Origin of the sequence: Nocardia transvalensis NBRC 15921 (assembly GCF_000308875.1) — a bacterium.
GTDB lineage: Bacteria > Actinomycetota > Actinomycetes > Mycobacteriales > Mycobacteriaceae > Nocardia > Nocardia transvalensis.
On the sequence record NZ_BAGL01000127.1, the window covers coordinates 57,435 to 172,777 of the forward strand.

A 115,343-nucleotide genomic window follows, 5' to 3' on the forward strand; every position below is an offset into this window, starting at 1 on the left:
CAGACCCACCGCGGCGACGGCGGCCGCCCATTTCCCGAGCCGATGGGCGCCCGCCACGACCACCGCAGCGACGAGCAGGCATCCGATCAGCACGACCCAGCGCAGCGCCGGAAACCATTCGGGGGTGCGCCCGAGCAGGACGAAACCCCACACACCCGTCACCGCCGACATCGCGCCGAGCGCCACGCGAGCCGCGACATTCGTTCTCATCCGCCACAATTCGACGACTCCCAGCGCCACCAGCGCGGCCGAAGCGGGCGCCAGGGCCACGGTGTAATAGGGGTGGATGATGCCCTTCATGAAGCTGAAGACCAGACCGGTGACCAGCACCCATCCGCCCCACAGGAGCAGCGCGGCCCGGGTGCGGCCGGTGCGCGGCGCGGACCGGGTGAACCACAGCAGCGCGACGAGCCCGATCAGCGCCGCCGGGAGCAGCCAGGAGATCTCGGTACCCATGGTGTCGCGGAACAGCCGGTTCAGGCCGGTATCGCCACCGAACATCGCACCGGGACCGCCGCCGGTGGGACCACCGGGGCCACCGCCCGGACCGCCGCCGGGGCCGCCGTTTCCGTTACCGCCGAAGACTCGTCCGAGCCCGTTGTACCCGAGTGCCAGCTGCACCAGGCTGTTGTCGGTCGAGCCACCGATGTAGGGCCGCGAATCGGCCGGCCACACCGTCCCGAGCACGAGGTACCAGCCGCACGAAACCACCACCGCCACAGCCGCTCCCAGCAGCTTCCAGATCCGCGGCCAGAACCCGATGGGCGCGGCGACGAGGAAGGCCAGCGCGAACGCGGGCAGCACCAGGAACGCCTGCAGGAGTTTGGCGAGGAATCCGAACCCGATCGCCACCCCGGCCAGTGCCAGCCACCGTCCACTGCCGTTCTCGATCGCGCGCACCACGCAGTAGGCCGCGACGACCATCAGAAATACCAGCAGCGCATCCGGGTTGTTGTCGCGAAACATGGTGACCGCCACCGGCGTCAGCGCCAGCACGCCCCCGGCGAGCAGTCCGGCCGCGGGCCCGTGCCATCGCCGCACGGCGGCGTAGACGAGGGCGACCGACGCCACGGCCATCAACGCCTGCGGCAGCAGCATCGAGAAGGTGCTGAATCCGAGCAGCCGCCCCGACAGCGCCATCACCCACAGCGCGGCGGGCGGCTTGTCCACCGTGATCGCGTTTCCGGCGTCCAGCGACCCGAAGAACAGCGCCTTCCAATCCTGGGTGCCGGCCTGAACCGCGGCCGCGTAGTACTCGTTGGCCCACCCGAGGGCGCTCAGACCCCAGAGATAGAACACCAGCGTCGCCACCAGCAGCACCCACAGTGCCGGACGGGCCCACCGCTGCTCCCGCGATTCGGTGGTCTCCACCCGATCGGCGGGCACGTCGGTCGTCGTCATAGCCATCCTCTCGCGCGCATCGCACCAATGCTGGAGCAAACAGCTGGGGATCAGGTCGGCGCTCCCTGGGGATCAGCTGTGAGTCACCGCAGGTAAGACGCGCCGTTCACGTCGAGGACGGCGCCGGAACTCCATACCGCCTCCGGCGAGGCGAGGTAGCGCACGGCCGCCGCGATCTCGGCAGGCTCGGCCACCCTCCCGAACGGGCTCTGGGCCCGCACCTCATCGGTGACCCGACCGGCCACCCGTTCGGTCGCCACGAAGCCCGGCGCCACGGAGGCCACCCCAATCCCATAGGGCGCCAATGACATAGCGAGCGATTGCCCCATCGCCTGCACCGCGGCCTTGGTCGCACCGTAGGCCGGGTGATCGGGCTCGCCCCGAAACGCACCACGCGAACCCACATTCACGATCCGCCCCGGAACGCCCTTCTCGATCATGTGCCGCGCCACGCAGTACGACACATGAGCCGTCCCGAGCAGATTCACGTCCACCGTCCGCCGCCAGGCCTCCTCCCACTCGTCGTACCCGGTCGAGGGCAGCGGGTGCGGCAGATTGACCGCCGCATTGTTCACCAGAACCTCGACCGTCCCGAGCCCTGCCACCGCCGCCTCGACAATCTCCGCCGCACCCGCGGAACTGGCGATATCCCCGCCGACCAGCGTGTGCCCCTCGCCGGCCAGCCCACGCAACGTCACCTCGGCCTCGTCCCGTCGCGACGAGTAATGCACCGCGACCCGATCACCACTCTCGGCGAACGCAGCCGCCACCGCCCGCCCGATCCCCCGCGACGCACCCGTCACCAACACACCACGCCCCACGCGCTGTCCCTTTCATCCTTCGCCGACGAATCCGAACCGGAAACCGCCGATTTCCGACGGATATTACATCTTGCTCCGCGGCGCAGCCGGCCGGCGACCGACCCGAAAATATCGTGGAAGCACCTGCGCCCCAACATTACTCGGATTGCGTGTCTATACAGCGGTTGACAAGAGACTCTTTGAACCCCTAAAGATATTTCCGTGCAAAACGAACATTTCAGGTGGAAGCCGTACGTGTCGAAATTTGTGGCGGTCGCGGCCTTCGCAGCGGCCGGTCTCGGCGTCGCGACCGGCACCGCATCGGCAGTTGAGGGCGTCGACGGATGCATCTCGTACTCGTACGAGGACGGGATCGCGCACACCAAGGTCTATTACCACAATCGCTGCAATACGACGCAGGGCGTCACGATCTACCCGGAGGAGAACGGGTGCGGCAATTGGACGACCCGGCTCGCTCCCGACGAAAAGGGTAATCACGAGTCCGAATTCAACTGCGGAGTCTCGGGTGTGAGCAATATCGACGGCTGACCGGCAATAACCCAACACCTCGGCCGCCCGGGCCGGTGCGTGCCGTAATCGGATTCCGGTCGACTGGTGTCGGACTACCCGAGCCACTGGCACGCAACGGTTCCGGGTGGCCTCCCGGTCGGCTACGGCGCCGCGATGGGCAGCGACGGAAACTGCGGTATCCCGCTGCCGGTCGGCGGCAGGAGCGGGATCCCCGGCGAGCGATCGTCGTCGTCGTCGAAATCGTCGTACCGGTTGTATTCGTTGTACTCGTTGTATTCGTTGTAGCGGTTGAACTCGTTGTACTGGTTGCGCCGCGGCGGCCGCGGCCGCTCGGGTCGCGGATGCCCGTGCTTGGACGGACGTGAATCCGAATCCTTGTGCGGCTTATGCGAATCCGGCTTCTTCGGCTTCCCCTGCGCAGCGTCCACCCCGACCTCCGGCTCGAGAACCGGCGCACCCGCGAACGCCGGCGCCACCACCCCACCCACCGGCGCCAGAACCAGCACCGACGTAACAGCGGTACGAATCAGTGTTCGCCGGACACGACCGCGCCCCGCTCCGTATGAATCCATTCCATCCCTCGCTCGCACGTCACCGAGTGGCACAAGTCCCAGCAACGCAACGCGTCAATCCTCTTAATGTGCCATCATTTAACGGTACATCAAGTCATGGCTTATACGTGCGGAATGCTTCGAATCGCCTCGCCCCGGTCAGCGGGCCTGCGGTCCGAAGAGGTCCGGGAGCCCGTCCGATACCTGGTCGGGGAACTGGGGTGCGCGTTTGGACAGGAACGAATCCACGCCCTCACGCACGTCGTCGGACTTGCCTCGGAGGTAGATGGCGACGGATTCGGCCTGGTGGGCGGTTTCGGGACTGTCGGCGCCGAGCATCCGCCACATCAGTTGGCGGGTCAGCGCGACCGAGACCGGTGCCGTACCCGTGGCCAGGGTCCGCGCCGCCTCGATCGCACGGGCCAGGACCGTTTCGGCAGGGGCCACCTCGCGCACCAGGCCCTGCGCGAGAGCTTCGGCCGCGGGAATCGTGCGGCCGCCGAGCGTCCACTCCAACGCCGTCGACACCCCGACCACGCGCGGCAGGAACCAGGTCGAGCACGCCTCGGGCACGAGCCCACGCCGGACGAAGACGAAGCCGAATTTCGCTGTGCCCGAAGCAATCCGGATATCGCACGGCAGCGTCATCGTGACACCGACGCCTGCGGCGGGGCCGTTGATCGCGGCGATCACCGGCTTGTGCGACCGGTAGATCCGCAGCGCCACCCGGCCACCCTGGTCCGCGGGTGCGCCACCGGTGTCCGGGTCGTCGCCGAGGACGAAGGTGTCGCCGCCCGCGGCGAGATCGGCCCCGGCACAGAACGCGCGGCCGGTGCCGGTGAGCACGACCGCGCGGACCGTATCGTCCGCGTCGGTCTCGTCGAAGGCCGCGATGACGCGCTCGCACATCTCGTCGGTGAACGCGTTGAGCCGATCGGGCCGGTGCAGGCGCACGATCGCGATCTCACCGTCCCGTTCGAGCAGCACCGGACCGCCGTCGGTCTCCATGTTGATGTCCGGACGCATCGCACCTTCTCGAATCGGTCCGCGACATCACGGCATTCGTCGCGGATAGCGGTCCGGATCAACGTACCGCTGGAACCGTGACCGCTACCCACCGCATCGCTCGACGAGGCTTACGGGGTCGGCTTCAGGCCGCGGGCCGGGTCGATGAAGGCGTTCGTCACCAGGTTGGCGGCGGTGAGGCCGTCGGGGACCTGTTGGCCGCGGGCGCGCAGAACCGGTGTCACCGCGGCGATTACGCGGTCTATGCGGGCGGTGTCGAAATTGCCGAGGGTGGCGTCGGGGCCGTTGCCTACGATGTGTTCGGCCAGTTGTACGCGGACCGAGTCGGTGTTGCCGGCGGCGGTCATCGGGGGGCCGTCGGGGATGCTCTGCGCGATGCGGAGCAGGGCGTCGTTGGTGGGGCCGGGGTTGGTGATGTAGTCGATCTGGGCCTGTTGCAGCAGGGGGACGAGCTTGGTCAGGCAGGGGCCGAGCTTGTCCAGCTCGCCGCTGCGCACCGACCAGGCGTGCGGATACGTCTCGTACCCGGCTTCGTGGACGAGCAGGGATTTCACCGGCTTCAACCAGCCCTTGACGTCGTGCTCCCAGCGATACGGCTCGTTGGACACGTAGCCCTGCTGCATGACCCGGCCGTGTTCGGCGACGAAACGGCTGGGCGTGCCGTCGAACGACGCGTCGGCCTGCTCGGGGCGCACGAAGCCGTTGGCGATCAGGTAGTCCATGAAGGGCTTGCCCTCGCTGTAGACGACGGGCGCACCGGACGCGGCCACGTCCCGCCACGAGTTCACCTGGTAGGTCGCCGGATCCCACATGACGATCTGCGGATTGATATCCAGCGAGGCGAAGACGCCCTGCACCGGGAACTTGGCCTGGGACCGGATCGCCTCGTCGGTCGGCACGAAACCCAGTGTGATACTGGGGTCCTGGTACATCTGCGCGGGCACCGGCTGCCCGCCGAGGAACGGCCCGCCGAGGCGAACCTCGACATTGATCCCGGTATCCTTCAACGGCCCGACATACGCGCCCTTCTTCACATCGACGGTTCCGTCGGGACCCACGAGCTGATAGGCCGCCGCACGTTCCGGCGTTGCGTACCAATCCGTTTGGATGACGACGGTCGACGGGCAGACCCCGGCCAGCGGGCCCTGCCCGGTGGGCGCGGGCGTCGTGGTGGCGCTACTACAGGCCGACAGCACGGCGGCACAGGCGAGCGCCGTCACGGCGAAAAGGTGTTTCCTCATGAGCATTCCTGAAATGTCGAAGTGATCGGTGCGAAGCTATGCGCCGCGGTCGCGGCCGTGTGCCCGGTCGACACGACCGGCCAGAAAGTCGAAGAGCCAGAACAGGATCAGCCCGACCAGCGAGGACAACAGCAGCGCGGTCAGCAGTTGCTCGGTCGCCAGCCGCTGCCGGTAGACGTCGATCATCCGCCCGATGCCCGGCTGCCCCTGCCGGAAGAAGAAGTCCGCGACGATCGAGCCGATGACGGCCATCCCGCCGGAGATCTTGAATCCCGAGATCATCGCCGGAAGCGCCGCCGGCAGTTGCAGTTTCACGAGGCGCTGCCAGCGGTTCGCGCCGTGCAGCGTGAACAGGTCGTGTTCGGCCGCGGCCACAGATTTCAGCCCGAACAGCGTATTCGTGATGACCGGGAACAGCGACACCATCACGCAGACGATGACGCGGCTGCCGAATTCGTATCCGAACCAGAATCCGAACAGCGGCACCACCGCCAGGATCGGAATCGTCTGCAGGATCACCGCATACGGGTACAGCGAATACTCCGCCCACCGCGCCTGGCTCATGACCACCGCGAACGCGATACCCACCACGATCGCGATACCGAGCCCGACCAGCGCGATCTGCACCGTGGACCACAGCGCGCTCACGATCTCGGTGCGGGCCGCCGAATCCAGCAGTCCCTTCGAGAGCACCGTCTCCGGCGGCGGCAGCAGGAACCGCGACTGCTCCGGCAGCAGGTAGTGCCCCGCGATGAACCACGCGATCATCACGATCGCGAACACCACGACGGGCGCGACGATGCGGACCGGCCCGCCCCGCAGGCGCGGAAGTCGTTGCCGCGCAGACACTCGCGCCGTCTCCGGGGCGCCGGTGACCGCCGTCATGCCGCCGTCTCCCGCTCGGCGCCGTGCAACGCGGCGGACACCTCGGCGGCGATCTCACCGAACTCGGCGGTGAATCGGATCTCCGGCTTGCGCGGAAAGTCCAGCGGCACCGGAATTTCGGCGGCCACCCGGCCCGGCCGCCCGGTCAGCACGATCACACGCGTCGACATGAACACCGCCTCGGCGACGGAATGCGTCACGAACACCCCCGCGAAGGCGTCCCGCTGGAACAGGCGGCTCACCTCCTCGTTCAGTCGCTGCCGGGTGATCTCGTCGAGGGCGCCGAACGGCTCGTCGAACAGGAACAGCTCGGGCCGCAGCGTCAGCGCGCGTGCGATCGACGCGCGCATCCGCATACCGCCGGACAACTGGGCGGGTTTGTGTTTCTCGAATCCGGCCAGCCCCACGCGTTCCAGCGCGTCGAGGGCGGCCGCCCGGCGGCTGCGGCGGTCGGCCCCGGACAGTTCGGCCGGCAGTTCGACATTGGCCAGCACGCTGCGCCACGCCAGCAGCGTCGCCTCCTGGAAGATGTAGCCGAGCCGTCCGGTGGCGACGTCGACCGTGCCGGAACTCGGCCGCTCGAATCCCGCGGCCAGCCGCAGCAGGGTCGACTTGCCGCACCCGGAGGGCCCGACCAGCGAGACGAATTCGCCTGGCCGGACCGCGATGTCGACATCCTGTAAAGCGTGGGTGCCGTTCGCGAACGTCAGCCCGACGCGGTGGAAGGTGAGCGACGAGCCGGGAGCCGCGCCCTCAGGGGCGGATTTCGTATACCCTGCCCGCTCCGCGTCCGCGGAGGTGGTCACTGCGGTGCTACTCATACCTAAGAGTTCTATCTGCGGGTCGTTGCCGCGGTCGTTCCGGATGATTAAGCGCTTGTTTCGTATACAATCAATTCACCAACACTCCGTCCCGGGCGACGACGCGCCCGCCTTTCAGCACCAGCCGACGTTCGGGCACGGAAACGACCGCCGCGCCGGGGGTTTCGGCGTCCACGGCGAAGAGATCGGCCGGCGCGCCGACCTCGAGCCCATACCGTTCGAGGCCGAGAACCCGTGCCCCGCCATAGGTTCCGGCGGCCAGCGCGAGTTCGATCTCCGAATCGGCGACCAGCCGGTCCCGGTAGGCGACGGTGTTGATCCGCCGCAGCATGTCACCGTCGCCGTACGGGGTCCACAGATCGCGGATGCCGTCGTTGCCCAGCGCCAGTGCGGCATTCGCCGCGTGCATCATCCGGACCGGGACGACCGGCGCCTCCCCCACCGCGCAGGTCACCATGGCGACACCGGCCTCGGCCAGCGCGTCCGCGACGCGGCGCTGCTCGTCGGCCGGCAGCGTCCCCATGGCGTAGGCGTGACTGATCGCGACCCGTCCGGACAGGCCGGTGGCCCTGGTGCGTTCGATGATCAGATCGAACTCCCAGGCGCCCAGCGGACCGCCGTCGTGCAGGTGGATGTCGACCTTCGCGCCGAACTTCTCGGCCAGCCCGAAAACGATGTCGAGCTGCGCGGCCGGATCGCGGTCGTACCCCGCCGGATCCAGTCCGCCGACCACCTCGACGCCGTCGGCCAGGGCCGCCGCCATCAGGTCGGCGGTCCCCGGACGGGTGATCAGGCCGCCCTGCGGGAACGCGACGAGTTCGACATCGATCCGCCCGGCGTGCCGAGCGGCGGCCGCCCGCACCGCCGCCACGCCGTCCAGCCCGACCTCGGGATCGATATCGACATGACTGCGCACATACGCCGTTCCGCGCCGCGCCATCTCGCCGAGCAGGTTCGCCGCGTACTCGGCGCTGGGCAGACCCAGTTCGGCGCGGCGGCCCTCGCCGTTGGCGATGCGGCCCGCCAGCGTCCGGCCGCCGGTGTTGGGCGTCCACGGACCGCTCCACAGCGTCTTGTCCAGGTGGCAGTGGCTGTCGACGAGGCCCGGAAATACCAGGGCCCCAGCCAGATCGATGACGTCGGCGTCGACGGCCGACAGGCCGGCACCGATCGCCTCGATGCGCCCGTGACGGATCAGAATGTCGGCGATCCCGGTGGGCTGTCCGGGCGTCCAGGGTCGTCCGCCGGTCACCAGCAGGTCGTTCACCGTCATTGCCTCCTTCTGTATACGACCGAAAAATGCAGTAGATTCATGGAATTCGATCCGACCTCGTGGGGGCGATATGAGCGGCACCGTTCGGCGCATGACACCGCAGCAGGTGTGCCGCGCCCTCCGCGACGACATCATCACCGGCGTCTTCGCGCCCGGTCAGCGCCTCACGGAGGACACCCTGGCCGAGCGCTACGGGGTGTCCCGGGTTCCGGTGCGGGAGGCGCTGCGCACCCTGCAGGCCGAGGGATTTGCCTGGTCGCGGCCTTATGCCGGGGTGTTCGTCGCGGAGCTGACCGAGGCGGAGGCCGCCGATCTGCTGGAGATCCGGGCCCAGCTCGAGCCGCTGTGCGCCGCCCGGGCCGCGGTCCGCCACACTCCCGAGCAGCTCGGGCGGCTCAAGGAGCTCACCGCGCTCGGCCAGGACGCGGTCCGCGGGGGCCGTCTCGACGAGGTCACCCGGCTCAACAGCCGCTTCCACGAGGTACTCGCGGAGGCGTCCGGCAGCACCCTGCTCGCCCAGCTGATCACCCAGCTCAGCCAGAAGATCGCCTGGGTGTACGCGGTCGAGTTGCCGCGTCGCGCCGGAGATTCCTGGCACGAACACGAGGACATCTGCGCGGCGCTGGAAGCAGGCGACGCCGAGCGGGCGCGGGCGCTGGTGGCCGACCATATCGCCCACGCCGCCTCGGCGTACCGGCTGCGAGCCCGCCCGGAAGCCGCTGCGACACAGGATGCTTCGTAACACCGGCGAAGCATCCCGCACCCCGGAACGAAACACGCCGGTCGTATACAACTGGTGTCGTAATTCTCTCGGGAGGTATCCATGGCGGATCTGGTCTTGCGCGATGCCCGCATCGCCGACGATGCGGAGCCGGTCGACATCGTCATCACGGACGGCGTCATCACGGCGATCGGGCACGGGCTGCCGGTGTCCGCCGCCGACGAGATCGACTGCGCCGCACGGGTCGTCATCCCCGGCCTGATCGAATCGCATCTGCACCTGGACAAGGCGCTGCTGGATGCCGAGCGCCCGAACCCCACCGGCACCCTCGCGGGGGCGATCGCGGTCACCGCCGAACTCAAGAGCGGATTCACCGTCGACTCCATCCGCGAGCGCGCCCGCCGCGTGCTCGACGCGGCGATCGCCCACGGCACCACGGTGATCCGGGCGCACCCCGATGTCGATCCCATCGTGGGCCTGCACGGCGTGCGGGCGCTGCTGGAACTGCGCGAAGAGTATCGCGAGCGCATCGACCTGCAGATCGTCGCGTTTCCCCAGGAGGGCATCCTCCGCGCGCCCGGCACCCTGAAGTTGCTGCGCGAGAGCCTGCTGTCGGGTGCGGACGTGATCGGCGGCTGCGCCTACAACGAGGCGACGGTCGCCGACTGCCGCCGTCACGTCGACATCGTGTTCGACCTGGCCGCGGAATTCGCTGTGCCCGTGGACATCCACGCGGATTTCGCCGACGACGGCACCGATCCCCGATTCGCCATGGCCGACTACATCGCCGAGGCCACCGAGCGCGCGGGCATGGGCGGGCGAGTGACGCTGGGGCATATGACGTCGCTGGCGGGGCGGACGCCCGAACAGCGCAGCCGCACCCTGGCCCGCCTCGCCGACGCCGGGGTCGCGGTCGTCCCGCTGCCGGCCACCGACATGCACCTGGGCGGGCGCTCCGACACCACCAATGTCCGGCGCGGCATCGCGCCCATCCGCGAGCTGTGGCAGGCCGGTGTGACCACCGCCTACTCCTCCAACAACATTCGCAATGCCTTCACCCCGTACGGTAATGCCGACCTGCTCGACATCGGCCTGTTCCTGGCGCAGACCTGCCACCTCTCCGGCCCGGCGGACATGCTGCGCGTGCTGGATATGGCGACCGGTCAGGCCGCCCGGGTGACCGGCATCGCCGATCGCCACGGCATCCGCGTCGGCGCGACGGCCGATCTGGTGGTGCTGTCCTCTCACCGTGTCGCGGACGTCCTGCTGGACCGTCCCGACCGCTGCTATGTACTCAAGGCGGGCCGAGTCGTGGCCCGCACCACGCGCATTCGCGAACTCGCGTGGGACGAGACGGTCGTCGCTCATGCGGCCCGCTCGTTTCCCTGATGGACCAAGGCGTCGACACGGCGCTTGTAGTCGTTGAATTCCGGTGCGGTCGTGTCGCGTTCGGCGGGCAGGTCGATATCGAGGATCTGCCGAACGTGCCCCGCGTTGCCGTGCGCCGAGCCGCCCGCCATCACCACGACCCGATCCGCGAGGTACACCGCCTCATCGATGCTGTGCGTGATGAACACGACCGTGACACCGGTCTCGCGATGAATCCGTTTCAGCTCGGCCTGCATGGCGGAACGTGTCAGGGCGTCCAATGCCCCGAACGGCTCGTCCATCAGCAGGACCGCGGGCCGGTTCGCCAGGACGCGGGCGATCGCCACCCGCTGCTGCATGCCCCCGGACAGCTGATGCGGGAACGCGTCGCGCATGCGGGCGAGCCCGACCGTCGCCAGGCAGCGTTCGGTGGTCTCGCGGACGTCGGCACGGGTCAGGCGCGCCTGTTTCGGCCCGTACGCGATGTTCTCGGCCACGGTGAGCCACGGGAACAGGCCGTAGTCCTGGAACACGACGCCGCGATCCGGGCCGGGTCCGGTGATCGGCTCGTCACCGACGGTCACCGAACCCGTTGTGGGGGACTCGAATCCGGCGAGTATGCGCAGCAGCGTGGATTTGCCGCCGCCGCTCGCGCCGACGACGCAGACGAATTCGCCGGCGGTGATGTCCAGCCCGATGGCCTCGACGGCGAACCCGTCCGCGCCGGGGTAGCGCTTGCCGAGGCGTTCGATGTGGATGTGGGCCGGGCGGCGCGGACGGCGGCCGGTGGTGTAGATCTTCACGGTGACCTCGTCTTACGTGGCGGCGGGGAGGAGTGGGCGGCGGCGCACGAGCATGCGGACCGCGAGCAGCAGCACGCGGTCGGCGAGGAATCCGGCCAGGCCGATGACGATCATGACCGCGACGATGAGATCGGTGCGGGACTGCTCCCGGGCCTGGGTGATCAGCGCGCCCAATCCGACTCGGATGCCGACGGTTTCGCCGACGACGAGAATCACCCAGGACAGTCCGAGCGCGATCCGCAGGCCGGAGACGATGCCCGGCACCGCGGCCGGGAGCACGACCTTGTACAGCGTCTGCGCCGGTCGGGTGCCGAGCATCGCCGCCGCCTCGAACAGTCGCGGCGGCACGGCCTGCACCCCGGCGATGGTGTTGAGCAGGATCGCGAACACGGCGGCGAGGAACACCAGGAAGATGGTCGACCGGTCGCCGAACCCGATGATCAGCAGCGACAGCGGCGCCCACGCGGTGACCGGAATCGGCCGGATCAGATTGATCGTCGGCTCCACCATCCGGTACACGAGGCGGGAGCGGCCCATGACGATGCCGAGGGGGACGGCGATGAGGGCGGCGAGCGCGAAACCCTGCACCACCCGCACGGTGCTGGCGTACAGATGCAGCCACAGGGTGCCGCTGTAGGTGTCGTCGATGAGGCCGCCGAACCCCAGATCGGCCAGCCGCCGCGCCACCTCGAGCGGCGTGGGCAGGTATCGCATCTGGATGCCCAGCGGCAGTGTCCAGCCGCCGTGTACTCCCCTGTCCCACAACAGGATCAGCAGCGCGGGCACCGGCAGCGCCCACAGCAGGGACAGCGCCCGGGACCGGTAGCGCGCGACCACGCGAGGGGCCTGCTCGGTGGGCGCGGCGGTAGCCGTGCCGGTGCCGGGCTGAGCGGGTGCGTCGGCGCGCGTCATCACGCGCCCGCTGTCTCTACGACGCCGGTGTCGAACACCTTCGTCATATCGGGGGCCTGGGGCAGCTGGTCGAAGGCGACCATCTGCTCGGCCAGCGCCGCCACGCGTTGCCGGTACTCGTCGTCGAGTTCCCAGCGCAGCGTGACATTTCCGACGGAGGTGTCCGCCACGGCGCGGTCGAGGCCGAAGGTGTCGACCAGGCCCTGCGCCCAGGCGTCGTGGTCGGACTTCATGAAGTTCAGCGCCTGGATCAGGCTGTGCACGGTCTGCCGCGCCCGCTCACGATCGCCGGTGAGCAGTTCGCCGCGTGTGCCGAGGACGATGTTGACGCCGCCGATCGCGGTGTCGTACGGCGAGAGTATCTGCCGCGCACCGGCTCTCAGCGCGAGGGAGACGCCGGTCTCGGCGCTGAGGAAGCCGTCGATCTGCCCGGATCGGTAGGCGTTCACCATATCCGAGTAGGCCAGGTTGACCAGCTGCACATCGGTCGCCGGATCGAGTCCGTGCGCGCGCAGCGTCAGCTTCAGCAGGATCTCCTGGGACGAGCCCGCCGGGTATCCGATCTTCTTGCCGCGCAAGTCGTTCGGGGTCGTGATCTCGGGACGGCCGACGAATCCGGAGCCGCCGTTCGCGGCCGAGGCGATGATCCGCACGTCCTGTCCGGCGGCGATGCCCGCCAGCATCGACGGCGCGCCCAGCAGGCCGAAGTCGACGGCGCCGGAGGCGAGGGCGTTCTTGATATCCGGCGAGTTCTCGAACAGGACGATCTCGTAGGTGGTGCCCGCGGGCGCGAATCGCTGCATGAAATACGGTGCGTACAAATGCGGTTGACCGCGCAGGGTGCCGATGCGGATGGCGTGCGGATCCGAGCCGCCGACACTGTCGGGAGTGGAGATACAGGCGGTGAGCCCGGCGAGCGTCACCACGGCGAACACGGCCGCGAGCAGGGCACGGAGGGGGCGTTTCATGAGGGTTCCTTACTGGACTGCGTTGCCTCGGCCAGGACAGCGGCGCTGCTGCTCGCCAGGCGGATCAGGGAGCGGTCGGTGCCGCGCGGGCCGACCAGGCACAGTCCGGCGGGGGCGCCGCCGATCCGGCCCACCGGCACGGTGACCGCGGGCAGGCCCGCGATCGAGGCCAGGCAGGTCAGCCGGAGCGTGTGGGCACGGGCGGCCTCCCGATCCGCGACGGCGATCGCGCGGTGCGGCGGCGGGGCGGCGGTGCTGGGCAGCACCAGGACTCGCCGGGCGAGCACCTCCCGGATCTGTGCGGCCGCGTCGGCGAGCACGCTCCGCGCGGCCGTGGCGGCCGCCTCCCGGACGGTGGCGGCGTAGGCGAATCGCCCGGCGACCTCGGCCTCCAGAGCGCCGGGGTGGGCGCTGATCCAGGGACCGTGCTGCGCCCACGCCTCGAAGGCCTGGACCGTGCGGAACGCCTCGTACCACGTGTCGAGGTCCGCGCCGAGATCGACAGGTTCGGCACCGAGCGCCAGGCCGGCGGATCGGGCGGCCGCCACGATGCCGGGCTCGGCCACGGCGCACACGTACGGCTCGATGACGAACCGATCCGGCACCGAATCCGTTCCGGGAATGAGGCATTCGGCCACAGCGGCCAAGGTTTGCGCGTCGCGGGTCAGCCAGCCGACGGTGTCGAAGGACGGGGCCAGCGGCAGCAGTCCGCGCGTGTCGACGCGGCCGTGGCTGGTGCGAATGCCCCAGAGTCCCTGATACGCGCCGGGCACCCGGATCGACCCCGCGGTGTCGGTGCCGAGTCCGACCGTGACCTCCCCGCGGGCCACCGCGACCGCGGGACCGCTCGACGACCCGCCCGGAACTCGGTCGGGCGCAGCGGGATTGACCGGCATGCCGAAGCGTCCGTTGCCGCCGCTGATGCTGTAGGCGAATTCGTCGGTCTGCGCGATTCCGGTGATCTCGGCGCCGGCCTCCAGCAGCGCCGTCACCGCGGCCGCGTGCCGCGGCTCCGGCTCGTCGTGCTCCGGATAGGACCGCACCCCGGCCCCGATGGCGAATCCGGCCACCGCGTACAGATCCTTCACCGCCACGGTGTGACCGGAGAGCACGCCGGATCCGGTGGCGGGCACCAGCGGAGCGCCGCGCGCCCGCCACACCGTGGCATCGATCGTCATCGGGCTCGCTCCAGGATGTAGCGGGCGAAGCCGGTGGCCGCCGGGCCGTCGAAGTCGGCGACGCGCACCTCGCCGTGCACGCCGCGAACCAGGTCCACGGCCTGCGAGACGGTGAAATCCGCCGCGGCGCTGAGATATAGGTACGCCTGCCGCGGATCGGCGTCGAACAGCGCGACGACCAGCTCGATCGCATTGCGCACGCACAGGCCGAGCGCCGCGTTCAGATCGGCGTCCAATCCCGTCGGAATCACCAGCCCGTGCCCGGCCGCGAACGGGCCCACGGCACGGCTCAGTCCGCTGACCTGTTCGGCCGCAACGACATCGAGGGTCAGCGTGGCGCGCAGCGGCGCCTCGAACGCGGTCAGCGCCACCTCGCCGTCGCCCTGGGCGAAGTGCGGATCGCCGATATAGAACAGCGCGTCGGGAACCTGTACCGGCAGAAAGAGAGTCGCGCCCGGAGTGAGCAGCCGGATATCGATGTTCCCGCCGTGCGGTCCGGGCGGCGTCGAATCGAGCCGCGATGTGGTGTCGGTGGCCACGCCCATGATCCCGAGGAACGGCGCCAGGGGAAACCGGGCCCCGGCGGGCCGGTCGTGACGAATCGGCATGGCGCCGAACCAGTCTCCGTCCCGCTCGTGCACCGTGCAGAACTGGCCGTAGGAACCGTCGAAGTCGGGATCTCCGGCCAGCACGCCCCGGCCGTGCCGCGTCGACACGACGCCGTAGGGCGCGCGCATCACCAGATCGTCGACCCGGACCGCGAGCAGATCGCCCGGACGGGCCCCGGCGATCGCGATCGGGCCGGTCACGATGTGGGGTCCGGCGCCGGCCTCGCGCGTCCGGGTCGCGGTCACCTCGACGGCGTCGGCCAGCACCTGATCGCGCGCCACCCCGTGGCGGCCGAAGTAGGCCACCGGATCCGAGCCCTGATCCGCCAGAATCCCCTCGTGGCTCACGGTGTCGACCACCACGGTCGTCCCCGGCGCGACCGTGGCGACCGGCGAGTCACCCGCACAGGGCACCCGGCCCCACAGCACCCGCCCCGGATCCGCCGGGACGTACACCGCGTTACCGCCGACCCCGTCACCCTGCTGCAACACCGGAAATGCCGCCGGACGTTCCTGAACACTCGACGTCACCCTCGCACCTTCCGCCACCCGAACCAGATTGGTCGGACCATTCGACAGCCTGACAGTAAGTCGCCGACGGGGTCGGCGCGATCCGAGCCGGGGAACGTAACCAGCGCTTTACGACCGCGAAATACCAGCCCGTGAACAGTACGAACGTGTGAACTTCACCAGCGCGACGCCGCCGTGGCCGGGCCGGCGCTCGGACGCCCGCGATATTCTTCAGGCAACCGGCTTCGCATTGGTCGGACCACAGGCGAAAGGGACTGCGCGCGATGACCGCATCGATTCCACCGCTGCGCCGCTCGCACAGCGTGAGCGCGGAGGTGGCGGCCCATCTGGAGCGGCTGATCATCACCGGCGAACTCCGCGCCGGCGATCGGCTGCCCCCGGAACGCGAACTCGCCGCGCGCATGAACGTCTCCCGCTCGTCCCTGCGCCAGGCCATGTTCGAACTGGAGTCGAAGAAGCTCATCGAGCGGCGGCAGGGCCGCGGCAGCACCGTCACCGACATCTCCACCAGCGCAGCCGAATTGCACGACAGCCTCGGGGCGCTCGATATCGAACTCGGTCATGCCACCGAGCTGCGCGATCTGGTCGAGCCGCGGATCGCCCAGCTGGCGGCGCTGCGTGCCGTGGAGTCGAATCTGTTGTCGCTGAACGAGGTTCTGACCCGCTCCGACGAAACCCTCTCCCCTGCCGACTCCATGCGGCTGGACATCGAATTCCACACCCTGCTCGCCCACGCGGCCCAGAACCCGCTGCTGGTGACGCTGTGCACCAAGACCACCGACTGGACCGAGCGCACCCGAATCCTCTCGCACCGCTCCCGCCTGGGCCGCCGCATCTCGATCGAGGGCCACCGCCTCATCCTCGACGCGGTCACCGCTCACGACGGCCCAGGCGCGGCCGCGGCCATGGAACGACATCTACGGGAAGTCCGCGAGGTCAGCACCCCACCCCGCTGACGGCCTACGTCATGTTCGCCTCAGTATTGCCGGATCGACCGAAAAACCTGCCGGAAAACAAAACATCAGAGGCGGAAAACAAAACTCGGTCACCGAATCGAGAGCACCGGATATCCCCAGGGCCAGGAAGGTTTCGGCGATCGACCGGAGCCCCTTTCCGGCCTACAGTGCCCGGCACGACCTCGATGGAAGGACGCCGATGGCGACCGAACTCTGTCTTCCCGTCACGTATCTGGTGGGAAGCGCCAATGCAGCGACACGACGTGCGGCCATGGAGAAATTCGAAACCCTCTGGAAATACCTGCCGTCCTTCCCGGAAGGCGATACCCCGTTTCCCGGCTGGATCATGCCGCGATTGCGTGCCACGTTCGCACTGCCCGGAATGACGAAAGTCGGTGCAGGGAACATCGAACTGGCGTACGACGGCATGCCGACCTACGAATACCGGGGCGATCGGGAACTGGTGATCCCGCCGGTGCTGCTGGGATATTTCGATCAGGCGGAGGCGGCCAAGCCGATCCTGGACGCCATGATCGAACGGCACGGCACCGCGAAGCCCTACCAGGCGAATATCATCGACCCGTTCGACCACGCCTTCTTCGCACTCGGCGCCGAGGGCATCACCAGGCATTACGAGTCGTTCCGCGCCCCGGCGCTGGCCGAGATCTCGGCAATACACGCGCTGTTCGGCGGCGACGTCGTCTTCCAACTGGAAAGTCCCGCACGGATGGTGGCGCTGGAAAGCATCGCCTCGGACTCGGAGCGTGCGGCGCGGGCGGCCGAGATGGGTTCGGATATAGCGGAATTCGTGCGCCGGATGCCCGAGGGCGCACAGGTGACGATGCACATCTGCCGTGGCGACTGGGAGCACACCACCTGGTCGAAACGCATCGACGGTTACGAACCCCTCGTCCTACTGGCCAACGAGATCGTCGCGGCGTGGCCCTCCGGCAGGGTGCTGCGGGGCATTCACATTCCGCTCGCCGGCGCGGACGTATTGCCCATCGCCGACGAGGCGGACGCCGAAATCTACCGGCCACTGGAACAATTGACGACCGAGGTACCGGTCTATGCGGGAATCGTCCACGAACAGGCGACGCCGGAGCGCATTCTCACGGCGCTGGCGCACGCTCGCCGTTACTACCCACAGCCGTTCGGCGGGCTGGGAACGTCGTGCGGTATGGCTCGGATGAGCGAACCGGAAATGGATCGGGCGCTGGGGTTGCTCGCGGAATTGGCGGCCAGGGTCGGCACAGCGGAACCCGCTGCCCTGCCCGGGTGATCCACGGCCGCTCCCCCGCGCTCCGATCGATCACTCCGGTTGTTACGCAGCGGGTTTCAAATGCACCGGCAGCAGCAGGGGACCCGAGGTGAGGAACTGCGGAGGATACGGCAGCTCGGCGGGATCGCTCGCGATGCTCAGTCCGGGATATCGGGTGAACAAGGTGGACAACGCGATCCGGGCTTCCAGCCGGGCCAGCGGCGCGCCGAGGCACACGTGCGGGCCGCGGCCGAACGCCAGCTGGTCGCGGTGGTCGTGGTCGATGTCGAAGACATCGGCGTCGGGATGACGTTCCGGATCGCGGCCGACGCCGCCGTACCAGGTCACGATCGCACCGGCGGGAATGTCGGTACCGGCAATGGTGATGTCCCGCAGCGGGAATCGCAGATTCACGGTGAACACCGACGAGCAGTAGCGCAGCGCCTCCTCCACGACGTCGGCCCATCGGTCCTGCGTGCGCGCCTTGTCGAGTTGAGCGGGATGGGCGCACAGCGTGATGATCGCGTTACCCAGCAGGTGCACGGTCGTCTCGTGCCCGGCCGCGATCGCCAGCCACAGCATGCTCACCAATTCCTCGGTGCTGAGGCCGCTGTCGTCGCCGGCCAGTGCGCTGGTCAGGTCGTCACCGGGCGCCCGGCGTGTGCGTTCGATCAATTCCGCCAGGTACCCGGTCATGTCCTGCATGGCGGCCTGCATCTGTTCGGCGGTGCTCGTATGCGATACCAGGGTGCTGGTCCAGTCCCGCATCGGCTCCTGCTCGTCGCCGGGAACGCCGAACAGCTCGCAGATCACCCGCACCGGCAGCGGGGTGGTGAAGGCGGAGACGAGATCGACCGGGTCGCCGCCGTCCGGGAAGGCGTCCACGAGTTCGGTGGTGATCTGTTGTATCCGCGGTTCCAGAGCGGCGACCCGGGCAGGCGTGAACGCCTTGCTGATGGTTCGGCGCAGGCGCCGGTGCTCGTCACCGTCCTGGTTGAGCATGTGCTCCATCTGAGTGAGCGCCCGCATCGGCCAATCCGCCGGAATGCTGCCGTCGTGCAGCGCCGGGCAACTCCTGGCGTTGTGGCTGATCGACGTTCCGTCGCCCGCCAGCAGCTCGGTCACGGCGCGGTGACTCACCGCCGCCCACGCCCCGACACCGCCGGGGAGTTCGATGGGAACGATGTCGCCGCGCCGGCGCATCCGCTCGTAGGTCCGCAGAACGGTTTCGCCGGGGGTGGGCAACTGGATGACGGGCTGGGTCATGTCGGCTCCGGGGGTGTGATCGAAGGATGTCACGCACGGCCGGTGAGCGGGTGCGTGTGCGCCAGTGTCGGTCGCCGTCCGTCCGGCTACCGGTGGAAGCCGGATACTGTGCCCGCCAACGAAAATCCGGTGCATGAGAACAAACTTGCGGTTAAGGTGTCACCCTCCCCCCGAGCCTCCGAGGCGCCGAGATGAAGTTCCACAGCCTGGCGATCGCCGATGTCAACATCTGGACCGAAGTCGCCAACGACATCGTTCCCATGGCGCACCGCTACCGAGAACCCGAGCGCTGGCGTGCCGACATGACCGTGCAGGAGACGGATTCCTACAGCCTGCTGCACTGGGACCAGATCGGGGACCGGCTGGCGTTCCGTACCCCGTCGCATATCCGCCGGGCGTCGGCCGAACACTTCTATTGGGTCGTCGTACCGCAGCGCGGCGCCTTCGCCGCCGCCGACGCGGACGGGGTGACGTGTATCGCGCCGGGCCGCGCGGTCGTGCTCGCGCTGGATCGCGAGTGCCGCTTGCACATTCCCGGCTCGGCGGCCTTCGGATTCCAGGTGCCGCGTTCGGAATTCGATCATCGGTCACCACTCCCGGACACCCGCCGGCCCGAACTCCCGCTCGATTCCGGTCTCGGCCGCATCGCCGTGAGCATGATGCGCAGCCTGCATGCCGAGCAGTCCGCCATGACCGGCCCGGAATTCGACGCGGTGTGCGACCGGATCACCGAATTGCTGTGCCTGATCATGGCGGGCGACTTCACCCCACAGCACGCGCAGCTGTCGGACATCGCGCAGGCCGTCCGCCGATATGTGCGCCGGAACATCGGCACCTCCGACATCCGGCTGCCCGCGGTGGCACAGGCGCTCGGCTGGTCGCCTCGGCAGGTGCGTTCCGCCCTGCACCATGCGGGCACCACCTATCGCGCGGTGCGCCAGGACGAGGCTCTGCGCGCCGCCCGCGGCATGCTCGAGGATCCGGCACACACGCTGTCGGTAGCCGAGATCGCTGCCCGCACCGGACTCACCGGCACCTGGTTCGCCACCGCGTTCAAGCAGCGCTATGGCGAGACTCCGCGCGAGTTTCGCAAACGAAAGGCAGCGGAGGCGCGGAGTCCCTCAGCCGGACCGTGATCCGGATGCCCGCCGGGCTCGGCGGGCGAGAGCGCGCAGGCGAGCCCAGTCCATCTCGGGAGTGGAGCGGGGTGTGCCCGGCCTGGTCCGGGGGACGCGGACGCGCAGGGCCGCCGGTGCGATGGTGCAGCGCACCGGCGTGGAGAGCAGCAGGGATTCGCCGTCGACGCCCACGGGAATCGCGTCGGCGTCGGCGTCGACGACGACCTCGTCGCTGGTCTGCCGGACGAGCCCGCGAACGCGGCCGGGCCGCATCAGGCCGACGGCGGCGCGGGCCGTGGCGACCGACAGCACCACCACCCCGAGCATGCCGCGGTCCATGCGCTCCCGGCGGCCCAGACCGGCGAGATCGCCTGCGCCGTAAGGATTGTTGCTGACCAGTACCGCCTGCGGCCCCTCGACGACCGTCTCGCCGATGCGCACGGCGAGGTGCGCGCCGGTGTGCCCGGCGAGCAGATCCGGGAGCATCTGCAGCGCCGTCGCGGCCTTGTCGTCGCGGTACGCAGGACTGCGGACCAGTTCGGCGTAGACACCGAACGAGGCGTTGTTGACGAACGGCCGGTCGTTGACGATCCCCAGATCCAGTCGCAGCTCGACGCCGTCGGTCAGAGCGTCGAGCGAGGCGGCGGGATCGTCCCGATCGAGACCGAGATCCATGGCGAAGTGATTGCGGGTACCCGCGCTGATCACGAGGAACGGCACGCCGGACGCGGCGGCCACACCGGCCACCAGGCCCTGGGTTCCGTCGCCGCCCGCCACCCCGAGCAGATCGGCGCCCCGCGCGACCGCGTCGCGGGCGACGGCCACCACGTCGACGGGCTCCGGCCCCTCCACCAGCAGCACCTCGGCCCCCAGGTCCAATGCCTTGCGCCGCAGATCGAATCGCTCGACCTTGCCGCCACCCGACCGCGGATTCATGATCAGGAACGGCCGCGCCGGCGGTGGCGTCACGTGCTCGGGCATGCCGCCGGCCGCCGGGTCGCGCAGCGCGGCGTGCGTGCAGATCAGCGCGAGCGCCGCGAACCCGCACGACAGCAGCACCACCCACAGCAGGTGGGTGCGAATGAACAGCGCGAACACCACGATCGGCACCACGATCGCCGCCCCCGCCGCGACGGCCCGGACCACCCCGCGCCGCGCCAGCAACCAGTACAGGGACGCGACGGTCAGCACCGCCCCGCCCGTCGCGACCACGAGCAGGCCGACGGACCCGGCCACTCCGGCCGCGGCGACGGGGACGAGCAGCGCACCGGCGAGACAGGTGAAAGCCGCGCGTGCGGCCCACCGGGGCCCGCGCGAATCGGCCGCCGTGTCATGGGTATTCACGAGGCACCTCGTTCCGGGGGATGGTCGTGGGCGCGGAAATCGGCGACGGCGGCGTCGAGGGTGGGATAGAAGCGGGTGGCGTCGAAGCGTTCGCCGACCTCGTACCGGGCGAACCGATCCTTGATCGGTCCCTTCATCTCGGCGAAGACGAGGCGCACCCCTTTGCTCGCCAGATAGTGGTCGAGGTCGACGAGTTCGTCGACGGCGGTGGTGTCCAGCCCGGTGATCGGCTCGGCGGCGACGACAACCCATTCGACCGGTGTCGGCGCGCGGGCGACCAGTTGCCGGACGTACCCGTCGAGCATCTCGCCGTTGGCGAAGAACAGCGGGGCATCGAAACGCACGATGACCAGGCCGGGAATGCGACGGCCGTCCGGATGGCGTTCGACGTCGTGATAGCCGTAGGGGTCGTCCGTGGCGACCAGCTCGGTGCGGTACGGCTGCCAGGCGCGCACGACCACCGCCGCGAACGACAGCCCGATCGCGACGAGAATGCCCTGGAGCACGCCGACGAAGACGACGCCGAGAAACGCCGCGGCGGCGAGACCGAATTCCACGCCGCTCATGCGCCGCAGCCGGATCATTCCGCGGACGTCGACGAGGGCGGTGGCCGCGACGATGACCACGGCCGCCAACGCGCTGTCGGGAAGGTAGGCGGTGACGCCGGGGGCGACGAGTACGAACGCCAGGACCGCCAGCGCACCTACCACACCGGCGAGTTGGGTGTGCGCGCCGTTCTGCTCGGCCACCGGCGTGCGAGAACCGCTGGCCGACACCGGAAAACCACCGAACAGCCCGCCCGCGATATTGGCCGCGCCGATGGCCTTCATCTCGGTGCTGCCGTTCACGTCGTGGCCGTGCCGGGCGGCGAAGGTACGGGAGAGCACGCCGGTGTCGGCGAACGCGATGAGCGCGATCCCCGCGGCCGGCCCGATCAGGTGTGTCACATCGTCCCAGCCGACACCGCCGATCGACGGCGGCGGCAGTCCCTCCGGCAACGCGCCGACCATGCCGATCTCATCGGTCAGCCCGAGTGCCGCGGACAGGACGATCGCGGCCACCACGGCGACCAGCACGCCGGGAACGGCGGGCCACCACCGCCGGAACGTGACGATGACCGCGATCGCACCGGCGCCGAGCCCGGCCGCGACGGGATCGGCCTCGCCCGCGAACAGCGCCCGCACGGTGTCGGCGAACTCCTCGAGGACCCCGGAGGCGTCGACGGAGACGCCGAGCAGTTTGGGCAGCTGTCCGATGACGACGATGAGCGCGATCGCGTTCAGATATCCGAGCCGGATGGGTTTGGACAGCAGATCGGTGAAGAACCCCAGGCGCAGGAAACCGGCGATCACCAGGATGAGCCCGACCAATACTCCGAGGACACCCGCAAAGGCGAGTCGTCCTTCGACGTCACCCGCCGCAGCCAGCGGCACCACGGCGGCGGCGATGAGCGGAGCCAGCGAGGAATCCGGACCCAGCACCAGAATTCGCGACGGCCCCACCACCGCGTAGGTGAGCAGCGGGACGATGGTGGCGTACAGACCGGCATACGCGGGCAGCCCGGCCGCCTCGGCGTACCCCATACCCGCGGGAATCAGCAACGCGGTCAGCACCAGTCCGGCGGTCACGTCGGCACGCAACCATTGCCGCTGATATCCGAGGACGGTCGCGATACCCGGTAATCGGTCCAAGCCGAACAATCTGCTCATCAATCGGCCTCTCCCTGTTCAGAGATCCTGGCCGACGACAATCCGTGGCCACTAGGGACCAAGTACTCCAAACCGCATGCGCTGCACTGGTCCGTGTCCTACGGCCCGTAGGCTTCGAATGGAACCGACCGCACGAGGGAGGGACCATGACTTCGATCGTGCGCCGCGCCCCGTGGACCTTCTCCTGGCTCGCGCTGCTGCTGATCACGACCATCGTCCAGCATTCGGTGCCGCCCGGTGACCTGCAGCGCCTGCTGGGCGAGCGGTCCACCAATCTCCGGCATCTCGAATCGGATCCGCTGCACGTCCTCGTCACCAGCCTGTTGTGGATCGACGGCTATTTCTGGCTCCCCTACCTGCTGTTGTTCTGCGTCTTCCTGGCGCCGGCCGAACGCTGGCTGGGTGCGCTCCGGTGGGCGGTCACCGGCCTCACCGCCCACGTCCTGGCCACCTTTATCAGCGAGGGCATTCTGGCCTGGGCGATACGGCACGGCCATGCCGATCCCGGAATGATCGATGTGCGCGACATCGGTGTCAGCTATTTCCTCACCGGCATCATCGGCATTCTGACCTACCACATCGCGCGCCCCTGGCGATGGGCGTATCTGGCCGGCGTCCTGATGTGTCTCGGCCTTCCGCTACTCGTCCATCTCACTTTCACCGGTATCGGGCATTTCTCCGCGATGCTGATCGGGCTGGCCGCCTTCCCGCTCACGCGCGGGCGGACCGCGCCGCCCTGGAATCCCGCCGAGGCGTGGCGGCAGCGGTTTCACCGGGACGACCGCCCATCGGCATAGAGTCGTTGCTGGTCGACGACGGATCGACGTGGTTCGACCGCGGTCGCGACCCGCATCGGCTCGGGCGGTCGAGATCTGCGCCGAAGCCCGCGGCGGACCGCCTTCTCGGCCTCGACGACGACCGGGACGATCACTGCCCAGCCGAGGCAGGCGAGCCATTGCGGACCGGTCAGCGATGTCGTCATGAGGAGTTCCTGGAGGAATCCCAGTTCCACCGCGCACACGGTGACAATCGTTGGTATAGAGAGGATTTGGAGCGCTTTGAGTACGGGTGGGGTGAGGCCCGACTCCGGATCGCGGCGCATCACGAGCCCTGCGAAAATGGACCCGAGCGACAGCACCACGAACGCCATTGTCATCGGGACGTTCGCGACGGTCGTACTCATATCACCGGGGGCGAGGAGCATCGCGGCGAGCGTGACGCCGAACTGCAGGATGCCGTAGGCCAGCCACTGCACGAACGAATTCCTGTTGGCGATCTGCACGGCGGGATCCCGTGGCGGTTTGCTCATCAGGTTCGGGGCCGGCGGATCGGACATGATGACGGCGACCGGGAACAGGGTGATGAAGAAATGCTGGAACAGCACCATCAGCGGCGTCAGCGCCACACCCTCGTTGATGTCGAAAATGCTCGCGACGAGGAACAGCAGAACCAGCGAGAACAGCTTGCCCATCTGATAGCGGATGTAGGACACGATCTTGTCGTAGATGTTGCGGCCCAACCGAACCGCGGTGATCAAGGTCCCGAAGTTGTCGTCGGTGAGCACCATATTGCCCGCCTGTTTGGTGACCTCGCTGCCCGATCCCATCGCGACGCCGATATCGGCCTTCTTCAGCGCGGCGGCATCGTTGACGGCGTCACCGGTCATCGCCACCACCGCGCCGCCGCGCTGCAGGATGTCGACGATGCGTAATTTGTCCTGCGGTGTGACGCGGCCGAACACATGCAGATTCGGGAGTGCCGCCGCCAATTCGTCGTCGGTCATCGTCTGGAGTTCGGTGCCGCCGATCGCGCCCGGGGCGAGGCCCAGTTCGGCGCCGATCGCGGACGCGGTGATCGCGTGGTCGCCGGTGATCATCCGGATATCGATCCCCGCGTCGCGAGCGACGCGCACCGATTCGACCGCCTCCGGCCGCAGCGGATCGATGATGCCGACCATGCCGACGAACGTGAGTTCGTCGACGAACCACATGGGGTTGCCCCGCGCGGCCTCCTCCTGCCCGTCGAGCCGGCGCACGGCGAATGCCAGGACCCGAAGCCCCTTTTCGGACATCGTCCGGTTCGCGGCGGTCAGCTCCTCCCGGACGTCGTCGATCGGCACCGGCTGCCGACCCGGACGGAAGGCCGACGTGCACCGGGCGAGGACCACGTCGGGGCCGCCCTTGACCAATTCCAGGAATCGGGTCGTCCCGTCCACCTCGAGGTGGTGGAACGTCGCCATGAATTTGTACGCGGAGTCGAACGGCACCTCGGCGACGCGCGGATAGGTGCGCCGGGTGAGCGAGGCGTCGACGCCCATCTTCGCCGCGAGCACCACGAGCGCGGCCTCGGTGGGATCGCCGACGACCGCGCCGGATTCCGACACGGTGGCGTCGCTGTCCAGGCACAGCCCGTACGCGAGCAGCGTGAAATCGGGAACCCCGCCGCCCGCGGCCTGGGTGATCTTGCCCATGGTGCTGTATCCCTCGCCGTCCACCGTGTACCAGCGGGTGTGGAAATACAGCGACCGGACCGTCATCTGATTCATGGTCAGCGTGCCGGTCTTGTCCGAGTTGATCGCGCTCGTGGCTCCGAGCGTCTCCACGTCGGCGAGGGATTTGACCACGGCCTGGGCGTCGGCCAGCTTGCGCCCGCCGTAGGCCAGCATCGCCTGCACGAACGTCGGGAGTCCGGTCGGGATCGCGGAGACCGCGACGGAGATGCCCAGCAGGAGCAGGGTCGTGAAGTCCAGTCCGCGAATCACCCCGATGACCACGGTGATCGCCACCGCGGTCCACGCGATCGCGCCGAGAACCTTGGTGAGCGAACCCAATTCGCGCTGCAACGGTGACCTGCTCGGCGTGACGGCCGACAGCATCGACGCGATCCGGCCCATCTGGGTGTGCATGCCCGTCTCGGTCACCACCATGCTCGCGGTACCGCGGGTGACCGAGGTGTTCTGGAAGAGCATGTTGCTGCGATCGCCGAGCGGGACGTCGGTGGCGACGAGCGTCTCCGGATCCTTCGGGACCGGGGCGCTCTCGCCGGTCAGCGCCGCCTCCTGCGTCTCCAGGGTCGCCGAGGTGAGCAGCCGGCCGTCCGCGGGAACGACGTCGCCCGCTTCCACGTCGACGATGTCGCCCGGCACGAGTTCGGTGGCGTCGAGCTGGACCAGCGTTCCCGACCGGACGACGCGCGCCTGCGGCGTCTGCATCCGCGCCAGCGCATCGACACTGGCGCGGGCCTGGACCTCCTGCTGTGTCCCCAGCACCACGTTGAAGACGACGAGCACCGCGACCACGATCGCCGTGGGGATCTCGCCGATGATCAGGCTGATCACGACCACCGCGATCAGCATCAGGTTCATCGGATCCTTCAACTGCGTCAGCGCGATCGCCCAGACGGACGGCTCGGGCTCGGCGGCGATCTCGTTGGTGCCGTAGCGGCGCCGGCGTTCCTCGGCGTCACCGGGCGACAGCCCCGACCCGGCATCGGAGGTCAGAGCGGACACCACCACGGCGGCATCCTGTGCGTGCCAGGCGATCTCCATCGTCTCGGTGGTGAGCGCGGGCGCCCGGCCCGGTGCGGGTTGTGTGCGAGTCATGACGTTGCTCGGCTCAGTAGGGGGTCGGGATCCAGCGCAGCGGTTGCGCCGGCTGCTGGTAGCCGTCGGGGTCCTGCTGTTCCGGCAGCGTGATTTCGGGACGTTTCAAAGGCTCGTACGGGATCTGGCGCAACAGATGACTGATGATGTTGAGCCGTCCGCGCTTCTTGTCGTCGTTCAGTGCGACATACCAGGGCGCCCATCCGGTATCGGAGAAATGGAACATCTCGTCCCGCGCCCGCGCGTAGTCGTACCAGCGGCTGTAGGACAGCAAATCCAGGTCGGACAGCTTCCAGATCTTTCGCGGGTCGTCGATGCGGCTCTGCAAGCGCGCCGTCTGCTGTTCCTGACTCACCTCCAGCCAGTACTTCAGCAGGATCACCCCGGAATCGACTATCGCGCGCTCGAATTCGGGGATGAGGTGCAGGAATCGCTGTGCCTGCTCCTCGGTGCAGAACCCCATCACGCGCTCGACACCGGCACGGTTGTACCAGCTGCGGTCGAAGAGCACGACCTCCCCGCCCGCCGGAAAGTGCGGCACATACCGCTGGACGTACATCTGCGACTTCTCCCGCTCGGTGGGCGCGGGCAGGGCCACCGTCCGGAACACCCGCGGACTCACCCGCTCGGTGATCGCCTTGATCACCCCGCCCTTCCCCGCGGTATCGCGCCCCTCGAACACGACGCAGACCTTCGCCTCCGACGACTTCACCCACTCCTGCACCGCGACAAGCTCGGCCTGCAACGGCGTCAGCAGCCGCCGATATTCCTTGTTCTTCATCGGCGCGTCCTTCGCGCCGCTCTTCCCAGATTTCGACCCCACGACCGGTTCTCCCGTCGCTCTACGTTGTCGAGCACGGTCGGCCCATTAAGATGCACGGGGGTTGTCACCGTCGACGTCGGCCGTGGCGCAAAGCGCTTCATCGGTACCGACCAATTCCAATACGGTACACCGGGCACGCCGGTGCCGTTATACCCCTGTTGTCGCTCCCGGCGTGAATGAATCCGACCAGTCGCAGTTGTCGGATCGAGCCGAATTGTCGCGCAACAATGCAAACGACAGTAGGACAACTCACGGCTAAGGCTCGGTGTCACCGAGGGTGTTGATGTAGTCGCCGAATCGTGGGGTGGGCCGGATTTCGACACCGTCGTCACTCGGACGTACGGTAGCGGCCAGATCCAGGGACCCGTTGTGCCACAGATACACCCAGGAATTGATCGGCCACGGATCGTTCGCGGCGTGCGACACCGCCAAGTGGGCGAGGACGGTGACCGATCGGATCACCTCGAGCCCGGTCACGGGGTAGACGTACATACTTTCCTTGGCCGGCAGGATGAACACCGCTCCGTGCGGTCCGGTCACCGGGTAGTCGCCGAGCCAGCGGGCATGCGCGGTCAAGTACTCCGGTCCGGTGAGCAACGCGATCGGGGCGAGCCCGTCGGCCACGTCGACGTCGAATCGAGCGTACTGAATCTCCACGCCCCCGTCGGCATACACATTGCGATCAGCGAGGGCGAACAAATCCCATTCACCGATCGGCCACTGCGCCAGCATGTCGTAGGTGACCGGCGTGACGGTATGAATCCGATCGATCACCACACGCTGAATCAACCCGGGCGCAACGATCCGCCTCACCTCGTTACCGAGACCGCTTCCCGTGGAGTACAACCGGGTCCGAACCAGGTTCCGCATCACCCTGAAATCGGTGTAGTCGAGCGGACTCTCACGGTCGACCGCACCCTCGACCTCCCGCGTATCGAAGACATCATCGACCAGCGCCGGCCACTCCTCAACCTCCAGCGCCGCCGCCCGACGCCGCAGATTACCGAGAAACATCACGAACGTCGTCGGCCCCGACAACATCACCGCATCAGGCGCAGTGAGCCGGAAGGAGTAGCCCCGCCGCCGCGCCACCGACTCCACCACCGCCACCAGCCGATCCTCGTACATCCGCCGATCCCCCATCCTCCGCCACCCTGGCACGGACTCATCCGCGGCCCCGTCGCGTCATTGTGGACCAAAGCACCGACATCTCTTCAGCCACTGCCTCTACCGAATGCGGCCAGAGTCCGGCTTGATGTGCCGAGCCTCCACGAGTACCTGGTAAGCAACTCGCTTGCGCGGGCAGTCGTCGCGGTCACACGCTCTGTGCTGCTGCATGATTCGATGGGCTGCTGCGACCGTCACCGGGTACCCCGGCACCTCGTGCGTCAACTCCGCGGTCCAGAGGATTTGTGTCGGCGCGTCGCGGTCGTGTCGCTCGCACTCGCGTTCGGCACGAAGCAGCAAATACACGACGCCCCCAGCGACCACGAACAGCGCCGCGATCACCGACCAGCCCGTCCCGGTGCTCACACCTGCCCGACCTGACAGGGGAATGCCGTCCAGCGCGCGAAACTCATTCGGGGGCATGAGGTTTCGACGTCCACGATGCACATCAGTGCGTGCAGCTGCATAGCATCGAGATGGGCGGGCGACGGCGCAATCACGGCGTCGACATCAGCGGCGCGCACCTGGTCGACCAGCGGAAGCACAGACGGTCCGGGCCAGTACAGGCGATAGCCGAGTTGGCGTGCGAGCCTGCGGATGCGAGCGTCCTCCAGCTCCGACCACGAACTTACGGAAACATCTACCCATGCGAACGCAGTTGGATCTGCTCTCATTGTCCGTACCTCCCGCAGTCGTCGCTGATGCGCGCCCACCGCCGGGGAGCATTGACATCGACCGGGAGGCGTCATGGTGGGGCTGGTCGACGTGTTATCTCGGGACACCGAAACCCGGCAGCGGGGCTGAATCCGAGCCTTCCGGTTTCGGTACGGCTAATACGAGTACATCAGGGAGTAAAAGGGAGTAACTTGCCGCTCACATCGACCGGTACAGGGGGCGGGCCTATGGTGGAGGTCGAGTGGACAGCTCACGAGATTCGTGCGCTGCGGGCTACTTCGAAGATGAGCAGACCCGAATTCGCGCGTCTCATCGGGGTTACCAGGCGAACGCTGTCGCTGTGGGAGTCCGGCCGAACCGGACAGCCACGGGCAGCCAGTCGCCGCTTGCTCGACCACGTGCTCGCCAGTACGGACGCCGACACGATTGCTCGCTTCGACCAGAGGACCCGCTCGACTGCGCTCGTCCCGGAAAGAGAAGTGGAGGACGAGATGCAGCGACGGCAATTCCTCAGCGCGGTTGCTGCCGCAATCGCCGGAGGCCCTGACGCACTCGAGCACTGGCTTCCCCGATTGCCTGCCGCAGTTGCCGCGCTGCCAACCCGTGTAGGCGCGGCCGATGTGGCGCAGTTGCGGTCGATCACCGACGATCTCCGCCGAATGGCGAACCACCACGGCGGGTGTGCGGCAGTCGATGCCGCCTGTGGTGCTCTGTCGTGGAGTTCACAGCTTCTCCCCCGAGCGAGCACTCCGTCAGTACGCGATGACCTCTGCCTGGCCTTGGCCCACTTGGCGAACATCGCGGGCTGGGCTTGTCACGATGCAGGAAATCAGGAGCAGGCCCGTCGGTTGCTCGCGCAAGCGCTGACCTACAGCCGCAGCGTGGACAGCGCCGAAGCCGACAGCCTCACCGCGACCGGAATGTACGGGCTGGGACGCATCAGCCTGCACCAGCGCAAGCCGAAGGAAACGCTGTGGTTCGCCCAGCTCGGCCAAGTCGCCGCCCAGGGCGGCCGCGACCTCAGCGGATCCGCAAGACTCCACGCCACCGCGGCATGGGCATACGCGTTGATGGGACAGCACCGTCAAGTCGAAGACAGCCTCGATCGAGCCCACCACGAGATGTGCCGCGTCGACACCGCCACTCTGGAACCATGGCACCGCCTGTTCTTCACGCACGGTGACTTCACCGGCCACCGTGCCCTCGTCAGCCAGGTGCTGGCGACCTCGGACTCTGTGAACGCGCGCACCTACGCCGAGCGCGCAGCCGAGCTGGCCACCACCTCGCTGGCCGAATCAGGTCCCGACCGAGCGCCCCGCAGTCTCCTCTTCGACCGAATCGTCCTGGCCACAAGTCAACTCCTCGCACACGACGTCGACGCCGGCACCGCGACAGCGTTTCACGCGCTATCGGATGCAGGCGCGATCCGCAGTGTTCGAGCCGTCGAACGATTCGCCGAGGTCGGTACAGCGGCACAACCGTTCGTAAGTCGGCATTCGGGCGCGGACCAGATCGTCAGCGAGATCAAGGCCCTCATGCCATCAGACCATGACTGAACTCGCTCCCGACCGCGCCACAGAGCTGGCACGGGTGCTGCATCAGGCGTGCGACCTAGCCGGTCTCAGTGGTGCGGCCGAGGGCGCTGAGCTGTTGAAGTACACCAACAACGCCGTCTATCGACTCCCCCGAATCGCCACGATCGCTCGCGTGGGTATCGGCCCGATCGGCAGAACTCGGGCCACTCGGATCGTCACAGTTGCGCGATGGCTCGCCCACCACGACGCCCCCACGGTCCGGCTCGCTGATGCCGAACAGCCAGTCCTAATCGGCGACGACTACGCCGTGACATTCTGGCGCGAACTCGGGCGTCAGCCGCCGGAGAACGGCTGGACCGCAGCGGATCTCACTCGACCACTGAAAGAACTCCACCGCATCCCATTCACGGGAGCATCGATACCGTCGTGGGACCCGTTCTCGCCTGCCGAACAACGAATCGCTGCCGCCGACGGTGTCGACGCTGACGACCTCCACTGGCTCCAGACCGAATGGACCAAGGCCAGAACCCATTACGAGCAGCTGAACCCGACCCACGCAGTCGTCCACGGCGACGCACACACCGGAAACCTCCTCCGAACATCGACCGACCGCGTTGTCCTCGCCGACCTCGACAGCACCGGCATCGGCCCAAAAGCATGGGACCTCGTCGTAACCGCCGTAGGAGCAATACGGTTCGGGCGACCCGGGTTCTACACAGACCTCTCGAACACCTACGGCTGGGACATCACACGGACAAGCGAATGGCCACTACTCCGGCGAATTCGCGAACTAATCCTCGTCACCAGTGCACTACCAGACCTCCGACGCCGACCGCAGATGGCAGCCGAACACCAACACCGCCTCCACACCCTTCGACACGAAACACGCAACATTCTTTGGCATCCATACCGGTGATTACAGCGGATGCGTGACGGCTAAAGAGATATGCCCGTCCCAATTCACCGGAACCGCACCAGTACCCAAATCGGCGGGACTCTGAACGGAAGGCCAGATACAGATTATCTGTCACGGATCTCGAGGTACCGATAGGGCTTGTGTGTCGATCTCCGATGTTCCCGTTCGACCTATGGACGAGAGGGCCCGCCAAGGGCCCGGACAACCTATCCGAGCGAGGAAGAACATGACTATCACCGATCTCGATGTACTGCTCGGCTCCTGGGAACTCACCGGGCGCACCCGCAAGTCCGACCACGACGATGTCACCGGAGAGCTCACCACGACCTGGATCCTGAACGGCCAACTCCTACACCTCATCGGCAGTATGCGGATCGGTGAAACGGAGATCCACAGCCTCGAGGTGATCTGGCCCGACGAAACCACCTCGGGCTTCGCCGCGCACGTGTATTCCGGTTCCGGTGCCCCGTTGGACTACCACTGGAGCCGCGACGGGGACACCCTCATCCATGCTGGTCTCGGTATGACCTACACCGGCACCATCAGCCCCGACGGAGCCACGATCACCGGCATATGGCAGCCTGACCCGGACCGTCCGGATATGGCCGAGGCCGAATACCGCGCCACCATGCGCCGGGTCTCTCCGTAGGCCGCCGGTAACCGGCGGCCTACGAACGACCCGCCCCTGAGACCAGCCACACTGCTGAGCAAATCATCGGAAGTAGATGTAGTCCTGGACCCAGTGGAACCCTCGGTTGCGCAGGGTGAAGCTGTTCAGGTCTACACGTTCGAGGGTGATCACTACCGGGCTGTTGTGGAGGGTGCCGCGTAGGAGTAGCCGGTTCGGGGTGGGTTGTTCGTGAGACAGGGTCGCCAAAGGTGTTCGAGGGCCGGTGGATTCGCCTGTACTGAGTTCCAAAGTTCCGTTGGGCAAGAAGTTAACGACAGCGGGGATGAGATCGCCGTCCATTTCTTGGTAGGTCACCTGGCCGGGGGCGTCGAAAACCAGCCGTTGCCAACGAATTTCGTCGGTGGTCAGCGGAGGGCGCGGCTGGCCGTCGAGGGTGAAGTCACGGACGTCCCAGATGCCGTACAGCTCGGATTTGGGGCTGTCGGGACCGTACTGTTCCTGCCAGACCCTCCATCGGTCGGAAGCGCCGACCAGCGCGATCCATAGACCGAGCGACACCGTGATCCACAGCGCGATGCGGTTCTTCCGACCGTCGGTGAACAGCGCGGGTTGCGTCAGCGGCTCGCACGCGCGTTGCCGCACAAAGACATCGGCCAATCGCCGCAGGTACGGGGCTAGCAGGATCAGGCTGATCAGGAGCAGGTGCGAGGCGAGCAGTTTCTCCGGTATGTCGAACGACATGTTCATCAGGAGGATTTCCGCGGTGCTCGCCAGACTCAACGCCGCGCCGAGGACGGCGGTCCGAGGCACGAACAGCAACAGCCCGGCCACGACTTCCACTGCGCCGAGCGACATCTCGTACGGATAGGAGCTGCCGACCTGCAACCACAGCACCGAGGCCGGACTCATATCGCCGTACGGTTCCAGCAGCTGAGCGAGTCCGGGCGCCGGCATCTGGGTGGGAATCAGCTTGGCGAACCCGAAGCCGATCATCGTGCCGCCCAGCGATATTCGTAAGAACAGCGTAAACCAAGCCAGCAACCGGGGGTGCGCAGCACGACGGTCGAAGACGGTCCACACCGCGGCCGATACGACGGCGACGACAAGGACGCAGAACATCAGCACCCAGGCGGCTGTCTGGTCTCCGGCGCCGGAGTCCTGGTGCAACGCCGTGTCGACGCCGAAAACCGTTCTGCCCACCCACCCGGTGACGGGGTCCGTATGGGAGGTGATCCACCACCCGCTGTACCGGCGGAACCACGGCCCGAGAAGGCCGACCACCGTGAACGGGACGAAATTGAGGAGCAGGTTGTACAGCCCGAAATAGACGAGGCAGAATCGGAATGCGAAGCGCGTCAGCGGATGCCAGCGGGACTGTGTGGTGGCGGTGTCCTTCACTGCTGCCGCATCCTCGGGTCGTGGGTGGGGTCGGCGTACAGCGGCGGACAGCCGTACTCGGCTGCCTCGGGGCGTAGTTCGTAGTGCCAGGGTTCGTTGCGGTAGATCTGGCACAGCCCGTAAGCGGCCCCATATCTGGACAGCCACGCCGCGGCCGCGGTAGGCCCGATGTCGACCGCGTCCCCCGATACGTGCGCGGACGTGGTGGAATCGGCCACCCATCGAGCGGCCTCACGCGCCGAGCCGTACTTCGAGACCGCCTCGCGCAGTAGTTGTTCCTGATACTCCGCCGAACGCCAGCCGCTGTTGACGACGAACTCGACCCCGTCGTCCGCCGCGTCCGTCGCGGCGAGCCGGAGGGCGGAGCGCAATGCGGGATCGAGGTTGGCCACAGCCGGAATATCGTCGTCGAAGATCGTCACACCGCGAGGAACAGCGCCGTCGGCGAGAGATCCCGCCTCGCGATGCCGGTTACCGTGCGGAAGGTGGAGGGACCACCCGGTCGAGGACAGCGACTGGAAGGCGAGGAGACCGACAGGCGCCGCAGCGGCGATCACGAGGGCGGCGAGGGCGGCGGCCCCGCCCCGGCGACGCCCGGTTCGTGCTGGTTGACTCTGTTTCATGCCTTCAGTGAAGGCAGCGCGATGTTGCCGGGGCGTATGCGATTTTCGATATGCCCGCGATATGTCCCGATCGGCAGAATCGAGAGGCTATGCGTGTACTACTCGTCGAGGACGAACCCTATTTGGCGGAAGCCATCCGCGACGGCCTGCGCCGGGAAGCGATCGCCGCCGATATCGCCGGTGACGGCGACACCGCGTTGGAGCTGTTGAGCATCAACGCCTACGAGATCGCCGTCCTCGACCGCGACATCCCGGGCCCCTCCGGGGACGAGGTCGCCGCGCGCATCGTCGCCTCCGGCAGCGGCATGCCGATCCTGATGCTCACCGCCGCCGACCGGCTCGACGACAAGGCCTCCGGGTTCGAGCTGGGCGCCGACGACTACCTCACCAAACCCTTCGAACTCCGCGAACTCGTCCTGCGGCTCCGCGCGCTCGATCGCAGGCGCTCCCACAGCAGACCGCCGGTGCGCGAGATCGCGGGTCTGCGGGTGGATCCGTTCCGCCGCGAGGTCTACCGCGACGGCCGCTACGTCCCGCTGACCCGGAAGCAATTCGCCGTGCTCGAAATCCTCGTCGCCGCCGAAGGCGGTGTCGTCAGCGCCGAAGAACTGTTGGAACGAGCGTGGGACGAGAACGCGGATCCGTTCACCAATGCCGTGCGCATCACGGTGTCGGCTCTGCGCAAACGCCTCGGCGAGCCCTGGATCATCGGCACGGTGGCCGGCGTCGGCTACCGCATCGACACCGGGCGGGACGGAGCCGATCGTGAATAGACCGCCCGGCGTGAGCGTCCGGCTCAAACTCACCCTCAGCTACGCCGGATTCATCATGTTCGCCGGTACCTTGCTGCTCGCGGCCGTGCTGGTCTTCTACCTGTACTTCCTGCCCGCCGATTGGATGAGCACCACCGGCAACTTCTGGATCAACCGCTCGGCCCTCCTCCGCGCGTTCGCTCCGTTCATGGCCGTCGTACTGGCCTTCCTGCTGGTCTTCGGTCTCGTGGGCGGGTGGCTGCTCGCCGGCTGGATGCTCACCCCGCTGACCCGGATCACCGCCGCCACCCGGATGGCCGCGAACGGCTCACTCTCGCACCGGATTCGGTTACCGGGACGCGGCGACGAGTTCCGTGAACTCGCCGACGTCTTCGACACCATGCTCGCCCGCCTGGAGGCCCACGTCGCCGAGGAACAGCGATTCGCGGCCAACGCCTCCCACGAACTGCGCACACCCCTGGCCATCACGCAGACGCTGCTGGACGTGGCACGCACCGATCGCGACCGCGACACAGGCGAACTCGTCGACCGCCTGCACGTCGTCAACTCCAGGGCGATCGAACTCACCGAGGCCTTGCTGCTGCTCAGCCGGGCCGATCAACGGTCCTTCACCCGCGAACACGTCGACCTGTCCCTCCTCGCGGAAGAAGCCACCGAAACGCTGCTTCCACTCGCGGAAGAACAGGGCGTGACCCTCGACGCCTCCGGCCAGATGGCCCACACCATCGGCTCCCACGCCCTCCTGCTGCAACTGACCACGAACCTGGTGCACAACGCGATCGTCCACAACCTGCCGGAACAGGGCATCGCGTGGATCAGGACCAACGCTTACCCCGGTGCGGTGGAACTCACGGTCGAGAACACCGGCGAGCTACTAGACCCGCGGATCGTTTCCACACTGGTCGAGCGTTTCCAGCGCGGCACCGACCGTGTCCGCGGCCGGCACGCCGGTGCGGGCCTCGGCCTCGCCATCGTCAACAGCATCACCCAGGCACACGGCGGCACCCTCACCCTCACCGCCCGCCCCGCCGGTGGCCTGCGCGTCACGGTGCAGCTACCTGCGCAGTGAGGGGCGGTTTACGGGCGATAGTGATGCTGGCATTCTCGCGGCCATGTCTCGACAGTTTCAGGTTGTCATCGACTGCCACGATCCGGATGGGATGGCAGCCTTCTGGTCCGCGGCGCTGGACTACCGCATCGACTCGGTCCCGGAGGGCTACGACGGCTGGATGGAATACCAGATCGGTCAAGGCTTTCCGGAGGACGAAAGGGTCCGCTTCGCTACCGTGTACAACCCGCAAGGACCGGAGCGCGTGAGTTTCCTCGGGGTACCCGAATCCAAGACCGTCAAGAACCGGCTGCACCTGGACATTCAGGCGACCCTGCCGGACGACTCGATGGCACGCAAGATCGAACGGGTCGACGCACTGGTGGCACAACTCCGTGAAATCGGTGGTACCGCGCTGCGAACCGGCCGGGAGCGCGGCCAATACTTCGTGACCATGGCCGACGTGGAGGGCAACGAATTCTGCGTGCATTGAACCGTAGTGGGCCTGTCTTGGCACACTGATAACTCCTCTGACCTCCCCGTAGGCACGGGTTCACTGTGGTTTCCAATATCTCCAGTCGAGGGAGTAGATCGTGGTCTTCAAAGCGGTCTCCGCGTTCACCGTGTTCTTGACCAGGATGGTCACGGCGGCAATACCTTGGCGGCTGGTTCGGACACAGAGGAGATCGTTGACAGCCACATTGTCGACTGCGGGTGTTCGAGTCCGATCGGTCAGCGCGCGGTCGCAGTTTGCCGGGTTGGGCGGGGTGCCGGGTGGCAGTCGCGCTGTGAGCGCTCCGTTCGCGGCCGCGATGGACGTGTGATCCAGCGTGATGTCGGCGAGGCCGTCACCGTCCGGTCGCTGGTCGAGGGCGTCCAGGTCCACGGAGAAACCCGATGACGAGACCTTGCTGCCACGCTCGAATTCCGAAGTGGAACTCTGGCGGGGGCTCGGCGTAGTGGAACTCAGGGGAGAGTTTTCGGTGCTGGTTCCGGTTACGGTGCTGTAGATCCCGAATCCGGTGCCGCCACCGACGATCAGCAGAATCGCGATCACCGCGGCCAAGCCGCCACCACCGAAGTGAATCGATCCGATCTGGAATTTCCTGCTTTTGTCGATGGCGCCGGCGGCCGCATCTCCGTGGATACTGGTGTGCTTTCCGGTCGTCAGCGACGAGAGCTGTGCGGTCGGTCGGCCCAATGCACCGGCCACTGCCTGAGCGAATGACGCGTCACGGGTGAATTCGTCTGTCAAGACAGCGCTTGTCAGCTCACGCGCTGTCGAGTCCTCCGGTTCGGCGGACAATGCGTCCAAGGCGTGGGAGCCTGCGCGACTGGCCCGAAGGCGATCCGCAATGAGGGTGCCGATCGAATCCGAGACCTGGCCGGCAAACCTTTCGGCCAGCGCCGCAACGGCTTTGGAAGCAAGCTCGTCGATATTCATGGCTTCCCCCCGCCGCCCGCGCCAGTGAACTACGGGTTCAGAGGCTAGCACGGCGAAAAGCCGCAGAACTCGTTTCCGCCCGCATCAGGCACCACACCGGTTCGGGTAGACGCGGCCGCGACACGATGACTTCATGATGTGTGGCACTGGCCGCGGCCCGGACTAGGACCGGCTCAGCGTGGCCGCGTCGCTCTCCCATGAGAGCAGTGTCTGTTCCCACGTGCGGTGTATCCGGTCGAGGCCGGGGAGTCCGGCGCTCGCTCGGAAGCATGCGGTGGCGGTGTCTCCGTTGACAAGGAGGAGCACGCTCAGCGGAAGGCCTCCGAGGGTGGTCGTGATCGGATCGATCGCGGTGACGGGATCGCCGTGCAGCGCGAGGGGGTGACGCAAAACGACATTCGACACCGAGGTCGGAGCACGTCGGGGCGTCGAGAGAGCGGAAAACGTGGTGCGCATGAGCCATGCGGGCGTGCTGTCGAAGTTGCGGCGCAATGCTGCCCGGACGGTGGGTGACTTCAACGGCACGGTGGCGCTGACGGTGCCGGCCAGCCGTTGGTCGAAGGGGAGCGGCGTTCCGGGCAATCGGAGGTAGGAGATCGCTGTTCTGTTGCCCGCCAGTGCGACCTCGTCCGGGCGGCGGACGTTGGCCGACACCAGCAACGGCATGTCGGGCAGGTCGGCAGTTCCACGGATCTCGCTCTGCCAGCTCGCGAGCGCGTGGGCGAGCGCTGCGACATACACATCGTTGCGGGTGCAGCCGGAAGCGCGGGCGATGGAGGTGAGCGTACCGGTGGGCACGCGGCTCCATGCGAATCCGACCTCGTGTGTGGGCCGGGACTCGGGCAGGTCCCAGGTGCCCAGGCTCCGGAGGCTCCGCAGATCCGTTGCGGCGCACTGCATTCGCGTGCGCGCCGACGCGCGCGGATTCTGGGCGAAGCCGTGATATGCCGCCGACGATTCGCTCTCGGGGACACCGGGCGCGAACAGCGACTCCAGTGTTCGAAGCATTCCCGCGCCGTCCTGCACACTGTGGTGGACCAGATACAGCAGGGCGTATCGGTCCGGCGCGTAACCACGGAGCAACCACATCCGCCAGTGCGGAGCATCCTCCGGCAACGGAGTTTTCGCCAGCTCGACGACGACCTGCTCCAGATTTTCCTGGACAGGCACAACATATTCGGCAACGTGGCTGCTGAGGTCCACCTCGTCGACCACCGTCCAACGCCGCGCTCCCTGGGGCATCCATGCCGCCAAGGCCGGTAGAGCGGCCAGCCGGGTGCCGATGTAGTCCCGAATGTCACCGAGTTGCGGCGGTTGCCCGTCGAAGTGCAGAACTGCCCCGATATTCAGCTGAATTTCGGAAGAGACCAAACCACGTAACGTCCGATCCATTGCCGTAGTGGGCATGTCGAGGGTGCTCATCCTGCATTTCCCTTCAAATGTGCGGCTTCGGCGACATCACCGCGTCCACGGGAGTTTTCCACAGGGTCGGTGCGACCGCAACGCGCGGCAGTTGTAATTCGTTGCACGGCAGCCGATTCGCCGACTTCGTGTCTGCCGGGCGCGGGTTCGACAGCGTCACCGCCCGAGCAGCGGAGGGTGCTGGCCAGGCGACCGGCGACCTCGTTGATCCGCTGGGGAACAGGAAGATTGGCACAAGTACCGGCCGGACAGTAGGCTCCTCGGCACAGCACCAGCAGTTGTTCGGCGGCCGAAAGCGGGAATACGTGAATGCCCGCGTCCCCAGCAGACACGAATTTGCGGAGTTCCATTCTTGAATACAACACAGCCCCGGCCGGAAATCCCGGCCTGTCCGGTCGTCCACGGCTCACCGATAGCTTCCGAAGGTCCGCGGGTGCCGCTCCACTCACCGGAATTTGCCGCGGATCCGTATCGTGCCTACGACGAAATGCGCGGAAAGTACGGCTCTTTGGCTCCGGTCGAGCTCGCGCCGGGCGTGCCGGCCACATTGGTGGTCGGGTACGCCACCGCGCTGCGGATCCTCAACGATCCCGAGCACTTCCCCGCCGATCCACGCGTCTGGCAGCAGAACATCCCGGCCGACTGCCCGGTCCGGCCACTGATGGAGTGGCGCCCCAACGGGACTCGAAACGACGGAGCGGTCCTCCTGCGCTACCGGCAGGCAATCACCGCGAGTATCAAAGCGGTGGATCTGTACACGCTCGACGCCACCGTGGAGAAGATCGCCATCCCGCTGATCAACGCCTTTTGCCAGACCGGTGCAGCCGATCTGATCAGCCAGTACGCACTCCCGCTCGCATTCGCGGTCACCGATTCCATGCTCGGCTGCCCGCCGAAGATCGGACAGCGGGTCGCCTCAGGCATGATCGCGATGCTCGAAGGAATCGACGCCGAGAAGGGCAACGAGATGATCGCCGAGGGGCTGCTGGAACTGGTGGCCCTCAAACGGGCCCATCCCGGCAACGACATCACCTCGCTGCTGCTGCAGCATCCGGCCGAACTGGATGATCTGGAGATCATCCACCAGCTGACGAGCTTCTACGGCGGGATCGAACTGGAACAGAACCTGATCGGCAATACCCTGCTGCTGATCCTGTCCGACGAACGCTTCGGCGGAAGTGTCGTCGGCGGGAACCTGTCCACCCGCGACGCACTCGACGAAGTCTTGTTCAACAATCCGCCACTGGCGAACCAGCTCACCACCTATCCCCGTCAGCCGGTCCTTATCGACGACGTGTGGCTGCCTGCACACCAGCCGATTCTCATCAGCATGGCCGGCTGCAACAACGACCCCGCGATCCGGACCGAGAATCTCACGGGCAATCGCTCGCATCTGGCGTGGGGCATCGGACCACACGCCTGCCCTGCGCAGTCGCTGGCCTACCTGATTGCTCAGGGGGCGATCGATCAGCTTCTCGACGCGCTGCCCGAGGTCCGGCTGGCCATATCGGCCGACGTGCCGACCTGGCGGCCTGGTCCCTTCCACCGCGCCTTGGCAGCCCTGCCGGTCACCTTTCCCCCCTCGGCTCCGTTGAACGGCTGACCTGCGTACCCCGTTATGGGCGCCCTGATCGTGCGCACGCCCTGGCCGAATCGCCGGATGGAGGCGACAGGGCGGTGGCGGCCTACGGTCGGCGCAGGTGCCTGGGTGGCGTCCCGGATAGTTCCCGTTCGGCACAACGTTCCACGAGCCGGGGGGCAAAATCCCTCATGGCCGAGTTGGAGAACCGTTCGCGGAACTGCTCGACGGTTGCGGCAACGGTGGCCGAAGACGCCTCGGGATGATTGGCGGCGAGTCGCTCGATGATGGCGTTGATCTGCGCAGCCACGTTATTTTGCATGGCGATCCTTGTCTGGCCGACTTCTACGGTCCCGCATGTAGAACGGCTCACCCGCACCTTCGGCCTCTCTGACGGCCGGGCTACGCGGCGTCGCCGAACCGCCGGTGAATATACCACCATTCGGTGGGCCACCACATGGCGATACGTAGAATGAATACGACCAACCCGGCAGGCGTCTGGTTCCGGGTTACACATACCTTGGTGGCTCCAGCCGCATATGGCTGACGTTTCCGCGCGGAGCCGGAACTCGCCGGCGGCGGCTGACAGGATTGCTCGCGAAGACGGCGTTCTCGACGAGTTTGTGCCCGGCCGCTCGGCACGACGCAGTCGGAGAACGACACCTGGTAGGTGCCGGCCGACCGGAGGCCGATCATGTCCCATCGCCTGACCACGTGCGCGCCCGCGGTGCCGCGGGGCACCAGGACCGTGTGGTAGGCAGATCTTCACCGCACCGCCGGCTCACGAGGGCATCCAGCGGAAAGCACCGGGTTGCATTGCACCGCAACGTGATCGCTCGTGGAACGACCGCCCGATGCGATAGCGGACGACGAAGCGAAGTCGTGGACTGATCGAGTGGGCGCAGAGGGGTTCGAACCCCCGACCGCTGGTGTGTAAAACCAGTGCTCTACCGCTGAGCTATACGCCCGCGTCCGGCGCCGGGTGACCGGCGGGACGGAGTGCCGCGTAGTTGCGGCGGGTTACGAATCTAACGCAGCGAGGGCTTTCTCCCAAGCTGCCTGGTCACGGGGCTCGCCGGGGCCGTTCATCTCCGAGAAGCGGATGATGCCGTCCTTGTCTATGACGAAGGTGCCGCGGTTGGCGAAGCCGGATTTGTCGTTGAAGACGCCGTAGGTCTGGGCGACGGCGCCGTGGGGCCAGAAGTCCGACAGCAGGGGGAAGGTGTAGCCCTGCTCCGCCGCCCAGATCTTGTGGGTGGGCGGCGGGCCGACGGAGATCGCGAGGATCTCGGCGTTGTCGTTCTGGAACTTGGGCAGCTCGTCCCGCACCTTGCACAGCTCGCCCTGGCAGATTCCGGTGAACGCCAAGGGGTAGAACACGATCAGGACGTTCTTCTGCCCGCGGTAGTCGGACAGGCGGACTTCCTGGTTGTTCTGGTCCTTCAGCGTGAAATCCGGTGCGACCGTGCCCTCTTCGAGCGGCATGCGCTGTCCTCCTGTGATCGATGGCGGCGTCCGCGGTACGGGCGTGACTACACAGCAGGCAGCACGATCCCACCCCTGTTCCAGCGTAGTCGAACAGGCGGTCAGCGCTGCTTCGTGGGCGTCTTGGGCTGCATCAGCTTGGTCCCGGTCCACACACCGAGGCTGACGGGCGTGGTGGACGTCAGGCCCGCCGTGGGCGCCGACTCGGCGATCTCGCTGGGATCGACGTGGCCGGGCCGGCCGGTCTTGGGGGTGAGCACCCAGATGACACCGTCATCGGAGAGCGGGCTGATCGCGTCCATCAGCTCGTCGGCCAGATCGCCGTCACCGTCACGCCACCAGAGCAGGACGACGTCGACCACCTCATCGGTGTCTTCGTCCACCATCTCGGCGCCCGATACCTCCTCGATCTCCTCCCTCAGACCGTCGTCGGTGTCATCGTCCCAGCCCAGTTCCTGAATCACCATTCCGTGAGAAATGCCGAGCTGCTTCTGAGCGTTGTTCTGCGCGTCCGCCGCGGCGACCACGGTGGTGTCCTCCTCAACTGCCGACAGTAGATAGGTGCAAGCGAACATGGTTATCGGCCGCAGCGCAAGCCGATCCGCCCAAATACATCCCGAAATGTCGCGTAGCGCGGCGTCTCCCGGGGGTCCGGATCGGCTTCCGCCTCAGCGCGTCGGGCATGCGTTACGCACGGTGTTCAGCGTGTCGTTGACCCGCTTGCTGGCGTCGTTCAGCGGTCCGACGGGGGCGGTGTAGGTCATTTTGCGAGATTCGTCCGCCAGCGCCCGCGCGGCCACCACATAGTCGGTGAACTTCTGCGCCAGGTCGGCCGGTAGCGCGTCGCCGGAGGAGCTCACGCGGCCCTCCACGGTGCGCGCGGCGTTCTCGAGCGTCTCCGCGGCCGAGTCGCGCTTGGCGTCCTGATCGGGCGCGTTGGCGTCGTGGGCGTCGACGAACTCGTTGTACTTGGTCACCGCGACTCCGGAGAGGTCGCGGAACGGACTGCAGTTCTCGGTGATGGCCTTGTCCTGAGCGGCCGCCTTCGCCGAGGAGGTCGCCGCCGCCGAGGACGCCGACATCTCGGTCCGGAACGCGGCCGCATCCGTCTCGTTCACGGTAGCGGTACCGTGGACGCTGCTGGAGCAGCCGGCTATCACCAGTCCCGTGCCGACCGCGAAAGTCGCGCACGCCAACCCGAACCCACGTGGGTTCAGCAGTTTCATCTTCCTCCCCGCTTCTGACCTGGGCGGTGTCCATCCGACAGTGTTCGCGGTGGCGCACACCGCAGTTGCCTGGAGAACGGTACTGGATTTCCGGCTGACATGATGACCTGGGACGCATCATCGACAAGGATGTGAGATGCGCCCCATGACGTGAGTGACGGACGGCCCGCCCACCAGCGCGGCCGTCCGGGGTTAGAGCCATCAGCTTGTCCACCCCTGTACGAGGAGCTTTGATTTTGACAGACGTGATGCACCCGAAGTCGTCGAGTTCCACCGCCAACGGCGCTGCCGCCGACCCGGAGTCGGCACGCGCGCGGCCGGCTGGTGCACGTGTGCGTGTGATCCGCGAGGGGGTGGCGTCATACCTACCGGACATCGACCCGGAGGAAACCGGCGAATGGCTGGAGTCGTTCGACGAGATGCTCGATCGCGAGGGTCCCGGCCGTGCCCGCTACCTGATGCTGCGGCTGCTCGAGCGCGCCGGTGAGCGCCATGTCGCCATCCCCGCGCTGACCTCGACGGACTACGTCAACACCATCCCCACCGAGAACGAGCCCTGGTTCCCCGGCGACGAGGAGGTCGAGCGCCGCTACCGCGCCTGGATCCGCTGGAACGCCGCGGTCATGGTGCACCGCGCGCAGCGGCCGGGAATCGGTGTGGGCGGCCACATCTCGACCTACGCGTCGTCGGCGGCGATGTACGAGGTCGGCTTCAACCACTTCTTCCGCGGCAAGGACCATCCCGGCGGCGGCGACCAGATCTTCATCCAGGGCCACGCCTCCCCCGGCATCTACGCCCGCGCGTATCTCGAGGGCCGCCTCGGCGAGGATCAGCTCGACGGGTTCCGCCAGGAGTACAGCCACGGCGGTCCGGGCCACGGCCTGTCGTCGTATCCGCATCCGCGCCTGATGCCCGATTTCTGGGAATTCCCCACGGTCTCCATGGGTCTGGGCCCGATGAACGCCATCTACCAGGCCCGGTTCAACCACTACCTGCACGATCGTGGCATCAAGGACACCTCCGACCAGCACGTGTGGGCGTTCCTCGGCGACGGCGAGATGGACGAGCCGGAGTCGCGCGGCCTGATCCAGGTGGCGGCCAACGAGGGTCTGGACAACCTGACCTTCGTCATCAACTGCAACTTGCAGCGGCTGGACGGCCCGGTGCGCGGCAACGGCAAGATCATCCAGGAGCTGGAGTCGTTCTTCCGCGGCGCCGGCTGGAACGTCATCAAGGTCATCTGGGGCCGCGAGTGGGACGCGCTGCTGAGCGCCGACCGCGACGGCGCGCTGGTCAACCTGATGAACTCCACGCCCGACGGCGACTACCAGACCTACAAGGCCAACGACGGCGCCTACGTGCGCGAGCACTTCTTCGGGCGCGACCCGCGCACCAAGGAACTGGTGAAGGGCCTGTCGGATCAGCAGATCTGGAACCTCAAGCGCGGCGGCCACGACTACCGCAAGATCTACGCGGCCTACGCGGCGGCGCTGGCGCACCAGGGCCAGCCGACGGTCATCCTGGCCAAGACGATCAAGGGTTACGGCCTGGGCAAGCACTTCGAGGCCCGCAACGCCACCCACCAGATGAAGAAGATGACGCTGGACGATCTGAAGTCGTTCCGCGACGTGCAGCGCATCCCGATCTCCGACGAACAGCTCGAGGCCGATCCGTACCTGCCGCCCTACTACCACCCCGGCCAGGACGATCCGGCCATCCAGTACATGCTCGACCGGCGTCGCCAGCTCGGCGGTTTCGTCCCCGAGCGGCGCACCGCGCCCAAGCCCCTGCAACTTCCCGGCGACGAGCCGTACCGCACGGTGCGCAAGGGTTCGGGCAAGCAGAACGTCGCGACCACGATGGCGTTCGTGCGCCTGATGAAGGAGTTGCTGCGCGACAAGGAGATCGGCAAGCGGATCGTGCCGATCATCCCCGACGAGGCCCGCACCTTCGGGATGGACTCGTGGTTCCCTTCGTTGAAGATCTACAACCGCAACGGGCAGTTGTACACGTCCGTCGACGCGGAATTGATGCTTGCCTACAAAGAGAGCTCGGTCGGGCAGATCCTGCACGAGGGCATCAACGAGGCCGGATCGACCGCGTCGTTCACCGCGGCGGGCACCTCGTACGCCACTCAGGGCGAGCCGATGATCCCGCTGTACATCTTCTATTCGATGTTCGGATTCCAGCGCACCGGCGACGGGCTGTGGGCCGCGGCCGACCAGCTCGCCCGCGGCTTCGTGCTCGGGGCTACCGCCGGGCGAACCACGCTGACCGGTGAGGGACTGCAGCACAACGACGGTCACTCGCTGCTGCTGGCGTCGACGAATCCGGCGGTGGTCGCCTACGATCCGGCGTTCTCCTTCGAGATCGCCCACATCGTGCGCGACGGGCTGCGCCGCATGTACGGCGGCGGGCAGCCGGAGCCCGGCGTGCTGCCGGGTACGCACCCGCATCTGGCGAAGGATCCCTTCGGCGGTGAGAGCGTCTTCTACTACATCACCCTGTACAACGAGCCCTATACGCAGCCGGCCGAGCCGGACGACCTCGATATCGAGGGCCTGCTCAAGGGCATCTACCTGTACAAGCGCGGTGGCGAGGGCGATGTGCGCGCGCAGATCCTGGTGTCCGGCGTGACCGTGCCCGACGGCGTGCGCGCGCAGGAGCTGCTGGCCTCGGAGTGGGGTGTGCAGGCGGACGTGTGGTCGGTGACGTCGTTCAGCGAGCTGCGCAAGGAGGCGGTGGCCAAGGAGATCGCGGCGCTGCGCGATCCGGGAACCGATCCCGGCGTTCCCTATGTCACGCAGGTGCTCTCGCAGGCCCAGGGCCCGTTCGTCGCCGCCTCGGACTGGCTGCGCGCGGTGCAGGACCAGATCCGCAAGTGGGTGCCCGGCGACTACGTCACCCTCGGCACCGACGGATTCGGGTTCTCCGACACGCGTCCGGCCGCGCGCCGGGTGTTCAACGTCGACGCCCAGTCCATCGCGGTGGCGGCGCTGCAGGCGCTGGCCCGCGCGGGCAAGGTCGACAAGGCCGTGGCCGTCGACGCCGCGGCCCGGTACCGCATCGGCGATGTCGACGCCGCGGAGCAGTCCACCAGCGGCGAAGAACAGCTGGCGTGAGCGGACGGGACGCGGCTGGTCCCGGCCGAAAGCATGCCGGGACAACGAACTGGCATGCCGGGACAACGAACTGGCATGCCGGGATAACGGATGGGTCGGCCGCGTCCTATGTCATCTCCGCGAAACATCGCGCCGATATCGCAGCGCGACAGATTGTCTCCGCGGCACACCGGGGGTACAGGGGGATGCGGGGGCAGCGCCCCCACAGGAGAGTATTGAGCAGTGGAACGTAAACCGCCGCGGCCGCGCCGGGTCTCCGACACGTCGTCCCAACACGAGGTCTACCTGCCGACCGGCGCGCTCTCGCCCTATCAGCAGACCCGCGATCCGCTCCCGGACACCCTGCTCAAGCGGGTGAAACAGTTCTCGGGCCGGCTGTCGACCGAGGCCATCGCCTCGATGGAGGACCGGCTGCCGTTCTTCGGCGACCTGGACGCCGCGCAGCGGGCCGGCGTGCAGATGCTGGTGCAGACCGCGGTGGTGAACTTCCTGGAGTGGCTGCAGGATCCCGAGAGCGACATCCGGTTCAGCCTCGACGCCTTCCAGGTGATCCCGCAGGATCTGGCGCGGCGGCTGACGCTGCGCCAGACCGTCGACATGGTCCGCGTGGCCATGGAGTTCTTCGAGCAGTGGCTGCCGGCGCTGGCCCGCAACGATCGGCAGCTGGTGGCGCTGACCGAGGCGGTGCTGCGCTACGGGCGTGAACTCGGCTTCGCGGCCGCCTCGGTATACGCCAGCGCGGCCGAGTCGCGCGGCGCGTGGGACACCCGGCTCGAGGCCCTCGTCGTGGACGCCGTTGTACGCGGAGACACCGGGCCCGAGATGCTCTCGCGCGCTGCCACTCTGAACTGGGACGCGACCGCGCCGGCGACCGTGCTGGTCGGCATCCCGCCCAGCGATCAGGTCACCGTGGTCGGCTCGGTGCACACCCTCGCCGCCCGGCACGGCCGCGCGGCGCTGGCCGTGATCCAGGGGTCGCGGCTGGTGATGGTGGTCAGCGGGAACCTCGGCGATATCGGCTACCCCTCCCCCTTCCTGGTCGATCTGCTGGCCGAATCGTTCTCCGACGGTCCCGTGGTGATCGGCCCGACCACTCGCACGCTGTCCGCGGCGCACGTCAGCGCGGTGGAGGCGATGGCGGGGATGGAGGCCGTGGTGGGCTGGCGCGGCGCCCCGCGGCCGGTGCACGCCTCGGAGCTGCTACCCGAGCGGGCCCTGCTCGGGGACCGCGCTGCGGTCGACGCTCTGAACGAGTATCTTGTGCTACCGTTGGCCGCCGCCGGCTCGGCCCTGGCCGACACCCTCGATGCCTACCTGGATTGCGGTGGCGCCGTCGAGACTTGTGCGCGCCAGCTGTTCGTTCATCCAAATACGGTCCGATATCGGTTGAAGCGTATCGCCGACATCACCGGCCGGGATCCGATGAATCCGCGGGACGCCTACGTGCTCCGGATCGCCGCCACGATAGGCCGGCTGACACGAACCCGTAACGAAGTGCCCACTTCCGCCCCAGACGCCTCTTCCGCCCCACTTTACGAAGACGGAATGTAACGAGTCCGGCGAATCGGTCGATCCCGGCAACCCACCGGCCGTTTTGTGGAGTCCACACAAAAGCCGTCCGGAAGCTTCATCGGCGTCGACATCTCCACGGAGGGCATCCACGGTGTTTTGTAGAGGCGTGATCGCGTTGTACGCCCCAGGACAGGGCTCCCAGACACCCGGCATGCTCGCGCCTTGGCTCGATCTTCCCGGCGCGCGTGACCGTCTCGAACTGTGGTCCAAGGCCTCCGGCCTGGATCTGGTGCAGCTCGGCACCACCGCCACCGCGGACGAGATCAAGGACACCGCGGTGACACAACCTCTCGTGGTCGCCGCGGCGCTGCTCGCGTTCGCGGAGATCCCCGAGGCATCGGTTCCGGCGGACACCATCGTCGCCGGACACTCGGTCGGTGAATTCGCCGCGGCGGCCGTCGCCGGGGTCATCACCCCCGACGAGGCCGTCACCCTGGCCGCCATCCGCGGCGCGGAGATGGCCAAGGCGTGCGCACTGGAACCGACCGGCATGTCGGCCGTCCTCGGTGGCGACGAGACCGTCGTCCTCGAGCGGCTCGCCGAGCTGGACCTCGTACCCGCCAACCGCAACGCCGCCGGCCAGATCGTGGCGGCGGGGCGGCTGGACGCGCTGGCGGAACTGGCGGCCAACCCGCCGGAGAAGGCGCGCATCCGCGCGCTGCCCGTCGCCGGCGCCTTCCACACCGCTTTCATGGCGCCCGCGCAGGACGCCGTGACGGGAGCGATCGCGCAGATCACTCCCGGCGAGCCGACCCGGACCCTGCTGTCGAACTTCGACGGCAAGCCGGTCATCTCGGGCAAAGACGCCATCGAGAAGCTCGCGGCGCAGGTCACCCGGCCCGTCCGGTGGGATCTGTGCACGGAGACCGTGCGCGCGGCAGGGGTGGCCGGTGTGGCCGAACTGCCTCCTGCCGGAACCCTCGTCGGAATCGCCAAGCGGGAGCTCAAGGGCACCCCGAATCTGGCGCTGAAGACCCCCGAAGACATCCCCGCGTTGGCCGAACTGTCGGCAAACGGATAGCTTTCCTCGCGGCACGCAACGATGCGGCCGTGAGCGAGTCGACGGAAACACTCCGCCGTCTCGGACCGAAAAAACAATCGGACGCTAGTGAGTAACAAGAAGGGAGCCACGAAGTGGCCGCTCTGACCCAGGAACAGATCGTCGAAGAGCTCGGCAAGATCATCGAAGAGGTGACCGGCATCGAGCCCTCCGAGGTGACGATCGAGAAGTCCTTCGTCGACGACCTGGACATCGACTCGCTGTCGATGGTCGAGATCGCGGTGCAGACCGAGGACAAGTACGGCGTCAAGATCCCCGACGAGGATCTCGCCAGCCTCAAGACCGTGGGTGACGCCGTGGGCTACATCCAGAAGCTCGAGGCGGAGAACGCCGACGCGGCCGAGGAGCTCAAGGCCAAGTTCGGCGCGGCCGAGTAAGGGCCCGATACCGTGACCACTCCTTCCACCTTGAACGGGAACTTTCCCAACGTCGTCGTAACGAGCCTGGCGGCGACCACGTCGATCGCGGGCGACGTCGATGCGACGTGGAAGGGACTCCTCAACGGCGAGAGCGGCATCGAGACGCTCGAGGATTCCTTTGTCGAGGAATACGACCTTCCGGTCCGCATCGGCGGCCACCTGAAGGTCCGTCCGGAGACCCAGCTCAGCCGGGTCGAATGTCGTCGCATGGCGTACGTCGAGCAGCTCGCGACCGTTCTCGGTCGCGAGGTGTGGCGCAACGCGGGAAGCCCCGAGGTCGACCCCGAGCGGCTCGGCGTGGCGATCGGCACCGGCCTCGGCGGCGGCGACGCGCTCATCGACTCGGTCGACAAGCTGAAGAACGGTGGCTATCGCAAGATCTCGCCGCTGGCAGTTCAGATGGTCATGCCGAACGGGCCGTCCGCCGTTGTGGGTCTGGAACTCCAGGCCCGGGCGGGAGTGGTCACGCCGGTATCGGCGTGCTCGTCGGGTTCGGAAGCCATCGCGAACGCGTGGCGGATGATCGTGATGGGCGACGCCGACATGGTCGTCACCGGCGGGGTCGAGGGCTACATCGATGCGGTGCCGATCGCGGCGTTCTCCATGATGCGCGCGATGAGCACCCGCAACGACGACCCGAAGGGCGCCTCGCGTCCGTTCGACTCCGGGCGTGACGGTTTCGTCTTCGGCGAGGCCGGTGCGCTGATGGTCGTGGAGACCGAGGAGCACGCCAAGGCGCGCGGGGCCACCATCCACGCTCGCCTGATGGGCGCGGGTATCACCTCCGACGGTTTCCACCTGGTCGCCCCGGCCCCCGACGGCAAGGGCGCGGCACGCGCGATGACCCGGGCGATGCAGACCGCGGGTCTGACCCAGAAGGACATCACCCACGTCAACGCGCACGCGACCGCGACGCCGATCGGCGACACCGCCGAGGCGAACGCGATCAACCTGGCCGTCGGCAACCACGCCTCGGTCTACGCCCCGAAGTCCGCTCTGGGGCACTCGATCGGCGCCGTCGGCGCCCTCGAGTCGGTGCTCACCGTGCTCAGCATCCGGGACGGCATCGTGCCGCCCACGCTGAACCTGGAGAGCCAGGATCCGGAGATCGACCTCGATGTCGTGCACGGCGAGGCCCGCCGCCAGGACATCGAGTACGCGATCAACAACTCGTTCGGATTCGGTGGGCACAATGTGGCGCTCGCCTTCGGCCGGTACTGACGCCGAGCCGATCACACAGCGATCCCGGTGGGGTTTCCGGAACCGCGGAAACCCCACCGGGACAACTGCATTCACAGCCGCGGCAGCGACTCCACTTTCCCTCGAGGAGACAACGCGATGACCACCATGGTCCCCGCCCAGGCGGACGCCACGACCGATCCCCGTGATCCGCTGGGCCGGTTGCAGCGCTTCTTCGATCCCGGAACGGTGCTGCCGCTGCACCCGCGCGACAAGTCCGGTGTGCTGGCGGCCGTCGGCGAGGTCGACGGCGTGCGCACCGTCGCCTACTGCTCGGACGCCACCGTCATGGGCGGCGCGATGGGCGTCGAGGGCTGCAAGCACATCGTCGACGCCATCGACACGGCTATCGACTCCAAGATCCCCGTCGTCGGCATCTGGCATTCCGGCGGGGCCCGCCTGGCCGAGGGTGTCGAGGCGCTGCACGCGGTCGGTCTCGTCTTCGAGGCCATGGTCCGCGCGTCCGGCCTGGTCCCCCAGATTTCCGTCGTCGTCGGCTTCGCGGCCGGTGGCGCGGCCTACGGTCCCGCGCTCACCGATGTCGTCATCATGGCCCCGGAGGGTCGCGTCTTCGTGACCGGCCCGGACGTGGTGCGCTCGGTGACCGGCGAGAACGTGGATATGGAAACGCTCGGCGGCCCGGTCACCCACGGCAAGAAGTCCGGCGTGTGCCACATCGTCGCCAACGACGAGAACGACGCCATGCACCGCGGCCGCCGGCTGGTCTCGATGTTCGCCGAGCAGGGTGAATTCGACCTGCTCGCCGCCGAACACGGCGATGTCGACCTCAAGGCGATGCTCCCGGCCTCGGCCAAGCGCGCCTACGACGTGAAGCCGGTCGTGCACGAACTGCTCGACAACGTGGACGGTGAGTCCACCTTCGAGGAGTTGCAGGGCGGCTACGCGCGCAGCATCGTGACCGGCCTGGGCCGCCTCGGTGGCCGCACCGTCGGCGTCCTCGCCAACAATCCGCTGCGCATGGGCGGCTGCCTCACCTCCGAAAGTGCCGAGAAGGCAGCGCGTTTCGTGCGGCTGTGCAACTCCTTCGGCATCCCGATCGTGGTCGTCACCGACGTGCCCGGCTACCTGCCCGGCGTCGGGATGGAGTGGGAGGGCGTGGTGCGCCGCGGCGCCAAGCTGCTGCACGCCTTCGCCGAGGCCCGCGTCCCGCGCGTCACGCTGGTGACCCGGAAGATCTACGGCGGCGCCTACATCGCCATGAATGCCCGCTCGCTGGGCGCGACCGCGGTGTTCGCCTGGCCCGAGTCCGAGGTGGCCGTCATGGGCGCCAAGGCCGCGGTCGGCATCCTGCACAAGAAGGCGATCGCCAAGGCGCCCGAGGAGGAGCGCGAGGCGATGATCGAGCGACTCACCGCCGAGCACGAGGCCATCGCCGGCGGTGTCGGCCGCGCCCTCGCCATCGGCGTCGTCGACGAGGTCATCGACCCCGCCAAGACCCGCTCCACCCTCGCCGCCGCCCTCGCGTCGGCCCCGGCCCGCGCGAGCCACAACAAGAACATCCCGCTGTAAGTCGTCGCTCCGGATTTCATATACGAAACCGGTAGCCTGCCGGTAACCCGCGCGATATGGCGGCGGCACACGCGCCACATATTTTCCCGCCATGACGGTGGTGACCGATGTTCCCGAGATCTCCGGGAACGATGAGGACGGTGCGCCTCGCTCGCGCTGGTACAGCTCGCTGTTCGTGCAGTTGCTGGTGGCGATCGTGGCCGGGATCGCGGTGGGCGCGCTGTGGCCGGGGCTGGGCGCGGACCTGAAACCGCTGGCCGACGGCTTCATCAAACTGATCAAGATGGTGATCGCGCCGATCGTGTTCTGCACGGTCGTGCTCGGCATCGCGCATGTCGGGGATATGAAGGCGGTGGGCCGGATCGGGGTCAAGGCCCTGATCTACTTCGAGGCCGTCACCACGTTCGCGCTGCTGTTCGGGCTGCTGGTGGGCAATCTGGTCCAGCCGGGCAGCGGCTTCCACATCGATGCGCAGACACTGGCCACCGGCGCGGACCAGGTGGCGAAGAAGACCGGTAACGGGGAGCTGCCGCACACCGTCGAGTTTCTGCTGAATATCGTTCCGGCGTCGGTGATCTCGGCGTTCGCGGAGAATCAGCTGTTGCAGGTCCTGTTCTTCGCGGTGCTGTTCGGCCTGGCGCTGGCGAAGTTCCGCGAGCGCGTGCCGACCATGATCCCGCAGGCGATCGACCAGATCGGGCAGATCTTCTTCGTCATCATCGGGTGGATCATGCGGCTGTCGCCGCTCGGCGCGTTCGGGGCGATGGCCTACATCATCGGGCAGTACGGGCTGTCGTCGCTGGGCAGCTACGGCAAGCTCATCGCCTGCTGCTATCTCGCCGCGGCGCTGTTCCTGCTGGTGCTGGCGGCGATCGTGCGGGTGTTCGCGGGGGTGAATCCCTGGAAGCTGCTGAAGTACGTGAAGGACGAGCTGTTCCTGGCGCTCGGCACCGCCTCCACCGAGGCCGTGCTGCCGCGCATCATGACCAAGCTGACCGACGCCGGCTGTTCGCGGGCGTGCACGGGACTGGTGATCCCGACCGGGTACTCGTTCAATCTCGACGGGGCCACCCTCTACCTGTCGATCTGCGTGCTGTTCCTCGCGCAAGCGCTGGGGGTGGATCTCAGTGTGGGCGAACAGATTACGGCGCTGCTGGTGCTGATGCTCACGTCCAAGGGGATGGCGGGCGTGCCGGGTTCGTCGTTCCTGGCGCTGTCGGCCACCATCTCCGCCATCGGGCACGGCTCCATCCCCGTCGCGGCCGTCGCGGTCCTGCTCGGCGCGGACCGGATCATGGATTCGATGCGGGTCTCGGTGAATCTGCTCGGCAACTGCGTGGCCACGCTCGTGGTCGCGAACTGGGAAGGGCAACTGGACAAGTCGCGCATGCGCGCGGTGCTGGACGGTGCGCGGGTGTAGGTGCGGGAATGCCTCGCGCCGGCATCGGGTTGTGCGCCCGGCGAAGTGCGGGAATGCCTCGCGCCGGCATCGGGTTGTCCACCGCGACAACCATTGAGCTGGCGGTCCGGGCTGCCCGGCGCCGGAAGGGCCGGGTATGAAGTTCGCAGTCAGTTACAACAGTGCCTTCTACGGCGGCGATCCCGATGCCATCGTCGCCTACGCGCGGCATGCGGAGGCGTGCGGATTCGAGGGCCTGTACCTGCCCGAACATCTGGCCCTGCGCCCCGGGACGACGCTGCACGGCACGGAGGTCCAGCTCGACCTGCCGTTCCTCGACCCGCTCGACACCCTCGCCTACGTCGCCGCGGCCACCGACCGGCTGCTCCTGGGCACCGGAGTCCTGTTGCTGCCGTACCGGCATCCGGTGGTGCTGGCCAAGCAGCTGGCGACGATCGACACCCTGTCCAAGGGCCGCATGCGGCTGCTGACGATCGGGATCGGCATCCTCGCGGAGGAGGCGGATGCGGCGGGGGTCGACTTCCGCACCCGCGGACGCCGCACCGACGAGGCGATCGACGTGCTGCGCCTGCTGTGGTCCGGCGGCACGGAGGGCGTCAGCTACGACGGGGAGTTCTACTCCCTCGACAAGGTCGTGCAGTATCCGAAGCCCTACGAGGCCACCACACTCCCCATCCACATCGGCGGGTCGAGTAACGCGGCCGCCCGCCGGGTCGGGCTGCGCGGTGACGGATACTTCGCCGGAGGCGCGCTGGTCCCGCAGGAACGGGCCGAGCAGTGGGAGCTGGCGCGCTCGACCGCCGCGGCGGCCGGGCGGAATCCGGACCTGCTCGACTACTCCCGCTGGAGCGGCATCGACCTGACCGACGAGCGGCTCGCGGCCTTCACCGAGGCGGGAGTCACGCGCCTCGTCGTCAGCGCCACTGCGCCCGACCCGAAGGAGCGCCTCGACGAACTGTCCCGCTTCGCCGAGCGGTTCATCCACGCAGGTTCGTGATCCGCGCCTCGCGGCTGAGCCAACCGGCACTATCAAAACGGGAGCGCCGGCCGGTTGCGACAGTCGCGCTTTCCAGCGGGAGCATCGGCGACGGCAGGCGCTGTCCAGCGCAAGCACCCGGCCGGGTAGGGGCAGTCGGCGCTACCCGGCGGGAGCGAGGCGGGCGAGTAGGGCATTCCTGATCGGGTCGCGGGTGGTGCACACCAGCGCGAAGGTCGCCTGCCGCATGAGTCGTTCCGGGGTCGAGTCGGCGGCGGTGGCGCGGCTGCCGACCGCCACGACGCCCGCGGCCGCGGCATTGACGGCGGCCTGGGCGATCTCGGCGCGCAGGGCGTAGGTCGCCTCGGCGTCGCCCACGGCCGAGGCGAAGCGTTCCCGCAGGGCGGCGAACTGGGTGTCGTAGGCGGCCGTATCGGCGCCCAGGTCGTGCAGTTGCCGCACGCAGCGCGACAGCACGCCGAGCGACAGGGCCCCGTTCACCCAGTCGGTCAGGCTGCCGCGGCCCGCGGTGAACTCGCCGAGCGATTTCACGCCGACGAGGCGGGAGCCGTCGATGAAGGCGTTGTCGTAGGTGACTCGGACCGTCGCGCTGGCGTCGGCGGCGATCAGCGGGATGCGCTCCGCCGTCACGCCCTGCGTAGTATCGGACGGAACCAGCAGTGTCGCAACGGATTCCGTCTCGCCCGAGCGCAGGCGGACCGAGGTGGCCACCGCGTCGACGTAACCCCAGCCCGTCACGAAGGGGGCGGTGCCGGTCAGCGCGAAGCCGCCGTCGACGGGCTCGGCGAACAGCGTCGGGGCCGTGCGCGCACCGGCGTAGGACACGCCGCACCGGTATCGCCCCTCGCGCATCTCCGGCAGGAGGCGGTCACGCAGCTCCGCGTTGTCACCGAAGGCGACCGCCCGCAGGGCGCCGAGGTGCTGTGCCCACACGAAACCCGTTGCCAGACAACCGCCGAGCACGGTGGCGGCCGTATCGATCAGCGCGTCGGGGGTCATCCCCTCCGACAGCACGAACCCGTAGAAACCCCGCTCGGCCAACGCGTCGAAGTTCCCCGGCGGGATGACCCCGGTGCGGTCCACCTCCCCGGCCCGCGGATCGAGGACCTCCTCAACCACCTGTCGCGCCGCGGCCGGCCAGTCCTGAGCCACGGATCACCCCTCCCGATCGACATGTCGCCCTCCGGCACTCTATCGGCCGGAACCCCCAGCGCGGAGGTGTGGGTCCCGGCCGAGAGCATGCCGGGACAGCAGGAGGTTTCGTGGCGGGCAGCGGGTGTCGCCGCTCAGCCGACGTCGCGGCGCAGCCAGGTGACCTCCGCGCCCTCGCCGCCCCAGCGGAACGGCTCGAGGTCGTCGTCCCAGGCGGTGCCGAGGGCCTGGTCGATCTCCGCGGTGATTTCCGACGGGGTGTGCCGGCCGCGTTCGTGGGCGGCCCGCACTATTTCCCGGAGGCGATTTTCTCCCACCACGACATCGCCGTTGGCGCCCGTCGCGCCGCGCCACAGACCCAGGCCGGGGACGAAACAGTAGCGTTCGCCGTCGACGCCCTCACTGGGATCCTCGGTGACTTCGAAACGCAACACCGGCCACGCTCGCAAAGCCGTAGCAATCCTCGATCCCGTGCCCACCGGGCCTACCCAGTCGGTGGTCGCGCGCAGCTGACCCGACGCCGCCGGCTGTGATGTCCAGCGCAATTTCGCGGGTGACTTCAGGGCCGAGGAGAGGGTCCACTCGATGTGCGGGCACAGCGCGGCCGGCGACGAATGGATGTACACAACACCAGTCGTCGCATCAGCGAACTGATTCGATGCGCGCACCAGTACCTCCAGCCTCGACGTGGGACGTCTTCCCCAACATCCCTGCTGCGAGCCGGTGCGTTGCCCGAGTTTACTGGAGTGCCCGGAGTTACGGGTGTTACTTTGTTGCCGTGTCGCGCGATGTGGTGATCTCGGCGATGACCGCGTCGCTGAACGTCGGCCATACCGCGCGCGCCCAGTCGCCGAAATTCTCGTCGCTCAGCGCCACGCACGCCACCCCGAGCGCCGGATCGGCCCACAGGAACGTCCCCGACTGGCCGAAGTGGCCGTAGGTCCGGGGCGAGTTGGCGGCGCCCGTCCAGTGCGGAGTTTTATGGTCGCGGATCTCGAATCCCAGACCCCAATCATTGGGGCGCTGGGTGCCATAGCCGGGCAGCACGCCGTTGCGGCCCGGGAATTGCACCCCGGTCGCCTCGTCGAGCGTTTGCCGGGAAATGAGCGTGGGGTTCAGCAACTCTCCCGCGAAACGGAGCAGGTCGTCCAGCGAGGACCGTGCCGCATGACCCGCCGAACCGGCGAGCACCGAGGATTTCATTTCGAGAGGCTCGAATACTGCCTCGTGCAGATATTCCGGGAAGTCGATTCCGGTCTGGTCGGTCACGAACCGCGCCAGCACCTCGAATCCGGAGCTGGAGTAGATGCGCCGCTCCCCCGGCTCGGCCATGATCACGTTGGTGTCGAAGGCCAGCCCCGAGGTGTGGGCCAGCAGGTGGCGCACGGTGGCGCCGGGCGGTCCGGCCGGCTGGTCGAGTTCGATGGCGCCTTCCTCCACGGCCACCAGGACCGCGTAGGCCGCTAGGGGTTTGGTCACGGAGGCGAGTGCGAACACCCGTTCCCTGTCGCCCTCGACACCCACAACCCCTCGAGAGGTTGCCACCCCTGCCGCGGCATGCCGAACCGGCCACTCCCGAATCTGCTCCAGCGCTCGCACGCGCAAGAGCCTACGACTCGTCCCCACCGCCCCCACGCCCGGTTCCGCGTGTCCCCGTCCCGCCTCGCGCGTCGCCTCCCCCTACCAGCGGGCGGGGAAACATGCGTCCCCACAGAACAATCGCGCCACCCACACGAACACGACACATGCGCCCGCCGAGAACAATCAAGCCACCCGCGAACACGACGCATGTGCCCCGCCGAGAACAATCAAGCCACCCACACGAACACGACGCATGTGCCCCGCCGAGAGCAATCAGGTCGCGCGCGGGCATGGCGGCGGGGCCGATACGATCGTCCGATCATGAGTGAGTTACCCACGATTCACGGCGAGGTGGCGGCCGGGTTCGGGCCGGTCGCGGATGCGTTCCGGCGGAACTTCGCGCGGCACGGGGAGATCGGGGCGGCGGTCGCGGTGTATGCCGGGGATCGGGCCGTGGTGGATCTGTGGGCGGGGTTCCGGGATCGGCGGCGGAGCGTGCCCTGGGAGCGCGACACGATGGCGCCGGTGTTCTCCTCCACGAAGGGGATGGCGGCGTTCGTGATCGCGAGCGCGGTCTCGCGCGGCCTGCTCGGCTACGAGGAGCCGGTGGCGCGGTACTGGCCCGAATTCGGCTCGCACGGTAAGGATTCGGTGACCGTGCGCCAGCTCATCGACCATCAGGCCGGGCTGCCGGTGCTCGATCGGGTGGTGCGCCTGGGCGATATGGCCGATCGGGACGGGCTCGCCGATATCCTCGCGGCCCAGAAACCGATGTGGCGGCCCGGAACCCGGCACGGCTACCACCCGATCACCGCGGGGCTGTACCAGGGAGAGCTGATTCGCCGGGTCGACCCGGAGCGCCGGAGCCTGGGCCGGGTCTTCGCCGAGGATTTCGCCGCGCCGCTGGGCGCCGACTTCTTCATCGGCCTGCCCGCCGACGAGCCGCTCGACCGTGTCGCCGCACTCTCGGCGACGGCGGGCCTGGACGTGCTGCGCTATGAGCGAGATCTGCCGCTGCGCATAGGGATTCAGCTCTACGCCAAGCGCGGGCTCACCTACCGGGCCCTCAGCAGCCCCCGCACCGGCGCACCGCAGAAGGCCGCCCGGCGCGAATTCCTCGGCGTGGAGAGCCCGGCCGCCGGCGGCGTCGGCACCGCCCGCGCGCTGGCCAGAGTGTACGGCGCGGCCGCCGCCGATACCGGCGAACTGCCCGTCGACGCCCCGACCCTGGACCGGCTCGCCGCCGCCGACACCGCCGCGGACGTCCCCGCCGACGACCTGATCCTGCTCACTCGGAGCCGCTACCACCTCGGCTTCCGAAAGTCCTGCGGCACATTCCGTTTCGGCTCCGACAAGCGCGCGTACGGCACCACCGGCTACGGCGGTTCCTTCGGCTTCGCCGATCCCGCCACCGGCCTCGGCTTCGGCTACGTCATGAACCGCCTCGGCACCGCCGTCCTCGACGACGCCCGCGCTCGCAACCTCCGACAGGCCCTCCTTCGCTGCCTGTAGCTCTCATGAGTGCGGTCGGGAGTTCCCGGCCAAAAACGTGCCGGGAAAGAGGGAGGCGTGCCGGGGCAGAGGGAGGCGTGCCGGGAAAGAGGGAGGCGTGCCTGGAAAGAGGGAGGCGTGCCTGGAAAGAGGGAGGCGTGCCGTGCCTCGGGGTCAGGCGGCGACGTCGTGGAGGTGGTGGACGAGGTCGTGGGCGAAGTAGCGGGACATGGAGTCGACGGTGAAATCGGAGCCGTTGCTGCGGCGGGCGGCGCGGGCGCGGTCGGCCGGGGGCACGGATTCGAAAGCGCGGGAGACGGTTTCGGCGGCCGCGAGGAGTGCGGTGGCGACGGTGGCGGGGTCTTGGTCGCCGTAGCGGGCGGCCGTGGCGGTGGCGTCCTGGTCCCAGTTGGAGAACATCGGGACCCCGGCGGAATCGAGGGTGACGGCCGGGTCGTAGGCGGGGATATCCGCGACGGGCGCGGCCCCGGTACCGGTCAGGGCGATATCGAGACGATGGGTGAAGATCCGGCACACATCGCGCACATGGGCCGCGTATTCCAGCGGAGACCACGTCGACTCGTCCGGCCGGACCGCCGCCTCCGGCCGCCGGAGCACGACCGCGAAGCGGGCCGCGGCATCGCGGGTCAGGTCCGGGACCTGCTCGTAACCGGTCCCGGGCCCGTCGAAACCGCACTCCGGGCAGGTCGCGCTCAGGACCCAGGTCCAGTCCTTGTCATCGGGAACGATCGGCATGCCGGAAAATCTATCCTGGCCGCAATTGAACGGCCACACAATTCCAGCCAATGCTCGCCGAGATTCCGTCAGGCGGCGCTCACTCCATCAGGCCGCGCGCCATATCGAACAGCTCGAGGGTGATGGAGTGCAGGAAGTCGCCGACCTGCTTGGGCGCCTTCCCCGCGAACGCGCGCGCGTGCGTGCCCTCCAGCACGATGCCGAGCTTGAAACAGGCCAGCACGGTGTACCAGGTGACATTGCTCAGGTCGCGGTCGGAGAACCGCCCGTAGTGCGCGATCATCTCCTGCGGCGTCGGCAGGCCGCCGACCTCGCCGAGCTTGCCGACCAGCGCGCCCTTGGTGGTCCCGGGCTCCGGGCGGGTCGCGATCTGCCAGCCCAGATCCAGCAGCGGATCGCCGATGGTCGACATCTCCCAGTCGACCATCGCCGCCACCTGCGGGCCGTCGTAGGAGAACATCATGTTCGCCAGGTGGCAGTCGCCGTGCAGGATGCCGGGCTGCCAGTCGGACGGCCGGTTGCGATCCAGCCAGTCGCCGACCTGCGTGACACCCGGGATCTCCGGTCCCGGATAGCCCTCGTTGGCGCTGTAGGACTCGAGTTCGGCCGTCCAGCGCGGCACCTGGCGCTCCAGGAATCCCTCCGGCTTGCCGTAGTCGGCCAGCCCCAGCTCCCGGTAGTCCAGCGCGCCGAGCCGCGCGATGGCCTCGACCGCCGACAGGCCCATCTGCCGCCGGATCTCCGGATCGCCGGCGTGCAGGGCGGGCAGTTCGGTCTGCGGGTTGAATCCGGTGACCGGTTCCATGAGGTAGAACACCGCGCCCAGGACCGATTCGTCGGGGCACGCCGCGATCACCTCGGGCGCGCGCACGCCCGACCCGGTGAGCGCGCCGAGCAGCCGCGCCTCGCGCCGGATGACCTCGTTGCTCTTGGGCCGCAGATGCTTGGGACCGCGGCGCAGCACGTAGGCGCGGCCGCCGCGGGTGAACCGCAGCATAATGTTCTGGGTGCCGCCGCCGAGCGGCGCCACATCCTCGAACTCACCGCCGGGCAGGCCCTGCTCATCCATCCATTTCCCGACGATCGTGAAGTCGACGACCTCGCGGTCCACATCGGCCGGTTGCACCACAGACATGTCCCACATTGTGCACCAGCCGGCGCGGGCAACTGAAGGCATATGCCCTCAATGCGGTGTGCCGGTGGTTCGCGGGTACCGGATACGGTGAATCCATGAGCACGACCCGCAGGAATGCGGTATCCCCGGTGACCGCCGCACCACTGCGCACGCTGCTCGTCGACAACTACGACTCGTTCACCTACAACCTCTTCCAGCTCATCGCCGACGTGAACGGCGTGGAGCCGGTCGTGGTGCGCAACGACGCGGCCGATCCGCCGCCGCTGTCCGGATTCGACAACATCGTGATCTCCCCCGGGCCCGGACGGCCCGACGTGCCAAGGGATTTCGGTATCTCCCGGTGGCTCATCGAGCGGGCGGAGATCCCGCTGCTGGGCGTGTGTCTCGGACATCAGGGCATCGTGCTGGCGACGGGCGGGACGGTCACCGCGGCACCGGCGCCCCGGCACGGCTATCCGGACCGGATCACCCACGACGGCCGCGATCTGTTCGCCGGAATGCCCGACGGGTTCACCGCCGTGCGGTACCACTCCCTGTGCGCCGACCGGCCGCTGTCGGACGACCTGGAGATCACCGCGACGGCCCCCGACGGCGTCGTCATGGGCGTGCGACATCGCGACCGGCCGCAGTGGGGCGTGCAGTTCCACCCCGAATCGATCGCGAGCGAGCATGGTGCGACCCTGCTCCGCAATTTCGCCCGCCTCACCCGGGAGTACGCGCGGGAGCGACCCGGACTGCGGACCGGCGATCATGCCGGTCGCCGCGTTCCGGATGCGGTGATGAGTTCTCCGCCCCCGACGCCCGAAGATCACCGCACTACCGAATTGACGGTCCTGCACGAGGTGCTGGACCGCGCGGTGGACACCGAGGCGATATTCCTGCGGCTGTTCGAGCAGTCCCCACACGCGTTCTGGCTCGACAGCGCGCTCACGCAGCCGGGCACGGGCCGGTTCTCCTTCCTCGGCGACGCCTCCGGCCCGCTCGCGGAGGTGGTGCGTTACCGAGTGGGCGAGGGGCGCGTAGAGGTCGAGACGCGCGCGGGCCGCCGCATCGTCGCCGGTTCGGTACTGGACTACCTGTCCGCCCGGCTGCGTGGGATGCGGCCCCGATTGCCCGATGTGCCTTTCGATTTCGCCGGGGGATACGTCGGCTACCTGGGTTACGAGGCGAAGGCCGACTGCGGGGGCTCCGCCGTGCACCGCTCCCCCGCCCCGGACGCGCAGTGGATCTTCGCGGACCGCGTGATCGTGGTGGACCACGTCACCGAGCGCACCCACCTGATCGCCGTAACCGACCCGAAAACCGCTGCGGCAGGGCGAGATTGGCTCACTCGGACCCGCGTGACCATGGCCGGACTCCCGGATCGGATCGATCCCGGCCCGCTGGACCTGCCCGCCGACGAGCACGCCGTCGCCGCGGGCCTGACCCGCGGCCGGGACCGGTACCTCGCCGACATCGCCGAGATACAGGCGAAGCTGCGGGCCGGGGAGACCTACGAGGTCAACCTCACCGACACCGTCCACATCGACTGCGACAGCGACGGCCTGGAGGTCTATCGCACCCTGCGCCGCAGCAACCCCGCGCCCTACGCGGCATTCCTGCGCTTCGGCGAGCTGGAGGTGGCGTGCTCGTCGCCGGAGCGGTTCCTGAAGGTCGACAGCGCGCGGACGGTCGAGAGCCGACCGATCAAGGGCACCGCACCCCGCGGGCAGACTCCCGCCGCCGACGAGAACCTGCGCCGCGCACTGGAATTGGATCCCAAGACCCGCGCCGAGAACCTGATGATCGTGGACCTGCTGCGCAACGACCTGGGCCGGGTCTGCGAGGTCGGCAGCGTGCACGTGCCCGACCTCATGGTCGCGGAGAGCTACGCGACCATGCACCAGCTGGTATCGACCGTCCGCGGCCGGTTGCGTCCGGAGGTCGACGTGATCGACTGCCTGCGTGCGTGTTTCCCGGGCGGCTCGATGACCGGGGCGCCGAAACTACGCACCATGGAGATCATCGACGCGCTGGAGACCGAGGCGCGCGGCGTGTATTCGGGCGCCGTCGGATTCCTCGGCCTGGGCGGCACCGCCGACCTGAATATCGTCATCCGCACGGCCGTCCGGCACGACGGGCACTGGTCGGTCGGCGCAGGCGGCGCGATCGTGCTGGACTCCGACGCCGAGGCCGAATACCACGAGATGGTCCTCAAGGCCGCCGCCGCCCTGCGCGCCGCCACGGCGGTCGCGAGCATGAATTCCGCCGTAGCCCAGGCATAGCCCCGCGCGGTCGAGCGGATGTGTCGGCCACGCCTGGCATAGTTCGATCACGATGACACGCATCGATCCGACACCGGTACCGACGTCGCTGCTGACCGTGCGCCTGTCCTGGCGGTCGGCGCACGCGGTGGACGCGCACGCCGTACTGCTGTCCGGCGGCCGGGCGCGGTCCGGGCACGACGCGGTGTTCTTCAACGCGCCCCGGCATCCGTCGCAGGCCGTCACGCTGGACCAGGAGCCGCTGCCGGGGACCGCGCGGCTGTCGGTCTCGCTGCCGCGCACCGAGGCCGAGGTCGATCGCGTCGTCGTGGCCGGATCGGTGGCGGACGGAGAGCTGGCCGAGGTACCCGGCCTGGCACTGAGCGTCGAGGATGCCGAGGGGCTGGTGGCACGGGCCGATCCGGCGCCACCGGCGGGCGCGCGCGCCATGGTGTTCGGCGAATTCCACCGACGGGACGGCCGCTGGTGGTTTCACGCGGACGGCACCGGAAACGCCTCGCTCGCGGAGCTTTTCGCCGCATTCGGGGTCCCGGTGGCGGCGATGTCGCTGACTCGCACCACCGTCGGCGACCGCGTGGGCGAGATCCACTCCGCGCCACCGGATCCCGACCGCGCCGACTGGCACCCCGACCCCGGCGGCGCATCGGTGTCGCGGTGGTGGGACGGCGCGGAGTGGACCGGCGCGACCGCGCCGGCGCCACCGTCGGACGCACGCGCCTGCGTCCGCTGCGGCCGGCGTCGCGGCTGGCGGATGCTCGGCGGCTCCTCCCCCTGCCGCCCCTGCGCCGCCGAGATCGAGGAGTACCTGCGCGGCTGGCGCGGCCGGGCCTGGCGGGTACTCACCGGCGAGGGCCCGCGCGGCGAGGCGTGGGAGGAACTCTGGACGGCCCTGCGATACCAGCGCATCGACGCCGAGACCGGCCGCGCCGCACTGCGGCCACCGGGCCTGGCCTACGTGGAGCGGCTGGCGGCCTTCGCGCTCGCCGACGGCGAGGTCACGCCCGACGCCCTGGACGATTTCGAGGCGACCGCCGAATCGCTGGCCCTCACCGGCCCGCAGATCGACGACCTGCGCCGGCGCCTGCACCGCGGCCACACGCTGACCCGCCTGCGCGCGGGCGAGCTGCCCTACGTGCGCGCCACCGACCTGCACCTCGATCCCGAGGAGCGGGTGCACGTGGATGTGGCGGCGACCCGCGTCCGGCAGCTGGCCCGCGGCCCGAAAACCACTGCGGGACGGCTGATCTGCTCGAACAAGAAGCTGCGCTTCGTCGGGCCCGAGGCGGGCGTGGAACTCCCGTGGTCACGCATCGTCTCCGTCACCGCCGACGCGGGCACGGTCTCCGTCTCGGCGACCTCCGCGCGCGGCGGCGCCGACTTCGAGGTCGCCGACCCGGAGCTGATCGCCGCCGCGCTCGAAGGCGCGCTACGGGTGGCCAAACGGCTGGCCCTCGCACCCGGCCGCCGCGACCGCCGCTCCATCCCGCCGGAGATCAAGGCCGAGGTCTGGCAGCGCGACGGCGGCCGGTGCGCCGAGTGCGGCGCCACCCACTACCTCGAATTCGACCACGTCATCCCCTTCAGCCGCGGCGGGGCCACCAGTGCTGCCAACCTGCAGATCCTGTGCCGTGGCTGCAATCGAACCAAGGGCGCACGCATCTGACCATCGAGGGTGAACGCCGCGGATCCCGAGCTGACGGCCGGTCGATATCGGATCCGAGTAGCACCCCGTTGTGCCGCCTCGCCTCCGACACGTGCCCCGTTGCACGCGCCCGCCGCAGGCCCCGGAACCAGGCGCTCCCGCCGCTTCTCCGCCACGGCATCGCGCCCCGCACCGCCCGCCTACCGCGCGAATTCACCCCGATAGGCTCTTGAAACGTCACGTCCCATAACGGTCGGATTACCCGGCCTGTCGCCCGCACAGTGCCGCCGACTCACGGCCTCGATACACGCACCCGCCGCCCGGGAATCGGATACCGAACCGCCCGCGGCATCGGGTGTACCACGCACGGGCCCAGTGCCGGGAATCCACTCGCGGGTATGCGAATCAGCTGGCGAGAGCCGCGGTGGTGGCCGATCGAATTGCGGTGGTAACCGTTTCGGGGGATTCGAGCATGACCAGGTGGCCGCAGGAGGGAACGGTGACGGACTCGACCGGGTTGAGCGTGGCGTTGAGGCGCGCGCCCGCGGCCGGGGACAGGATGCGATTCTTCTCGCCCCAGATCGTGGTGATCGGCGGGAAGGTCGGTCCGGGGCGGAAGCGGTCGAGTTCGGCCAGCCGCGGCAGGTCGCGCGCGATGGCGGCGGCCGGGAGCAGGCGGCGGGGTTCCGACCAGCGGCGCCGCAGACCGGCGACGGCCTCCGGACCACGGCTGCGCCCTTCGGGGCCGAGCTGTTCACGCACCACCCACGAGGCGGCCGGACCGGGCAGCCGGGTGGCCCCGGCCAGGCTGTCGAGCGGCAGGTAGCGGGCCGCGCGGGCGGTCCAGCCGGTCGGCGTGGGTCGCAGCGTGGCGGCGGTGAGCGGGCTGCTCAGCACCAGCGCGCGGACGAGCTGCGGATTGCGGCGCGCGTACAGCAGCGACAGCGCGCTGCCGAAACAGTGGCCGACGAGGATGAGGTTGCGCAGCCGGTGGGACGCGACGAACTCCGACACCAGCCGCAGATAGTTGTCGACGGTGTACCCGGAGTCGGGAATATCGGACTCGCCGTAACCCATCAAATCCATCGCGTAGACGCTGTGCGTACGCCGCATGGCCTCGAACTGCTCGGACCAGATGGTGCGATCCCCGCCGATGTTGTGCAGGAACAAGATCGGATCGCCGGAGCCGGCGTGGTCGTAGGCGATCGACACGCCGTCGTAATCGAACACCGGCATCGGACGCTCTCCTCATCGAGTAGCGATGTGCTGCACAGGCTCTCCGGGCAGTGCCACCCATACTAACCGGTACCGGACGTAACACAAGGCGTTCCGATGCCCCTTCATTCCGGGGCGCAATACCCATTACCCGAGGTCACGGCGTCGGACCAGGGTCATTGGTCCCTCGTTACTCCCGAGTTCCACCTCCGTCATCGGACCGTGCCGACCGCCACGGCACTACGCGTGTTCGGGCAGCACCTGCTCGCGGCGCAGCCAGTCCTTCAGTTCCGCCATGCCCGTATCCCGGTCGACGACCGGCCGATAGCCGAAATCCCTTGCCGCGGCGCTGATATCGTAGGTTCCGGTCCGCGTCATCACCGCGACCGTATAGCGCGACAGCGGCGGTGACCAGCGCTCGGCGACGAACGGTACGCGCCGGGCGGCCTCGATCACCGCGACGATCCCCGACACCAGCCGCCGATCCAATTTCCGCGAGGGCGGCTCGTACCCGAGTTCCGCGGTGACCTGCGCCAGGAACCGCCACACGTCGGTCCGTTCGGCATCGGCCACGAAGTAGGGCTTCCCGCCGACGTTGTCCGAGGCGGCCGCCCGGACGCACGCGTCGACGATATTGCCGACGTGGCACAGCGACGCGTACACATCGCGCCCGAACGACAGATCGGGCAGCGTCCCCGCGGCCGCGCGATCCAGCAGGCGCACGATCGGCCCCGACCGGTCCCCCGCACCCCAGATCGCCCGCGGCCGCAGCGCGCAGGTGGTGAATCCGGGCGCGTCGGCGGCGAGGACGAGCCGCTCGGCGGCGGCCTTGGTCTCGCAGTAATAGTTGAGGTACCGGCGCGGATACGGCACCGACTCGTCGATGTCGACCTGGTCGCCGCCGTCGCGCTCCATCAGGGCGCTCGGGCTGGAGATGTACACGAACCGCGACGCCCCGCCCACCCGGGCCGCCGCCAGCAGCCGCTCGGTCGCCCGGACGTTCGCCTGCCGGAACTGCTCCCGCGTCCCGCGCTCGTCCACCCGCGCGGCGCTGTGGAATACGACGTCGACCCCCGTCGCCGCCCGCGTCAGCGACGCCGGGTCGGTCAGATCTCCGACGACGACCCGGACCTTCTCGATCGCGCCGCCGATATCGCGCAGATTACTGGTGGGCCGCACCAGGATCGACACGTCGTAATCGCCGTCGAGCACCAGCCGCCGCACCAGCGCGCCGCCGAGGAATCCCGACGCCCCGGTCACCAAGGCCCTCATGACGCCTCCCCGGGCAGGGTCCGCCACCAGGTCAGCCCGAAGATCTGGGTCATCGCGGCGGTCTCCAGCCGGGAGCGACCGGCGCGATCGTCGGCGGCCAGCGCCATCGGGATCTGCGCCGCGTGACCGGCGGTGCTGAGAATCAGGTCGGTCCACCACAGCGTGCGCAGCACGCGGCTGGCGGGAGCGCGCCCGGCCACCGCGACCAGCAGGCCCACCAGCAGATACAGCCATCCCAGCAGCGGGACGGCCCGGAGCACAACGGTTTTCACTGTTCACCTCTCTTCAGTCGGCGGTCCGCCCAGATCGCCAGCTTCTCCCGCCCGATCTTGGCGTTGTGCCGGATGTCCACCGGGAATCCGGGATGGAACAGGAAGGCCGTCACCGGCCTGGCAACCTCGAACTCGGCACGGCGCGAACGCAATTCGGTCTCGACGGCCGACTTGTCCACTCCCGGATCGAGTTCGACGCACAGCACCGGCCGTTGCGCGCCACGCGGCCCCACCCCGACCAGCGCCGTGCGCGCGACCCCGGGCACGGTGTTGAACACCTGCTCGACCTGCACGGTGAACATCGGCCCGTCGAGCGTGGTCAGGCGCTGACTCTTACGGCCGCAGAACCAGATTCGCTCCTGCTCGTCGATCCACGCCAGATCGCCGGTGCGATGCCAGATGACGTCGCCGTCGACGATCTTGCCGGTCGCGTTGGCCACCTCCGGCCAGAAATAGCGGGTACTCACATTGGGCCCCGCCACCACCAGCTCCCCGATCCCGCGCGAGCCCACCAGATCCGTCTCCCGCGCCGCGGCCGCCGCCCAGGTGGGCAGCCGGTCGTCGGTGATCGCGACGATGCGGGCGCGCACATCCTTGGCAGGACGGCCCACGCACACGCCGTCGCCGCTGTGCGCGCGTTCGACGAGTCCGCCCAGCAGTTCCCGCGATTCGATCGTCGACATGGGCAACGCCTCGGTCGAGCCGTATCCGGCGTAGACCCGGGCCTCCTCGGGCAGCACCAGCCGCAGGCCCGCGATGCACCAATCCGGGACGGGCGCGCCGCCGGAATAGATGCTCTGCAGGCTCGGCAGCCGCGTGCCGTGCTCCTCGAGATAACGCAGCAGCGGGATCAGCACCGCCGGCGAGGCGAACATGGTCCGCACCCCGAATCGGTTCACCGCGTCCACCACGTGTGCCGGATCGGTGGACCCGACCTCGGACGGGATCAGCGGCGGCAGCACGCAGCGCGATCCGAGCAGCAGTTCGAGGATGCCCGCGACCGGCGCGGTGATCAGCGAGGTGCCCGGCGCGATCCGCTCGCGCGCGTCGTCGACCTGGTCGATCATCGCGCTGATGTTCCCGTGCGTGAGCACCACCGCCTTCGCGGGACCGGTACTGCCGGTGGTGTAGGCGATCAGCAGCGGATCGCCGTCCGGCGCGGGTTCCCGATCCGGCACGGGCGCACGCGGTGCGCGCCCCCAGCTCGCCAGCGTCGGGCCGCACCAGAACCACCGGCGGCCGACCGTGACCGCCAGCCGCACCCTGCGGAAGTAGGGCCGGAACACCACCCGCACCGCCTGCGCCTGCGGCACGCCCACGAACGCCTCGGCGTCGGCGGCCTGCAGGCAGCGCAGCATCTTCAGCAGGCCCATCCCGGGATCGATCACCACCGGCACCGCACCGATCTTGAACAGGCCGTACAGGACCGCGTACAGCTCCGGCCCCGGCGTCACCAGCACGATGGTGCGCGTGCCGGGCCCCACCCCGGCCGCGGTGAACCGCTCGGCGATCGCATCGGACCACGCGTCGAGTTCGGCGTAGGTCAGGCGCCGGTACGCCGGCAGGCCCGTGCCGGTCTTCCCGTCCGGATGGATCACCGCCTCCCGATCCGGGTGTGCGGCAACGATTTCGCGGAACCGGTCGAGCGCGCGCCAGTAGATCGCGGTGGTCACCACGGCGCCCCGCTCCGGGACCCGCGCGGGGATATCCGGGCGGGTGCGACTTTCGCGATCACTCGAATGGTGAATACATAATTCGGCACGATGGCCCCCTGAAAATTGTCGCGGAATGCGAAAGATACCGGTGAGGCTACCGCACAGCGCACGGGCACGCCACCATGATGCTCGCCAAATCCTTTGGGGAGCGGTAAATTACGTGTGTCATACGGTACCGTTACGCGTTTCGCGGAAACCCCTATATACCCCTATCGCACGCTCCGGCCCCGTCGGCGGGCCGCTGCCGCCCACCCGCCCTTGGCGTGCGAGTAAACGGAAAAGGTACCTGTTACCAGGCCGATTCGGCCGCCTCGACGTCGCATCGCCGGACGACTACGCCCTGGTAACGTACGGCTCGGCATCGGTGCTACTGGACTACGACGGCACCCGGTATCGGAATTCTCCCGAATACCCATTCGCCGCACCAGAATTCGACCGCATTCGCGAAACAATCCTGAGAGTAGGGGGCCATGCGTACTCGTTTCGAATCGCTCGGGGCATACACACCGAGCACGGTGCGCTCCACCGAAGATCTGATCTCCAGCCTGTCGGTGCCCAGATCCCTGGACCTGGAACGCATCACGGGAATCAAGAATCGCCGCGTACACAATTCCGATCCGGACGACTACGAATCGTCGTTCGAACTGGCGCAGCGGGCGGTCGAGGACTGCCTGCGCCACTCCGACTACACCGCCGCCGATCTGGACGTGGTGATCTCGGTATCGATCACCCGCTTTCGCGGCCCCGACTTCTTCTGTTACGCACCGTCTTTCGCGCTCATGCTGCGCAACGCCATCGGCGCGGACCACGCCCTGCACTTCGATTTGTCCAACGCCTGCGCCGGCATGGTGACCGGAGTCATGGTGCTGGACCGGATGATCAAGGCCGGCGTGGTGCGCAACGGGCTGGTGGTCAGCGGCGAGCAGATCACCCCGATCGCCGAAACCGCCGCCCGCGAGATCAGCCAGCCCTACGACCCCCAGTTCGCGGCGCTGACCGTGGGCGACGCGGCGGTCGCCGTGGTGGTCGACGACCGCGGTGACGACGACGACGAGATCCACTACATCGAGCTGACGACCGCCGCCTACGGCGCCGAGTTCTGCCTGGGCATGCCGAGCGACAAGACCACCGGCATCGCCATGTACACCGACAACCGGCAGCTCGCCAGCGAGAAGCGCTACCAGCAGGCCCTGGACCGCATGTCGGACTTCCTGACACAGACGGGCCGCACCTGGGAGAGCGAGAAATACGACTACTGGATCCACCACCAGTTCAGCGGGCCGGCGATCGAGTACATCACGCAGCTCGCCGCCCAGCACTTCGACACCCCGATGCCGCAGTCGCTCAGCGTGCTGGACGAATTCGGCAACACCGCCTCCACATCGCACTTCCTCGTATTGCACGAACACCTTGCCCGGCAGCGGATTCCGCGCGGATCCAAGGTGCTGCTGATCCCCGAGGCGTCCGGCATCGTCTCCGGGCATCTCGCCGCGACCATCTCCCGATTGGAGGCCTGACCGTGAGCACCGCCATCGTCTCCGCCGCCACGTGCCTGGATCTCGACACCGGCAGCTATTTCGAACTCGCCACGCGCGCCGGGCACGCATGTCTCGAGCAGGCCGGTGTCGCACCCGAGCGGGTCGGCATCGTGGTCAACGCCGGCGTCTTCCGCGACAGCAACATCTCCGAACCGGCCGTCGCCGCACTCATCCAGCAGCGGCTGGGCATCGGCCTGGAATACAGCACAGGGCAGGTGCCGACCTTCTCGTTCGATCTCATGAACGGCGCCGGGGGCGTCGTGCACGCCCTGACCGCCGTGCACTCCTTCCTCGCGCCCGGCGAGTTCGAGTACGCGCTGATCGTCGCCGGCGACACCCATCCGTCCACCCGCCGATACGTGGAGGGTTTTCCCTACACCGCAGGTGGCGCGGCCCTCCTCCTGCGTTCCTCCACCAGCGCGGGCGGCTTCGGGCGACCGTACACGACGCAGACCGAGGGGGCCGCGCAGCCGACCGCGTGGGTGGATCTGACCGCGGCGGGGACCGGCGGCCGCACCGCGCTGTCGGTGCGCAGCGGGCCGGGCGATCCGCTGGCATACGCCGCCGAGGTGGTGCGGTCCTGCATGGACGGCGAGGGTATCGACCGCAGCCACTTCGCCACCGGCGCGGCCGTGCTGCTGACCCCGGCCCCGGAGCCCGGCTTCCGCGAGCGGCTGGCGTATCGGCTGGGTGTGCCCATCGCGGCCGTCGCCGGGGTCGATCCGGCCGTCGGCGATCCCTACACCGCGGCGCCCGTGCACGCGTACCTGACCGCGGCCGCCGCGGGCCTCCTCGACGGGGCGCGGGCCGTGCTGTTCCTGGCCGCCGACGACAGCTCCGCGGTCTGTGTGGCGTATCGGCCGCAACCACTGGAATCCATTGGTGCGGGCAAGGCGCTGCGTACCAAACACATTGACGTGTAGCATGATTCACGCGGCAGGCCGCCCCGGCTAGGGTGGGAATCGCCTCGGTGGCCGCCGAAAGACCCGTGCACCGGCTGAATCCGGGTGTCCGTGTGACACCCACCGCCGCAACGATGCCGCTCACCAGTACCGCTGGCCCCTTCCGGGCCATCCTCCCCTTCAGTCGGGCACTCCGATCGATGAAGGGACTGGAGAATGCAGTGGTCGGTCGCTCGGGACCGGACCCGAACATCGATCGTCGCAGGCCCGCGCGAGCAAGTCGTCGCGCGGCCACGACGAGCGGACGGGGACGAGACCCTATCCACACTACTGCGCGGCGGCGAACCGGAGCGGCTACGAGCGGCCTCGGCTCTTGCGGTGCTGGGCGGCGCCGCTACCGTGCCGCTGGCGGCCGAGCTGGCGGAGCTCGACTCGGATCGGATACGCGCCGTCGTCGCGGAGTTCGCCGAGGTGGGCTGGGCCGCGCAGGAGCGTTTCGCGCATCCCGCGATCGCGGCGCGCGTCCTGCACGAGGTACCCGTCCAGCAGCGTCGCGAACTACACGGCCGGGCGGCGGAACTGTTGCACCGCAACGGTTTTCCCTGTTCCGTTGTCGCCTCGCAGCTGGTGGCCGCCGGCGACGCCCGCAGCACGTGGGCGGCCCAGGTGCTCGTCGCCGCCGCCGATCAAGCGCTGGCCGACGACGAAATCGACTGTGCCGCACAGCGGCTGGAGCTCGCCTATCGGGCCAGCCGGCGGGCCGGCGGACGCGCCGCCATCGCCGCGCGGCTGGTATCGGTCGAGTGGCGGCTCAATCCGTCCACGCGCACGCGTAACTTCGGGCGACTCAAGGCCGCCCTCTATACCGGCCGGGTGCCGTACGCGGAGCTGCCGGCGGCCGTCCTGCACATGCTGTGGCACGGCTACGAGCAGCACGCCGACCACGCGCTGGCCCGGCTGGAACGCGGGCCCGCGGGCACACTGACCTTCAGCCCGCGCGTCGACTTCCTCTGCGCGTGGCTGCGATACACCCACCCGACCCACCTGGAGCGCCACCGCAAGCTGTTCACCGACCGGGCCCGGATCGGCGTGGGCAGCAGCGCGGACCGGGACTCCCCGCATCGGCAGGCGGCCGACCTGCTGGGCGCCCTGACCGTGCAGCACCCGCCGGCCGATGTGGCCGCCGCCGCGCAGCGCATCCTGGCCTGCCACCGGCTCGGGCCGACCACCGTCGAGGCGCTGGTGGCCGCCGTCGACTGCCTCATCCACACCGACCGCCTCGACACCGCCGACGCCTGGTGCGCGTCGCTGCTGGCGGAGGCCGAGGCGCGGCACGCGCCCACCTGGCGGTCGATCTTCGCCGCGCTGCGCGCCGACACCCTGCTGCGCCGCGGCAATCTCACCGCCGCCGCCGAGAACGCCACGCTGGCCCTCAATCTCGTTCCCGCCGAACATCTCGGGGTGTGGGCGGGACTCCCGATCGCGGTGCTGGTGCGCGCGCTCACCGCGCAGGGCAATCACACCGAGGCCGCCGCGCAGCTGCGCCGCCCGGTGCCGCGCGCGATGCTGGAGTCCCGGTTCGCGCTGGCGTACCTGCACGCGCACGGGCACCACTGCCTGGCGACCGGACGGCCAGAGGAGGCGCTGCGGCACTTCCGCCAGTGCGGCACCCTGATGCGACAGTGGAATCTGGACTTCGCCTGGCTGGTGCCGTGGCGCAACGATATGGCCGCGGCCTATCTCGGCCTCGGTGAGCGCCGGCGGGCCCAGGCGCTGGCCACCGTGCACCTCGAGCTGATCGGCGGGCCGGAGCGGCATCCCAGCGGCGGGATGTCGCTGCGGATCCTGGCGGCCACCGGCGACGCGCACCGGCGGGTCCCGCTGCTGCGCCGGGCCGTCGCCGTGGCCCGCGCGGGCGCCGACGAACTCGAATTGGCCACGACCCTCAGCGAGCTGGGCCGCGCGCACCGGTCGATCGGGGATGCCGACAAGGCCCGTCCGCTACTGCGCGAGGCCGTCCGGCTGGCCGAGTCCTGCGGTTCCGGCGCGCTGGTGCGGCGGCTGCGGGGCGACCGCACCCCGCCCACCGCCGCGCCGCCGCCGCGCGTGCGCGTCACCCCGAGCCGCGTCGACGCGCTGAGCCCGGCCGAGCGCCGGGTCGCCGAGCTGGCGGCCCTCGGGAAACGCAATCGCGAGATCGCCGACACCCTCGACATCACCACCAGCACGGTCGAACAGCACCTGACGCGGGTGTACCGCAAGCTGTCGGTCGCGCGCCGGGGCGAATTGCGGTTCGTCCTGGCGGCCCAGGAAACGGCGGAATCCGCCGCGGGTTAGGGCGCCGCCGCCCGAAAAGGACCGAACGGATGGGACTTTCGCGTGATTAGTCCCTATTGTCCGTTATTATCCGCCGATTAGCCTAATCGGCGGTACCGGATTCGCGGTGTGGTAGCGAATTGTGCTGCCACAAACCGCATTCTGATCATCACCCGTCGATTCCGCTGGGTAACAGGCCGCGACCGAAGGAAATGCCGAGTGTTGCCGTGTTCGGACAGAATTCGGACGTATCGGTCGACGGCCTGTTAGCCGAATGGTGGCTGCAAAACAATTCAAGATCAGTCAAAGAAAGATCAAAAACATTGCTACGCAACGAACTCGAGCTGTGTATGCTGAGGATCGATCGAGTTCCAGGAACGGAATGGGACTACGTGAGGGCGGTGTCGTAGGTGAATGTCAACAGTCTCCGGATACGCCGTGCGGGCATCGTAGCGATAGCTCTCGGCGTGCTGGCCCTGGTGGTAACCGGGCCTTTGGATCGATTGTTGCTCGGCGTATTCATGTGTGTCGGCCTCGGATTGGGCTGGGTGAATGCGCGGGTCACCTGGATGTCGGTCACCCGGATAACCCGGTCCGAATCACCGAGCAGACAAGCGCTGACGGCATCCACTGCCGCGCGGCTGTTCGGTATTACGCTCCTTTCCCTGCTGGTGGCTTTCCTCGCCCGGCCGAACGGAATAGGAATCTTCTTCGGACTGGCCGTATTCCAAGTCGTTCTGATTCTTCACACCGTCGTGCCCGAAGTGAAAGGGCTCCGCCAGCAGTCATGACAACTCCCGTGGTTCTACTCGCCGAAGACGAGCAGAAGATCAAGGTCGGCCACCACGCGGTGGCGCACTTCCTGGGCATGGAATTCAACGTCGACACCATCGTGTCGACCTGCGTCGCAGCGGCTCTCGTCCTCGTGCTGGCGATCATCCTGCGCGTCAAACTGACCTCGGGCGTGCCCAACGGCGTCCAGCTGTTCTTCGAGACCGTCACGGTCGGCATGCGCAATCAAGTGGAGAATGCGATCGGGGTGAAGATCGCACCCTTCGTCCTGCCGCTGGCGGTCACGCTGTTCACCTTCATCCTGCTGTCGAACTGGTTGTCGGTGCTGCCGGTGCAGTACGGCGACGGTGAGCTCATCGCTCCCCCGGCATCGGACGTCAACTTCGTCTATGCGCTGGCATTGTTCGTCTTCGTCTTCTATCAGGGCGCGGGTATCGCCCGCCGCGGCGTGGGTACGCACTTCAAGCAATTGCTGAAGGGCCATACCGGCTGGGGCCCGATGGTTTTCATCAACGTCATCGAGGAGATCGCGAAACCGGTCTCGCTGTCGCTGCGGTTGTTCGGCAACATGTTCGCCGGCGGCGTGATGGTCTCGGTGATCACGCTGTTCCCGTTCTGGATCAGCTGGGGCCCGAATGCCATCTGGAAGCTGTTCGACATGTTCGTCGGCTTCATCCAGGCGTTCATCTTCTCGCTGCTGACGATCCTCTACTTCAGCCAATCCATGGCGCTGGAGCACGAAGACCACTGACCCGAATCCCGATCGGCGCCGCCGATCGTTCCAACGTAGGAGAACAGGAAGTAAAAAATGGCAGATCCAGCAACCGCGACCATCATCCAGGGCGCTCTCATCGGTGGCGGTCTCATCATGGCCGGCGGCGCCATCGGTGCCGGCATCGGTGACGGTCTCGCGGGTTCCGCGCTGATCAACGGGGTCACCCGCCAGCCGGAGGCCGAGGGGCGGCTGCGTAACAACTTCTTCCTGACGGTCGGTCTGGTCGAGGCCGCGTACTTCATCAACCTCGCCTTCATGGCACTGTTCGTATTCGCGACTCCCGGTAAGTAAACAAGCATGTCCCCGCAGACAGACGTGGTCGCCGAGGGGAACTTCCTGGTCCCCAACGGCACCTTCCTGGCCGAATTGCTGATCTTTCTGATCGTGCTCGGCGTCATCTGGTTCCTCGTCGTTCCGCCGATCCGCAAGGTGCTGGCGGACCGCGAGGCCCGGGTGGCCGAGACCGCGGTCAACAGCAAGGAGGCCAAGGAGGTGTTCGCCGAGGCCGACGCCCGCTACCAGACAGCGTTGGAGAAGGCGCGCGCCGAGGCCGCCGACATCCGCAACGAGGCCCGCGCCGAGGGCCGGGCCATTCTCGAGGAGATGCGCGGCGAGGCCCAGCGCGAGGCCGACGAGATCGTCGCCGAATCCGCCGCGCAGTTGCGCGCCCAGGCGGACCAGGTGGCGGCGGAGCTGCGCCAGGATGTCGAGCCGCTGGCCCAGTCGCTGGCCCACCGCGTCGTCGCGGGTGACGATCGGCGTGCCGGAACGGGTTCCGGTCATCAAACAGGACGGGCGTCGTCATGAACCATCCCATCGGAGTGCTCGCCGAGGGCATCTACGACATCACCATCGACTGGCCGGTCTTCATCAGCCAGCTGTTCGGTTTCGCGGTGATCGTCTTCGTCTTCGTGAAATGGATTGTCCCGCCGGTCAAGTCGCTGATGGAGCGCTCCCAGGAGACGGTCCGCAAGCAGCTGGAGGAGAGCGAGGAGGCCACGACGAAACTCGCCGAGGCCAAGCAGGCGTACGACAGCGCCCTCGCCCAGGCACAGGCCGAACTCGAGGTCCTGCGGGCCGACGCCCGCGCCGACGCCGAGTTCATCATCGCGCAGATGCGCGATGCCGCCGCCGCGGAGGTCGACCGGGTCCGCAAGCAGGGCCGCGCGCAGATCCTGCAATTGCGCCGCCAGATGATCCGCGACCTGGAAACCGATCTTGCCGCCGCCATGCTGGAGCTGACCGAGGAGAAGGTCCGCGATCAGGTCAGCACGCCGCGCGCCAAGTCGGAGAGCATCGAGAAGTTCCTGGAAGACCTGGAGGCCCTGGCCAATTCGGGCCCCGGCGCCCGCAGCGAGGTCCGCTCCCGCTGGAACTGAACGCCCCTTCTGCCCGACCTCACAGCGCGGAATCTCCGCCGTGAGGTCGGTGCAATAGTTGGTTCATCGCATGCAAACGACTTGCGACCGTGACGAAACCGGTCGGTGGTTTCCTGGAAGCATGAGTCTCACTTCATGGTTCAAGTCCAAGTCCGCCGCCGCGGTCGACGAGGCCCCGATCTACGACCGGATCGGTGGCCACGAGGCGCTCGAAGCGGTCGTCGAGGACTTCTATGTCCGGGTCCTCGCCGACGACCAGCTGTCGCCGTTCTTCACCGGTACCAACATGTCTCGGCTGAAGGGCCGTCAGGTCGAATTCTTCGCGGCCGCGCTCGGCGGGCCCGGCCCGTACACCGGTGCGCCGATGAAGCAGGTGCATCAGGGCCGCGGGATCACCATGGAGCACTTCGGCTTGGTCGCCGGTCATCTCACCGAGGCATTGAAGGCCGCCGGCGTCCCCGATGATCTGGTCGCCCAGATCATCGGGGCGATCGCTCCGCTGGCCGACGACATCACCTCCGGCCCGGCGACCTAGAGCCGGAAGCGTCCGGCGAAGCCGCGCAGGGGCAGATCGGCGCTGGTGATAATGCCCGGCCGCGCCGCGACGACGGACCTGATCGAGTTGAGGGCGGGAAGTCCGGTGACGGTCATGCCGATGGAGGCGAAGTTCGCCGGATTGGACAGGTCGAATCCCTTGCGGGGGAAGACCATGTGCTTACTGTAGATGTTCGGGTCGCCGGTGATCTGAGTGATATAGCAGCCCTTGATATTCCACGCCGGGTCGGTGTGGGGGGTCATCTGCCATTCCAGATGGGTCTCCACCCGCGGCACGCCGTCGACCATGCCCTGGTACTTGATGTAGTTGGCGCCCAGGGAGCCCTTGGGCAGGACGTACCAGCCGAGGTCGACGTCCTTGGTGCAGGCACCGAGTTCGTAGCCGAAGGTCACCTCGTCGAGTTCGAGGCCGAAGGCGTCGGCCATCAGGTAGACCGAGTCGGCGAAGACGGCGGTGTACTTGTGCAGCGAATCCGGGATGGTCGGATCGTCGACCGGACGGCCGTAGCCGACGGCCTTCCAGGTGTCGACCGAGTGGTGGCAGGAGACGTCGACCGATTCGGTGACGGTGACGTTCTCGATCTCGGAAACGTCGGCGCTGTGCACGATTCCGAGGATCTGGCACAGGCCGGGATTCATGCCGGTGCCGTAGAACGTGGAGTTCCCGCGCTCGCAGGCGGCCTGGATGATCTCGCTGACCTTGCGGCCCGACGGGTGCGGGTGATTGGTGTCGCGGTGGTACCCGGTGATCCAATCCGCGGTGGTCACCACGTTGATCCCCGCCTCGAGGACCTTCTCGTAGAGGTCCTCGTCGGGGAACACACCGTGAAAGGTGAGCACGTCGGGCCGGGCGTCGATGATCTCCTGCACCGAACCCGTCGCGGTCACCCCGATCGGGCCGATACCGGCGATCTCGCCCGCGTCGCGACCCACCTTGTCGGGCGAATAGCAGTGCAGCCCAATGAGTTCGAGGTCGGGGTGGGAGCGGATGCGGCCGATCATCTCGGTGCCGACGTTGCCGGTCGCGACCTGGAATACCCGGACCTTGTCGGTGGCGCTCATGCGGGATGCCCTTCTGTTTGTAGTTCGGGATAGAACTGCCTCGCCCAGGCACGGAGTGCGCGGAAACCCTCGAACTCCTTGCGCGACAATGCCGGTGGGTCCGAGTAGCGCTGGTGGGACCAGATGTGGATATCGGCCTCGAACTGCTCGATGACGAAGTCGGCCATCGTCTTTCCGTAACGGGTCAGCTCCGGGGAGTCGTCGCCGGGCTTGCGGCCGATCCATACCGTGAAGCGCACGTCGGAGGTGCGGTCGTCGACGGGCGTCACCGCGGGCATGGTGCGGTTGTCGACCATGCCCCAGCTCTTGGTGATCGAGCACCCCAGCCCCGCGTTGATCGATTCGACGCCGCTCTGCACGTCGTCGGCGGTGGCGTTCTCGTCGAAGGCGATGGTGAAATCGACGTAGGAGACGGGGCCGGAGAAGTCGTGCCGGGTGAATTCCGGGATGAACGGCGTCTTGTGCACGAACTTGAAGTGGGCGAAGTCGACGCCGTTCTCCATGACGTACTGCGGATGCAGTTCCAGGCCCTGCCGGAAGAGCGTGGCCGCGGGCACCGGCGGGTAGTAGTCGGCGGCGGTCCGGCCGTCGCCGAAGGCCTCGAACATATCGGGGATCTCGAAATGCGGTGGGCGGCCTTCGATGTCGTACCAGATCCACACCCCTTCGTTCCGCTCGACGACGGGGTAGCTGCGGATGCGGCGGCCCTTGTTCGGATGGCTCTCGTAGGGGATGCAGACGTTGCGCCCCTCGCGATTCCACTCCCAGCCGTGGAACGGGCACACCAGATTCTCGCCCTCGACGTGACCGCCATAGCCGAGGTGTGCGCCGAGATGTTCGCAGTAGGCGTCGAAGACGGCGATCTCTCCCGACGCCGACCGCCAGGCGACCATCTCGCGGCCGAAGTACTTCATCGTGTGGACAGCGCCGACCACGATCTCCGAACACCACGCCACCTGAAACCAGCCTGTCGGCTCCATCGACAGCGGTGGTTTTGCCATCTCGATCCTCCTTCGCCCGACCAGCGGCATCACTAACGTAGAACCCTCTTTGAAAAAATACAAGAGGGTTGGGTGAAAATGGATTACGCTGGTCAGGGTCAGTACAATCGGCGCTCATGGCAGATGTGGCGGTAGGCGGGCGGCGCGCGAACAAGCGCGGTATCCAGTCGCGGGAGAGCATGCTCGAGGCCGCGATCACCTCGCTGGCCACGGGCGATCCCGCCGCGGTCTCGGGTAACCGGATCGCCCGCGACATCGGCGCGACCTGGGGCGTGGTCAAGTACCAGTTCGGCGATATCGACGGCCTGTGGGCGGCCGTCCTGCGCCACACCGCCGACAAGCGCGGCGACCTCCCCGCCGGCATCGCCCGCGACGGCACCCTGCACGACCGCGTGAGCGCCCTCATCAACGCCATGGCCACCGGCCTGCACCGCCCCGAATCCCTCGCCATCGAAACCCTGCGCGCCGCCCTCCCCCGCGACCACGCCGAACTCGAACGCGACTACCCCCTCACCGCCGCCGAACTGGCCTCCTGGAAACCCAACTGGGACAACGCCTGCCAACGCGCCTTCGCCGACCTCGACCTGGACCCCACCAAGGTCCGCCAAGCAGCCGCCCTCATTCCCGCCGCCATGCGAGGCATAACCTCCGAACGCACCCTGGGCACCTACGGCGACCTCGACGACGCCCTGACCGCCCTCATCGGCGGCATAGTCGCCTACCTGGAGAGCTGAGGCTTCGCGCTCGTCTACACCGCCGGATGACGTCCGGTAGAGTCGACCGAAACGTCCTGCCCCACTGGGGCATATGTGATTCAGGGGGCGCTTTGTCGAGCGACGAGATGTCGGTGGACGCGGCCGCGGTGCTGGCCGCCAAGGCTTCCCTCGACGGGATCCATCGCTCACTCGAATCCGGGTTCGGCACGCTGGTGACAGAGGTCGAGACCTTGTTGCGAGACGGATGGCTCGGCACCTCCGCGAACGGGTTCGGCGAGTTGTTCCAGTCCGCGCGCGGCCGGTTCGAGCACTTGCTGCAAGAGGCCGATCAGATCGCGGCGGCCGTGCCCAAGGCGGTGGACACGATTACCGGCACGGATCGATCGAACGCGGGTGCTCTCGGCGAGAACCACCGCTGGCTGAATCTATAAGGGGTAGTCGTGGATTCCGGGGAGGGCTATTCCGTCGATCTGGAGATGCTCGAGAATGTCGAGTCCAGAGTCGCCGGGTTCGTGGGGTTCTGCCGGGACCAGTTGGAAGCGATCGAACACTCGGTGGGTTCGACGCAGCAACGGTGGACGGGCGACGCCGCGGACGCGTATCAGTCCCGCCACACCGACTGGCTACATCGGGCAGCCGAGGCAATGGAATTGCTGGACCAGGTCCGCACGCGGTTGACGACCGCTCGTAAGGCATACCAGGGCGCTCTCGACGCGAACACGACGATGTTCGGCTGAGCCGGGTGACAGCACAGGGGGGCAGGGCCCGGCATGGCCATAGCTGACTACAGATGGTTCCCGTATTTCCAATTCGCCGCCGCAGCGGATACGGCCTCGGGTGAGATACGCAAGAAGATCGACGAGATCGCGCCCGCCGTAGAACAATTCGGCACCGGGATGGCCGGCGATGACACCGACGTCGGCAAGCCATGGGGTGTGAGCTGGGACACCGGCATCAATCAGTTTCTCCCCGCCGTCTGCCAACTCGCGGACGCCTACGGCGCCATCGCCAACCGCGCCTATGCCGCGGGGATGAATTTTCAGAGAGCGGAGTGGGCGGCCGGCGGTGGTCACGGCGATGCGCCGCTGCCACCGACCCAACCGCCCGTAAACGTCGATCAGCGAACCGTGCTCGGCAATCTGCCGTCGGCGATCGGGCCGAACGGCGAAGCCCTCGTGACCGATATCCCGGGGCTCGTCGACCAGATCGACAAGGACATGCCCAACGGGCACGACGTCAAGTTGGACGAGGTCGGAGGCCTGCTCCGGGGGTTGCGCGATGTCGTGCGACATCACACCGACGAGGTGCGCCGGTACGGTCGCGAGCCCGGATCCCGCGACTCACGTGACGCGCACCTGCTCTACGACGAATACGTCAAGAACGTTCTGGCGCCTTCGGGGATGTTGATCGACGATGCCGGCACACTAGCGAACGGCGCCACCACATTCGGTCAGGAACTGGTCAAACAGCGCCGGGACATGCGCGATGCGATCCAGGACCTGACCAATACGGCCGGAGTCACCATCGCGGTCGGTGTCGCCGGAACCTTCGTCACGGCGTCGGGGTCGGATTGGGCCGCGGCGGGCGTCACCACGGCCCGGGTCGCGACCACCGCCAACCGCATTCGGAATCTGATCGAAGTACTGCAGGCCGCGTCCCGGCGGATCGGCACCGGGATTGCCCAGCCGCGTGTCACCGCTGCCGTCGTACGGCTGATAGCCGAGACGATCAACAAGCCCCTCATCGATTTCGAGATCGATCCGGATACCGGTGCCATCAAAACCCGGCCGGTGTTTCCGAAGTGGAAGCAGGATGCTTGGGAACGGTATCAGGCCGACTGCGTCAATCGTCCTAGCGGCTGTATGTCGATGGAGGAGTGGAGTAAGAAGTACGACCAGTTGATGGAGAACTCATCCAACGGTTCGGACTGGGATCAAGACGTCGGCGAGCTGCTGGGATACACCAAGGAGAACGGGTGGAAGCCGCAGCAGTATGTCGCCGATATCCCAGGCCGTCGGTACGACTTCGTTCACTATAATGAGTACGGAGAGCCCGACGAACTAGTCGAGAACAAGAGTGGCCGCCTGGACGAGGATCAGCTCGCAAAAGACGAACAAGCCCTGGAGGACGGTTTCAAGGTGACTTACAACCTCAAGACACCCGTGTCACCCAGCCAGCAAGCGTCACTCGATCGACTCAAAGCCGAGTACGGCGACCAGTTCACCGTCAATACCTATTACTAGCAGCAGAAGGAGGTCTCGATGCCACCACGAAAGGCTGATGTAGACATTCGGGAAACGCCCGAATTCAGGCAATACCAAGATAACGAGCGCTTCCAAGCATGGCTGCGTATGCACGACGCCGCAATGGAAATCGACACGCCCCTGTTCGATATGACAGGAATGAACGAATTATATTCGCGCGAAGGCCTGGTTCGTGCCGAGAGAGAGCTAGTGAAAAAATTCGCCGACAGCGGCGGGGCATTCACAACGGATAACTACAAGCTGGGCATGCGATTCGTTTATTACATCGGCGAGACCTTCCGGCGCGCCATCGAGGGGAGATGGGTTGCTTTGCCTCCTGACCCACCACAGAGTCCTCAGCCCAAATCGGTCATCGACGTGGAATACCGCTCCAAGTTCTACAACCCTCAGCACATGATCGGGCTCGCGTTGGGCAGGCGCACAGGCACGGAGATCACCTCGATCTTCGACCGGGCAGTCAAGGCACATCAGAAATGGGTCGATGCGGGTCGACCGGCGCGGGGAACCTGGGAGGGCTACGCGTAGCAGGTCAATGCTCGGGCGGGCCGATCAGACCATCGAGTGGTTTCGGGAATCCAGCAGGGCGGGGATGTGGGCGTAGCCGCGGAGGTTGACCAGTTCGCGGCGGGGTGGGGTGGTGGAGATCTGGAGGGTGGGGAAGCGTTCGTGGAGGGTGCGCAGGGCGATGACGCCTTCCGAGCGAGCGAGATTCGCGCCCAGGCAGGCGTGGACGCCGCTGGAGAACGAGACGTGGTCGCGGGCGTTGGTGCGCGTCACGTCGAAGTCGTCGGGGTCGGTGAAGACTTCCGGGTCGCGATTCGCGCCGCCGAGGAGCAGCGTGATCATCTGGCCGCGGGCGATGTGATGGCCGTCGAGTTCCACCTCGCGCAGGGCCTTGCGAGCGGTCCACTGCACGGGGCTGTCGAAGCGGAGGATCTCTTCGATTGCCCCGGACCACAATTCGGGCCGCGCGGCCAGCAATTCCAGCTGCTCCGGGTGCTGGTGCAGGGCGACGACGCCGTTGCCGATGAGGTTGACGGTGGTCTCGAATCCGGCGCCGGCCAGCAGCGCCGTCGTGTACATGAGTTCTTCCTTGGTCAGCTCGCCACCGGTCACCAATCCGCTCAGAATGTTGTCGCCCGGTTCGGCGCGCAGGTGGTCGAGGTGCTCGTCGAGGAATTCGCGGGCGTCCAGCAAGGCGTCCTGGGCGCGGCGATAGGCCCGCCAGGAGATTCCGGTGTCCAGCAGCGCCGCCCCGGCCTCGCCCGCGGCGAGCATGCGCGCCCGCACATCCCGTGGGATGCCGAGCATTTCGGAGATGATGGCCGCGGGCAGCTCCACCGCGAAATCGGTGATGAGGTCGGCTCGCCGCCGGGCCGCCAGCGCGTCGAGCAGTTCGCCGGTGACTTCGTCGATCCGGTCGGTCAGCCGCCGCACGGCCCGCGGCGTGAACTCCTGGGAGACCAGTTTGCGGTAGCGAGTGTGCTCCGGCGGATCGAGCGACAGCATGGCCGGCGGCTCGATGGGATTGGGCAGCCGCGGATCCGTCGCCCGGATCAGCGCCTGTACCGGCCGCGGAATATTCAGCTCCGCGGGCACGACCACACCGAAGTCGCTGGACCGCAACACCTTCCGCACGATCCCATGATCGGCCGACACCCACGTGGTAGGCGTCCGAACCACCCGCCCCCGCTCCCGGATACGCGCAGCGAGCAGATACGGATCAGCCCGCGCCGCCGGATCCGCCAAGATCCGCGCAAGCGGCTCCCCCCGCCGAACCTGCGCCTTCAAATACACCCGCGGCAGCCCATGTATCGCAGCCCAGTGAACCCCGGTCTTCATCCCTGAAAGTTAGCGCGCCCCACAGCGCGCCACATCGTACCGAGGTCTGAAATCGAACTCCGCCCACAGTCTGGAAGAACCGCATGCGGCCTCCCGCCGATCGAGCACGGGAGGCCGCGACGCCGCCTATTTCAGGACTACCGGCAGACGGTCGTGCCCGTTCGCGATGAAACCGGGGACCGTGCCGATCTCGTCGGGAGAGACGGCGAATTTCATCTGCGGGAACCGCTGGAACAGGGTGGGCAGTGCCACCTGCGCCTCCAGCCTCGCGAGCGGTGCGCCCAGGCAGCGATGGGCGCCGTAGCCGAATGCCATGTGGTCCTTGGTCGTCCGCGTGGGGTCGAACTCGTCCGCGCTGTCGCCGTACACATTCGGGTCCCGATTGGCACCGGCCGGGCAGGCGAGGATCGGGTCGCCCGCCGTGATCGCCACCTCGCCGAGAACGAAATCCCGCACCGCATAGCGCAACGGAACGTGCGCGATAGAGGGCTCGAACCGCAGCACCTCCTCGATCACATCCACCCAGCCGACAGCACCGTCGACCGCGGCGGCCAGCTGGTCAGGATGGGTGAGCAGGAGATAGATCGCCTGGTCGATCAGGTCCACCGTCGTCTCGTGCCCGGCGTTGATCGTCAGGTACAGCGTGCCGACGAGTTCCTCGGTGCTGAAATCCTTTTCGGGATCGTCGGCGTAGGCGATGAGCGTGCTGGTCATATCGTCGCCCGGAGTGTCCCGCCGATAGGCAACGAGGTCCTGCAGCAGTCCGATCATCTGTTCGTAGTTCGCCACGGCCGCCTCCTCGGTCAGGGCGATATCGAAGATGCCGTCCACGCATTTCCGCAGTGGCCCGATCAGGTGCTCGGGCACTCCCATCAGTTCGTTGATCACACGCAACGGCAGCGGATAGGCGAAATGCTCGCGGATGTCGACGATGTCGCCTTCCGGCGTGCCGTCCAGCCCGGCTACCAGATCGTCGGCGATCGACCGGATGCGAGGTTCGAGCGCGAGGGTGCGCCGGTTGGTGAACGCGGGCGTCACGTAGTTGCGGAGCCGACGGTGTTCGGGTCCGTAGGCGGTGAACATCGAGCGCGTATTCACCCAGTTCAGGAGCGGAAAGTCCTTGCCTACCTTCCCGTTTCGAAACGCCGGCCAGTGCTGATGCGGATCCTTGGACACCGCGGAGCCGGACAGAATTTCCTTGAGCAGTGCCGCGTCGGTCACCGACCACGCGGGCACTCCTCCCGGGAGCACAACCTTGGTGACCGGCCCTCGCTGCCGGATGCGGGCGATCTCACCCTGGATATCGGGACCTTCGGGATCAATGACGATGGGGTCGGTGTTGTTCTGCATGCGAACTCCAATCTGCCCGTGAACCGGCAGGCCGAGGTCCACTTCGCGCCGCCCCCGACCTCTAGATCATCTACAACGGTAGCTTTCGATACCGTTGGGTCTCTATCGTTTTCGGTAAAGTTTTGATGATGTTTGCCAGACGGCAGCGGAGGATCTCAGCGACCCTCGTGCAGGATCAGCCTGCGATATTCGATCCCGACGGCGGCGCACCGATCTGGATTCGGCGGTTGTACTCGCGCAGGTACTCCGCCTTCCAACGCGGCCAGTCGACGTACCTGTCCCCGACTTCGGCCCGATACCGCCGATACTGCGACCCCTTCGTGCGAATCAGCGATCGTTGCGACTCCCGCGCCGCCCGCCGAGCAGCATCGAGCCCCCGCCGCAACTGCCACCCGGTGAGTTCCACTGGAGGATCACGAAATACGCTCGACCTTCGCCACCACATCTGAACCCCCTCGGAGTAGCCGGAACTACCACCGTACGTCCCATCTTCGGGCGACAGCCGGCTCCTTCCGCCAAGCCGGTCCTACCACACCGGATCCGGAGCGTGGTCGGAGGAACACCATGGCCATTCGCACGATCGGCCGACTAATCTGCCCGCTCCGGGCAGGGTACGGACCGAATCGCCTGGAACAATCCCGCGGTCGACAACGCCCCGCCTGACATCACGCTCACCAGCAACGCCTTCACCGACAACGGCTCTCTCCCACAGCGTTCGCAGGAACCGGCGTCGGCGACAACATCTCCCCACACTCTGCGATGGACGCCAGCCCCACCCACAGCCCCTACCACCACATCTTCCAACTCTTCGCCCTGGACGCCCCCAGCGGTCTGGACAAAGACGCCACCCTCACCGATGCCGGCGAGTCCCATGCAGGGCCACGTGCTCGCGCGAGGCAAGCTGACCGGCACATTCGAGCGTCCCCTGACCCACCTACCCTGTCCAGAACCCCACAGCGACAATTGCGTTGCTGTAGCCAGCGACCCGGGCGACTGCATCCCGCAGTTCACGACCGACGGTCAACTCACAGAATAAGGAACAGCACAGCAAGGACGCGTCATGCCCCTCCGGCGCATCGGAGGATGCAAACAACTACTGGCATCGGCATACAGGAGCGCCTCGGCCAATGCAGCCGTCCCGGTTCCGCACCCGGTGGAGATCATCACAGCCGGGTAGCCGGAGGCGATCTCTGACCTGCTCGGGCAACTCGATACGTTCGCGACGGCGACGTTTGCCTCGGCTCAGAATCGACTGGAGATAGTCTCAGGTCCGGTTGGCTTTGAGCCTCCCATAGATGGCGTCCAGTGCATCTCGCAGCAGGGCTACCGTGTGGATTTCCAACTGTTCGCAATGAAAATAAGCCGAACTGCGGTATCGCGGCTAAGCGGCCCACTGGTATCTGATATGGCGGACTAAATTGTAACGCCGTAGCTATCTCGCCGCGCCATGCGCCGATCATGCCATTTGCCCCTACCGAAGGTCACCATTGATGGGTATTGTCCTAGCCCATCTCGCTGGAAGGGGATCTGTCATGCCGCTAACCGTTCAGCACCGCGCTGCAACTTCGCCAAACCGCAACAGCGCACTAACCCGATCCGAGATGCTCACTGCCTCACGGTTGGTGCTCGTGCCTGCCATGACCATCGGCATTATGGTGCATGCACCGATCGTCACGATCGGAACGCTACTGCTCTTCGTCTTGATGGACGTCGGCGACGGCATCCTGGCCCGCTGGCACGGCGAGGAGACGCTCCGCCGTCGCATGCTTGACTCCATCGCCGACCGATTCGCCGTACACGCGGTCTTCGCGGCTTACGCAGTGACCGCGATGTCGCTCCCCGCCGTGTGGCTCGCCCTGGTGGCGCGGGATGGTATCCAGACGGTCACCGGCATGAAAGCTGCGAAACAAGGGTTCATCGGTGTCGGCGGCATGTCGCACAAGCTCCTTGGCCTCGGGACCGCGGTCGTGGGTGGCTGGTTCGTCCTCAGGGACGGCGTGCCGTGGCAGCTCAGCGCTGCGATGGTGGCAGGACTGACTTGGTGCACAGTCACCTACACCGTTCAAATGAATCGTCTTCTGCGAAGGGAAAACACGACGGGGGTTGTACAGGTCCCAGCTGGTCTGGCCATAGCGCGGGGGAACGAGGGTGACGGGTAACAAGAACAATCCGGAGAGTGCCGATAAGCCTGCGGAAGACCCGGAGACGAGCGCAGGCGCACGTGAGGAACCCCAGCCTCGGAACGATGCGGATAAAACTTCATCAGGCGGGTCTGATGACACTACCCGCGATGCCAAAACACCGCCCGGGCTGGTTCCCCTGGAACCCAACGACCAGGCAATTATTGTCTGGGCCTCATCTCTTTTGGTTCTGATTGTCATCGGTATCGTGGGATGGACCAATCGGAATCTGTTTGATTTCCCAATTCACCTCGCTATCGCAGACGTGGCATATCTGATACTTTCGCCCCTGGTGCTATTGCCGGTGGGCACGGCCCTGGCCAAGCTAGTTGGAAAACAAGACCATAATGAACATCCATCGCATCGAGAGAAGGCCGCCCAAGCCGACAAACAAAAGCAGTGGCGCTACTTCTTCTTTTTATGGATTTCATCTATAGCCCAGTTCGCGATAATTACGGGGCTCATAGCAGAAACGGGTGGTGTGGTAAATAGTCCATATGCACCCATCCTCATCACCTTTCTAACCCTTGCCCTGTACGTGGCTCGGGGTGGCGACCGCAAGAGCCGGCTACGAGGAACGGGTTCGATCCTAATTCTGTGGACAACCGGCGTAATCCTCCTGACCGCGCTTACCGTTGTGCAACGGTGGGTTGAGCCGCTGAAGCCGGAACGGCAGGTGCAGCAAGCGGTCGATGAGCTTGCCGTCAAATGCCAAACACCCACCGTACTAGTTGAGCCGGCCATCCCGATGCTGCCGTATTGGTGGGTAAATATCATCACCCTTTCGATCGGCATGCTCATTGCATTCGGAATCAAATACTTCGCCAACCTGGACATGAGAGAATCGAGTACGTAGCAGGCGATCGTTAATTGCCAGCACATACAGCATCGTGTACCACTTCAACCCACATGATGGGCCATATCATACCTAGGGAGCCGCCAGAGTCTCTCTGAGATTTCCTGTACTACACCCTCCGGCGAATCTACGCTCGGGTGTCTCTGTGGCCTCAGAGTTCAGCCAGTAGCGTGACGCTGGACTACCAATTATGAGAGGGACAGAACCGGCTTCGGCCTATACTCCAGATTCTGCCTCCGTCCCATTCACATCCCGCTCCACCGCCTCAAAGATCCCCACATCCGTCTTCTGCTGCCACTCCGGCAGCTTCTCCCACGGCGCCACATACCCCGGCTTCGGATCAGGGATGCGGGCATAGATCTGTCCCACCCAGCAGATGGCCACGAACCGTCCCTTGGTCTCCGGGCTGAGGTGACTGGTGGCACCGTTCGTGAGTCGGATGAACTCGGCCACCTGCTCGTACACCGCAGCAGCGCTGGCCCGCTCCCAATCCGGCGTGCTCTCCCACGGCGTGATGTAGCTGTCCTTCGGTGTACCGGGATAGTGGGCAGTTACGCCCGCAATCCACGCATCCCGAAAGACCCTGCCGCCGTGTTCGTTAGCGCTTGTCACAGTGCTCCTTGCTCGTCATGGATCAGGGTGCCGCCGCTGTCAGGGTAGTGATCTGCCGGTCCAGGTGAGCGATGTGCCGGTCCCCCTCGAGTTCGCCAAGGTGCTGCCGCAACTGTCCGAGTCGCCGACCCAGATAGCCGGACTTGGTGCGGCGAGCAATATCTACCGCCGTTCCGCCATACCACACCGTTTGCACCGGATCAGCGCGTAAGGCCCCAGCCGCGGCCAGGTCGACCAGCACGCTAGCCCGCCTCCGGGTGGACAAGGGCCGACCGAGTAACGACGTCAGGATGTCCTCTGCCGGTCCAGGCCGGGCTAGCTGCACCAAGCAACTGGCTTGTTCCTCGTCGATGCGGGCACCGTTGAAGCGCAGCCAGCCGCAGATCGGGGTATCGGTGAGGGTCAGGACACCACGGGCCGCGTCGAACGCCTGCTCGCATCCGGCGGCATCGCCGAGGCCGGCGAGGACTTGCGCCCGCACGCTCTCCACCCAATATCGGGTGGGGAGCTGGCTATCGCCGCGATGAGCAATCCTGGCGGCCTGCTCCACCAGGGGCAGGGCATCTTGGTAGCGGGTATCGAAAATGCCCAAGTAGGCGTGCCGGGTCAGCGCACAGGCCCACAAGTCATAGGCCCGCGCCTCGGCCGCGAACGTGCCGGAGAGGGCGTAGCAGTGGGCCGCCTCGGCGAGGTGGTCGGCATCGAGCAGAATTTCGCCGGACAGTTGCAAGGCATCGGCGATCAGCTCTTGCTGGCGGCGCCGAAGCTCCGGAGTGCGGATATCGCGGAGACCTTCAATGAGCGTATGCATTTGCTCACGGGCGGCACCGAACACCACGGCTTTTGTTTCGGCCGCACCGTAGTCCTGCCACAGCAGCTCGTTGACCGCCTCGTGCTGCGCGAGCGTGGCGGCATCGGCCTGGCCTGTCACCGCGGCGAAACGCAGTCGATCCCAGTCGATCGTGACGGGGACAGCGAGGGTTGTGGCAATGCTCAGCAGCCGCAACAACTCTCGCCGATTCATGTCCGTAATCTCCGTGGGGTACCCACCGCCGGGTTTGGCGGAGTGACTACCACCCACAGTAGTAGACGCTGCTGCGCGGACCGGCTCAGCGGCCGGGATGCTCACCACGCCCGTTGCATCGGCTTGCGACAGTTCGCCGCTGGTCAGCCCGCCGGAAGCGCCCAGGCTGTGCCGGGAAGATATATGGTGCCGCTGCCGCCAGGCGGCTTCGCCTTCTCGCAGGATCTGCTCGAAGCGTTCCCGGTCCTCTGAGGTAGCCCGCTGGTCGAGCGCTGTGTCCAGGATGGCCTGCGTGGCCGAACGCGGCTTCACGCTGCCGAGTCCCGCCCGCCAATTCGTCACCGTGGTGGTTTCGAGGCCCAGGAGCGCGGCGAAGTCACGCACCGACCGCCGCATCGCTTCCTGCAACGCGGCTGCCTCAAATCCCGTCCACTCCCGCCCTCTGACCATAACCCCACCTACGGTACGCCCTGACCTGGGCAAACCCGTATGAAACCCACACACTATGCCCACGCCAGGCACTCGCGAGGGATTCATCCGGCCAGCCAGGCTGGAGGAGCGCTATTTCACTCTTCACAAAGGGAAACACCATGCCTCGCAATCTGTTTCGCTTGCTCGTCATGGCGGTCGCGGTCACCGGCTCGGTACTGGTCGGCGACGCCGACGGATCAGCTAGCGCCACACCATCCGCCCACTGCCCAATTGCTGCTCCAGTTCGCACCGGCGTCCCCGACCACATGAAGGAGTACTGCGACCGTCAGTACTATGACGAACTCATCCCCGGCTGCCAGGCCCGATTCAGCACGTCGGACAAGCGGCGGCAGTGCTACGAGCTGGTCAACCAGTGGTACGCCGATTGCCTGACAGGCAAGCACTATCCGTTCCGGTGGGCCCACGCACGTCTGCCAAAGGCCGAGGCAGCGGAATAGGATCAGGCGCATGCCGATCACGTGGGAGCTGGGCGAACCGATCGCTGTCCGCACGCTGCACCGAGGCGATGAACCGGTGACGGTGGAAATAGGCCGGCCGCGGCCGTACATGGAGAGCGAAGACTTCTTCTGCCCATTCCGCATCACTGGCATTGAGCTGCAGGAGGAGGGCTACACCGTCGGCGTAGATTCTGTCCAGGCGCTCACGTTGACGCTCGCTCGCGTCGGCGATGTATTGGCTGTCAGCGGCAACAGCTACAGCTTCCTGGGCGGAACGGATCTGGGGTTCCCGCGGAGTTCGGGGTAGTCCACGGCTGCTCCGTCGGTGTTTGGGAAGTCCAGTAGCCGTACAGACTGTCGGACTTTCGATTGGCCATCGACGACGAATACTTCTGCACTGCTTCGGGTTCAGCCCTGGGTGCCAGCCGCCTCGATACCCAAAAGGCCAGCGTCTCCCGGACCGATCAGCGCGCATAGCCACCTGCAACGGCACAATTTCCGACCCGGTCCCCTCCCGCCCCCTGGCCATAGCCCTATGTCAGTTAAACCACCCTGACCTGGGTAAATACGTTCAGTGGCCCCACAGTACCCCGCCACTAGCCTGTCGCGTCCGGAACCGCTTGGGGGCCAAAGTGAAACCGGTACCCGATACCACGCCGACGCTGTAGCAGGCTGTTTCCAGACAAAGCCGGAGAAGCGGCGAAAGCCCTTGGCATCGAGTACCTCCAGTACCGAATCGACCGACTTGGGGAGGTATCCGCACAATGCCGTACAACACGCTCGCCATCCACCGTCTCGTCGCCCTGACAGAACAGCAATCCCATCTGGCCCCAGATATTCCGTTCACCGTGGACTGTGCCCATGCGGTCATGCAATTCCACGTGGGCTGCCGGGCAGCGTTCTGTTTGCGCAAGGCCGCTGCGCTCGATGTTCTGGTCGCAGCTGGACTCGTGGTGCCGTCTACGGCTCATCCGCGGTGACGGCACATATCTATGACGAACAAGGTGCCATCACTGCCCAATGCCAAGCAATTGCACAGGGCATTCCGGGGTGAGGTTGAAGCAATCGAGCCGGTGAAGATCCTTGATGCGGCTGCCCGCATGGTTCCGGTATACGACAAGCGCAAGAAGGCCGTACGCACCATGCGCGAACAGGACGGTGTGGCCAGCGACGAACTACGCAGAGCGGTCGGGGATTTCATCACTGCCGAAGTGTCGCTGGCGGCGCTGGCGATGACCATCGACCGTAACGTCAGCGAAGTACTCCGAGGGCGGGACCACGTTTCCGGTGTCTGGCATACGGAGACAGTCGGTTTGGTGGTCTCGCGGATGGCCGAACTTTGGCTGAACTACCTCGACAATCAATCCCATGAGGACGCCTACTGGGTGGCCCGGATGAGTGATGCCTACAACTTCTTGGTCGCGGAGTTGACGACGGGGCGTCGACTGCCGCCGGATATGTGAGGGTGGGTGACTTCGATATGACGCCAGATCCTTTGCATGGCAGCACTTTTGTACAAGCGGACAGCCACCTGGCCGAGCATATGTGCCAAGTACGGTTGTTGGAGCTGACCATGGGACGCGCGTTCGAGCTACGCATCGCGCACCGCAACCATCCTCCGGACGAGTGTCTGGTCCACTTGGCCGTGGCGGTGTTCCTGCTCGACGGGGAATGAGGCGACTTGCCGGATTGGACGCGGCATCATTCCTGTCGCCACCATTCGAGACAACATCGGCACCGCATCGGGTACTCGGCAACCTTCGGATTCTCGACTGGAGACGAGGGGTGCCGTTCAGGAGGCGGCCAGTTGATCGTGCCGTTCGGTCATCACCGTCAGATCGGACACGGTTCCGATCTGACGACATTCCGAATGACGGCCCGCGCAAAATTTATAGCTCTACAAGCGCTGTTCTGGATCCACAGACACCTTAGACTCAGCGTTTCCGCTGGTAGGTCAGGTGGGTGGGACGGGTGGGGCTCGAACCCACGACCAACGGATTATGAGTCCGCGGCTCTAACCGACTGAGCTACCGTCCCCCGGCCGCAGCGCATGCTATGCGGGCTTGAAGATGGTACCGGGTTCGGGCGGGGGGCACCTAGTCGGATCGCCGGATAGGGTGGGCGGGGAACCGATGGGAGGAGTGGCGTGGCGGATTTGTTCGTGTACGTGTTGCGGGGGCATCAGTGGTTGTATGAGCGGTCGGGTGGGCTCGTGGGGCATCGGCTGCTGTTCGGGAATCCGACGTTGTTGTTGCGGACCGTGGGGCGGAAGACGGGGCAGGCGCGGACCTCTGCGCTGACGTATGCGCAGGATGGTGCGGATTTCGTGGTCACGGCGTCCAATGGTGGGTCGCCGCGGCCGCCGGGGTGGCTGGCCAATGTGAAGGCGCGGCCGGAGTGCGAGATCCAGGTGGGGCGGCGGCGGATTCCGGTCACGGCCCGGCCGACGTATCCGGACGATCCGGAGTACGCGCGGCGGTGGAAGCTGGCGGACGAGGTCAACGGCGGCCGGTATACGCAGTATCAGAAGATGACCGATCGGCCGATCGCGCTGGTGGTGCTGAGTCCGAGGTAGGGCCGGGACCCACGTGGTGTGGTGTGGATCCCGGCCAAAAGCGTGCCGGGATAACCTCGGAATAGAGGACATGCCGATCACCTCGGGGCGCGGCGTACCGATCACCTCGGGGCACGCGGCGTACCGATCACCTCGGGGCGCGGCGTACCGATCACCTCGGGGCACGCGGCGTACCGATCACCTCGGGGCACGGGCGTGCCGGGATCAGGTCGGCCGCGGTGAGTGCAACGGTCACACCGTGAGGATCGTGCGTCCCACTGCCTGGCGGGCTTCTATGGTGGCGTGTGCTTCGACTGCCTGGTCGAGCGGGAAGGTTTGGCCGACAACGACTTCCAGGTCTCCCTCGGCGGCGGCGACAAGGGCGCGGGTGCCGAGGGCGGCCCAGTCGGTTTCGGCGCGGGTGATGTCCATGAGGGTCAGGACGGTGATGCCCTGTGCCGCGGCGTGTTCGGTGTCGAGTTCGGCGAATCCGCCTGCGGCGTTGCCGTATCCGAGGAAACGACCGCCGCGGGCGAGGGCGCCGAGGGCGTCCTGGCCGATCCGGCCGCCCGCGCCGTCCAGCACGACATCGACCCCCGATCCGCCGGTGAGTTCCAGCACCTGATCAGTCCAGCCCGGTTCCTCGTAGTCCACCACCTCGGCCGCGCCGAGCCGCCGCGCCAGGGCCAGCTTGCGCTCGCCGTGGGCCGCCGCGATCACCCGCGCTCCCGCTTTGTGGGCCAGCTGGGTGAGCAGGGTGCCCAGGCCGCCGCCGGCCGCGGTGATCAATACCGTCCGGTCCGGCCGGAAGTCCGCCTGCCGAGCGACCGCCATCGCGGTCCGCCCGTCATGGACGAGCGCCGCGGCATGCACGAAATCCAGGCCCTCCGGCAATTCCGCCAACTCGCCCGACCGCGCCGCCGCCCGCTCGGCATACCCGCCGATCGGCAGCCCGCCGCCGATCCCGCTCGCGACAGTGGCCGTCGCCACACGTTTGCCGACCCACGCCGGATCGACGCCCTCCCCCACGGCCGAGACCACGCCGGCGATCGCGCCGCCCGGCACATACGGCGGCCGGATGTCGAAGAAGTCCGTGCCCCAGCCGCCGCGCAGCCGCGCGTCGAGGAACATCACATCCGCGGCGGCCACATCCACCACGACCTCGCCCGGACCGGCGACCGGATCCTGCGCCTCCGACAGCGCCAGCACCTCCGGACCACCGAACGCCTTGGCTTCGATCACTCGCATCCTGACCACTTCCTTCGTTCCGACGATGACGGGACCCAGCCTTCTACCTGAACGAAGGTTGAGGTCAAATCCGGATGCCGGGATTTCGCCACACGGCGGGTCGACTGGTGATCGAGTCGAAGGTTCGGCTATCCTGACAATCGAGGGGAGTACTTCCCAAGCGTCATGCCGGTCAGTACGGATTCCGCCATCGGAATCCCCGGGTGGCCACCCGAGTGAGGGTGAAGGAGACCTCGGGTGTTCCGCCATGCCCGAGGAGATCGATGAGCCCCACAGATTCCGTCCACGCCGCAGCATCCATCAGCACCATCGGTTCGCCGTGGCTGTGGGCTGCCACGATCGGCGGAGTCCTGCTCCTGCTGGGCTTGGACTTCCTGGTCACCCGCAAACCGCACGAGGTATCGATGCGGGAGGCGATCGGGTGGTCGGTCTTCTACATCGCGCTGCCGATCGTCTTCGGGCTCGTCCTCTGGGCCGGGTACGGCGGCGCCCCCGCGACCGAATTCTTCACCGGCTACCTGCTGGAGAAATCGCTCTCGGTCGACAACCTGTTCATCTTCATGCTGCTGCTGTCGGCGTTCGCGGTCCCGGCGGCGCTCGCGCAGCGGGTACTGCTGTTCGGCATCGTCGGCGCGCTGGTGTTGCGCGGCATCTTCATCGCCCTCGGCGCCGCCGCGCTCGCCTCGCTGGACTGGGCGTTCCTGTTGTTCGGCGCGATCCTGCTGGTGACGGCCGCCAAACTGCTCGTCGACGCGGTCCGCGGGCAGGAACAGGAAGTCGATATCGCGAGCATGCGGTCGGTGCGGCTGATGCGCAAACTCATGCCGGTCACCGACGACTACCACGGCACCAGCATGACGGTGCGCGAGGCCGGTAAGCGGGCGCTGACCCCGCTGGCGCTGGTGGTCACCGCGGTGATGGCCACCGACCTCGTGTTCGCGGTCGACTCGGTGCCGGCGGTCTACGGCGTCACCGGCGATCCGTATCTGGTCTTCGCCACCAACGCGTTCGCGCTGCTCGGCCTGCGGGCGCTGTACTTCGTCCTGCAGGCGGCGCTGTCGCGGCTGGTGCACCTGGCCTACGGTCTGGGCGTCATCCTGGCGTTCATCGGCGTGAAGCTGGTGCTGCACTGGGCGCACGAGATCTGGACCTGGCTGCCGGAGATCCCGACGCTGGCCTCGCTGGGCGTGATCGTGGTGGTGCTCGCGGTGGTCACCGTCACCAGCCTGTGGGCGACCCGTGATGCCGATTCCGAGACGACGGCGTCGGCCTCGTAATCCACGGCGGTTGATCGGCCACTCCACCCGGGCTTACTGTGAACCGTGCTGTTACAACGGTTCCGCCGCGTCGACCTGGGCCGCATGCAACGAGCCGTGGACGATCTGGTGCTGTCGGAGGCGGTGTTCAAGACCTGCCCCTGGCAGCCGCGGGAACTCGTGGAAACCGGTCTGCGCCAATGGCTGCGGTGCTGCGGCGCGGCCATGCGCGACGAGCAGATCATCGGCATGCCGTCACACGCGGTCGACGAGGCGTGGCACGGGCTGATCCTGTGCACCGCCCGCTACGCCCGGTTCTGCGACGCCGCCTACGGCCGGTTCCTGCATCACTTCCCGGAGGGCGACGGATCCGGCAGCGGCTCCGGCGATTCCATGGCCACGCAGCTCGGCCGCACCGTCGTCGCCTGGACCATGGTGGCCCGGCCCGGCGAGAAGTGCGTGCTGTGGGACCTCGACACCGTGGTCGGTGTCGAGCATCCCTGGGGCATTACGCGCGACCATGTCGAATCCGTCGAATCCGCGCTGCGCACATCCGAGTCCCGGTGAAGCCGCGGTAGCGTCAGCTGCCACCGCCACCGCCTCCTCCGCCGCAACCGCCCCCACCACCTCCGCCGCCACAACTGCTTCCCCCGCCACCACAACTGCTCCCGCCGCCACCACAGCTACTCCCGCCGCCACAGCCGCTGTTCCCGCCACCACAACTGCTGGAGGAATCACCGCCCGCGTAGTAACTCCCGCCGGATCCGGAACCGCCGTATCCCCACCGGTTCCGCCGCTGGGAGTTGTTGGCGGACTTCACTATCGCCGCGACGACGGCCGCGATACCCCCGATCACGACCGCGACGAAGGCGATTCCAATCACAATTGTCATAGCCGGACAGTAGCCAATCACGCCAAAGATCGGCTTAAGAACCGGTAGCCGACACCTGGCCCCGGACGAGGACGAGACGCTCTAGCGATCGCACCTGACCGGGTCACCGTTGACGGCGTGCTCGTCACACTCATCATGGAACGACCCGGCCGCACGGAAACTGCTGCGGGACCATGGATCCCGGCGCTGCGGGTCCCGCGCGGCCCGGACGAGCAGAACCACACACCCGCAAATCAGGCTGATCGCAGCGACCATCGTCACAGTATCCATAACGGGAACCTAGGAGCGGGCCCCAACGACCCGCTTAAGATCCGGTTGCAGGGCTAGGTGAGTTTGACGCGGGCGGCGACGAAGCGGGCTACGGCGGGGGCGAAGCGGTTGAAGTGGTACTGGAGGTGGGCCTCGGGGGTTACGGGGACGACGGCGCGGTCGCGTTCGACGGCGCGGACGATCTGGGCGGCGACCTTCTCGGGTCCGTAGCTGCGCATCCGGTAGAGGTTGTCGTACTTGGCCTGCTTGGCGGCCTCCTCGTCCGCGGAGACGCCCGAGAACTTGGTCGTGGCAACGATATTGGTGTGCACGATGCCGGGGCAGATCGTGTGCACGGCGATGCCCTTGCCTGCGAGTTCGGCGCGCAGGCAGTCGGAGAACATGAAGACCGCGGACTTGCTGGTGGAGTAGGCGCTGAAGCCACGCTGCGGGGTGTAGGCGGCCATACTGGAGAGATTGACGATGTGGCCGCCCAGCCCGCGCTCGGCCATCGCGGCGCCGAAGGTGCGGCAGCCGTTGACCACTCCCCCGAGGTTCACCCGCAGCACCCGGTCGAATTCGCTTGCGCTGGTGGCGAAGAAGTCGCCGGCCTGGCCGATGCCCGCGTTGTTGATCAGGATGTCGGGCACCCCGTGCGCGGCGATCACAGCGGCGGCATGGTCGGCCACGGCGCTCTCGTCGGAGACGTCCAGCGCGTAGGGATGCGCGACACCGCCTGCGGCCGTGACCAATTCGGCGGTCTCCTTGGCCGCGTCCAGATTGATGTCCGACAGCACGATCTCGGCCCCGCGGCGCGCGAAGTCCAGCGCGGTCTCGCGCCCGATCCCGCTGCCGCCGCCGGTGATCACCACCAGCTGATCCTCGAACCGCCGCCGCGCGCGACCCACCTCGGCCCGACGCAGCGCCCGCGGGGCGTCCCCGCCGCCGATCGATTCGACGAGTTCGGTGGTGGCCGTGGCCAGCAATTCCGGATGCGAGAACGGCAGCCAGTGGCCGCCGCCGACCTCGCGCCGCCACAGCCGCGGCACCCACTGTTGCGAATCGGAGTATCCCGCGGGCCGCACCGCCACGTCGCGGCGGGCGATGATCAGCTGCACCGGCACCTCGGTGCGGCGCTCGCGCGGGCTCAGCAGCCGCTGCACGATATTGGCGCGATAGATCCGCATCCCGTCGAAGAAGTCCTCGCGGAACGTCGGCCCCAGTGTGACGTTGTCCGGGGCGGTTTCGTTCATCAGGCCGACGAACCGCCGCCAGACCCGCTCCGCCGACAGCGGACGCAGCACCACCCGCGGCACCCCCGGCGTCATGAACAGGAAGGTGTACGCCGACGACAGCAGCTGCGTGAACGGCCCCCAGACCGCACCGCGAGACAGCTTGGCGCGCATCCACTTTCCCATGTGGTCGAGGTTGGGGCCGGAGACCGAGGTGAACGAGGCGATCCGGTCGGCGGCCTGCGGTTCGCACACCGCCTCCCACATCTCCACCGAACCCCAGTCGTGCGCGAGCACGTGGACGGGCCGGTCGGGGCTGACCGCGCCGGCGACGGCGAAGAAGTCGGCGGCGAACCGGTCCAGCCGGTAGTCCTCGGTGCGCGCGGTGCGCGTCGAGCGGCCGTGCCCGCGGGTGTCGTAGGCGACGACGTGAAACCTGTTCGCCAGCAACGGGATCACCCGATCCCACAGGTGGTGGTCGTCGGGCCAGCCGTGCACCAGCACCACGGTCTCGGCGCTCGGCTCGCCGTATTCGTAGACGGCGAGGTCGAATTCGCCGCTGCGCACGGTCCGCTCCACGTCGGGAACGGGAATCTGTTCGGTCACGATGTTCTCCTTCGGCACTTCGTCGTGCGGGTGGCGGATCTCAGAGATCCAGCACCAAACGGTCACCGTCGCAGCGGGATACGCACAGCAGCATCTCCCCGTCCGCGCGTTCGTCCGGGGTGAGTACGGTGTCGCGATGATCTACTGTCCCAGACAGTGTACGCACCTTGCAGGTGCGGCAGAAGCCCTGCCTGCACGAGTACGCGGTGTCCGGGCGCACCTTCAGCACCTCCTCCAGCGCCGATCGGTCGGCCGGCACCTCCACCACCTCGCCCGTGCGCGCGAGTTCGACCGCGAACGGCTTGCCGTCGACGACGGGCGGGGCGGAGAACCGCTCGGAGTGCAGTTCCACGGCGGGTAGCGCGCGCACGGCGGCGGCGACGGTGGCCGTCATCGCGACCGGGCCGCAGCAGTACACCGAGGTATCGGGCCCGACCCGCGGCAGGAGATCCGCCGCGGTCGGCAGGCCGTGCTCGTCGTCGGTGCGCACGGTCACCCGCGTGCCGAAACTCTCGATCTCGTCGAGGAACGGAATGGTGTCGCGGCTGCGTCCGGCGTAGACCATGGTCCAGTCGACGCCCAGCCGGTGCGCCATCCGCACCATCGGCAGGATCGGCGTGATGCCGATGCCGCCCGCCACGAAATGCACACGGGCGGCGGCGGAACCGTGACCGGGCAGCACGAACGGGAAGGCGTTGCGCGGGCCGCGGACCGTGATCGGACTGCCGGTCGTCAGCGTCTCGTGCACCTCCAGCGATCCGCCGCCGCCGTCCGGAATGCGCCGCACCGCAACGCGATAGCTGTGCCGGTCGGCCGGATCGCCGCACAGCGAGTACTGGCGCAGCTTGCCCGACGGCAGCTCCAGGTCGAGGTGCGCGCCGGGGCGCCACGGCGGCAGTTCGCGGCCGTCGGGCGCGGCGAGCAGGAGGCTGATCACATCGGTGTCGCGGGCCTCCACGCGCCGGTGCACCACCGTCAGGGCCAGACGCCGATCGTCCACGCGGCCTCCGGGTTCCGCGCGGTTGATCAGCGATGCCCAGCGCATGCGGGTCTCGGCGATGGTGTGGAAGACCCGGATCGCGCGGTCCGGCCGGTGCTTGCCGTACAGGTCCACCGGGGGCCGCGCCGGCACCGGCCGCCGTGTGGTCACGAAGCCATCCGTTGTGCCGCAGGTGATTTGGCCAGATACGCGACGGCCTGCGCGGTCGATCCGACCGACGCCGGGGTGTAACCCGGCTGGAATACCGACAGCGCGCTCCACAGCAGCGACGGAATTCCCGGCGACGCGCCCCGCCACATCGAGCCGAAGATCTTCAGCACCAGCCGGGGATAGCGCATATCCGGCAGCGAAGGATCTTGGCGCACAAGGTATTTCGTGCCGCGCAGCAGGAGCGATACGAAGATCGGGAAGGTGATGAGCATCAGCGCGCAGCGCCGGACGTAGCCGACATCGAAGTACTCCGCGACGTCGTGCGCGACGAAACGGTGCTCGACCTCCTCGGCGCCGTGCCAGCGGAACAGGTCCAGCACGTTCGGGTCGGCGCCGAACTTCTCGAGATCGGCATTGAGCACCCAGTCGCCCAGGAACGCGAAGAAGTGCTCGAGGGTCGCGATGAAGCCCAGGCGCTCGACCAGCGTCTGGAATTCCCGGCGGGCATTCTCGCTCTCACGGGGACCGAGGGTCTTGCGGAACAGGAACTCCATCTGCCGCACGTACGGCTCGACATCGATGCCGTGCGCGGCGAACACCTCGTCCAGCACCCCGTTGTGGGCCTCGGCGTGCATCGATTCCTGGCCGATGAACCCGAGCATCTGCTCGCGCAGCTTCTCGTCCTTGACCAGCGGCAGCGCCTCGGAGAACGTCTGGCAGAACATCCGCTCACCCTCCGGGAGCAGCAGGTTCAGCGCATTGATCAGGTGCGAGCCGATGGGCTCGGCGGGCATCCAGTGCAACGGCGTGTCACGCCAGTCGAACTGCACGTTCCGGGCCTGCAGGGCCACCTCACCCGGATCGATCGTCACGCGGCGCGCCCGAGAGGGAAGTAGCTTCATCGGTACTCCTGGTGTTCTGGTCCCGGCGGTCGGTCCTTTCGACAGCCGTTTGCTTCGTGACCGTAGCAACAGTGTACCTATATATGCGACTTCGAGTTACACCTAGCGTGCGCGAGTGGCAGACCGCAGGTCAGCGCTTGGTCAGCGGCCGTATCAGCGTTTCGCCCCCGGCGACGGACGTGGTGGCCTTGGTGTAGACGTGACCGGGTTCGACCACATCGGACAGCACGATGTGCACCTGTTTGGTGTCGAAGTGCCCCTCGGCGCAGTTCGGGTCGCAGGTGTTGAACTTCTGGACCCCGTCACCCTCGGCCGTCTCCGGCCCCCAGGTCTTCCACTGGATCTCCTCCACCCGCAGGCCCAGATCCGCGCAGGCCAGGATCAGATTCGCCGGGCGGACGGCGGGCTTGTCGAACGGGCAGTCGATCACCTCGGGCAGCGAGTTCGCCGTGGGCGCCTGCCCGGAATCGTCCCCGCCGCAGCCCGCCAGCGCCAGGGCCACCGACACCGCCGCCGCGGCGACGGCGAGCCCGCGTCCAGGTGCCGGAATACCGATCATCCGCACTCGTCTGCCTCCATCCAGCCTCTGTTCACCGGATCATTACCCATCCGGGCCGTGTTCGCACGCGGCGCGCGGAAATTCCCCCGGCGCGCGCCTCGGCGACCGTCAGCTGCCGCCCTCGCGCCAGCCCCGCGACCATGCCCAGAGCGGCTCCAGCGCCACGGCGAGTTCCCTTCCGGCCGTAGTCAATTCATAGGCCTTGTCAGGACGCTTCAGCACCAGACCGGCGCTCTGCAGGTGCTGCAGGCGCACCGAGAGCATGCTCGACGAGCAGTTGTCCATGCGGCGGCGCAGTTCCAGGAAGCCGATCGGGCCGGGCTCGATCCCCCAGACGATCCGCAGCATCCAGCGCTGGCCGAGCAGGTCCATCGCGGCGTGCATCGGCGCCGGGTCGCCCGCAGCGGGCCGTCTTGCGCTTCTCATTTCGAACTACCATAGTGATTCTGAATTAGAAGCGATCGAGTGGGAGTGCGGTGTGGATTCGCAGAGAATCGCGGTGGTGACCGGGGCGTCCCGCGGGATCGGCGCGCAGACGGCGCGGGTACTGGCCGCGCGCGGCGACCACGTGGTGATCAACTACCGTGAGAAGCGCAGGCGCGCAGCGGAACTCGCCGAGGAGATCGAGGCGGCGGGCGGGCGCGCGTCGATCGCCGGGGCCGATCTGTCGGACGAGACGGCCGCGCGGGCGCTGGTCGAGGAGGTGGTCGGCCGGTCCGGGCGCATCGATGTGCTGGTCCTCAACGCCTCCGGCGGTCTCGAGCACGGCGCTCCCCCGGAGTACGCGCTGGCGATCAACCGGGATGCCCAGGTCAGGCTGGTGCGGCTCGCCCTGCCGCATATGCCGGCCGGTGGTCGCATCGTCTTCGTCACCAGTCATCAGGCGCACTTCCACGGTCGCAAGCCGGTTCCGGAGGCGTACGAGCCGATCGCGGCGAGCAAGCGCGCCGGGGAGGACGCGCTGCGGGCGCTCATTCCCGAATTGGCCATTCGCGGAATCGATTTCACGGTGGTGTCCGGCGATATGATCGACGGTACGATCATCGTGCGACTGTTGCAGCGCCGCGATCCGGACGCCGTCGCCGCCCGCGCCGAACACGGCGCGCTGCCGACGATCGAGGAGTTCGCGACCGCCGTCGCCGACGCGTCCGTGAGCGAGACGGAGCCCGGGCACACCGTGTACGTCGGGGGCGCCGACTACCTGGCGCACCGCTGAGCGTCCGGACCGGCGGCCGTCAGTCCGGCCAGGCCGGGCTGCGCTTCTCCAGGAACGCGGCCATCCCCTCGCGAGCGCCCGGCAGCTGGGAGGCCGCGGCCATGACCTCGAGCGCGATCGCGTAGGCGTCGGCCTCGGGGCGGTCCAGCTGGGCGTAGAGGGTGTGTTTGCCGAGGGCCTTGGCGGCCCGGCTGCCGCGGGTGGCGCGGGCCAGCAGGTCCGTGACCGCGGTATCCAGGTCGGCGTCGGGGACCACGCGATTGATCAGGCCCCACCGCTCGGCCGTGTGCGCGTCGATCGGATCGCCGGTCAGGGCGAGTTCCATCAGGCGTTTGCGGCCGACCGCGCGGGCCACGGGCACGGCCGGAGTGTGGCAGAACCAGCCGCCCTTACCGCCGGGCAGCGCGAATCCGGCCGATTCCGCCGCGACGGCCAGGTCGCAGGACGCCACCAGCTGGCAGCCGGCGGCGGTCGCCAGCCCGTGCACCCGGGCGATCACCACCTGCGGCACCGACTGGACGGCCGACATCAGCTCGGTGCACAGCGTCAGCAGATCGCGCACGCCCATCAGATCGCGCGCGGCCACATCGGCGAAATCGTGGCCCGCGGAGAAGACCGGGCCGTTGGCCGCCAGGACGATACCGGTCGCATCGCTCTCACCAGCGGCCCGGACAGCCGCCAGCAGTTCGGTCAGGTGCTCGGCGGACAGGGCATTACGCCGCTCCGGCCGGTTCATGGTGATGCGAACGGTGTCGCCGCTGCGCGCGACGAGCAGGTGCTGATAGTCGACGGCGGTCATATCCCCCACGGTAATCCGCACCGCTGCCTTCGTTGGCCGCCGTATCCACCACGCAATTCGCCCCACCACGACCGCCGACCACCACATCCACCACGTAATCCGCACCGCCGCCCTCGTCGGCCACCACATCCACCACGTAATTCGCATCGCCGCCCTCGTCGGCCGCGCTATGGTCCGGGTGTGGCGGACCGGGTGCGGATGCGATTGCGGGTCGACGATTTCGATGATGCCGAGTTCGCGCCGTATCTAGAGCGGGCGGGCGAGGCGGGGGTTACCTTCACGACGCTGGCCGGGCTGGGCGATACCGAGGACAACCGGCGGGCGGTCTACGAGCTGAACCGGATCTGTGCGGCCGATATCCCCGAGCGTGGCGAATTCTTCTCCTACGCCGAGTATGTCGCGCAGCGGTTCGAGGCGCGCGGTTACGATCCAGCCGGGGTGATCCTGGCGGTGCGGGCGGGCGAATTGGTCGGCATGAGCGCGGTGTCGTTGCACGCCGAGCCCGGCGTGGCGTTCAGCGAGATGACAGGCGTGCTCAGACCCTTTCGGGGACACGGCCTTTCGCTGGCACTCAAACTTCTGGCGATCACCTTCGCGCGGTCGGCTGGCTATCGCTGGATGGTCACCTTTCACCATCCGCGCAATGCCGCGGCGATCGCCATGAACCAGCGCCTCGGATTTCACATGTACGGCGAAGATCAGGCCGGCCGGGTGTGAGCGCGGGGTCACTACGCTGGTCGGGGTGTCGGCCGAGGAGCGAGCAGGGTTACCGGTGATCGGTACCGGCGCGGAGACGCGCTGGGCGGATCATGCGCGGTGGCGAGGGGCGGTGCGGCGGGCCACGCTGCCCGGTGGGCTGCCGGTGTGGGTGGTCGCGGGATACGACGAGGTGGCGGGGTTGCTCGCCGATCCGCGGCTGAGCCTGGACAAGCAGCATTCGAGCGGTGGCTATGCCGGATTCGCGTTGCCGCCCGCGCTGGACCGGAATCTGCTGAATATGGACGGCGACGAGCACATTCGCGTGCGACGGCTGGCCGCGCCCGCGTTCACCCGGCGGTCCGCCGCGGCGCTACGCGACACGGTGTCGCGGATCGCGGAGTCGGCATTTGCGGCACTACCGGGCGACGAGACGGTGGATGTTCTTGCACGGCTGTGTGTTCCGATTCCGGCGGTGGTGATCGGTGAATTGCTGGGCGTACCGGCCGATCTGCACAACCGGTTGCGGCATGCCGCCGATGCCATGGTGACGCTCGATCCGTCCTCTTCCGAATCCGCTCGGCGGCTGCGGGATTCGATCGGCTGGATGGTCGCCACCTTCACCGAACTGATCGGCGCCAAGCGCGCCGAGCCGGGCGACGACCTGCTCAGCGGATGGATCCGGGCCCGCGACGACGAGGATCGGCTGAGCGAGGACGAACTCGTATCGCTGGCCTTCCTGATGATGATGGCGGGGCTCGAGAACGCGGTCCACCTGTGCGGGAACGCCATCGCCGCCGCGCTCACGGACGACCCGATCCGCGACTGGGCCGCACAGCGCGCCCGGATGACGGCGCGGGCGAATCCCGCGCCCTTCGCCATCCGGCGCTTCGCCACCGAGGACCTGCCCCTCGGGGACGTGCTGGTTCCCTGCGGCGACACCGTCCTGCTATCGCTGTTCGGTGCCGATTCCGACCCCGCCCGCGACGGCAGGCCGAGCCTCCTGTTCGGCCGTGGCCCGCACTATTGCCTCGGTGCCCAAGTCGGCAACCTCATCGTGGACGCCGTCGTGCCCGAACTGTTCACCCGCTTTCCGGGTGCCCGGCTCGCGATACCGGAAAGCGCACTGCGCTACCGGAATTCGTGGCGCTCGCACGGGCTGGAGGCTCTGCCGGTGGTTCTGGGTCGCTGACGGCCGGTTCACCACGACACTCCCGCGCCCTCTTTTTCCGGCGTGCATTTGGCCGGAATCCATCGTGAGCGCGGTGGTTTCCGGCCAAAAGCATGCCGGAAAAGAGAGTAGTAGCGCCGCGTGTCATGAGTGCTGGCCCGGCGGGAGTATGGGTGCTGGCCCCGGCGGGGATATGGATTCTGACACCGGCGGGAACATGGGTTCTGACACCGGCCGGAACATGGGTTCTGACACCGGGGGGATCGGATGGGTGTTATGGCGGAGGCTCGGCGATACCCTGCCGGGAATTGTCGGGTGGTGGGCCGGCGCTGATGCTGTGGGAATGAACGATATTCGATATGGGCTGTTGTTGCCCGGGGGGCTGGCTCAGCTGGCGGCGGGGAATTCGGCGCGAGGGCTGCTGGATATGGTGGTCGGGGCGGAGCGGGCCGGGTTCGATTCGGTGTGGGCGGGGGATTCGCTGGTGCGGGCGCGGGTGGAGCCGTTGGCGTTGCTCGCCGCGGCCGCGTCGGTGACCGAGCGGATCACCCTCGGGACCGCCGCGTTGATTCCGGCGTATCGGCATCCGGTGCAGGCGGCGTTGACGCTGGCCTCCCTGGATCTCCTGTCGGAGGGGCGGCTGATTCTCGGTGTGGGGGCCGGATTTCCGGGGTTCAGCGAGCCGGAGTTCGAATTGTCCGGCGTGCGGTTCAAGACCCGGTTCTCCCATCTCGACGATACGGTGCGGCTGTGGCCGCAGCTGTGGTCCGGGAATTCGGAACCGTTCCACGGCAAGGTGCTCCGGTACGACTGGCTGCCGGAGGTGCCGAGCCCGCACCGGCCGGGTGGGCCGCCGGTCTGGCTGGCCGGGATCACTCCCGCGGCGCTGGCCCGGACCGGGCGGTTGTACGACGGCTGGCTCCCCTACCCGCCCGAGACGGAGGACTACAGCGCGGGTTTGGCGGCGATCGAGGAGACCCGGGAAGCGGAAGGACGCCCCGCCGACGCGATCACCCCTGCGCTGTTCGCCACCGTGTACATCGATGACGATGCAGACCGTGGGCGATCCGCGCTGGAGGAGTACTGCCAGGCGACCTACAACATGCCACTGGAGGCGGTCGGCACCATCCAGGTGATGATCACCGGGTCCGCGGAACATGTTGCCGCCCAGCTGGACCGGTATGTGAAGGCGGGAGCACGGCACTTGTTGATTCGCATCGCGGCCGTCGGTCCCGAGTCGTTCGCCGATCAGTTGGATCGGGTCGCGGCGCTGCTTCCGGGCTAGTCGGGTGGTGGATTCCGGCCAGAAGCGTGCCGGAAAAGATGGGCGGACGCGCCGGAAAAGGTGGGCGGACGCGCCGGAAAAGATGGGGGGGACTTGCCCGGAGACGGGGGGTTATGCGCGGCGGTGGATTCCGGTGTCGGTGCGGAACGCCACGTCCATGGGGATCGGGCCGTCGGGGCCGCCGGTGAAGGAGATCTGGGGGCGGATGGGCTTGTCGTCGTGGGGGTTCAGTTCGAGGCGCTGGGCCAGGGTGGCCAGGACGAGGACGGCTTCCATATTGGCGAAACCGTAGGCCACGCACATGCGCTTGCCGGCGCCGAAGGGCAGGGAGGCGTGCTTCTGGGCGGGCTTGAGGTTCTCGGCGAGATAGCGGGACGGGTCGAAATCGTCCGGCCTGTCCCAGATCCGGCCGTGGTGGTGCAATCCGTGCAGGATGATGGCGATCGTGGTGCCCGACCGGATCGGATAGTCACCGAGGACGTCGTCGCCGAGAGCGACCCGCGCCAGCCCGATGACCGGCGGGTACACCCGCATGGTCTCCGCGACGACCGCTCTGGTCCACGGGAGGCGGTCGACGTCGGCGGCGGTCGGGGCGCGACCGCCCAGCACCGTATCCACTTCCTCGTAGAGCCGTTGCCGCACAGCGGGATTGCGGCCGAGCAGATGCCACGCCCACGCGAGCGCCGTCGCGGTGGTCTCCATACCGGCGCCGATGAAGGTGATCAGCTCCTCGCGAATCTCCTGATCCGTGTAGGCGTAACCGGTTTCGGGGTCGCGGGCATCCATCAGCAGCGCCAGCAGATTGTCCTTACGCGTGATCCGGCCGCTGCGATGGTCGGCGATCAACCCGTCGATCACCTTCTCGACGTGCCGCAGATCCCGCATCGCCCGCGGCGCGAACACCCAGCTGATCACCCGCATCACCCGCATCGGCAGGCGCGGATTGTCCGCCGATTCGGGATGCGGCCCGTGCCGCAGCACCCACTTGGAGGCGGCGCGGATCGGGCGGCTCAGGTTGGTCATGAAGCCGATCCCGAAGTACCGCAACAGGACCGACAGCCGCACCTCCGTCATCGGCCCGGACAGATCGGTGCCGAACATGGTGCGGGCCACGATATCCAGTGTGAGCCTGTTCATCTCGGCATTGATGTCGATCGGCCCGCCCGCGCGGCTCAACTCGGCAATCCGGTCCACGGCGGCCCCGGCGGCCTCGGTCATCGGCCCGGCGAAGCGGTCGACATTGCGCTTGCCGAACACCGGCTGCACCAGGCGCCGGTTGCGCATCCAGCGCTGATCGTCCAGATCGGTGACCAGGCCGCGGCCGAACGCCACTGCCAGCATGTCGTACTCGGCGCTCTTGCCGTAGTTGTTCTGATTGGACACCAGGACGTGCCGCGCCAGCTCCGGACTGCGCACCACCACGAACTTCAGGAACGGCATGCGCGCCACCAGCACATCGTCCTGGCCGGGCAGCGCGGTGAGGTATTCGACGACCGTGTGGTCGCGCACCCGCGGCACAGTCTTCAGCGCGAGCTTCCACGATTGCCACCACGACACCGTCGTGCCGTGCCAGCGGATGAATGTCGGTAGGTGGCGGGGCGGATGCAGTACCGCACTGCCGGATCCGGTCGTGGTCCGCGTCTTGGACGCCATGGCAACCCTGCCTCCGAACTGGGTGTTTGCTGTCCGCACCCGGAATTCAGTGTACAGATGTGCACCCAAATGGCAATACCTGTGACGCTTCGTATCAGATGCCTCGCCACCCCGATTCGAGTAACCGACTACTCGCGAATCGGACACCGGCCGGGCGCACAGTGGTGAGGCCGGGCCCACCGGACCGGGCCCGTCCCCGCGTCCCGAGGAGGCGTCATGCCCCACACCATCCGGAACCCCACCGTGGCCGCCGAACAACACCGGGAGCTGATCGAGGAATTCCACGCCCTGATCGCGAAACATCCCGAGGCGGAGGGAAAGTTCGTGCTCGCGCATCTGCCCGAAGGCCCGCGCGAGCACTCGCCGGAGACCCCGCCGATCGTGTGGGAGTGCGAACCCACCGACTTCGGATTGGATTGCCGCCCCGTGATTCTGGAAGTCGAACCGCGCTGCTAACGCCCGAGGCCATGGCTTTCTCGGTGAGAACTAGGTACCCGTGGACTGCATCGGCGGTGGCCCGACGGTTTCCCGAGGAGCGAAGCGGTGAATCGGGCCATCGGTCGCGGCCAGCGCGCGCCCCGATCCGCCGCGGCGCACCGCGACGATCTCGGCGGCCACCGCCACGGCGGTCTCCTCCGGGCTGTGCCCGCCCAGATCCAATCCGATCGGCGAATGTAGTTGGGCCAGTTCGCTTTCTGTGATTCCGGCCGCTCGCAGGCGGGCCAGGCGGTCGCGGTGGGTGCGGCGCGAGCCCATCGCACCCACATAGGCGACCGGCCGCCGCAGCGCCACCTCCAGCACGGGGACGTCGAATTTCGCGTCGTGGGTGAGCACGCAGATCACCGTGCGCGAATCCACCTCCGTCCGTTCGAGATAGCGGTGCGGCCACTCGAGGATCACCTCGTCGGCGTCCGGGAAGCGGGCCGGTGTGGCGAAGACCGGTCGCGCGTCGCAGACCGTCACGTGGTAGCCGAGGAACTTGCCGATACGGGCGACGGCGCCGGCGAAGTCGATGGCGCCGAACACGATCATTCGCGGCGGCGGCACCGACGACTCGACGAAGACGGTGACTTCCTTGTCGCCGCAACCGATCACCCGCATCCCGGTGGCGCCGAGGTCGAGCATGGCCCGAGCCTCGGCGACCACCTTCGCATCGAATCGCGCGCCGTACGCCCAGTCCGGGCCCAGCGCCTGCACAGCGCCGCTGCCCAGATCCCGGACCAGGGCCACCGGCCCCACCCGGCCCAGCGCCTTTTCGATGGTCTCGTGATCGCGCAAGCCGACCGGGTGGACGAACACCTCCAGCACGCCGCCACAGGTCAGCCCGACCGCGAAGGCGTCGGAATCGCTGTAGCCGAAGGTCTCCCGCCGCGGCGAACCGGTGCGCAGCGCCTCCCGGCACAGGTCGTAGACCGCGCCCTCGACGCATCCGCCCGAGATACTGCCGGCGACGTTACCGTCCTCGTCCACCGCGAGGGCGGCTCCCAGCGGCCGCGGCGCACTGCCGGTGATCCCGACGATGCTCGCCACGGCGTACCGCTTACCCGCCGAATGCCAGTGCCGCAGTTGATCGGTCAGCTCACGCATCATCCTCACCCGCCTAGGAGTACTTCGATACCGGAGATGGCGAAGTAGGCCGCGAAGACCACACTCACCACCCAGACCAGCCAGTGGATCTCGCGGAACTTGCCGCGCGCCGCCTTGATCACCGTGTAGGCGATCAGGCCCGCGCCCACGCCGTTGGTGATCGAGTAGGTGAACGGCATCGCGACGATGGTCAGGAAGGCCGGGACCGCGACCTCCAGGTCGTTCCAGTCGATCTTGCGGGCCTGCGTCATCATCAGCGCGCCGACCAGGACCAGCGCGGGCGCCGCCGCCTGGATCGGCACCACCCCGGCGATCGGGGTGAAGAAGATTGCGAGACAGAACAATCCGCCGGTCACGACGCTGGTCAGGCCGGTACGGGCGCCCTCACCGACACCCGTCGCCGACTCCACGTACACGGTGCTGCCCGCGCCGCCCGACGCACCGCCGATGATCTGCGCGACGCCGTCGGTGGTGAGCACCTTGCCCAGGCCCGGCATGGTGCCGCGCTCGTCCAGCAGGCCCGCCTCGTCGCACACGCCGAAGATCGTGCCCATGGCGTCGAAGAAGCCGGTCAGCACCAGCGTGAACAACACCACGCCCGCGGTCATCGCCCCGGCGCGGGCGAAGCCGCCCAGCGGATCGATGTGCAGCATCAGGCCGAAATCCGGTGCGGCGAACAGCTTGTCGGGTACCTCCGGCACGACCGTGCCCCACGCCTTCGGGTCGATGTCGGCCGCCGTGTTGAGGACGATCGCCAGGAGGGTGGCGATGGCGATGCTGATCAGGATCGCGCCCGGCACCTTGCGGATGTAGAGCGCCAGCATCAGCAGCAGGCCGACCCCGAACACCACCACCGGCCAGCCCTGGAGATGTCCGTCCGGGCCCAGGCCCACGGGCGGGCCGGTGGGCGATCCGTGCCCGACCACGCCGGCCGACACCAGGCCGATCATCGCGATGAACATGCCGATCCCGACGCCGATCGCGTTCTTCAGCGCCAGCGGGATCGCGTTGATGATCATCGTCCGCAGGCCGGTCGCGGCCAGGATCACGATGACCACGCCCATCAGCGCCACCAGGCCCATGGTCTGCGGCCAGGTCATGTGCGGCGCGGCCTGGAACGCCACCACCGGCACCACGCCCAGCCCGGCGGCCAGCGCCAGCGGCACATTGCCCACCAGGCCCATCAGGACGGTGGACAGGCCCGCGGAGAATGCCGTGGCGGTGGTGAGCTGGGCGATGCTCAGGTGCTTGCCGTCGATATCGGTGGCGCCGCCCAGAATCAGCGGCACCAGCAGGATGACATAGGCCATGGCGACGAATGTGGTGATCCCGCCGCGGATTTCGCGGGAGACCGTGGTGCGCCGCTCGCTGAGACGGAACAGCCGGTCCAGGGCGGATCTCCCGGCTGTCGGAGCGGTGCGGGTCTGAACTTGGGTCATGGCGTGCCCTCCTCGGGGCATGGCCGACCTGCGGTCCGTGCCGTCAACGGACCTGGGGTGCGGGTGCGGATTCAGTTCTCCCGGCGTGCTTTTGGCCGGGATCTCGCGAGATTCCGGCCAAAAGCACGCCGGAAAACGGGTCAACAGCTTTAGATGATGTCCGTCGGGCGGACCGGAACACGCGTGATGTTTCCGGTACCGCCGGCGTTCCGGCAGGCGTTGCGTATCGCGGAGACGATCGCCGGAGTGGACGAGAGCGTCGGTGGCTCACCGGCCCCGCGCAGCCCGTAGGGGGCGCGGGGGTCGGCGTTCTCGAGGATCTCCAGTTTCTGGGTGGGTGTGTCGAGAATGGTCGGGATGAGATAGTCCGTGAACGAGGGGTTGCGCACCTTTCCGTCGGTTACCTGAATTTCCTCCATGACCGCCAGGCCGAGGCCCTGAACGGACCCGCCGTGGATCTGGCCCTCCAGCGACAGCCGGTTCATGATCTTGCCGACGTCCTGGACCGCGTCCAGGGCGACGACCTTGACCAGGCCCAGTTCGGTGTCGACGTCCACCACGGCGCGGTGCACGCAGACGGCGAGCTGGGTGTGGCTGTCGCCCTGGCCGGTCACGGGATCCATACCGGTGGTCGGATGGTGCTGGAATACGCGTGTCTCTTCGACGACCCCCTCATCGAGAACGTCGACGAGCGCCGCGAGCACCTCACCGGTATGGGAAACCACCTTGCCGCCAACCAGATTCGCCGCTCCGGTATGGCCCTTGTCCGCGGCCAGCGCGAGCACGCGGGCCCGCACCGCCTCGCAGGCGGTCTTGACCGCGCCGCCGGTCATGTAGGTCTGCCGCGACGCGGAGGAGGATCCGGCGTCGCCCACCCCGTTGTCGGCGGGGTGGATGGTCACCCGCTCGACGCCGAGTTCGGTGCGGGCGATCTGCGCCTCCACGGTGACCAGGCCCTGGCCGACCTCGGCCGCGGCGGTGTGCACCAGCGCGACCGGTTCGCCCGCGACGACCTCCAGCCGCACCCGGGCGGTGGAGTAGTCGTCGAAGCCCTCGGAGAAGCAGATGTTCTTGATGCCGATGCCGTAACCGACGCCGCGCACCACGCCCTCGCCGTGCGTGGTCTGGGACGCGCCGCCGGGCAAGTTGCGAATATCGGTGGCGTCCAACGCCTCCGGCAGCGGCATCGACTCCAGCTGGCCGAGCATTTCGCGCAACGGCGTCGGCGCGTGCACCACCTGGCCGGTGGCGAGCGTGGAACCCTGTGCGACGACATTGATCTGGCGCACGTGCACCGGGTCCATGCCGAGCGCGTCGGCGAGTTTGTCCATCATCGACTCGTGCGCGAAACACGCCTGCACCGCGCCGAATCCACGCATGGCGCCACACGGCGGGTTGTTGGTGTAGACGCCGTACGCGTCGATCTCGAGGTGCGGCACCTCGTACGGGCCCAGGGCCAGCGAGGACGCGTTGCCGGTGACATTGAGCGTGGCGGAGGTGTAGGCGCCACCGTCGAGGACGATCTTCACCTTGGCGAAGGTCAGTTTGCCGTCGCGGGTCGCGCCGTACTCGTACCACATCCGCGCCGGATGCCGGTGCACGTGACCGAAGAACGACTCCTCGCGGTTGTACACCATCTTGACCGGCCGGCCGGTGTACAGGGCCAGCATGCCGGCGTGGATCTGCATCGACAGGTCCTCGCGCCCGCCGAACGCGCCGCCGACGCCCGCGAGGGTCATGCGGATCTTCTCCGGGGGCAGGCGCAGGCACGGGCCGATCTGGGACAGATCGTTGTGCATCCACTGGGTGGCGACGTAGAAGTCGAGCCCGCCGTCCTCGGCCGGGACGACCAGGCCGGATTCGGGGCCGAGGAAGGCCTGGTCCTGGATGCCGACCTCGTACTGCTCCGCGATCACGACATCGGCGAGGGCGCGGCCCACCTCGATATCGCCGACGCGCACGGGCTGGTGGCGGGCGATGCCGCCGCGCTCCTGGACCTTGTGGGTCTGCGGATCATCCACCACCGCAACGGGATCGGTGATCGGCTCCAGCACCTCCCACTCGATCTCGATGGCCCGCATGGCGCGGCGGGCGGTCTCGGGGTGGTCGGCGGCGACCAGCGCGACGGGCTCGCCCTGGTGGCGTACCTCGTCGAAGGCCAGGACCGGCTGATCCCAGGTGTGGTCGAGGCCGTAGACCTTGCGGCCGGGGACGTCCTCGTGGGTGAGGACGGCGTGCACCCCGGCGATCGCGACGGCCGCGGTGATATCGATGCCGAGGATCCGCGCCCGCGGGTGGGGGCTGCGCAGCGTCGCGCCCCACAGCATGCCGTCCATCCACAGATCGGACGAATAGGCGAACTCGCCCTTCACCTTCAGCGTGCCGTCGGGGCGCAGCGGGCTCTCGCCGACACCGCCCCGGCCGGGCGCGGCGACCTGTCCGGGGAACCGGGTGGAACGTGTCGAGGTCATCACTCCCCCTCTTCGCGCAGCAGCCGCGTGCGCGCGGTAACACCGGCGCGGGCGACGGCGTCCTGGGACATCGTGCGCAGTTCGTCGTTTTCTACAACCGTGCGGCCGCCGACCAGCAGCCGCGCCAGCGGCGGGGTCGGGCCGAAGACCAGCGCGCACACCGGATCGGCGATCGCCGCGCGGAATCCGTCGACGCGCCAGACGGCGATATCGGCCAGTTTCCCGACCTCCAGGCTGCCGATCTCCCGGTGGCGGCCCAGGTTCCGGGCGCCGCCGAGGGTGCCGATCTCGAGGGTCTGGCGGGCGGTGAGCGCCTGTGGGCCGTGTACCGCGCGCTGGAACAGCATGGCCTGCCGCATCTCTCCGGCCATCGTGGTCAGCTCACTGGAGGCGGCGCCGTCGACGCCGAGGCCGACCGGCGCTCCGGCGGCGAGCAGATCCGAGACCCGGGCGATGCCCGCGCCGAGCCGCGCGTTGGAGCTGGGGCAGTGCGCCGAACCGCTGCCGGTGTCGGCGAATCGCTGAATGTCCTTGTCGTGCAGGTGCACCGCGTGGGCGAACCACACGTCGTCGCCGAGCCAGCCGATCTTCTCCATGTATTCGACCGGGGTGCAGCCCATCTGCTCGAGGCAGTGCTTCTCCTCGTCGAGGGTTTCGGCGAGGTGGGTGTGCAGGCGCACGCCCTTGTCGCGGGCGAGAGTGGCCGATTCGCGCATCAGGGTCTCGCTGACGGAGAACGGCGAGCACGGCGCGACGGCCACGCGCAGCATCGAATCGAACGACGGATCGTGGTAGCGGTCGATGGTTTCCGCT

The 115,343-nt window shown here is 67.6% G+C and carries 110 protein-coding genes and 2 tRNA genes (2 of these 112 cut by a window edge); 54 read left to right on the forward strand and 58 right to left on the reverse strand.

Annotated elements, in window-relative coordinates; genetic code table 11:
• Positions 1-1,401 carry the 5' portion of a glycosyltransferase family 39 protein gene (locus ON41_RS36085; RefSeq protein ID WP_040753340.1) on the reverse strand. Its footprint begins 558 nt before the window's first position, so the window shows 1,401 of its 1,959 coding nt (coding positions 1-1,401); it begins with the start codon at positions 1,399-1,401; its stop codon lies beyond the left edge, outside the window.
• 83 nt (positions 1,402-1,484) lie between these two features.
• A complete protein-coding gene (locus ON41_RS36090; RefSeq protein WP_246829670.1) occupies positions 1,485-2,204 on the reverse strand; it encodes an SDR family NAD(P)-dependent oxidoreductase in 720 nt (239 codons plus the stop codon).
• A 252-nt stretch (positions 2,205-2,456) separates the two neighbouring features.
• On the opposite strand from ON41_RS36090, the gene ON41_RS36095 reads away from it, so the two are divergent.
• The gene (locus tag ON41_RS36095) at positions 2,457-2,750 is read left to right on the forward strand and encodes a hypothetical protein (protein ID WP_157185752.1); all 294 of its coding nucleotides are present in this window, start codon (positions 2,457-2,459) and stop codon (positions 2,748-2,750) included.
• Positions 2,751-2,872: 122 nt separating this feature from the next.
• Here the strand turns inward: ON41_RS36095 and ON41_RS36100 are convergent, their stop codons facing one another.
• The 6 genes from ON41_RS36100 to ON41_RS36125 form a co-directional block, all read right to left on the reverse strand.
• Positions 2,873-3,238 carry a hypothetical protein gene (locus ON41_RS36100; RefSeq protein ID WP_040753348.1) on the reverse strand — a complete coding sequence of 122 codons (366 nt, stop codon included), beginning with the start codon at positions 3,236-3,238 and terminating at the stop codon, positions 2,873-2,875.
• Positions 3,239-3,442: 204 nt separating this feature from the next.
• Positions 3,443-4,309: an enoyl-CoA hydratase-related protein gene (locus ON41_RS36105; RefSeq protein WP_246461704.1), complete on the reverse strand. Its 867-nt coding sequence runs from the start codon at positions 4,307-4,309 to the stop codon at positions 3,443-3,445.
• A gap of 110 nt (positions 4,310-4,419) precedes the next feature.
• Complete coding sequence (locus ON41_RS36110; protein WP_040753762.1) at positions 4,420-5,550, reverse strand: substrate-binding domain-containing protein; 1,131 nt, start codon at positions 5,548-5,550, stop codon at positions 4,420-4,422.
• 36 nt (positions 5,551-5,586) lie between these two features.
• Complete coding sequence (locus ON41_RS36115; protein ID WP_040753352.1) at positions 5,587-6,435, reverse strand: ABC transporter permease; 849 nt, start codon at positions 6,433-6,435, stop codon at positions 5,587-5,589.
• Complete coding sequence (locus tag ON41_RS36120; protein ID WP_051163290.1) at positions 6,432-7,256, reverse strand: ABC transporter ATP-binding protein; 825 nt, start codon at positions 7,254-7,256, stop codon at positions 6,432-6,434. Before ON41_RS36120 ends, ON41_RS36115 begins: the two co-directional genes overlap by 4 nt.
• A gap of 70 nt (positions 7,257-7,326) precedes the next feature.
• On the reverse strand, positions 7,327-8,529 hold the full coding sequence (locus tag ON41_RS36125) for an amidohydrolase (RefSeq protein ID WP_040753355.1): 1,203 nt from the start codon (positions 8,527-8,529) through the stop codon (positions 7,327-7,329).
• Positions 8,530-8,620: 91 nt separating this feature from the next.
• Here ON41_RS36125 and ON41_RS36130 point away from each other — a divergent pair, with 91 nt between their 5' ends.
• The gene (locus tag ON41_RS36130; RefSeq protein ID WP_040753769.1) at positions 8,621-9,271 is read left to right on the forward strand and encodes a GntR family transcriptional regulator; all 651 of its coding nucleotides are present in this window, start codon (positions 8,621-8,623) and stop codon (positions 9,269-9,271) included.
• A gap of 81 nt (positions 9,272-9,352) precedes the next feature.
• Entirely contained in the window at positions 9,353-10,639 is a 1,287-nt protein-coding gene (locus tag ON41_RS36135; protein ID WP_051163293.1) for an amidohydrolase family protein, read from the forward strand.
• Here ON41_RS36135 and ON41_RS36140 read toward each other — a convergent pair.
• The 5 genes from ON41_RS36140 to ON41_RS36160 are packed head-to-tail and all read right to left on the reverse strand — an operon-like array spanning position 10,615 to position 15,618.
• Positions 10,615-11,421: an ABC transporter ATP-binding protein gene (locus ON41_RS36140; protein ID WP_040753358.1), complete on the reverse strand. Its 807-nt coding sequence runs from the start codon at positions 11,419-11,421 to the stop codon at positions 10,615-10,617. The two genes, ON41_RS36135 and ON41_RS36140, sit on opposite strands and share 25 nt — an antisense overlap.
• 12 nt (positions 11,422-11,433) lie before the next feature.
• The gene (locus tag ON41_RS36145; RefSeq protein WP_083905882.1) at positions 11,434-12,333 is read right to left on the reverse strand and encodes an ABC transporter permease; all 900 of its coding nucleotides are present in this window, start codon (positions 12,331-12,333) and stop codon (positions 11,434-11,436) included.
• The gene (locus ON41_RS36150; protein ID WP_051163295.1) at positions 12,333-13,301 is read right to left on the reverse strand and encodes an ABC transporter substrate-binding protein; all 969 of its coding nucleotides are present in this window, start codon (positions 13,299-13,301) and stop codon (positions 12,333-12,335) included. Before ON41_RS36150 ends, ON41_RS36145 begins: the two co-directional genes overlap by 1 nt.
• Positions 13,298-14,479 (reverse strand): amidase family protein, encoded by a 1,182-nt coding sequence (locus tag ON41_RS36155; RefSeq protein ID WP_051163297.1) that lies wholly within the window; start codon positions 14,477-14,479, stop codon positions 13,298-13,300. The genes ON41_RS36150 and ON41_RS36155 overlap by 4 nt, the downstream gene beginning before the upstream one ends.
• Positions 14,476-15,618 (reverse strand): acetamidase/formamidase family protein, encoded by a 1,143-nt coding sequence (locus ON41_RS36160; protein ID WP_063710011.1) that lies wholly within the window; start codon positions 15,616-15,618, stop codon positions 14,476-14,478. Before ON41_RS36160 ends, ON41_RS36155 begins: the two co-directional genes overlap by 4 nt.
• 263 nt (positions 15,619-15,881) lie before the next feature.
• Here ON41_RS36160 and ON41_RS36165 point away from each other — a divergent pair, with 263 nt between their 5' ends.
• Both ON41_RS36165 and ON41_RS36170 read left to right on the forward strand, forming a co-directional pair.
• Positions 15,882-16,574 (forward strand): FadR/GntR family transcriptional regulator, encoded by a 693-nt coding sequence (locus tag ON41_RS36165; protein ID WP_040753360.1) that lies wholly within the window; start codon positions 15,882-15,884, stop codon positions 16,572-16,574.
• Between the two features lie 271 nt (positions 16,575-16,845).
• Positions 16,846-17,856, forward strand: a complete 1,011-nt coding sequence (locus tag ON41_RS36170; protein WP_040753362.1) for a uroporphyrinogen decarboxylase/cobalamine-independent methonine synthase family protein — start codon at positions 16,846-16,848, stop codon at positions 17,854-17,856.
• 42 nt (positions 17,857-17,898) lie between these two features.
• Here the strand turns inward: ON41_RS36170 and ON41_RS36175 are convergent, their stop codons facing one another.
• Positions 17,899-19,101 carry a cytochrome P450 family protein gene (locus tag ON41_RS36175; RefSeq protein ID WP_051163299.1) on the reverse strand — a complete coding sequence of 401 codons (1,203 nt, stop codon included), beginning with the start codon at positions 19,099-19,101 and terminating at the stop codon, positions 17,899-17,901.
• A 191-nt stretch (positions 19,102-19,292) separates the two neighbouring features.
• Between ON41_RS36175 and ON41_RS39530 the strand changes: the two genes are divergently transcribed.
• Positions 19,293-20,237 (forward strand): helix-turn-helix transcriptional regulator, encoded by a 945-nt coding sequence (locus tag ON41_RS39530; RefSeq protein ID WP_051163300.1) that lies wholly within the window; start codon positions 19,293-19,295, stop codon positions 20,235-20,237.
• Here ON41_RS39530 and ON41_RS36185 read toward each other — a convergent pair.
• Together ON41_RS36185 and ON41_RS36190 are read right to left on the reverse strand one after the other, a co-directional pair.
• Entirely contained in the window at positions 20,223-21,563 is a 1,341-nt protein-coding gene (locus ON41_RS36185) for a diacylglycerol/lipid kinase family protein (protein ID WP_040753365.1), read from the reverse strand. The two genes, ON41_RS39530 and ON41_RS36185, sit on opposite strands and share 15 nt — an antisense overlap.
• Complete coding sequence (locus tag ON41_RS36190; protein WP_040753367.1) at positions 21,560-23,272, reverse strand: SulP family inorganic anion transporter; 1,713 nt, start codon at positions 23,270-23,272, stop codon at positions 21,560-21,562. Before ON41_RS36190 ends, ON41_RS36185 begins: the two co-directional genes overlap by 4 nt.
• A gap of 146 nt (positions 23,273-23,418) precedes the next feature.
• Between ON41_RS36190 and ON41_RS36195 the strand changes: the two genes are divergently transcribed.
• A complete protein-coding gene (locus tag ON41_RS36195; protein ID WP_051163302.1) occupies positions 23,419-24,069 on the forward strand; it encodes a rhomboid-like protein in 651 nt (216 codons plus the stop codon).
• Here the strand turns inward: ON41_RS36195 and ON41_RS36200 are convergent.
• From ON41_RS36200 to ON41_RS43300, 5 genes are all read right to left on the reverse strand, one after another.
• Positions 24,042-26,819 (reverse strand): cation-translocating P-type ATPase, encoded by a 2,778-nt coding sequence (locus ON41_RS36200; RefSeq protein WP_246462090.1) that lies wholly within the window; start codon positions 26,817-26,819, stop codon positions 24,042-24,044. The two genes, ON41_RS36195 and ON41_RS36200, sit on opposite strands and share 28 nt — an antisense overlap.
• Positions 26,820-26,886: 67 nt before the next feature.
• Positions 26,887-27,696 (reverse strand): polyphosphate kinase 2, encoded by an 810-nt coding sequence (gene ppk2, locus ON41_RS36205; RefSeq protein WP_040753369.1) that lies wholly within the window; start codon positions 27,694-27,696, stop codon positions 26,887-26,889.
• A gap of 255 nt (positions 27,697-27,951) precedes the next feature.
• Positions 27,952-28,839: a hypothetical protein gene (locus ON41_RS36210; protein ID WP_157185753.1), complete on the reverse strand. Its 888-nt coding sequence runs from the start codon at positions 28,837-28,839 to the stop codon at positions 27,952-27,954.
• Positions 28,840-28,923: 84 nt separating this feature from the next.
• Positions 28,924-29,229 carry a hypothetical protein gene (locus ON41_RS36215; RefSeq protein WP_040753374.1) on the reverse strand — a complete coding sequence of 102 codons (306 nt, stop codon included), beginning with the start codon at positions 29,227-29,229 and terminating at the stop codon, positions 28,924-28,926.
• Complete coding sequence (locus ON41_RS43300) at positions 29,226-29,408, reverse strand: hypothetical protein (RefSeq protein WP_246461705.1); 183 nt, start codon at positions 29,406-29,408, stop codon at positions 29,226-29,228. The genes ON41_RS36215 and ON41_RS43300 overlap by 4 nt, the downstream gene beginning before the upstream one ends.
• Before the next feature lie 357 nt (positions 29,409-29,765).
• Here ON41_RS43300 and ON41_RS36225 point away from each other — a divergent pair, with 357 nt between their 5' ends.
• From ON41_RS36225 to ON41_RS36230, 3 genes are all read left to right on the forward strand, one after another.
• Positions 29,766-31,094, forward strand: coding sequence for a helix-turn-helix domain-containing protein (locus ON41_RS36225; protein WP_040753379.1), 1,329 nt, complete (start codon positions 29,766-29,768; stop codon positions 31,092-31,094).
• A complete protein-coding gene (locus ON41_RS40920) occupies positions 31,087-31,989 on the forward strand; it encodes a phosphotransferase (protein ID WP_083905885.1) in 903 nt (300 codons plus the stop codon). Before ON41_RS36225 ends, ON41_RS40920 begins: the two co-directional genes overlap by 8 nt.
• Positions 31,990-32,215: 226 nt before the next feature.
• Positions 32,216-32,638, forward strand: a complete 423-nt coding sequence (locus tag ON41_RS36230; protein ID WP_040753381.1) for a hypothetical protein — start codon at positions 32,216-32,218, stop codon at positions 32,636-32,638.
• 63 nt (positions 32,639-32,701) lie between these two features.
• Here the strand turns inward: ON41_RS36230 and ON41_RS36235 are convergent, their stop codons facing one another.
• Both ON41_RS36235 and ON41_RS36240 read right to left on the reverse strand, forming a co-directional pair.
• Entirely contained in the window at positions 32,702-34,018 is a 1,317-nt protein-coding gene (locus ON41_RS36235) for a DoxX family protein (RefSeq protein WP_040753383.1), read from the reverse strand.
• Positions 34,015-34,641 (reverse strand): M15 family metallopeptidase, encoded by a 627-nt coding sequence (locus tag ON41_RS36240; RefSeq protein WP_083905886.1) that lies wholly within the window; start codon positions 34,639-34,641, stop codon positions 34,015-34,017. The genes ON41_RS36235 and ON41_RS36240 overlap by 4 nt, the downstream gene beginning before the upstream one ends.
• An 89-nt stretch (positions 34,642-34,730) precedes the next feature.
• Here ON41_RS36240 and ON41_RS36245 point away from each other — a divergent pair, with 89 nt between their 5' ends.
• The 3 genes from ON41_RS36245 to ON41_RS36255 are packed head-to-tail and all read left to right on the forward strand — an operon-like array spanning position 34,731 to position 36,955.
• Positions 34,731-35,414: a response regulator transcription factor gene (locus ON41_RS36245; protein WP_040753388.1), complete on the forward strand. Its 684-nt coding sequence runs from the start codon at positions 34,731-34,733 to the stop codon at positions 35,412-35,414.
• Positions 35,407-36,483: a sensor histidine kinase gene (locus ON41_RS36250; protein ID WP_085995914.1), complete on the forward strand. Its 1,077-nt coding sequence runs from the start codon at positions 35,407-35,409 to the stop codon at positions 36,481-36,483. The genes ON41_RS36245 and ON41_RS36250 overlap by 8 nt, the downstream gene beginning before the upstream one ends.
• A gap of 43 nt (positions 36,484-36,526) precedes the next feature.
• The gene (locus ON41_RS36255; protein WP_040753391.1) at positions 36,527-36,955 is read left to right on the forward strand and encodes a VOC family protein; all 429 of its coding nucleotides are present in this window, start codon (positions 36,527-36,529) and stop codon (positions 36,953-36,955) included.
• Positions 36,956-37,015: 60 nt separating this feature from the next.
• Here ON41_RS36255 and ON41_RS36260 read toward each other — a convergent pair whose 3' ends face one another.
• Both ON41_RS36260 and ON41_RS36265 read right to left on the reverse strand, forming a co-directional pair.
• Positions 37,016-37,906, reverse strand: a complete 891-nt coding sequence (locus tag ON41_RS36260) for a hypothetical protein (RefSeq protein ID WP_157185754.1) — start codon at positions 37,904-37,906, stop codon at positions 37,016-37,018.
• A gap of 162 nt (positions 37,907-38,068) precedes the next feature.
• Complete coding sequence (locus ON41_RS36265) at positions 38,069-39,328, reverse strand: wax ester/triacylglycerol synthase domain-containing protein (protein WP_083905887.1); 1,260 nt, start codon at positions 39,326-39,328, stop codon at positions 38,069-38,071.
• 433 nt (positions 39,329-39,761) lie between these two features.
• Between ON41_RS36265 and ON41_RS36270 the strand changes: the two genes are divergently transcribed.
• Entirely contained in the window at positions 39,762-40,931 is a 1,170-nt protein-coding gene (locus tag ON41_RS36270) for a cytochrome P450 family protein (protein WP_373281382.1), read from the forward strand.
• A gap of 82 nt (positions 40,932-41,013) precedes the next feature.
• On the opposite strand, the gene ON41_RS42075 is transcribed toward ON41_RS36270, so the two are convergent.
• From ON41_RS42075 to ON41_RS36290, 5 genes are all read right to left on the reverse strand, one after another.
• Positions 41,014-41,229, reverse strand: a complete 216-nt coding sequence (locus ON41_RS42075) for a three-helix bundle dimerization domain-containing protein (protein ID WP_157185755.1) — start codon at positions 41,227-41,229, stop codon at positions 41,014-41,016.
• 574 nt (positions 41,230-41,803) lie between these two features.
• Positions 41,804-41,875, reverse strand: a tRNA-Val gene (locus ON41_RS36275).
• Between the two features lie 52 nt (positions 41,876-41,927).
• Positions 41,928-42,392 (reverse strand): peroxiredoxin, encoded by a 465-nt coding sequence (locus tag ON41_RS36280; RefSeq protein WP_040753401.1) that lies wholly within the window; start codon positions 42,390-42,392, stop codon positions 41,928-41,930.
• A 101-nt stretch (positions 42,393-42,493) separates the two neighbouring features.
• Positions 42,494-42,919 (reverse strand): DUF3052 domain-containing protein, encoded by a 426-nt coding sequence (locus ON41_RS36285; protein WP_040753814.1) that lies wholly within the window; start codon positions 42,917-42,919, stop codon positions 42,494-42,496.
• 141 nt (positions 42,920-43,060) lie between these two features.
• Positions 43,061-43,510 (reverse strand): Rv2240c family protein, encoded by a 450-nt coding sequence (locus tag ON41_RS36290; protein ID WP_246829671.1) that lies wholly within the window; start codon positions 43,508-43,510, stop codon positions 43,061-43,063.
• A gap of 356 nt (positions 43,511-43,866) precedes the next feature.
• On the opposite strand from ON41_RS36290, the gene aceE reads away from it, so the two are divergent.
• From aceE to ON41_RS36330, 8 genes are all read left to right on the forward strand, one after another.
• Complete coding sequence (aceE, locus tag ON41_RS36295; protein ID WP_085995915.1) at positions 43,867-46,740, forward strand: pyruvate dehydrogenase (acetyl-transferring), homodimeric type; 2,874 nt, start codon at positions 43,867-43,869, stop codon at positions 46,738-46,740.
• Positions 46,741-46,962: 222 nt separating this feature from the next.
• The gene (locus tag ON41_RS36300; protein ID WP_051163309.1) at positions 46,963-48,291 is read left to right on the forward strand and encodes a PucR family transcriptional regulator; all 1,329 of its coding nucleotides are present in this window, start codon (positions 46,963-46,965) and stop codon (positions 48,289-48,291) included.
• A gap of 127 nt (positions 48,292-48,418) precedes the next feature.
• Positions 48,419-49,333: an ACP S-malonyltransferase gene (locus tag ON41_RS36305; RefSeq protein ID WP_040753407.1), complete on the forward strand. Its 915-nt coding sequence runs from the start codon at positions 48,419-48,421 to the stop codon at positions 49,331-49,333.
• Between the two features lie 113 nt (positions 49,334-49,446).
• Complete coding sequence (gene acpM, locus ON41_RS36310) at positions 49,447-49,749, forward strand: meromycolate extension acyl carrier protein AcpM (RefSeq protein ID WP_040753409.1); 303 nt, start codon at positions 49,447-49,449, stop codon at positions 49,747-49,749.
• A 12-nt stretch (positions 49,750-49,761) separates the two neighbouring features.
• The gene (locus ON41_RS36315) at positions 49,762-51,012 is read left to right on the forward strand and encodes a KasA/KasB family beta-ketoacyl-ACP synthase (protein ID WP_040753411.1); all 1,251 of its coding nucleotides are present in this window, start codon (positions 49,762-49,764) and stop codon (positions 51,010-51,012) included.
• 117 nt (positions 51,013-51,129) lie between these two features.
• Complete coding sequence (locus tag ON41_RS36320; RefSeq protein ID WP_040753414.1) at positions 51,130-52,560, forward strand: acyl-CoA carboxylase subunit beta; 1,431 nt, start codon at positions 51,130-51,132, stop codon at positions 52,558-52,560.
• A 91-nt stretch (positions 52,561-52,651) separates the two neighbouring features.
• On the forward strand, positions 52,652-53,980 hold the full coding sequence (gene dctA, locus ON41_RS36325) for a C4-dicarboxylate transporter DctA (RefSeq protein WP_051163319.1): 1,329 nt from the start codon (positions 52,652-52,654) through the stop codon (positions 53,978-53,980).
• 136 nt (positions 53,981-54,116) lie between these two features.
• On the forward strand, positions 54,117-54,977 hold the full coding sequence (locus ON41_RS36330) for a TIGR03619 family F420-dependent LLM class oxidoreductase (RefSeq protein WP_040753415.1): 861 nt from the start codon (positions 54,117-54,119) through the stop codon (positions 54,975-54,977).
• A 141-nt stretch (positions 54,978-55,118) separates the two neighbouring features.
• Here the strand turns inward: ON41_RS36330 and ON41_RS36335 are convergent, their stop codons facing one another.
• The 3 genes from ON41_RS36335 to ON41_RS36345 form a co-directional block, all read right to left on the reverse strand.
• Positions 55,119-56,129 carry an acyl-CoA dehydrogenase family protein gene (locus ON41_RS36335; RefSeq protein ID WP_040753416.1) on the reverse strand — a complete coding sequence of 337 codons (1,011 nt, stop codon included), beginning with the start codon at positions 56,127-56,129 and terminating at the stop codon, positions 55,119-55,121.
• A 134-nt stretch (positions 56,130-56,263) separates the two neighbouring features.
• Entirely contained in the window at positions 56,264-56,797 is a 534-nt protein-coding gene (locus ON41_RS36340) for a DUF3145 domain-containing protein (protein WP_040753417.1), read from the reverse strand.
• Between the two features lie 97 nt (positions 56,798-56,894).
• Entirely contained in the window at positions 56,895-57,728 is an 834-nt protein-coding gene (locus ON41_RS36345; RefSeq protein ID WP_040753419.1) for a serine hydrolase domain-containing protein, read from the reverse strand.
• Between the two features lie 303 nt (positions 57,729-58,031).
• Between ON41_RS36345 and ON41_RS36350 the strand changes: the two genes are divergently transcribed.
• Positions 58,032-59,222: a serine hydrolase domain-containing protein gene (locus ON41_RS36350; protein WP_040753420.1), complete on the forward strand. Its 1,191-nt coding sequence runs from the start codon at positions 58,032-58,034 to the stop codon at positions 59,220-59,222.
• 153 nt (positions 59,223-59,375) lie between these two features.
• Here the strand turns inward: ON41_RS36350 and ON41_RS36355 are convergent, their stop codons facing one another.
• Both ON41_RS36355 and ON41_RS36360 read right to left on the reverse strand, forming a co-directional pair.
• The gene (locus ON41_RS36355; protein ID WP_040753422.1) at positions 59,376-59,957 is read right to left on the reverse strand and encodes a DinB family protein; all 582 of its coding nucleotides are present in this window, start codon (positions 59,955-59,957) and stop codon (positions 59,376-59,378) included.
• Positions 59,958-60,036: 79 nt separating this feature from the next.
• Entirely contained in the window at positions 60,037-61,092 is a 1,056-nt protein-coding gene (locus ON41_RS36360) for a phosphotransferase family protein (RefSeq protein ID WP_040753831.1), read from the reverse strand.
• A 95-nt stretch (positions 61,093-61,187) separates the two neighbouring features.
• Here ON41_RS36360 and pabB point away from each other — a divergent pair, with 95 nt between their 5' ends.
• Entirely contained in the window at positions 61,188-63,356 is a 2,169-nt protein-coding gene (gene pabB, locus ON41_RS36365; RefSeq protein ID WP_246461706.1) for an aminodeoxychorismate synthase component I, read from the forward strand.
• Positions 63,357-63,408: 52 nt separating this feature from the next.
• On the forward strand, positions 63,409-65,019 hold the full coding sequence (locus ON41_RS36370) for a TerD family protein (protein ID WP_063710012.1): 1,611 nt from the start codon (positions 63,409-63,411) through the stop codon (positions 65,017-65,019).
• A 384-nt stretch (positions 65,020-65,403) separates the two neighbouring features.
• Here the strand turns inward: ON41_RS36370 and ON41_RS36375 are convergent, their stop codons facing one another.
• The 4 genes from ON41_RS36375 to ON41_RS36390 all read right to left on the reverse strand — a co-directional run bounded on the left by ON41_RS36375 (position 65,404) and on the right by ON41_RS36390 (position 69,430).
• Complete coding sequence (locus tag ON41_RS36375; RefSeq protein WP_051163322.1) at positions 65,404-66,234, reverse strand: alpha/beta fold hydrolase; 831 nt, start codon at positions 66,232-66,234, stop codon at positions 65,404-65,406.
• A gap of 219 nt (positions 66,235-66,453) precedes the next feature.
• Positions 66,454-67,485, reverse strand: coding sequence for an NAD-dependent epimerase/dehydratase family protein (locus ON41_RS36380; RefSeq protein ID WP_051163324.1), 1,032 nt, complete (start codon positions 67,483-67,485; stop codon positions 66,454-66,456).
• Positions 67,482-67,757, reverse strand: coding sequence for a hypothetical protein (locus tag ON41_RS36385; protein WP_040753423.1), 276 nt, complete (start codon positions 67,755-67,757; stop codon positions 67,482-67,484). The genes ON41_RS36380 and ON41_RS36385 overlap by 4 nt, the downstream gene beginning before the upstream one ends.
• Positions 67,754-69,430, reverse strand: coding sequence for a fatty acid CoA ligase family protein (locus ON41_RS36390; protein ID WP_040753857.1), 1,677 nt, complete (start codon positions 69,428-69,430; stop codon positions 67,754-67,756). The genes ON41_RS36385 and ON41_RS36390 overlap by 4 nt, the downstream gene beginning before the upstream one ends.
• Before the next feature lie 512 nt (positions 69,431-69,942).
• Here ON41_RS36390 and ON41_RS36395 point away from each other — a divergent pair.
• The 9 genes from ON41_RS36395 (at position 69,943) to ON41_RS36435 (ending at position 77,709) form a co-directional block, all read left to right on the forward strand.
• Complete coding sequence (locus ON41_RS36395) at positions 69,943-70,989, forward strand: 3-oxoacyl-ACP synthase III family protein (protein ID WP_040753424.1); 1,047 nt, start codon at positions 69,943-69,945, stop codon at positions 70,987-70,989.
• Positions 70,990-70,991: 2 nt separating this feature from the next.
• Complete coding sequence (locus ON41_RS36400) at positions 70,992-71,933, forward strand: beta-ketoacyl-[acyl-carrier-protein] synthase family protein (protein WP_051163326.1); 942 nt, start codon at positions 70,992-70,994, stop codon at positions 71,931-71,933.
• Positions 71,934-72,128: 195 nt separating this feature from the next.
• Positions 72,129-74,249, forward strand: a complete 2,121-nt coding sequence (locus ON41_RS36405) for a helix-turn-helix transcriptional regulator (RefSeq protein WP_085995916.1) — start codon at positions 72,129-72,131, stop codon at positions 74,247-74,249.
• 389 nt (positions 74,250-74,638) lie between these two features.
• Entirely contained in the window at positions 74,639-75,019 is a 381-nt protein-coding gene (locus ON41_RS36410) for a hypothetical protein (RefSeq protein ID WP_040753427.1), read from the forward strand.
• Entirely contained in the window at positions 75,016-75,771 is a 756-nt protein-coding gene (gene atpB, locus ON41_RS36415) for a F0F1 ATP synthase subunit A (protein WP_040753428.1), read from the forward strand. The genes ON41_RS36410 and atpB overlap by 4 nt, the downstream gene beginning before the upstream one ends.
• Before the next feature lie 57 nt (positions 75,772-75,828).
• The gene (locus ON41_RS36420; RefSeq protein WP_040753430.1) at positions 75,829-76,086 is read left to right on the forward strand and encodes a F0F1 ATP synthase subunit C; all 258 of its coding nucleotides are present in this window, start codon (positions 75,829-75,831) and stop codon (positions 76,084-76,086) included.
• Positions 76,087-76,092: 6 nt separating this feature from the next.
• A complete protein-coding gene (locus tag ON41_RS36425) occupies positions 76,093-76,602 on the forward strand; it encodes a F0F1 ATP synthase subunit B (RefSeq protein ID WP_040753431.1) in 510 nt (169 codons plus the stop codon).
• Complete coding sequence (locus tag ON41_RS36430) at positions 76,599-77,174, forward strand: F0F1 ATP synthase subunit B family protein (protein ID WP_051163328.1); 576 nt, start codon at positions 76,599-76,601, stop codon at positions 77,172-77,174. Before ON41_RS36425 ends, ON41_RS36430 begins: the two co-directional genes overlap by 4 nt.
• A 121-nt stretch (positions 77,175-77,295) precedes the next feature.
• Entirely contained in the window at positions 77,296-77,709 is a 414-nt protein-coding gene (locus ON41_RS36435; RefSeq protein WP_040753433.1) for a group I truncated hemoglobin, read from the forward strand.
• Here ON41_RS36435 and ON41_RS36440 read toward each other — a convergent pair.
• Together ON41_RS36440 and ON41_RS36445 are read right to left on the reverse strand one after the other, a co-directional pair.
• A complete protein-coding gene (locus ON41_RS36440) occupies positions 77,706-78,791 on the reverse strand; it encodes an NAD(P)H-dependent amine dehydrogenase family protein (RefSeq protein WP_040753434.1) in 1,086 nt (361 codons plus the stop codon). The two genes, ON41_RS36435 and ON41_RS36440, sit on opposite strands and share 4 nt — an antisense overlap.
• Entirely contained in the window at positions 78,788-79,792 is a 1,005-nt protein-coding gene (locus ON41_RS36445) for a Rieske 2Fe-2S domain-containing protein (RefSeq protein WP_051163330.1), read from the reverse strand. Before ON41_RS36445 ends, ON41_RS36440 begins: the two co-directional genes overlap by 4 nt.
• A gap of 116 nt (positions 79,793-79,908) precedes the next feature.
• Between ON41_RS36445 and ON41_RS36450 the strand changes: the two genes are divergently transcribed.
• The 5 genes from ON41_RS36450 to ON41_RS36470 all read left to right on the forward strand — a co-directional run bounded on the left by ON41_RS36450 (position 79,909) and on the right by ON41_RS36470 (position 83,297).
• On the forward strand, positions 79,909-80,526 hold the full coding sequence (locus ON41_RS36450; RefSeq protein ID WP_040753437.1) for a TetR/AcrR family transcriptional regulator: 618 nt from the start codon (positions 79,909-79,911) through the stop codon (positions 80,524-80,526).
• A 113-nt stretch (positions 80,527-80,639) separates the two neighbouring features.
• Positions 80,640-80,939 (forward strand): WXG100 family type VII secretion target, encoded by a 300-nt coding sequence (locus tag ON41_RS36455; RefSeq protein WP_157185756.1) that lies wholly within the window; start codon positions 80,640-80,642, stop codon positions 80,937-80,939.
• Positions 80,940-80,948: 9 nt separating this feature from the next.
• Positions 80,949-81,245, forward strand: coding sequence for a WXG100 family type VII secretion target (locus ON41_RS36460; RefSeq protein ID WP_040753455.1), 297 nt, complete (start codon positions 80,949-80,951; stop codon positions 81,243-81,245).
• Positions 81,246-81,278: 33 nt separating this feature from the next.
• Positions 81,279-82,751, forward strand: coding sequence for a hypothetical protein (locus ON41_RS36465; protein WP_040753457.1), 1,473 nt, complete (start codon positions 81,279-81,281; stop codon positions 82,749-82,751).
• Positions 82,752-82,769: 18 nt separating this feature from the next.
• A complete protein-coding gene (locus ON41_RS36470; protein ID WP_157185757.1) occupies positions 82,770-83,297 on the forward strand; it encodes a hypothetical protein in 528 nt (175 codons plus the stop codon).
• Between the two features lie 24 nt (positions 83,298-83,321).
• On the opposite strand, the gene ON41_RS36475 is transcribed toward ON41_RS36470, so the two are convergent.
• The gene (locus ON41_RS36475) at positions 83,322-84,614 is read right to left on the reverse strand and encodes a cytochrome P450 (protein WP_040753462.1); all 1,293 of its coding nucleotides are present in this window, start codon (positions 84,612-84,614) and stop codon (positions 83,322-83,324) included.
• A 126-nt stretch (positions 84,615-84,740) separates the two neighbouring features.
• The gene (locus ON41_RS36480; protein ID WP_040753463.1) at positions 84,741-85,964 is read right to left on the reverse strand and encodes a cytochrome P450 family protein; all 1,224 of its coding nucleotides are present in this window, start codon (positions 85,962-85,964) and stop codon (positions 84,741-84,743) included.
• A 1,601-nt stretch (positions 85,965-87,565) separates the two neighbouring features.
• On the opposite strand from ON41_RS36480, the gene ON41_RS36490 reads away from it, so the two are divergent.
• Positions 87,566-88,123, forward strand: a complete 558-nt coding sequence (locus ON41_RS36490) for a CDP-alcohol phosphatidyltransferase family protein (protein WP_040753464.1) — start codon at positions 87,566-87,568, stop codon at positions 88,121-88,123.
• Positions 88,113-89,000 carry a hypothetical protein gene (locus tag ON41_RS42080; protein ID WP_157185759.1) on the forward strand — a complete coding sequence of 296 codons (888 nt, stop codon included), beginning with the start codon at positions 88,113-88,115 and terminating at the stop codon, positions 88,998-89,000. The genes ON41_RS36490 and ON41_RS42080 overlap by 11 nt, the downstream gene beginning before the upstream one ends.
• A gap of 216 nt (positions 89,001-89,216) precedes the next feature.
• On the opposite strand, the gene ON41_RS36500 is transcribed toward ON41_RS42080, so the two are convergent.
• Together ON41_RS36500 and ON41_RS40930 are read right to left on the reverse strand one after the other, a co-directional pair.
• The gene (locus ON41_RS36500; RefSeq protein ID WP_040753467.1) at positions 89,217-89,612 is read right to left on the reverse strand and encodes a hypothetical protein; all 396 of its coding nucleotides are present in this window, start codon (positions 89,610-89,612) and stop codon (positions 89,217-89,219) included.
• Positions 89,613-89,634: 22 nt separating this feature from the next.
• The gene (locus ON41_RS40930; protein WP_051163335.1) at positions 89,635-91,086 is read right to left on the reverse strand and encodes an NsdA family TPR-like regulatory protein; all 1,452 of its coding nucleotides are present in this window, start codon (positions 91,084-91,086) and stop codon (positions 89,635-89,637) included.
• A gap of 140 nt (positions 91,087-91,226) precedes the next feature.
• Here ON41_RS40930 and ON41_RS42085 point away from each other — a divergent pair, with 140 nt between their 5' ends.
• The 5 genes from ON41_RS42085 (at position 91,227) to ON41_RS36525 (ending at position 93,240) form a co-directional block, all read left to right on the forward strand.
• A complete protein-coding gene (locus tag ON41_RS42085; RefSeq protein ID WP_157185760.1) occupies positions 91,227-91,565 on the forward strand; it encodes a hypothetical protein in 339 nt (112 codons plus the stop codon).
• A 10-nt stretch (positions 91,566-91,575) separates the two neighbouring features.
• Positions 91,576-91,872: a DUF6968 family protein gene (locus tag ON41_RS36515; RefSeq protein WP_040753469.1), complete on the forward strand. Its 297-nt coding sequence runs from the start codon at positions 91,576-91,578 to the stop codon at positions 91,870-91,872.
• 457 nt (positions 91,873-92,329) lie between these two features.
• Positions 92,330-92,545 carry a hypothetical protein gene (locus tag ON41_RS42090; protein WP_157185761.1) on the forward strand — a complete coding sequence of 72 codons (216 nt, stop codon included), beginning with the start codon at positions 92,330-92,332 and terminating at the stop codon, positions 92,543-92,545.
• 12 nt (positions 92,546-92,557) lie between these two features.
• Complete coding sequence (locus ON41_RS36520) at positions 92,558-93,028, forward strand: hypothetical protein (protein WP_157185762.1); 471 nt, start codon at positions 92,558-92,560, stop codon at positions 93,026-93,028.
• A gap of 2 nt (positions 93,029-93,030) precedes the next feature.
• Positions 93,031-93,240, forward strand: coding sequence for a hypothetical protein (locus ON41_RS36525; protein ID WP_246829672.1), 210 nt, complete (start codon positions 93,031-93,033; stop codon positions 93,238-93,240).
• Positions 93,241-93,528: 288 nt separating this feature from the next.
• Here the strand turns inward: ON41_RS36525 and ON41_RS36530 are convergent.
• A tRNA-Ile gene (locus ON41_RS36530) sits at positions 93,529-93,602 on the reverse strand.
• Between the two features lie 109 nt (positions 93,603-93,711).
• On the opposite strand from ON41_RS36530, the gene ON41_RS36535 reads away from it, so the two are divergent.
• On the forward strand, positions 93,712-94,140 hold the full coding sequence (locus ON41_RS36535) for a nitroreductase family deazaflavin-dependent oxidoreductase (RefSeq protein ID WP_040753472.1): 429 nt from the start codon (positions 93,712-93,714) through the stop codon (positions 94,138-94,140).
• A gap of 231 nt (positions 94,141-94,371) precedes the next feature.
• Here the strand turns inward: ON41_RS36535 and ON41_RS36540 are convergent, their stop codons facing one another.
• A complete protein-coding gene (locus ON41_RS36540; protein WP_040753473.1) occupies positions 94,372-95,367 on the reverse strand; it encodes a zinc-binding dehydrogenase in 996 nt (331 codons plus the stop codon).
• Positions 95,368-95,630: 263 nt separating this feature from the next.
• Between ON41_RS36540 and ON41_RS36545 the strand changes: the two genes are divergently transcribed.
• Together ON41_RS36545 and ON41_RS36550 are read left to right on the forward strand one after the other, a co-directional pair.
• A complete protein-coding gene (locus ON41_RS36545) occupies positions 95,631-96,644 on the forward strand; it encodes a TerC/Alx family metal homeostasis membrane protein (protein ID WP_040753474.1) in 1,014 nt (337 codons plus the stop codon).
• 84 nt (positions 96,645-96,728) lie between these two features.
• Positions 96,729-97,190, forward strand: coding sequence for a UCP032817 domain-containing protein (locus ON41_RS36550; protein WP_051163378.1), 462 nt, complete (start codon positions 96,729-96,731; stop codon positions 97,188-97,190).
• 648 nt (positions 97,191-97,838) lie between these two features.
• On the opposite strand, the gene ON41_RS36555 is transcribed toward ON41_RS36550, so the two are convergent.
• From ON41_RS36555 to ON41_RS36575, 5 genes are all read right to left on the reverse strand, one after another.
• Positions 97,839-99,602, reverse strand: coding sequence for an SDR family oxidoreductase (locus ON41_RS36555; protein ID WP_083905905.1), 1,764 nt, complete (start codon positions 99,600-99,602; stop codon positions 97,839-97,841).
• A gap of 40 nt (positions 99,603-99,642) precedes the next feature.
• The gene (locus tag ON41_RS36560; protein ID WP_040753475.1) at positions 99,643-100,752 is read right to left on the reverse strand and encodes a PDR/VanB family oxidoreductase; all 1,110 of its coding nucleotides are present in this window, start codon (positions 100,750-100,752) and stop codon (positions 99,643-99,645) included.
• Positions 100,749-101,654, reverse strand: a complete 906-nt coding sequence (locus ON41_RS36565) for a metal-dependent hydrolase (RefSeq protein ID WP_040753477.1) — start codon at positions 101,652-101,654, stop codon at positions 100,749-100,751. The genes ON41_RS36560 and ON41_RS36565 overlap by 4 nt, the downstream gene beginning before the upstream one ends.
• Before the next feature lie 130 nt (positions 101,655-101,784).
• Entirely contained in the window at positions 101,785-102,213 is a 429-nt protein-coding gene (locus ON41_RS39540) for a hypothetical protein (protein ID WP_051163339.1), read from the reverse strand.
• 108 nt (positions 102,214-102,321) lie between these two features.
• Entirely contained in the window at positions 102,322-102,639 is a 318-nt protein-coding gene (locus ON41_RS36575) for a winged helix-turn-helix transcriptional regulator (protein ID WP_051163341.1), read from the reverse strand.
• 52 nt (positions 102,640-102,691) lie between these two features.
• Between ON41_RS36575 and ON41_RS36580 the strand changes: the two genes are divergently transcribed.
• Complete coding sequence (locus tag ON41_RS36580; RefSeq protein WP_040753485.1) at positions 102,692-103,429, forward strand: SDR family oxidoreductase; 738 nt, start codon at positions 102,692-102,694, stop codon at positions 103,427-103,429.
• A 19-nt stretch (positions 103,430-103,448) separates the two neighbouring features.
• On the opposite strand, the gene ON41_RS36585 is transcribed toward ON41_RS36580, so the two are convergent.
• Positions 103,449-104,228, reverse strand: a complete 780-nt coding sequence (locus tag ON41_RS36585; protein WP_040753488.1) for an enoyl-CoA hydratase-related protein — start codon at positions 104,226-104,228, stop codon at positions 103,449-103,451.
• 198 nt (positions 104,229-104,426) lie between these two features.
• On the opposite strand from ON41_RS36585, the gene ON41_RS36590 reads away from it, so the two are divergent.
• The 3 genes from ON41_RS36590 to ON41_RS36600 all read left to right on the forward strand — a co-directional run bounded on the left by ON41_RS36590 (position 104,427) and on the right by ON41_RS36600 (position 107,380).
• Positions 104,427-104,945 (forward strand): GNAT family N-acetyltransferase, encoded by a 519-nt coding sequence (locus ON41_RS36590; protein ID WP_051163382.1) that lies wholly within the window; start codon positions 104,427-104,429, stop codon positions 104,943-104,945.
• Positions 104,946-104,970: 25 nt separating this feature from the next.
• A complete protein-coding gene (locus tag ON41_RS36595) occupies positions 104,971-106,116 on the forward strand; it encodes a cytochrome P450 family protein (protein WP_157185763.1) in 1,146 nt (381 codons plus the stop codon).
• 322 nt (positions 106,117-106,438) lie between these two features.
• The gene (locus tag ON41_RS36600; RefSeq protein WP_218003608.1) at positions 106,439-107,380 is read left to right on the forward strand and encodes an LLM class flavin-dependent oxidoreductase; all 942 of its coding nucleotides are present in this window, start codon (positions 106,439-106,441) and stop codon (positions 107,378-107,380) included.
• A gap of 111 nt (positions 107,381-107,491) precedes the next feature.
• On the opposite strand, the gene ON41_RS36605 is transcribed toward ON41_RS36600, so the two are convergent.
• On the reverse strand, positions 107,492-109,033 hold the full coding sequence (locus tag ON41_RS36605; protein ID WP_083905893.1) for a cytochrome P450: 1,542 nt from the start codon (positions 109,031-109,033) through the stop codon (positions 107,492-107,494).
• Positions 109,034-109,249: 216 nt separating this feature from the next.
• Here ON41_RS36605 and ON41_RS36610 point away from each other — a divergent pair, with 216 nt between their 5' ends.
• Positions 109,250-109,489: a hypothetical protein gene (locus ON41_RS36610; RefSeq protein ID WP_040753500.1), complete on the forward strand. Its 240-nt coding sequence runs from the start codon at positions 109,250-109,252 to the stop codon at positions 109,487-109,489.
• A 30-nt stretch (positions 109,490-109,519) separates the two neighbouring features.
• Here the strand turns inward: ON41_RS36610 and ON41_RS36615 are convergent, their stop codons facing one another.
• From ON41_RS36615 to ON41_RS36630, 4 genes are all read right to left on the reverse strand, one after another.
• Complete coding sequence (locus ON41_RS36615) at positions 109,520-110,620, reverse strand: XdhC family protein (RefSeq protein WP_040753910.1); 1,101 nt, start codon at positions 110,618-110,620, stop codon at positions 109,520-109,522.
• A 5-nt stretch (positions 110,621-110,625) separates the two neighbouring features.
• Positions 110,626-112,059 carry an NCS2 family permease gene (locus tag ON41_RS36620; protein ID WP_040753504.1) on the reverse strand — a complete coding sequence of 478 codons (1,434 nt, stop codon included), beginning with the start codon at positions 112,057-112,059 and terminating at the stop codon, positions 110,626-110,628.
• A 149-nt stretch (positions 112,060-112,208) separates the two neighbouring features.
• A complete protein-coding gene (locus ON41_RS36625; RefSeq protein WP_174411396.1) occupies positions 112,209-114,530 on the reverse strand; it encodes a molybdopterin cofactor-binding domain-containing protein in 2,322 nt (773 codons plus the stop codon).
• Positions 114,530-115,343, reverse strand: the 3' portion of a protein-coding gene (locus ON41_RS36630; protein ID WP_040753919.1) for an 8-oxoguanine deaminase. It continues 521 nt past the right edge of the window; the window shows 814 of its 1,335 coding nt (coding positions 522-1,335); its start codon lies beyond the right edge, outside the window; its stop codon occupies positions 114,530-114,532. The genes ON41_RS36625 and ON41_RS36630 overlap by 1 nt, the downstream gene beginning before the upstream one ends.

Bases quoted from the DNA above. Each gene is read 5' to 3' on its own strand.
- ON41_RS36105 (WP_246461704.1), bottom strand. From the start codon at position 4,309: ATGCGTCCGGACATCAACATGGAGACCGACGGCGGTCCGGTGCTGCTC.
- ON41_RS36110 (WP_040753762.1), bottom strand. From the start codon at position 5,550: ATGAGGAAACACCTTTTCGCCGTGACGGCGCTCGCCTGTGCCGCCGTG.
- ON41_RS36115 (WP_040753352.1), bottom strand. From the start codon at position 6,435: ATGACGGCGGTCACCGGCGCCCCGGAGACGGCGCGAGTGTCTGCGCGG.
- ON41_RS36120 (WP_051163290.1), bottom strand. From the start codon at position 7,256: ATGAGTAGCACCGCAGTGACCACCTCCGCGGACGCGGAGCGGGCAGGG.
- ON41_RS36125 (WP_040753355.1), bottom strand. From the start codon at position 8,529: ATGACGGTGAACGACCTGCTGGTGACCGGCGGACGACCCTGGACGCCC.
- ON41_RS36130 (WP_040753769.1), top strand. From the start codon at position 8,621: ATGACACCGCAGCAGGTGTGCCGCGCCCTCCGCGACGACATCATCACC.
- ON41_RS36135 (WP_051163293.1), top strand. From the start codon at position 9,353: ATGGCGGATCTGGTCTTGCGCGATGCCCGCATCGCCGACGATGCGGAG.
- ON41_RS36145 (WP_083905882.1), bottom strand. From the start codon at position 12,333: ATGACGCGCGCCGACGCACCCGCTCAGCCCGGCACCGGCACGGCTACC.
- ON41_RS36150 (WP_051163295.1), bottom strand. From the start codon at position 13,301: ATGAAACGCCCCCTCCGTGCCCTGCTCGCGGCCGTGTTCGCCGTGGTG.
- ON41_RS36155 (WP_051163297.1), bottom strand. From the start codon at position 14,479: ATGACGATCGATGCCACGGTGTGGCGGGCGCGCGGCGCTCCGCTGGTG.
- ON41_RS36165 (WP_040753360.1), top strand. From the start codon at position 15,882: ATGACCGCATCGATTCCACCGCTGCGCCGCTCGCACAGCGTGAGCGCG.
- ON41_RS36170 (WP_040753362.1), top strand. From the start codon at position 16,846: ATGGAGAAATTCGAAACCCTCTGGAAATACCTGCCGTCCTTCCCGGAA.
- ON41_RS36175 (WP_051163299.1), bottom strand. From the start codon at position 19,101: ATGACCCAGCCCGTCATCCAGTTGCCCACCCCCGGCGAAACCGTTCTG.
- ON41_RS39530 (WP_051163300.1), top strand. From the start codon at position 19,293: ATGAAGTTCCACAGCCTGGCGATCGCCGATGTCAACATCTGGACCGAA.
- ON41_RS36190 (WP_040753367.1), bottom strand. From the start codon at position 23,272: ATGAGCAGATTGTTCGGCTTGGACCGATTACCGGGTATCGCGACCGTC.
- ON41_RS36195 (WP_051163302.1), top strand. From the start codon at position 23,419: ATGACTTCGATCGTGCGCCGCGCCCCGTGGACCTTCTCCTGGCTCGCG.
- ON41_RS36200 (WP_246462090.1), bottom strand. From the start codon at position 26,819: ATGGAGATCGCCTGGCACGCACAGGATGCCGCCGTGGTGGTGTCCGCT.
- ON41_RS36210 (WP_157185753.1), bottom strand. From the start codon at position 28,839: ATGGGGGATCGGCGGATGTACGAGGATCGGCTGGTGGCGGTGGTGGAG.
- ON41_RS36225 (WP_040753379.1), top strand. From the start codon at position 29,766: ATGGTGGAGGTCGAGTGGACAGCTCACGAGATTCGTGCGCTGCGGGCT.
- ON41_RS40920 (WP_083905885.1), top strand. From the start codon at position 31,087: ATGACTGAACTCGCTCCCGACCGCGCCACAGAGCTGGCACGGGTGCTG.
- ON41_RS36230 (WP_040753381.1), top strand. From the start codon at position 32,216: ATGACTATCACCGATCTCGATGTACTGCTCGGCTCCTGGGAACTCACC.
- ON41_RS36240 (WP_083905886.1), bottom strand. From the start codon at position 34,641: ATGAAACAGAGTCAACCAGCACGAACCGGGCGTCGCCGGGGCGGGGCC.
- ON41_RS36245 (WP_040753388.1), top strand. From the start codon at position 34,731: ATGCGTGTACTACTCGTCGAGGACGAACCCTATTTGGCGGAAGCCATC.
- ON41_RS36255 (WP_040753391.1), top strand. From the start codon at position 36,527: ATGTCTCGACAGTTTCAGGTTGTCATCGACTGCCACGATCCGGATGGG.
- ON41_RS36260 (WP_157185754.1), bottom strand. From the start codon at position 37,906: ATGAATATCGACGAGCTTGCTTCCAAAGCCGTTGCGGCGCTGGCCGAA.
- ON41_RS36265 (WP_083905887.1), bottom strand. From the start codon at position 39,328: ATGAGCACCCTCGACATGCCCACTACGGCAATGGATCGGACGTTACGT.
- ON41_RS42075 (WP_157185755.1), bottom strand. From the start codon at position 41,229: ATGCAAAATAACGTGGCTGCGCAGATCAACGCCATCATCGAGCGACTC.
- ON41_RS36280 (WP_040753401.1), bottom strand. From the start codon at position 42,392: ATGCCGCTCGAAGAGGGCACGGTCGCACCGGATTTCACGCTGAAGGAC.
- aceE (WP_085995915.1), top strand. From the start codon at position 43,867: ATGCACCCGAAGTCGTCGAGTTCCACCGCCAACGGCGCTGCCGCCGAC.
- ON41_RS36320 (WP_040753414.1), top strand. From the start codon at position 51,130: ATGACCACCATGGTCCCCGCCCAGGCGGACGCCACGACCGATCCCCGT.
- dctA (WP_051163319.1), top strand. From the start codon at position 52,652: ATGACGGTGGTGACCGATGTTCCCGAGATCTCCGGGAACGATGAGGAC.
- ON41_RS36330 (WP_040753415.1), top strand. From the start codon at position 54,117: ATGAAGTTCGCAGTCAGTTACAACAGTGCCTTCTACGGCGGCGATCCC.
- ON41_RS36350 (WP_040753420.1), top strand. From the start codon at position 58,032: ATGAGTGAGTTACCCACGATTCACGGCGAGGTGGCGGCCGGGTTCGGG.
- ON41_RS36355 (WP_040753422.1), bottom strand. From the start codon at position 59,957: ATGCCGATCGTTCCCGATGACAAGGACTGGACCTGGGTCCTGAGCGCG.
- ON41_RS36360 (WP_040753831.1), bottom strand. From the start codon at position 61,092: ATGTCTGTGGTGCAACCGGCCGATGTGGACCGCGAGGTCGTCGACTTC.
- pabB (WP_246461706.1), top strand. From the start codon at position 61,188: ATGAGCACGACCCGCAGGAATGCGGTATCCCCGGTGACCGCCGCACCA.
- ON41_RS36370 (WP_063710012.1), top strand. From the start codon at position 63,409: ATGACACGCATCGATCCGACACCGGTACCGACGTCGCTGCTGACCGTG.
- ON41_RS36375 (WP_051163322.1), bottom strand. From the start codon at position 66,234: ATGCCGGTGTTCGATTACGACGGCGTGTCGATCGCCTACGACCACGCC.
- ON41_RS36380 (WP_051163324.1), bottom strand. From the start codon at position 67,485: ATGAGGGCCTTGGTGACCGGGGCGTCGGGATTCCTCGGCGGCGCGCTG.
- ON41_RS36395 (WP_040753424.1), top strand. From the start codon at position 69,943: ATGCGTACTCGTTTCGAATCGCTCGGGGCATACACACCGAGCACGGTG.
- ON41_RS36405 (WP_085995916.1), top strand. From the start codon at position 72,129: ATGCAGTGGTCGGTCGCTCGGGACCGGACCCGAACATCGATCGTCGCA.
- atpB (WP_040753428.1), top strand. From the start codon at position 75,016: ATGACAACTCCCGTGGTTCTACTCGCCGAAGACGAGCAGAAGATCAAG.
- ON41_RS36420 (WP_040753430.1), top strand. From the start codon at position 75,829: ATGGCAGATCCAGCAACCGCGACCATCATCCAGGGCGCTCTCATCGGT.
- ON41_RS36425 (WP_040753431.1), top strand. From the start codon at position 76,093: ATGTCCCCGCAGACAGACGTGGTCGCCGAGGGGAACTTCCTGGTCCCC.
- ON41_RS36430 (WP_051163328.1), top strand. From the start codon at position 76,599: ATGAACCATCCCATCGGAGTGCTCGCCGAGGGCATCTACGACATCACC.
- ON41_RS36435 (WP_040753433.1), top strand. From the start codon at position 77,296: ATGAGTCTCACTTCATGGTTCAAGTCCAAGTCCGCCGCCGCGGTCGAC.
- ON41_RS36440 (WP_040753434.1), bottom strand. From the start codon at position 78,791: ATGAGCGCCACCGACAAGGTCCGGGTATTCCAGGTCGCGACCGGCAAC.
- ON41_RS36445 (WP_051163330.1), bottom strand. From the start codon at position 79,792: ATGGCAAAACCACCGCTGTCGATGGAGCCGACAGGCTGGTTTCAGGTG.
- ON41_RS36450 (WP_040753437.1), top strand. From the start codon at position 79,909: ATGGCAGATGTGGCGGTAGGCGGGCGGCGCGCGAACAAGCGCGGTATC.
- ON41_RS36465 (WP_040753457.1), top strand. From the start codon at position 81,279: ATGGCCATAGCTGACTACAGATGGTTCCCGTATTTCCAATTCGCCGCC.
- ON41_RS36470 (WP_157185757.1), top strand. From the start codon at position 82,770: ATGCCACCACGAAAGGCTGATGTAGACATTCGGGAAACGCCCGAATTC.
- ON41_RS36475 (WP_040753462.1), bottom strand. From the start codon at position 84,614: ATGAAGACCGGGGTTCACTGGGCTGCGATACATGGGCTGCCGCGGGTG.
- ON41_RS36480 (WP_040753463.1), bottom strand. From the start codon at position 85,964: ATGCAGAACAACACCGACCCCATCGTCATTGATCCCGAAGGTCCCGAT.
- ON41_RS36490 (WP_040753464.1), top strand. From the start codon at position 87,566: ATGCTCACTGCCTCACGGTTGGTGCTCGTGCCTGCCATGACCATCGGC.
- ON41_RS40930 (WP_051163335.1), bottom strand. From the start codon at position 91,086: ATGGTCAGAGGGCGGGAGTGGACGGGATTTGAGGCAGCCGCGTTGCAG.
- ON41_RS42085 (WP_157185760.1), top strand. From the start codon at position 91,227: ATGCCTCGCAATCTGTTTCGCTTGCTCGTCATGGCGGTCGCGGTCACC.
- ON41_RS36515 (WP_040753469.1), top strand. From the start codon at position 91,576: ATGCCGATCACGTGGGAGCTGGGCGAACCGATCGCTGTCCGCACGCTG.
- ON41_RS42090 (WP_157185761.1), top strand. From the start codon at position 92,330: ATGCCGTACAACACGCTCGCCATCCACCGTCTCGTCGCCCTGACAGAA.
- ON41_RS36520 (WP_157185762.1), top strand. From the start codon at position 92,558: ATGACGAACAAGGTGCCATCACTGCCCAATGCCAAGCAATTGCACAGG.
- ON41_RS36540 (WP_040753473.1), bottom strand. From the start codon at position 95,367: ATGCGAGTGATCGAAGCCAAGGCGTTCGGTGGTCCGGAGGTGCTGGCG.
- ON41_RS36545 (WP_040753474.1), top strand. From the start codon at position 95,631: ATGAGCCCCACAGATTCCGTCCACGCCGCAGCATCCATCAGCACCATC.
- ON41_RS36550 (WP_051163378.1), top strand. From the start codon at position 96,729: ATGCAACGAGCCGTGGACGATCTGGTGCTGTCGGAGGCGGTGTTCAAG.
- ON41_RS36565 (WP_040753477.1), bottom strand. From the start codon at position 101,654: ATGAAGCTACTTCCCTCTCGGGCGCGCCGCGTGACGATCGATCCGGGT.
- ON41_RS39540 (WP_051163339.1), bottom strand. From the start codon at position 102,213: ATGATCGGTATTCCGGCACCTGGACGCGGGCTCGCCGTCGCCGCGGCG.
- ON41_RS36575 (WP_051163341.1), bottom strand. From the start codon at position 102,639: ATGAGAAGCGCAAGACGGCCCGCTGCGGGCGACCCGGCGCCGATGCAC.
- ON41_RS36585 (WP_040753488.1), bottom strand. From the start codon at position 104,228: ATGACCGCCGTCGACTATCAGCACCTGCTCGTCGCGCGCAGCGGCGAC.
- ON41_RS36590 (WP_051163382.1), top strand. From the start codon at position 104,427: ATGCGATTGCGGGTCGACGATTTCGATGATGCCGAGTTCGCGCCGTAT.
- ON41_RS36600 (WP_218003608.1), top strand. From the start codon at position 106,439: ATGAACGATATTCGATATGGGCTGTTGTTGCCCGGGGGGCTGGCTCAG.
- ON41_RS36605 (WP_083905893.1), bottom strand. From the start codon at position 109,033: ATGGCGTCCAAGACGCGGACCACGACCGGATCCGGCAGTGCGGTACTG.
- ON41_RS36610 (WP_040753500.1), top strand. From the start codon at position 109,250: ATGCCCCACACCATCCGGAACCCCACCGTGGCCGCCGAACAACACCGG.
- ON41_RS36615 (WP_040753910.1), bottom strand. From the start codon at position 110,620: ATGCGTGAGCTGACCGATCAACTGCGGCACTGGCATTCGGCGGGTAAG.
- ON41_RS36620 (WP_040753504.1), bottom strand. From the start codon at position 112,059: ATGACCCAAGTTCAGACCCGCACCGCTCCGACAGCCGGGAGATCCGCC.
- ON41_RS36625 (WP_174411396.1), bottom strand. From the start codon at position 114,530: ATGACCTCGACACGTTCCACCCGGTTCCCCGGACAGGTCGCCGCGCCC.